The sequence below is a fragment of the Winogradskya consettensis genome (assembly GCF_018332715.1).
GTDB classification, from domain to species: Bacteria; Actinomycetota; Actinomycetes; order Mycobacteriales; family Micromonosporaceae; genus Actinoplanes; species Actinoplanes consettensis.
Genome location: NZ_BOQP01000007.1, coordinates 1 through 115343, shown reverse-complemented (window position 1 = coordinate 115343; position 115343 = coordinate 1). Strand labels below are relative to the sequence as shown.

Annotated in this window: 99 protein-coding genes and 2 pseudogenes; 74 read left to right on the top strand and 27 right to left on the bottom strand. The window is 70.1% G+C overall.

The features are described 5' to 3' along the window. Positions 1–139: 139 nt before the first annotated feature. The 3 genes and pseudogenes from Aco04nite_RS08185 to Aco04nite_RS08175 form a co-directional block, all read left to right on the top strand. A pseudogene (locus Aco04nite_RS08185) lies at positions 140–609 on the top strand (LuxR C-terminal-related transcriptional regulator); the annotation flags it as partial. A 178-nt stretch (positions 610–787) separates the two neighbouring features. Further along, positions 788–1381 carry a DUF4956 domain-containing protein gene (locus tag Aco04nite_RS08180; protein ID WP_212996575.1) on the top strand — a complete coding sequence of 198 codons (594 nt, stop codon included), beginning with the start codon at positions 788–790 and terminating at the stop codon, positions 1379–1381. Next, entirely contained in the window at positions 1378–3267 is a 1890-nt protein-coding gene (locus tag Aco04nite_RS08175) for a CotH kinase family protein (RefSeq protein WP_212996574.1), read from the top strand. Before Aco04nite_RS08180 ends, Aco04nite_RS08175 begins: the two co-directional genes overlap by 4 nt. 5 nt (positions 3268–3272) lie before the next feature. On the opposite strand, the gene Aco04nite_RS08170 is transcribed toward Aco04nite_RS08175, so the two are convergent. Further along, positions 3273–4241, bottom strand: coding sequence for an NAD-dependent epimerase/dehydratase family protein (locus Aco04nite_RS08170; RefSeq protein WP_212996573.1), 969 nt, complete (start codon positions 4239–4241; stop codon positions 3273–3275). A gap of 201 nt (positions 4242–4442) precedes the next feature. On the opposite strand from Aco04nite_RS08170, the gene Aco04nite_RS08165 reads away from it, so the two are divergent. The 5 genes from Aco04nite_RS08165 to Aco04nite_RS08145 all read left to right on the top strand — a co-directional run bounded on the left by Aco04nite_RS08165 (position 4443) and on the right by Aco04nite_RS08145 (position 10913). Beyond that, complete coding sequence (locus Aco04nite_RS08165) at positions 4443–6089, top strand: glucuronyl esterase domain-containing protein (protein ID WP_244875819.1); 1647 nt, start codon at positions 4443–4445, stop codon at positions 6087–6089. A gap of 55 nt (positions 6090–6144) precedes the next feature. After that, positions 6145–7485 carry a glycoside hydrolase family 10 protein gene (locus tag Aco04nite_RS08160; protein WP_212996572.1) on the top strand — a complete coding sequence of 447 codons (1341 nt, stop codon included), beginning with the start codon at positions 6145–6147 and terminating at the stop codon, positions 7483–7485. A 14-nt stretch (positions 7486–7499) separates the two neighbouring features. Next, positions 7500–8771 (top strand): extracellular catalytic domain type 1 short-chain-length polyhydroxyalkanoate depolymerase, encoded by a 1272-nt coding sequence (locus Aco04nite_RS08155; protein WP_212996571.1) that lies wholly within the window; start codon positions 7500–7502, stop codon positions 8769–8771. A 100-nt stretch (positions 8772–8871) separates the two neighbouring features. Further along, entirely contained in the window at positions 8872–10098 is a 1227-nt protein-coding gene (locus tag Aco04nite_RS08150; protein ID WP_212996570.1) for an MFS transporter, read from the top strand. A gap of 53 nt (positions 10099–10151) precedes the next feature. After that, positions 10152–10913 carry a hypothetical protein gene (locus tag Aco04nite_RS08145; RefSeq protein WP_212996569.1) on the top strand — a complete coding sequence of 254 codons (762 nt, stop codon included), beginning with the start codon at positions 10152–10154 and terminating at the stop codon, positions 10911–10913. A gap of 22 nt (positions 10914–10935) precedes the next feature. Here Aco04nite_RS08145 and Aco04nite_RS08140 read toward each other — a convergent pair whose 3' ends face one another. Beyond that, on the bottom strand, positions 10936–13710 hold the full coding sequence (locus Aco04nite_RS08140) for a TIM-barrel domain-containing protein (protein WP_212996568.1): 2775 nt from the start codon (positions 13708–13710) through the stop codon (positions 10936–10938). A 162-nt stretch (positions 13711–13872) separates the two neighbouring features. Beyond that, the gene (gene cspE, locus Aco04nite_RS08135) at positions 13873–14076 is read right to left on the bottom strand and encodes a transcription antiterminator/RNA stability regulator CspE (RefSeq protein WP_203840614.1); all 204 of its coding nucleotides are present in this window, start codon (positions 14074–14076) and stop codon (positions 13873–13875) included. Between the two features lie 390 nt (positions 14077–14466). On the opposite strand from cspE, the gene Aco04nite_RS08130 reads away from it, so the two are divergent. Beyond that, positions 14467–15348: a nitroreductase/quinone reductase family protein gene (locus Aco04nite_RS08130; protein WP_212996567.1), complete on the top strand. Its 882-nt coding sequence runs from the start codon at positions 14467–14469 to the stop codon at positions 15346–15348. 602 nt (positions 15349–15950) lie between these two features. Here Aco04nite_RS08130 and Aco04nite_RS08125 read toward each other — a convergent pair. Beyond that, entirely contained in the window at positions 15951–16946 is a 996-nt protein-coding gene (locus Aco04nite_RS08125; protein WP_212996566.1) for a GlxA family transcriptional regulator, read from the bottom strand. 71 nt (positions 16947–17017) lie between these two features. Between Aco04nite_RS08125 and Aco04nite_RS08120 the strand changes: the two genes are divergently transcribed. Both Aco04nite_RS08120 and Aco04nite_RS08115 read left to right on the top strand, forming a co-directional pair. Beyond that, positions 17018–17998 carry an NADP-dependent oxidoreductase gene (locus Aco04nite_RS08120; RefSeq protein WP_244875818.1) on the top strand — a complete coding sequence of 327 codons (981 nt, stop codon included), beginning with the start codon at positions 17018–17020 and terminating at the stop codon, positions 17996–17998. 70 nt (positions 17999–18068) lie between these two features. Continuing rightward, on the top strand, positions 18069–18485 hold the full coding sequence (locus Aco04nite_RS08115; protein ID WP_212996565.1) for a PPOX class F420-dependent oxidoreductase: 417 nt from the start codon (positions 18069–18071) through the stop codon (positions 18483–18485). Here Aco04nite_RS08115 and Aco04nite_RS08110 read toward each other — a convergent pair. Beyond that, the gene (locus Aco04nite_RS08110; RefSeq protein ID WP_212996564.1) at positions 18482–19351 is read right to left on the bottom strand and encodes an SMP-30/gluconolactonase/LRE family protein; all 870 of its coding nucleotides are present in this window, start codon (positions 19349–19351) and stop codon (positions 18482–18484) included. The two genes, Aco04nite_RS08115 and Aco04nite_RS08110, sit on opposite strands and share 4 nt — an antisense overlap. 76 nt (positions 19352–19427) lie before the next feature. Between Aco04nite_RS08110 and Aco04nite_RS08105 the strand changes: the two genes are divergently transcribed. Beyond that, positions 19428–19796, top strand: a complete 369-nt coding sequence (locus tag Aco04nite_RS08105) for a hypothetical protein (RefSeq protein ID WP_212996563.1) — start codon at positions 19428–19430, stop codon at positions 19794–19796. Here the strand turns inward: Aco04nite_RS08105 and Aco04nite_RS08100 are convergent. Continuing rightward, the gene (locus tag Aco04nite_RS08100; protein WP_212996562.1) at positions 19729–20592 is read right to left on the bottom strand and encodes a TIGR03620 family F420-dependent LLM class oxidoreductase; all 864 of its coding nucleotides are present in this window, start codon (positions 20590–20592) and stop codon (positions 19729–19731) included. The two genes, Aco04nite_RS08105 and Aco04nite_RS08100, sit on opposite strands and share 68 nt — an antisense overlap. Positions 20593–20628: 36 nt before the next feature. Beyond that, positions 20629–21300, bottom strand: a complete 672-nt coding sequence (locus Aco04nite_RS08095; protein ID WP_212996561.1) for an NAD(P)-dependent oxidoreductase — start codon at positions 21298–21300, stop codon at positions 20629–20631. Positions 21301–21319: 19 nt separating this feature from the next. Here Aco04nite_RS08095 and Aco04nite_RS08090 point away from each other — a divergent pair, with 19 nt between their 5' ends. The 5 genes from Aco04nite_RS08090 to Aco04nite_RS08070 all read left to right on the top strand — a co-directional run bounded on the left by Aco04nite_RS08090 (position 21320) and on the right by Aco04nite_RS08070 (position 25158). Continuing rightward, a complete protein-coding gene (locus tag Aco04nite_RS08090; protein WP_212996560.1) occupies positions 21320–21736 on the top strand; it encodes a hypothetical protein in 417 nt (138 codons plus the stop codon). Positions 21737–21819: 83 nt separating this feature from the next. Next, positions 21820–22620 (top strand): ABC transporter ATP-binding protein, encoded by an 801-nt coding sequence (locus tag Aco04nite_RS08085; protein ID WP_212996647.1) that lies wholly within the window; start codon positions 21820–21822, stop codon positions 22618–22620. Next, the gene (locus tag Aco04nite_RS08080) at positions 22617–23933 is read left to right on the top strand and encodes a hypothetical protein (RefSeq protein WP_212996559.1); all 1317 of its coding nucleotides are present in this window, start codon (positions 22617–22619) and stop codon (positions 23931–23933) included. Before Aco04nite_RS08085 ends, Aco04nite_RS08080 begins: the two co-directional genes overlap by 4 nt. Next, positions 23930–24535, top strand: coding sequence for a hypothetical protein (locus Aco04nite_RS08075; RefSeq protein WP_212996558.1), 606 nt, complete (start codon positions 23930–23932; stop codon positions 24533–24535). The genes Aco04nite_RS08080 and Aco04nite_RS08075 overlap by 4 nt, the downstream gene beginning before the upstream one ends. A 155-nt stretch (positions 24536–24690) precedes the next feature. Continuing rightward, positions 24691–25158, top strand: coding sequence for a hypothetical protein (locus Aco04nite_RS08070; protein WP_203840602.1), 468 nt, complete (start codon positions 24691–24693; stop codon positions 25156–25158). Between the two features lie 141 nt (positions 25159–25299). On the opposite strand, the gene Aco04nite_RS08065 is transcribed toward Aco04nite_RS08070, so the two are convergent. Then, positions 25300–27240: a galactose oxidase-like domain-containing protein gene (locus Aco04nite_RS08065; RefSeq protein WP_212996557.1), complete on the bottom strand. Its 1941-nt coding sequence runs from the start codon at positions 27238–27240 to the stop codon at positions 25300–25302. A 6-nt stretch (positions 27241–27246) separates the two neighbouring features. Here Aco04nite_RS08065 and Aco04nite_RS08060 point away from each other — a divergent pair, with 6 nt between their 5' ends. From Aco04nite_RS08060 to Aco04nite_RS08030, 7 genes are all read left to right on the top strand, one after another. After that, positions 27247–27393 (top strand): hypothetical protein, encoded by a 147-nt coding sequence (locus Aco04nite_RS08060; protein WP_212996556.1) that lies wholly within the window; start codon positions 27247–27249, stop codon positions 27391–27393. Between the two features lie 304 nt (positions 27394–27697). Then, on the top strand, positions 27698–28048 hold the full coding sequence (locus tag Aco04nite_RS08055) for a hypothetical protein (protein ID WP_212996555.1): 351 nt from the start codon (positions 27698–27700) through the stop codon (positions 28046–28048). Between the two features lie 292 nt (positions 28049–28340). Further along, on the top strand, positions 28341–28844 hold the full coding sequence (gene msrA, locus Aco04nite_RS08050; RefSeq protein ID WP_212996554.1) for a peptide-methionine (S)-S-oxide reductase MsrA: 504 nt from the start codon (positions 28341–28343) through the stop codon (positions 28842–28844). Between the two features lie 94 nt (positions 28845–28938). After that, the gene (locus Aco04nite_RS08045) at positions 28939–29421 is read left to right on the top strand and encodes a hypothetical protein (protein WP_212996553.1); all 483 of its coding nucleotides are present in this window, start codon (positions 28939–28941) and stop codon (positions 29419–29421) included. Between the two features lie 127 nt (positions 29422–29548). Then, positions 29549–29770: a hypothetical protein gene (locus tag Aco04nite_RS08040; protein ID WP_212996552.1), complete on the top strand. Its 222-nt coding sequence runs from the start codon at positions 29549–29551 to the stop codon at positions 29768–29770. A gap of 82 nt (positions 29771–29852) precedes the next feature. After that, complete coding sequence (locus tag Aco04nite_RS08035; RefSeq protein ID WP_212996551.1) at positions 29853–30245, top strand: peptidase inhibitor family I36 protein; 393 nt, start codon at positions 29853–29855, stop codon at positions 30243–30245. 354 nt (positions 30246–30599) lie between these two features. Beyond that, on the top strand, positions 30600–31586 hold the full coding sequence (locus tag Aco04nite_RS08030) for a pectate lyase family protein (protein ID WP_203840590.1): 987 nt from the start codon (positions 30600–30602) through the stop codon (positions 31584–31586). Between the two features lie 344 nt (positions 31587–31930). On the opposite strand, the gene Aco04nite_RS08025 is transcribed toward Aco04nite_RS08030, so the two are convergent. Then, positions 31931–32875: an AraC family transcriptional regulator gene (locus tag Aco04nite_RS08025; RefSeq protein WP_212996550.1), complete on the bottom strand. Its 945-nt coding sequence runs from the start codon at positions 32873–32875 to the stop codon at positions 31931–31933. A 91-nt stretch (positions 32876–32966) separates the two neighbouring features. Here Aco04nite_RS08025 and Aco04nite_RS08020 point away from each other — a divergent pair, with 91 nt between their 5' ends. The 5 genes from Aco04nite_RS08020 (at position 32967) to Aco04nite_RS08000 (ending at position 37737) form a co-directional block, all read left to right on the top strand. Then, the gene (locus Aco04nite_RS08020; RefSeq protein ID WP_212996549.1) at positions 32967–34241 is read left to right on the top strand and encodes an NmrA family NAD(P)-binding protein; all 1275 of its coding nucleotides are present in this window, start codon (positions 32967–32969) and stop codon (positions 34239–34241) included. 49 nt (positions 34242–34290) lie between these two features. Further along, positions 34291–34983 carry a hypothetical protein gene (locus Aco04nite_RS08015; RefSeq protein ID WP_212996548.1) on the top strand — a complete coding sequence of 231 codons (693 nt, stop codon included), beginning with the start codon at positions 34291–34293 and terminating at the stop codon, positions 34981–34983. Between the two features lie 5 nt (positions 34984–34988). Continuing rightward, positions 34989–35318: a transcriptional regulator gene (locus tag Aco04nite_RS08010; protein ID WP_212996547.1), complete on the top strand. Its 330-nt coding sequence runs from the start codon at positions 34989–34991 to the stop codon at positions 35316–35318. Continuing rightward, positions 35315–36379 (top strand): alpha/beta hydrolase family protein, encoded by a 1065-nt coding sequence (locus Aco04nite_RS08005; protein WP_212996546.1) that lies wholly within the window; start codon positions 35315–35317, stop codon positions 36377–36379. The genes Aco04nite_RS08010 and Aco04nite_RS08005 overlap by 4 nt, the downstream gene beginning before the upstream one ends. Positions 36380–36621: 242 nt before the next feature. After that, entirely contained in the window at positions 36622–37737 is a 1116-nt protein-coding gene (locus Aco04nite_RS08000) for an LCP family protein (protein ID WP_212996545.1), read from the top strand. Between the two features lie 6 nt (positions 37738–37743). Here the strand turns inward: Aco04nite_RS08000 and Aco04nite_RS07995 are convergent, their stop codons facing one another. From Aco04nite_RS07995 to Aco04nite_RS07975, 5 genes are all read right to left on the bottom strand, one after another. Further along, complete coding sequence (locus tag Aco04nite_RS07995) at positions 37744–38289, bottom strand: hypothetical protein (protein ID WP_212996544.1); 546 nt, start codon at positions 38287–38289, stop codon at positions 37744–37746. Positions 38290–38312: 23 nt separating this feature from the next. After that, a complete protein-coding gene (locus Aco04nite_RS07990) occupies positions 38313–39683 on the bottom strand; it encodes a hypothetical protein (protein WP_212996543.1) in 1371 nt (456 codons plus the stop codon). Beyond that, the gene (locus tag Aco04nite_RS07985) at positions 39680–39829 is read right to left on the bottom strand and encodes a hypothetical protein (protein ID WP_212996542.1); all 150 of its coding nucleotides are present in this window, start codon (positions 39827–39829) and stop codon (positions 39680–39682) included. Before Aco04nite_RS07985 ends, Aco04nite_RS07990 begins: the two co-directional genes overlap by 4 nt. Before the next feature lie 78 nt (positions 39830–39907). Continuing rightward, positions 39908–40708, bottom strand: a complete 801-nt coding sequence (locus Aco04nite_RS07980; protein WP_212996541.1) for a siderophore-interacting protein — start codon at positions 40706–40708, stop codon at positions 39908–39910. A gap of 96 nt (positions 40709–40804) precedes the next feature. Beyond that, positions 40805–41029 carry a hypothetical protein gene (locus Aco04nite_RS07975; protein WP_212996540.1) on the bottom strand — a complete coding sequence of 75 codons (225 nt, stop codon included), beginning with the start codon at positions 41027–41029 and terminating at the stop codon, positions 40805–40807. A 143-nt stretch (positions 41030–41172) separates the two neighbouring features. On the opposite strand from Aco04nite_RS07975, the gene Aco04nite_RS07970 reads away from it, so the two are divergent. The 5 genes from Aco04nite_RS07970 to Aco04nite_RS07950 all read left to right on the top strand — a co-directional run bounded on the left by Aco04nite_RS07970 (position 41173) and on the right by Aco04nite_RS07950 (position 45187). Next, positions 41173–42570, top strand: coding sequence for a M4 family metallopeptidase (locus Aco04nite_RS07970; protein WP_212996539.1), 1398 nt, complete (start codon positions 41173–41175; stop codon positions 42568–42570). Positions 42571–42644: 74 nt separating this feature from the next. Then, positions 42645–42848: a hypothetical protein gene (locus Aco04nite_RS07965; protein WP_212996538.1), complete on the top strand. Its 204-nt coding sequence runs from the start codon at positions 42645–42647 to the stop codon at positions 42846–42848. Positions 42849–42885: 37 nt separating this feature from the next. Then, positions 42886–43350, top strand: a complete 465-nt coding sequence (locus tag Aco04nite_RS07960; protein WP_212996537.1) for a hypothetical protein — start codon at positions 42886–42888, stop codon at positions 43348–43350. 61 nt (positions 43351–43411) lie between these two features. Further along, a complete protein-coding gene (locus Aco04nite_RS07955; RefSeq protein ID WP_212996536.1) occupies positions 43412–43846 on the top strand; it encodes a hypothetical protein in 435 nt (144 codons plus the stop codon). 24 nt (positions 43847–43870) lie between these two features. Continuing rightward, positions 43871–45187, top strand: coding sequence for a cytochrome P450 (locus tag Aco04nite_RS07950; RefSeq protein WP_212996535.1), 1317 nt, complete (start codon positions 43871–43873; stop codon positions 45185–45187). Here the strand turns inward: Aco04nite_RS07950 and mltG are convergent. Next, positions 45184–46332, bottom strand: coding sequence for an endolytic transglycosylase MltG (gene mltG / locus Aco04nite_RS07945; RefSeq protein ID WP_212996534.1), 1149 nt, complete (start codon positions 46330–46332; stop codon positions 45184–45186). The two genes, Aco04nite_RS07950 and mltG, sit on opposite strands and share 4 nt — an antisense overlap. Positions 46333–46447: 115 nt before the next feature. Here mltG and Aco04nite_RS07940 point away from each other — a divergent pair, with 115 nt between their 5' ends. After that, the gene (locus Aco04nite_RS07940; protein WP_212996533.1) at positions 46448–47230 is read left to right on the top strand and encodes a PHP domain-containing protein; all 783 of its coding nucleotides are present in this window, start codon (positions 46448–46450) and stop codon (positions 47228–47230) included. A 106-nt stretch (positions 47231–47336) separates the two neighbouring features. Here the strand turns inward: Aco04nite_RS07940 and Aco04nite_RS07935 are convergent, their stop codons facing one another. Beyond that, positions 47337–47801 (bottom strand): MarR family winged helix-turn-helix transcriptional regulator, encoded by a 465-nt coding sequence (locus Aco04nite_RS07935; protein WP_212996532.1) that lies wholly within the window; start codon positions 47799–47801, stop codon positions 47337–47339. Between the two features lie 53 nt (positions 47802–47854). On the opposite strand from Aco04nite_RS07935, the gene Aco04nite_RS07930 reads away from it, so the two are divergent. Beyond that, entirely contained in the window at positions 47855–48661 is an 807-nt protein-coding gene (locus Aco04nite_RS07930) for an alpha/beta fold hydrolase (RefSeq protein WP_212996531.1), read from the top strand. A 460-nt stretch (positions 48662–49121) separates the two neighbouring features. Then, positions 49122–49250, top strand: a pseudogene (locus Aco04nite_RS49990) (3,4-dioxygenase subunit beta); the annotation flags it as partial. Between the two features lie 476 nt (positions 49251–49726). Here the strand turns inward: Aco04nite_RS49990 and Aco04nite_RS07920 are convergent. Continuing rightward, positions 49727–50686, bottom strand: a complete 960-nt coding sequence (locus Aco04nite_RS07920) for a helix-turn-helix transcriptional regulator (RefSeq protein WP_212996530.1) — start codon at positions 50684–50686, stop codon at positions 49727–49729. A gap of 62 nt (positions 50687–50748) precedes the next feature. Here Aco04nite_RS07920 and Aco04nite_RS07915 point away from each other — a divergent pair, with 62 nt between their 5' ends. The 3 genes from Aco04nite_RS07915 to Aco04nite_RS07905 all read left to right on the top strand — a co-directional run bounded on the left by Aco04nite_RS07915 (position 50749) and on the right by Aco04nite_RS07905 (position 53268). Next, the gene (locus Aco04nite_RS07915; RefSeq protein WP_212996529.1) at positions 50749–51138 is read left to right on the top strand and encodes a VOC family protein; all 390 of its coding nucleotides are present in this window, start codon (positions 50749–50751) and stop codon (positions 51136–51138) included. Positions 51139–51275: 137 nt separating this feature from the next. Continuing rightward, the gene (locus Aco04nite_RS07910) at positions 51276–52187 is read left to right on the top strand and encodes a sulfotransferase (RefSeq protein WP_212996528.1); all 912 of its coding nucleotides are present in this window, start codon (positions 51276–51278) and stop codon (positions 52185–52187) included. A gap of 487 nt (positions 52188–52674) precedes the next feature. Beyond that, on the top strand, positions 52675–53268 hold the full coding sequence (locus tag Aco04nite_RS07905) for a DUF1062 domain-containing protein (RefSeq protein WP_244875817.1): 594 nt from the start codon (positions 52675–52677) through the stop codon (positions 53266–53268). Positions 53269–53446: 178 nt separating this feature from the next. Here the strand turns inward: Aco04nite_RS07905 and Aco04nite_RS07900 are convergent, their stop codons facing one another. Beyond that, positions 53447–54667 (bottom strand): citrate synthase 2, encoded by a 1221-nt coding sequence (locus Aco04nite_RS07900; protein ID WP_212996526.1) that lies wholly within the window; start codon positions 54665–54667, stop codon positions 53447–53449. 68 nt (positions 54668–54735) lie between these two features. Between Aco04nite_RS07900 and Aco04nite_RS07895 the strand changes: the two genes are divergently transcribed. After that, positions 54736–55932 (top strand): citrate synthase family protein, encoded by a 1197-nt coding sequence (locus Aco04nite_RS07895; protein ID WP_212996525.1) that lies wholly within the window; start codon positions 54736–54738, stop codon positions 55930–55932. 59 nt (positions 55933–55991) lie between these two features. On the opposite strand, the gene Aco04nite_RS07890 is transcribed toward Aco04nite_RS07895, so the two are convergent. After that, positions 55992–57116 (bottom strand): FAD-dependent oxidoreductase, encoded by a 1125-nt coding sequence (locus Aco04nite_RS07890; RefSeq protein ID WP_212996524.1) that lies wholly within the window; start codon positions 57114–57116, stop codon positions 55992–55994. 28 nt (positions 57117–57144) lie between these two features. Between Aco04nite_RS07890 and Aco04nite_RS07885 the strand changes: the two genes are divergently transcribed. Further along, a complete protein-coding gene (locus Aco04nite_RS07885; RefSeq protein WP_212996523.1) occupies positions 57145–57933 on the top strand; it encodes a TetR/AcrR family transcriptional regulator in 789 nt (262 codons plus the stop codon). 27 nt (positions 57934–57960) lie between these two features. Here Aco04nite_RS07885 and Aco04nite_RS07880 read toward each other — a convergent pair whose 3' ends face one another. After that, on the bottom strand, positions 57961–58581 hold the full coding sequence (locus Aco04nite_RS07880) for a 4a-hydroxytetrahydrobiopterin dehydratase family protein (protein ID WP_212996522.1): 621 nt from the start codon (positions 58579–58581) through the stop codon (positions 57961–57963). Positions 58582–58608: 27 nt separating this feature from the next. Further along, entirely contained in the window at positions 58609–59265 is a 657-nt protein-coding gene (locus Aco04nite_RS07875) for a GntR family transcriptional regulator (RefSeq protein ID WP_212996521.1), read from the bottom strand. Between the two features lie 107 nt (positions 59266–59372). Here Aco04nite_RS07875 and Aco04nite_RS07870 point away from each other — a divergent pair, with 107 nt between their 5' ends. The 16 genes from Aco04nite_RS07870 (at position 59373) to Aco04nite_RS07795 (ending at position 77248) form a co-directional block, all read left to right on the top strand. Then, positions 59373–60410, top strand: a complete 1038-nt coding sequence (locus Aco04nite_RS07870) for a sugar ABC transporter substrate-binding protein (RefSeq protein ID WP_212996520.1) — start codon at positions 59373–59375, stop codon at positions 60408–60410. A 9-nt stretch (positions 60411–60419) separates the two neighbouring features. Then, the gene (locus Aco04nite_RS07865) at positions 60420–61505 is read left to right on the top strand and encodes a mandelate racemase/muconate lactonizing enzyme family protein (RefSeq protein WP_212996519.1); all 1086 of its coding nucleotides are present in this window, start codon (positions 60420–60422) and stop codon (positions 61503–61505) included. Continuing rightward, positions 61502–62560, top strand: coding sequence for an ABC transporter permease (locus tag Aco04nite_RS07860; protein WP_212996518.1), 1059 nt, complete (start codon positions 61502–61504; stop codon positions 62558–62560). Before Aco04nite_RS07865 ends, Aco04nite_RS07860 begins: the two co-directional genes overlap by 4 nt. Next, positions 62557–63543, top strand: coding sequence for an ABC transporter permease (locus tag Aco04nite_RS07855; protein WP_212996517.1), 987 nt, complete (start codon positions 62557–62559; stop codon positions 63541–63543). Before Aco04nite_RS07860 ends, Aco04nite_RS07855 begins: the two co-directional genes overlap by 4 nt. Beyond that, positions 63543–65054: a sugar ABC transporter ATP-binding protein gene (locus Aco04nite_RS07850; RefSeq protein ID WP_212996516.1), complete on the top strand. Its 1512-nt coding sequence runs from the start codon at positions 63543–63545 to the stop codon at positions 65052–65054. Before Aco04nite_RS07855 ends, Aco04nite_RS07850 begins: the two co-directional genes overlap by 1 nt. Beyond that, the gene (locus tag Aco04nite_RS07845; protein WP_212996515.1) at positions 65051–65998 is read left to right on the top strand and encodes an aldo/keto reductase; all 948 of its coding nucleotides are present in this window, start codon (positions 65051–65053) and stop codon (positions 65996–65998) included. The genes Aco04nite_RS07850 and Aco04nite_RS07845 overlap by 4 nt, the downstream gene beginning before the upstream one ends. Next, positions 65995–66819, top strand: coding sequence for an amidohydrolase family protein (locus Aco04nite_RS07840; protein ID WP_212996514.1), 825 nt, complete (start codon positions 65995–65997; stop codon positions 66817–66819). Before Aco04nite_RS07845 ends, Aco04nite_RS07840 begins: the two co-directional genes overlap by 4 nt. Beyond that, positions 66816–67652, top strand: a complete 837-nt coding sequence (locus tag Aco04nite_RS07835) for a fumarylacetoacetate hydrolase family protein (protein WP_212996513.1) — start codon at positions 66816–66818, stop codon at positions 67650–67652. Before Aco04nite_RS07840 ends, Aco04nite_RS07835 begins: the two co-directional genes overlap by 4 nt. After that, positions 67649–68929 carry an enolase C-terminal domain-like protein gene (locus Aco04nite_RS07830; RefSeq protein WP_212996512.1) on the top strand — a complete coding sequence of 427 codons (1281 nt, stop codon included), beginning with the start codon at positions 67649–67651 and terminating at the stop codon, positions 68927–68929. Before Aco04nite_RS07835 ends, Aco04nite_RS07830 begins: the two co-directional genes overlap by 4 nt. After that, positions 68920–70473, top strand: coding sequence for an aldehyde ferredoxin oxidoreductase N-terminal domain-containing protein (locus tag Aco04nite_RS07825; RefSeq protein WP_212996511.1), 1554 nt, complete (start codon positions 68920–68922; stop codon positions 70471–70473). The genes Aco04nite_RS07830 and Aco04nite_RS07825 overlap by 10 nt, the downstream gene beginning before the upstream one ends. 12 nt (positions 70474–70485) lie before the next feature. Next, positions 70486–71232: an SDR family NAD(P)-dependent oxidoreductase gene (locus Aco04nite_RS07820; RefSeq protein WP_212996510.1), complete on the top strand. Its 747-nt coding sequence runs from the start codon at positions 70486–70488 to the stop codon at positions 71230–71232. Between the two features lie 137 nt (positions 71233–71369). Beyond that, the gene (locus Aco04nite_RS07815) at positions 71370–73604 is read left to right on the top strand and encodes a glycoside hydrolase domain-containing protein (protein ID WP_308161627.1); all 2235 of its coding nucleotides are present in this window, start codon (positions 71370–71372) and stop codon (positions 73602–73604) included. A gap of 7 nt (positions 73605–73611) precedes the next feature. After that, positions 73612–74886: a glycosyltransferase gene (locus Aco04nite_RS07810; RefSeq protein ID WP_212996509.1), complete on the top strand. Its 1275-nt coding sequence runs from the start codon at positions 73612–73614 to the stop codon at positions 74884–74886. A 28-nt stretch (positions 74887–74914) separates the two neighbouring features. Then, entirely contained in the window at positions 74915–75679 is a 765-nt protein-coding gene (locus tag Aco04nite_RS07805; RefSeq protein WP_212996508.1) for a barstar family protein, read from the top strand. Between the two features lie 118 nt (positions 75680–75797). After that, on the top strand, positions 75798–76607 hold the full coding sequence (locus Aco04nite_RS07800) for an SDR family NAD(P)-dependent oxidoreductase (RefSeq protein ID WP_212996507.1): 810 nt from the start codon (positions 75798–75800) through the stop codon (positions 76605–76607). Positions 76608–76663: 56 nt separating this feature from the next. After that, entirely contained in the window at positions 76664–77248 is a 585-nt protein-coding gene (locus tag Aco04nite_RS07795; RefSeq protein WP_212996506.1) for a DUF998 domain-containing protein, read from the top strand. A gap of 8 nt (positions 77249–77256) precedes the next feature. Here Aco04nite_RS07795 and Aco04nite_RS07790 read toward each other — a convergent pair whose 3' ends face one another. Beyond that, positions 77257–77913 (bottom strand): TetR/AcrR family transcriptional regulator, encoded by a 657-nt coding sequence (locus Aco04nite_RS07790; protein ID WP_212996505.1) that lies wholly within the window; start codon positions 77911–77913, stop codon positions 77257–77259. Positions 77914–78014: 101 nt separating this feature from the next. Between Aco04nite_RS07790 and Aco04nite_RS07785 the strand changes: the two genes are divergently transcribed. Further along, positions 78015–79502 (top strand): MFS transporter, encoded by a 1488-nt coding sequence (locus tag Aco04nite_RS07785; RefSeq protein ID WP_212996504.1) that lies wholly within the window; start codon positions 78015–78017, stop codon positions 79500–79502. A gap of 3 nt (positions 79503–79505) precedes the next feature. On the opposite strand, the gene Aco04nite_RS07780 is transcribed toward Aco04nite_RS07785, so the two are convergent. Next, positions 79506–80837, bottom strand: a complete 1332-nt coding sequence (locus tag Aco04nite_RS07780; protein WP_244875816.1) for a serine hydrolase domain-containing protein — start codon at positions 80835–80837, stop codon at positions 79506–79508. 176 nt (positions 80838–81013) lie between these two features. Here Aco04nite_RS07780 and Aco04nite_RS07775 point away from each other — a divergent pair, with 176 nt between their 5' ends. The 7 genes from Aco04nite_RS07775 to Aco04nite_RS07745 all read left to right on the top strand — a co-directional run bounded on the left by Aco04nite_RS07775 (position 81014) and on the right by Aco04nite_RS07745 (position 104272). Beyond that, the gene (locus Aco04nite_RS07775; RefSeq protein ID WP_212996503.1) at positions 81014–81904 is read left to right on the top strand and encodes a hypothetical protein; all 891 of its coding nucleotides are present in this window, start codon (positions 81014–81016) and stop codon (positions 81902–81904) included. A 68-nt stretch (positions 81905–81972) separates the two neighbouring features. Continuing rightward, positions 81973–86868, top strand: coding sequence for a diguanylate cyclase (locus Aco04nite_RS07770; RefSeq protein ID WP_212996502.1), 4896 nt, complete (start codon positions 81973–81975; stop codon positions 86866–86868). 51 nt (positions 86869–86919) lie between these two features. Beyond that, positions 86920–88185, top strand: coding sequence for an MFS transporter (locus tag Aco04nite_RS07765; protein WP_212996501.1), 1266 nt, complete (start codon positions 86920–86922; stop codon positions 88183–88185). Between the two features lie 66 nt (positions 88186–88251). Beyond that, positions 88252–102444: a non-ribosomal peptide synthetase/type I polyketide synthase gene (locus tag Aco04nite_RS07760; RefSeq protein WP_212996500.1), complete on the top strand. Its 14193-nt coding sequence runs from the start codon at positions 88252–88254 to the stop codon at positions 102442–102444. Positions 102445–102553: 109 nt separating this feature from the next. Next, positions 102554–103396, top strand: coding sequence for a hypothetical protein (locus tag Aco04nite_RS07755; RefSeq protein WP_212996499.1), 843 nt, complete (start codon positions 102554–102556; stop codon positions 103394–103396). Between the two features lie 108 nt (positions 103397–103504). Continuing rightward, on the top strand, positions 103505–103900 hold the full coding sequence (locus Aco04nite_RS07750) for a DoxX family protein (RefSeq protein ID WP_212996498.1): 396 nt from the start codon (positions 103505–103507) through the stop codon (positions 103898–103900). A 63-nt stretch (positions 103901–103963) separates the two neighbouring features. Next, positions 103964–104272 (top strand): GlsB/YeaQ/YmgE family stress response membrane protein, encoded by a 309-nt coding sequence (locus Aco04nite_RS07745; protein WP_212996497.1) that lies wholly within the window; start codon positions 103964–103966, stop codon positions 104270–104272. 196 nt (positions 104273–104468) lie between these two features. On the opposite strand, the gene Aco04nite_RS07740 is transcribed toward Aco04nite_RS07745, so the two are convergent. Further along, the gene (locus Aco04nite_RS07740; RefSeq protein ID WP_212996496.1) at positions 104469–105182 is read right to left on the bottom strand and encodes a hypothetical protein; all 714 of its coding nucleotides are present in this window, start codon (positions 105180–105182) and stop codon (positions 104469–104471) included. A gap of 179 nt (positions 105183–105361) precedes the next feature. Between Aco04nite_RS07740 and Aco04nite_RS07735 the strand changes: the two genes are divergently transcribed. Both Aco04nite_RS07735 and Aco04nite_RS07730 read left to right on the top strand, forming a co-directional pair. Further along, entirely contained in the window at positions 105362–105688 is a 327-nt protein-coding gene (locus tag Aco04nite_RS07735; protein ID WP_212996495.1) for a hypothetical protein, read from the top strand. Next, positions 105688–106644, top strand: coding sequence for a WXG100 family type VII secretion target (locus Aco04nite_RS07730; protein WP_212996494.1), 957 nt, complete (start codon positions 105688–105690; stop codon positions 106642–106644). Before Aco04nite_RS07735 ends, Aco04nite_RS07730 begins: the two co-directional genes overlap by 1 nt. A gap of 39 nt (positions 106645–106683) precedes the next feature. Here Aco04nite_RS07730 and Aco04nite_RS07725 read toward each other — a convergent pair whose 3' ends face one another. Then, positions 106684–109689: an ATP-binding protein gene (locus Aco04nite_RS07725; protein ID WP_212996493.1), complete on the bottom strand. Its 3006-nt coding sequence runs from the start codon at positions 109687–109689 to the stop codon at positions 106684–106686. A 138-nt stretch (positions 109690–109827) separates the two neighbouring features. Between Aco04nite_RS07725 and Aco04nite_RS07720 the strand changes: the two genes are divergently transcribed. Beyond that, positions 109828–110394 (top strand): hypothetical protein, encoded by a 567-nt coding sequence (locus Aco04nite_RS07720; RefSeq protein WP_212996492.1) that lies wholly within the window; start codon positions 109828–109830, stop codon positions 110392–110394. Here the strand turns inward: Aco04nite_RS07720 and Aco04nite_RS07715 are convergent. After that, complete coding sequence (locus Aco04nite_RS07715) at positions 110335–111147, bottom strand: hypothetical protein (RefSeq protein ID WP_212996491.1); 813 nt, start codon at positions 111145–111147, stop codon at positions 110335–110337. The genes Aco04nite_RS07720 and Aco04nite_RS07715 overlap by 60 nt on opposite strands. 127 nt (positions 111148–111274) lie before the next feature. On the opposite strand from Aco04nite_RS07715, the gene Aco04nite_RS07710 reads away from it, so the two are divergent. Next, positions 111275–111415 (top strand): hypothetical protein, encoded by a 141-nt coding sequence (locus tag Aco04nite_RS07710; RefSeq protein WP_212996490.1) that lies wholly within the window; start codon positions 111275–111277, stop codon positions 111413–111415. Positions 111416–111443: 28 nt separating this feature from the next. On the opposite strand, the gene Aco04nite_RS07705 is transcribed toward Aco04nite_RS07710, so the two are convergent. Beyond that, positions 111444–112130 (bottom strand): NUDIX hydrolase, encoded by a 687-nt coding sequence (locus tag Aco04nite_RS07705; RefSeq protein WP_212996489.1) that lies wholly within the window; start codon positions 112128–112130, stop codon positions 111444–111446. A gap of 104 nt (positions 112131–112234) precedes the next feature. Between Aco04nite_RS07705 and Aco04nite_RS07700 the strand changes: the two genes are divergently transcribed. The 4 genes from Aco04nite_RS07700 to Aco04nite_RS07685 all read left to right on the top strand — a co-directional run bounded on the left by Aco04nite_RS07700 (position 112235) and on the right by Aco04nite_RS07685 (position 115236). Further along, positions 112235–112885 carry a DedA family protein gene (locus Aco04nite_RS07700; RefSeq protein WP_212996488.1) on the top strand — a complete coding sequence of 217 codons (651 nt, stop codon included), beginning with the start codon at positions 112235–112237 and terminating at the stop codon, positions 112883–112885. A 98-nt stretch (positions 112886–112983) separates the two neighbouring features. After that, positions 112984–113478 (top strand): RNA polymerase sigma factor, encoded by a 495-nt coding sequence (locus tag Aco04nite_RS07695; RefSeq protein WP_438874905.1) that lies wholly within the window; start codon positions 112984–112986, stop codon positions 113476–113478. Next, entirely contained in the window at positions 113475–114503 is a 1029-nt protein-coding gene (locus Aco04nite_RS07690) for a hypothetical protein (protein ID WP_212996487.1), read from the top strand. The genes Aco04nite_RS07695 and Aco04nite_RS07690 overlap by 4 nt, the downstream gene beginning before the upstream one ends. A 31-nt stretch (positions 114504–114534) precedes the next feature. Beyond that, positions 114535–115236 carry a hypothetical protein gene (locus Aco04nite_RS07685; protein ID WP_212996486.1) on the top strand — a complete coding sequence of 234 codons (702 nt, stop codon included), beginning with the start codon at positions 114535–114537 and terminating at the stop codon, positions 115234–115236. The last annotated feature ends 107 nt before the right edge of the window (positions 115237–115343 follow it).

Below are 115343 nucleotides of genomic sequence, written 5' to 3'. Positions count from 1 at the left end.
CGTCGACTCTCACCGGACAACCGGCCGCTAGGTTCCCCTGACAACGGTGTCAGCCACGGTCCAGCCCGACGATATGGCAAGACTTTCACGTTGGTCAATGCGTTGTGCACCGGTCGGTGCGGGTCGGGGCTGCGCGGCCGATGCCACCGCCCGGACCCGGGTGCTCATCCTTACGACCTTCGACCTCGACGAGTACGTCTATGCCGCGCTCCGGGCGGGCGCGAGCGGTTTCCTGCTCAAGGACACCCTCGCCCCGGACCTGCTGTCGGCCATCCGCGTGGTCGCGCGTGGCGAAGTGGTCGTGGCGCCGAGCGTGACCCGCCGCCTGCTCGACCGCTGTGTCACCACGGGCGGCGGGCCCGCCGTCGCGTCCCTGGCACTGGACACGCTGACCGACCGGGAACGCGAGGTGCTGGGCCTCGTCGCCCGCGGCCTGTCCAACATCGAGATCGCCGGCCGCCTCTACCTGTCGGAGGGCACCGTCAAGACCCATGTCAGCCGGGTCCTCGCCAAACTCGGCCTGCGCGACCGGGTCAGGCCGTGGTGTACGCCTACGAGTACGGCGTGGTGCGCGCAGGTAGCCCTTTCTCGTTCGGAAAAGACTCGTAACTTTCGGCATTCCGATAATGGCGTCAGGTGGCCGTAATAACTACAGGTCATTGGCGACAGAGCGATCTTGGCTGCTCAGAATGCACAACAAGACATTGACGGTAGTCGAACTCTGTCGTTAACCTTCCAGCAATTATCGGAAACTTACGATGAACTCTGAGGCGTCAGGAGGCTCTGCATGACGGAAATCGCCCTGCTCGGGGCGGAGCTCACCGCGGTGACGCTGCTGGTTCTCGGGCTCTACTTCCCCCGGCATCGGCGCTGGGACCTGGTCGTCGCCTACTTCGGCGTCAACGTCGGTGTGCTCGCGGTCTCCAGCGCCCTGCGCACCACCGAGTCCGGTGCCGGGCTGGGCATGGGGCTGGCCCTGTTCGGGGTGCTGTCGATCATCCGGTTGCGGTCGACCGAGCTGGACCAGACCGAGGTCGCCTACTACTTCTCCGCACTCGCGCTCGGGCTGCTCGGGTCGCTCGCCACCACGTCGATCTGGTGGAACATCGGTCTGATGGTGCTGGTCGTCGCGGTGATCGCGACCGTGGACAACCGGCGTTACCTGGCCCGCTACCAGCAGCAGATCGTTGTGCTCGACGTCGCGGTCACCAACCACGCCGAGCTCGTCGACCGGCTGGAGATCCTGCTCGGCGCCCGGGTGCACTCCGCGCGCACCCAGCGGATCGATCTGATCAACGAGTCCACCGTGGTCGATGTGCGCTGGACCGCGACCCGCACCGCCCGCACGACGCGGCCCGCAGAAATGGCGGTACACCTGTGAACCCCTCGAAGGTAGTGGCGATAGTGATCGCCGTCCTGCTCACCGCCACCGGCGTGCCGGCGCGCGGGTCCACCCCGAAGGCCCTCGCCGGGGACATCACCTTCTCCACACCCAGCGGCACGTTCACCACCTCGGTCACGGTCGCGCTGAGCACGGCCATCGGCAGCGCCCAGATTCGCTACAGCACCGACGGCACGGTCCCCACCGCCGCGTCCACGCCGTACGCGTCCCCGTTGACGCTGACCGCCACCACCCAGCTGCGGGCGCAGGCGTTCGTCGCGGGCACCGCCGCGGGCTCGATGGGCACCCAGATCTACGTCCGGCGCGCCGTCGAGGCGGCCGGCAACAACCTGCCCCTGCTGCTGCTCGACGACTACGGCAAGGGCAAGCCCGGCCGCGACTACGTCGACGCCGCCGCGATGCTGTTCGACCCCGGCACCGCCGGCACCACCTCGCTCGCCGCCGCACCGGTCGTCGCCACCCGGGCCGTCATGCGGTTGCGCGGCCAGTCGTCGGCCATGTTCGACAAGACGCCGTGGCGCATCGAGTTCCGCGACGACGCGGACGAGGACGCCGGATACCCGGTGCTCGGCATGCCCGCCGACGGCGACTGGGTGCTGCGCGGGCCGTTCCCCGACAAGGCGCTCGTGCGCGAGGCCGTGATGATGGAGATCGCGAAACAGATGGGCCTGGCCACCCCGCGCTACCGGTTCGTCGAGCTCTACACGAACTTCGACGCGAACCCGGTGGCGGCCGCCGATTATCAGGGCGTCTATCTGATCGAGGAGACCATCGAGAACGACAAGGACCGCCTCGATCTCAAGAAGCTCGACCCGGAGGACGTCACCGAGCCCGACGTGACCGGGGGCTACATCCTCGCCCTCGAATGGCTGGCCGCGGAGGAGCCCACACTCACCTGCACCGGCGCGGCGGCGACGTGCTGGAACTTCCTCGAGGTCAAGGACCCCGACGATCTCGTGCCGGCACAGCGGACGTGGCTCAACGCGTACATCCAGCGGTTTCACGACATGCTGCACAGCCAGGGCTTCGCGTCGCAGTATCCGTCCTGGATCGACGTCGGCTCCTGGGTCGACCTGATCATCCTGAACGAGTTCGGCCGTGACATGGACTCGTACGTCCGCAGCACCTACTTCTACAAGGACCGCAGCGGCCCGCTGGTGGCCGGACCGGTCTGGGACAAGGACCTGACGTTCGGCGTCGGGGGATACGAGAGCAACAACCAGACGTCCGGTTTCCAGTACCAGAGCCAGAACCGCCAGCCGCAGGCCAGCGACTGGTTCAAGATCCTGCTGTCGGATCCCGCGTTCCAGACCCGGCTGCGGGCGCGCTGGCAGTCACTGCGGCAGACCGTACTGTCCGAGGCGAGCCTGACCACGCTGGTCAACGGCCTGACCACGCCGCTGACCGCGGGAGCCGCCCGCAACTTCCAGAAGTGGCCGAACCTCACCACGGCGATGATCGGCCCGTTCGTCACCCCGACGGCGAACACCTGGCAGGGTCAGGTCCAGACGATGCGTACGTGGATGACCCAGCGAGCCACCTGGCTGGACAGCACCGCAGGCTGGGGCGGCGGTGGCACGACGCCACCGCCCGGCGGAAGCTGCACCGCGACGATCACCCCGGGCACCGTCTGGGGCGACCGCTACAACACCTCGGTCACCGTCACCGGCGCGACCACCTGGACCGTCACCCTCGCGATCACCGCGCCGCAACAGGTCACGACCACCTGGAGCGCCGCCTTCACGAACGGTGGCACCACCCTGACGGTCAAGCCCAACGGCAGCGGCAACACCTTCGGCTTCACCACGATGACCAACGGCAACAGCAGCGCCCGCCCGCGGATCACCTCCTGCGCGGCCGGCTGACCACGTCAGAGCCCGGTGCCATCCAGATCCAGCTGGTCATGCCCGGCGAGCCACCGTACGGACTCGCGCAGGGCATCCAGCGAGGAGTAACGCGGCGCGTAGCCGAGAACCGCGCGAGCCCGGTCGATGCTCGCCGCGATGCTGCGCTCGACGTGCTCCCGGGTGGCACCGGCATGCTCGGCCCCGGCCCGTTTCTCGAACTCCGGCCAGTCCACCAGATCGAGCACCGGCTCGCGACCGAACCACCCGGCCACCCCCGCCGCGAGACCACGGCAGGTCATCGCCTGCTCGGCCACCACGTGGAAGCTCTGCCCGATCGCGGCCGGCCGGGTCAGTGCCCGCTCGAAGGCCTGTGCCACGTCGTCGGCGTGCACGTGGTGGAGCACCCCGAGCCCGAGGGCGGGCAGGGCGACCGGCTCGCCGGTGGCCAAGCGCCGCCACACGTCCGGGTCGAGGTTGCCCGCGGGGGTGATGACCGGCCACCCCGGACCGCTGATGTGCCCCGGGTGCAGAACCACCGACGGGACACCACCGGCGAGGGTCTCGCGATGCAGCAGTTCCTCGATCGCGGCCTTACCGGTGCCGTATTCGCCGTACGCCGTGCGTGGCTCGTCCTCGGTGACCGGCAGCCTGGCCGTACGCCCGTGCACCCAGATCGTGCCGCAGTGCAGCAGCAGCGGGCGGGTGGGGCGCAGGGCGTTGACCAGCTGCCGGGCGGACCCTGGGGTGAAGCAGATCAGGTCGATCACGGCGTCGGGCTGCAGCGCGGCGATGCGCGCGCCGAACGTACCGGCAGCGTCCTCGGCCTCGCGGTCGGCGGTGACCCGTTCGACCGAGCGCCACTCGGGCGCGTCGTGGTAGGGCGTGCGCTCACCCCGGCTCACCGCGACGACCTCGTACCCGGCCCTGACCAGGCGCGGGACCAGATAGGTGCCGACGTGCCCGGTCGCTCCGATCACCACTGCTCGACGCATGTCCCGCAGCTTACGAGCGGTCCCGGGTCCGCCGGAAGGTGGGCCCGGACCTGCCGAAATTACCGGTAATCTCCGCGCCGTCAAATCTATTGACCCCGATCGATACAGCGTCGTAACGTGCGCTTAACACCTCCGGAAGTCATCGATAGAGCTCCGGAAGTTTCAGTCCCTCAGGCGTGAGTCCATGAAGGGAAAGCCCTTATGAGCATCGAACCCGGCCGTTCCAGGGCCCGACCCACGATCGTCGCGCTGGTGGTATCGGCGCTGACGGTCGCCGGGGCTGTCGCCGTCCTGGCGAGCACCCCCACCGCACCTGCCACCGCCGTGCTCGCCGCCGCGGCCGCTCCCGTCGAGGACGAGGGCGCCGACTGCGCGGTGCCGGCCCTGCCCGACGCGGGCTCGCTACCCACCAACGCCAAGCTGCCCGACCCGTTCACCCGGATCGACGGCACGCGCATCACGACGGTCGCGGACTGGCGGTGCCGTCGCGAGGAGATCAAGAAGCAGGCGGAGAAGTACGTCTACGGTACGAAGCCCGCGCCGCCGGCAACCGTCACGGGCACGGTGTCGTCCACGAACATCACCGTCAACGTGACCGACAACGGCAAGAGCTCCAGCTTCTCGGCGTCGGTGTCCCTGCCGAGCGGCACCGGGCCGTTCCCGGCGGTCGTGGTCTACGGCGGGTTCGCCGACACGGCCACGATCCGGGCCGCGGGGGCCGCGGTCATCAACTACGACCCGTACTCCGTCGGCAAGGAAGGCACCGGGCGCGCGAACAAGCAGGGCGCGTTCTACAGCATCTACGGCGCGACGAGCACCACCGGTCTCCTGCAGGCCTGGGGCTGGGGAGTCAGCCGGATCATCGACGTGATCGAGAAGTCGGGCGGGAGCGTCCTGAAGGCCGACGCGACCGGTGTGACGGGCTGCTCCCGGTTCGGCAAGGGTGCGTTCGTGGCCGGCGTGTTCGACCAGCGGATCGCGCTGACGATGCCGATCGAGTCGGGCACCGCCGGAGTTCCGATCTTCCGCGGCGTCCCCGGTGAGGGCGCTCAGAGCCTGAGCAGCGCGTACGGCGAGCAGCCGTGGTTCGGTGACGCGTTCAGCTCGTTCACCGGCGCCCCGGGCAAGCTGCCGGTGGACACCCACGAGATGGTGGCCATGGTCGCGCCGCGGGGACTGTTCATCATGGACAACCCGCACATCGCGAACCTCGGCCCGAAGTCCGGCAGCGTCGCGGCGCTGGGCGGTGCCGAGGTCTACAAGGCGCTCGGCGCGGGCAGCAACATCACCTACTGGTCCGACATCGCCAACGGCACGCACTGCGCCAACCGGCCCGAGTGGACGGCCCCGCTGCAGCAGAACATCAATAAGTTCCTGGTGAAGACCGGTAACGACGCCGGCGCGATCCGGATCTCCAGCAAGGCCCTGGGCAACCTCGCCGAGTGGCGCACCTGGACGACCCCCACCCTGGGCACCGGCCCGACCTCCCCGCCCCCGAGCGACCCGTCGTCCCCGCCGCCGTCGTCCCCGCCGCCCTCGTCCCCGCCGCCGTCGTCCCCGCCTCCGCCCAGCGGCAGCTGCACCGCGACGGTCACACCCGGCACGGTGTGGGCCGACCGGTACAACACCTCGGTCACCGTGACCGGGTCCACCGCCTGGACCGTGACGATCGACATCACCGCTCCCCAGAAGGTCTCCACCACCTGGAGCGGCGCGTTCACCTGGAGCAACGGCGGCAACACCATGACTGTCAAGCCCGACGGCAGCGGCAGCACCTTCGGCTTCACGACCATGACGAACGGCAACTCCAGCGCCCGGCCCCGCATCACGTCCTGCACCGCGGCGTAATCCAGCGGTCCGGGCGGATCCACCACCGCCCGGACCGCCTTCCCCGGAGGTACTCATGAACAGAAGATCCACCCGCCTGAAGCGGTCCGCCCTGGTCCTCTCCGCAGCCGGAATGCTGGTCGCGGCGGGGTTCGCGGTCCTGCCCGGCTCCGCCAGCGCCGCGACCACGCTCGGCGCGTCCGCCGCCGCCCGCGACGGACGTTTCTTCGGTACCGCGGTCGCGGCGAGCAGGCTCAGCGACACGGCGTACACCACGATCCTCGACCGCGAGTTCAACGCGGTCACCCCCGAGAACGAAATGAAGATCGACGCCACCGAGCCGAACCAGAACCAGTTCAGCTACACCAACGCGGACCGGATCGTCTCCCACGCTCGTGGCCTGGGGATGCAGGTACGCGGTCACACGCTCGCCTGGCACTCGCAGCAGCCCGGTTGGATGCAGAGCCTGAGCGGCACCGCCCTGCGCAACGCGATGATCAACCACATCACCCAGGTCGCCACCCACTTCAGGGGCCAGGTCACGTGGTGGGACGTGGTGAACGAGGCGTACTCCGACGCCGGCGACGGTTCGCGCCGCGACTCGAACCTGCAGCGCACCGGCAACGACTGGATCGAGGTCGCGTTCAGGACCGCCCGGGCAGCGGACCCGGACGCGAAGCTCTGCTACAACGACTACAACACCGACAACTGGAGCGCCGCGAAGACCCAGGGCGTCTACCGGATGGTGCAGGACTTCAAGTCCCGCGGTGTCCCGATCGACTGCGTCGGCCTCCAGTCGCACTTCACCGGCGGGTCGAGCTACCCGAGCAACTACCGCACCACGCTGTCCAGCTTCGCCGCGCTCGGTGTCGACGTGCACATCACCGAGCTCGACATCACGAACGCGCCGACTGCGGCGTACACCAATGTCACCAATGATTGTCTTGCTGTCGCCCGCTGCAAGGGCATCACCGTGTGGGGCATCAGGGACTCGGACTCGTGGCGGTCGGGGGAGAGCCCGCTGCTCTTCACCAGCAGCGGCGGGAAGAAGGCGGCCTACACCTCGGTGCTGACCGCGCTGAACAACGGCACCTCGCCGACGAGCCCCACGACCCCGCCTGGATCCCCGACGACCCCTCCTCCCGCCGGCTCCTGCACGGCGTCGATCACCCCGGGCACGGTGTGGGGTGACCGGTACAACACCTCGGTGACCGTCTCCGGAGCCACCTCCTGGACCGTCACCGTCGCCATCACCTCACCGCAGCAGGTCACGACGACCTGGAGCGCCGCCTTCACCAACGCCGGCACCACCCTGACGGTCAAGCCCAACGGCAGCGGCAACACCTTCGGCTTCACCACGATGACCAACGGCAACAGCAGCGCCCGGCCGCGGGTCACCGGCTGCACCGCGAGCTGAGAAGGGACCGTCCGATGAATCGCATCCTCAAAGCCGCACTGGCCGGGGTGGCCGCGGCATCGCTCGCGGTCGCCACCGCACTGATCGGTGCCCAGCCGGCAGAAGCGGCATCGCTGGTCCGGGTGACCAACTTCGGCACGAACCCCAGCAACCTCAACATGTACATCTACGTGCCGGACCGCCTCGCCGCCCAGCCCGCGCTCCTGGTCGCCATGCACTACTGCGGCGGCAGCGCCTCCGCGGTGGCCAACGGCTACTTCCGTGACTACGAGACAGCAGCCGACCAGTACGGCTACATCATCGTCTTCCCGGAAGCCACCCGCAGCGGCAACTGCTTCGACGTCTACACCCAGCAGGCCCTGCAACGAAACGGCGGCAGCGACCCCGTCAGCATCATGTCGATGGTCAACTACACCAAGTCGCAGTACAACATCGACCCCGGCCGCGTGTACGCCACCGGCGTCTCCTCCGGCGCCATGATGACCAACGTCATGCTGGCCGACTACCCGGACGTCTTCGCGGCCGGTTCGGCGTTCATGGGCGTCCCGGCCGGCTGCTTCGCCACCACCGGCGGCTCGACCTGGAATTCCCAGTGCGCCAACGGCCAGGTCATCAAGACCGCCCAGCAATGGGGCGACCTCGCCCGCTCGATGTACCCCGGCTACACCGGCGCCCGCCCTCGGATGCAGGTATGGCACGGCACCGCGGACAACACGCTCTACTACAACAACTTCGGCGAAGAGATCAAGCAGTGGACCAACGTCAACGGCGTCAGCCAGACCCCGGTCCTGACCGACTCGCCGGCGTCGAGCTGGACCCGCACCCGCTACGGCAACAGCAGCGTCACCCCGCCGGTGGAAGGCATCAGCGTCTCGGGTGCCGGCCACACGCTGCCCCAGAACGGGATGATCGCGTACGCCATCAACTTCCTCGGCCTCAACACCACCGGGGGAGGGGGCGGAAGCACCCCGCCGTCCTCCCCGCCGCCTTCGTCCCCGCCGCCACCCACCGGTAGCTGCACCGCGACGGTCACCCCGGGCACCGTCTGGGCCGACCGCTACAACACGTCGGTGACCGTCACCGGCTCCACCACCTGGACCGTCACCGTCGCCATCACCGCACCCCAGAAGGTCTCCACCACCTGGAGCGGAGCCTTCACCTGGAGCAACGGCGGCAACACCATGACGGTCAAGCCCAATGGCAGCGGCAACACCTTCGGCTTCACGACCATGACCAACGGCAACAGCAGCGCCCGCCCCCAGATCACCGGCTGCACCACGACCTGATCCCCGCGGCGGCTGCCGATCACCCCGTCGGGTGGTCGGTAGCCGCCGCGCTGCGTGAAGCACACTGAACGGCGCAGCGGCGGCGGGCGGGGGAGAACTGGTGGGGCTGGGCGGGGAGTTCGGGAAGCTGTGGACCGGTAGTGCGGTGTCCAATCTGGGCGACGGGATCAGCTTCGTCGCGATACCGCTGCTGGCCGCCACGCTGACCGACAGCGCCACGCTGGTGGCCGGGCTGTCCCTGGCCTTCACCCTGCCGAGGCTGCTGGTCTCTGTCTTCAGCGGGGCGCTCGTCGACCGGATGGACCGGCGCCGGCTCATGACGATCGTGAACCTCGCCCGGGGTGGCGTCATGGGCGTGCTGTTCGTGCTGGTGGCGGTGGACCTGATCTCGATGCCCGTGCTCTACGCCGTGTTCGTCGTCCTGGGCCTGCTCGAGACGGTGGCGGACACCTCGGCGTTCTCGGTGCTGCCGACGATCGTGCCGGCCCGGGACCTGGACCGGGCGAACGGGCGGCTCAGCACCGCGCAGATCGTCTGTGACGAGTTGCTGGGGCCGCCGCTGGGTGGCCTGCTGTTCGGTGTCGCGGCCGCGCTGCCGGTTCTCGTCGACGCCGCCTCGTTCGCGATCGCCGGGCTGCTGTTCCTTATGCTCCGCGGGGACTTCCGTCAGCACCTGAACACCGACGTCGCCCGGGAGCCGATGATCCGCGAGATCGGGCACAGCCTGCGCTGGCTGGGGAGCCACCGGCTACTGCGGTTGCTGACGGTCATGCTGTCGCTGACCAGTCTCGCGTACATGCTGCCGTTCTCGGTCCTCGTGCTCTTCGCCACCGGCACGCTCAGGCTGTCCCCGGCCGGTTACGGCATCGCCCTGGCCGTCTCGTCGCTCGGCGGGCTCGCCGGCAGCTTCGTGGCTCCCTACCTGCGCCGCAAACTCGGCACCGCGTGGACGATCGGGGGGACCCTGCTGCTCGGCGCCGCCGCCTTCCTCGTGATCGCGGCCACCAGCTCGGCCGTCCTGTTCACCGCGATGCTCGCGCTGTACTTCTTCTACACCACCATCTGGAGCATCACCGTCGCCTCGCTGCGGCAGACCCTGGTGCCGGATGAGCAGCGTGGTCGTGTTGCCGGTGCCAACAAGACGCTGGGTCTGCTCGGTCTCACCCTGGGCTCACTCGGCGGCGGTCTGATCGCCGACGCGTACGGGCTTCGGGCGCCGCTCTGGGTTGCCGGCGGGTTGCTCGCCGCGACCGCGTTCGTTGCCCTGCCCGTGCTGCACCGGGCCGTGACGGCCATGGCCCCGGCCGAGGAGCACATCGGCGTCTGAACGGGGAAAGCCGATTCCTCAGGCCGGGCCGGGCGCGGCCGAATGTCGCCGGCATGGGTGTGGATCTGGTCGAGATGCAGCGGGGGTTCGCCGCGAGTGCGGCGGATACCGAGCGGGTCGTCACCGAGGCCGTGACCGGTCGGCGGGGGCGTGGCGCGGTGATGCTCGCGTTGTCCAGTCCGGGTGCGCGCTGCGTGGTGCTGGCGCAGGTGCGCCGGGACGGGTTCGATGAGGTCACCGTGGTCGGTGCGCCGGATGTGGACGTGTGTGTCGCGCTGGGGTTCTCCGTGCACGGGTTCGGGGACTGGGTGAAGATCTCACCGCGCGACGCCGACGTGTGGCCCGGGGACGCCGCGGTGGCCGTGGCCGCGCTGGCGACCGATATCGACCTGACCCGGGTCGGGATCGCCTGGCGTGAGGGTTGTGACGACGGCAGGGACGTGGCCCGTGCCCGCGCAGCCCTGCTCGCGTATTTCGGGGCGAGTCAGCAGCGGTTCACGTTGCCGCGGCCGATCGATCAGCGGCGGCTGCTGACCTACGACCCGGACGGGCGGCTGGGCCGTGCGGTGATCGCCCTGAGCCGGCCGTCGGGGATCGAGCCGGCGTCGCTGCGGCATCTGGAGGAGTGCGGGATCCGGACAGCCGCTGACTTCGTGGGCGTGCAGATCGACTATCTGTCGGTGCGGCGTACGACCTATGTCATCCGGCGGGACGGCACGCCGGTGCAGATCCGGGGCATCGGGCCGGAGCGGGCGCTCAGTTTGTCGTTCTGGCGGCAGCGGATCGATGCGGGCCGGGCACCCGTCTTCGGCTGAGGGGTGCCCGGGCCGCGCGAGGTTACGGCTTCGCCGCGCCTGAGCGCACGAAGACCGGCATCGTGTCCAGCGTTGTCGTGATCGAGGCGGTGGTGCCGCCCTTGTAGCGCTTGCCGGTGAAGTAGTCCGTCCAGGTGTTGCCCGGCGGGAACCACACCGACGTCGATGCGGTGGTGCCCGGCGTGGTCACCGGGGCGACCAGCAGGTCGGGGCCGTAGAGGTACTGGCTGCCCGCGGTCGCGTAGGCCTCCTGCTCGCCCGGGTAGGCCAGGTACATCGCCCGGACGATCGGGGTGCCGGTGCGGGTCGCCTCAGCCGCGGCGGCGTACGTGTAGGGCTGCAGTTTCTTGCGGAGGTTGAGGAACTTCTTCGCCGACGCGTTCGCGGCCGCGCCGTACTGCCAGGGCAGGCGGTCGCTGTGGTTGGAGTGCAGCCGGTCGATCGGCTGGAACGTGCCCATCTGCACCCACCGCGCGTAGAGGTCGTCCGGCAGCTTCGTGCTGCCCGGCTCGCTGCCCGGTTCCTGCAGCCCGCCCGTGTGCCCGCCGATGTCGTGGCTGACCGCGGCCAGCCCGGTGGCGGCCGACTCGCCGGGGGTGTAGCCGACCTCGAACCGCAGGGTCTCCCAGTTGGAGATCGTGTCGCCGGTGAAGTGCAGCGTGGTCCGCTTGTCGGCCCACGGTCCGGTCGCCACGGGGCCCGGGTTCGCGTACCCGCCGGCCTGCAGTGATCCGTAGGCCCGGGAGAACGCGAAGCCGGTCAGGTCGGCGTACTTCTGGTTGATCCAGGCATCGGCCGTCACGCCCTGCTCGGTGGAGGTGGAGGCATCGCAGCACCAGTCCAGCCACCAGAAATCGACGCCGTCGGCGCCCATCTGATCATGCAGCCACAGGTACGCCTTGAGCTGATCCGCGTCGCCGAAGTCGAACACGTAGCAGTCCGGTCCGCCGTTGCAGCCGGTCTTCTTCAGCTTGCCCTTCGCGAGCTCCTGCGCCTTCGGGAACGCCGGGTCGGTGCCGAGGATGCTGGGGTGGATGTTCAGGCCGGTGTGTACGCCCTGCTTACGCAGCGCCGCGGCGAACGCCGTCCAGTCGGGGAACCGGGTCGGGTCGATCGACCAGCCGTTCCACTTGTCCGGCGCCTTGAAGTCCGTGTCGACGACGAGCGAGTCCAGCGGGACGCCCTCGGTCTTGAACCGCGCGACGATGTCCTGGAACTCCGCGGCCGTGCGGTCGAAGTACTCCGAGTACCAGACGCCGTACGCCCACTTGGGCAGCAACTTCGTCGGCCCGGTCAGCGTGGACAGCTCCCGCAGCGCGTGGCGGTAGTCCTGGCCGTACGCGAACACGTACCCGTCCTGGACGCCCGCGCGGTGCGGCGCCGACGCCGAGTCGTCGACCAGCGACCACCCGTCCTGGTAGAGCAGCCCGCCGTAGGTCCGCGCGCCGCCGTTGACGTTGTCCAGGCCGCGCCGGTAACCACCCAGCGGTGCGTGCGGGGCGAGCAGCGGCGCGCCCTTCGCGGTGACGGCGATGGTGTCCACGTTGACGTTGCAGCTCTGGTCGGTGGGGCAGCCGAACGTCACGGTGTTCGTGCCGGCCTTGAGCCGCACGGCGACCGACGCGGTGCGCCAGTAGTCCCAGCTGCTCGTCGGCGGCAGCGTGACCGTGACCGGCGCCGCGTCGTTCGCCGTGACCGTCGCGGTGCGGGTCTGCACCGGCTGACTGCCGGCCTGAGCGTTGGCGTAGCGCACCTGAACCTGATAGGTCCCGGCAGCGGGCACGCCAGTGACGGTCAGCGCGGACGCCGCCCCGGTGCGTTCCAGGCCGGCCACGAAGCCGTCACCCGAATATCCGTTGTGATCGTCGGCGAGTCGCGCACCACCGGACAGCGTGCCCGCGTCCGCCTCGCACACCGCGCCGAACGCACACGGCTGCGCGCTGGGCGGCGTCGGCGCCGGATACGCGGCGCCGGGCGCCAGGACTGCCAGGCTGTCGATGTTCACGCTGCCGGAGTCGCTCGCCGTGCGTACCAGGCTGATCTGGTGCCGGCCCGCGGTCAGCGTCAGCGGCGCCGAGGCGAGCGCCCAGGTGTCCCAGCTCCCGGTCGGGGGCAGCGTCAGCGTGCCGGCCGCGGTGCCGTCCACCGTCACGGTCAGGGTGCGGGCGACGTTCTGGCCGTCCCCGCCCGTGCTGTTCGCGTAGCGGACCGTGAGCTGCTGCGTGCCCGCCGTCGCGGGGGTGACGGCGAAGGACAGCGAGTTGCCGGTGCCCTCGAACCCTGCCGCGAAGCCCTGGCCGGTGTAGCCGCCGTGATCGGTCGCCGCGCTCGGGCCGTCGAGGGCGAGCGCCTCGGCCTCGCACAGGGTGCCGGGGGCGCAATCGGGTGCGCCCTGGCCCTCCCACGGCGCGGCGGCCACGCTCTGACGGCCGGATTTCAGCCGTACGGTGAGGTTGTCGGCGGTGAACGCCCCGGAACCGACCTTGTAGCGCAGTGTCGCCGCGCCCGTGTCGATGCTCAGCCAGCCCTGCGAGATCCGCTTCGTGAACCGGGTCGGCGTGAAATCGTCGCGGCCGATGACGTTGAACGTGTCGCCGTCGGTGAACCGGCCGCCGGGGGCGTACTCGGTGCGGATGAGGGTCGGCGAGATGACCTGGAAGCGGGCATCACCCGACACCACGGACGGCAGTTTTTTCGCGGTGGCCTGGGCCGAGGTCGGCGGCACCAGCGCCAGACCGCCCGTGACCAGGGCGAGAGAGGCCGCGGCGGCGGTCCTCCGTCGAACGAGTTCGTGCACGTGACGCTCCACATCGTAGAGAAAGAGATCTCTCGATGACAACGCTGTCACCTGCGCGTAACAAAAGTCAACGGATCGAGCGCAGGTGGATCATGTGCCGGGCACGCCAAAACGGCGACCCGACTGCGAACAGTCGAGCCGCCGTTGCGGTACTGCGATGGATCAGAGCGGACGGATGTTCTCCGCCTGCGGGCCCTTCTGGCCCTGCGTGATGTCGAACTCCACCTTCTGGTTCTCGTCGAGGCTGCGGTAGCCGCTCGTCGAGATGGCAGAGAAGTGGGCGAAGACGTCCGCGCCACCGTCGTCGGGGCTGATGAAGCCGAAGCCCTTGTCAGCGTTGAACCACTTCACGGTGCCTGTAGTCATGTCTGCTCCTTCGCAGGCTGTGGAGACCGCACTGTGCGGACTCTATCGCCGCTGCGTTGATAACCCGCGTCGGAAACGACACGACAAACGAAAGCGCCCGGGAGGGTTTAGATAACCCATCAGGCGCTCAAAACGTCTACGGTAATCAAAACTGCAACGAGTTGACGGTAGCACAACTGACCCGGCTACCGGTGGATGTTGTGGCACCTTCCCTCGGTCAGGTAGATTTTTTGGCGAGCCCCGTATGGGCCTACGCATGGAGGTAGTGGCTTCTCAGCCCGGATCGGCCTGGATCTTCCGGCCGTCTCCGCACCATGCGTGGCATGCGGGGTTTCTCCATACGTCGGTCCTGGGCCGAAGCACGCCTCCTTCCTACCCGGAAGAGGATGTATGACGTTTGACGTCAACGAATTCCAGCGCCGCATCATCGACGAGTTCCGCCAGAACGGCGGCAAGGTCGGCGGCATGTTCGAAGGGTCGGCGCTCGCCCTGCTGACCACCACCGGCGCCCGCTCCGGCCAGGCCCGCACGGTGCCGCTGGGCTACCTCGAGATCGACGGCCGCGCCATGGTGGTGGCGTCGGCCATGGGTGCGCCGAAGAACCCCGGCTGGTACCACAACGTGCGCCACGATCCCCTGGTCACGGTGGAGTTCGGGACCGAGATGTACCAGGCGATGGCGGCCGTTCTCGACGGCGGCCAGGAGTACGACGACGTGTTCGCCAAGGTGGTCGACGCCGCCCCCGGATACGCCGAATACCAGGCCCGCACGACCCGCCGCATCCCCGTCGTGGTCCTCCACCGCATCGACGCCGCACCGGGCGCCAAGGGGATGGGCGCCAAGGGGATGGGTGACTGGCTGGTCGAGGTGCACGACTGGTTTCGCAAGGAACTGGCTGAGCTGCGCGCCACGGTCGCGGCGGGGCAGACCCCGGAGACCGGGTTCGCCGAGCGCTGCCAGACGTTCTGCGGCGGGCTGAGCCGCCACCACACGGGCGAGGACATGGCGGTGTTCCCGGCGCTCGCGCAGCAGTTTCCGGCGCTCGGCCCCGCGCTCGCCGAGCTGACCGGGCAGCACCGGGTCGTGGCGCGGCTGAACACCGAAATTCAACTGTTGTTCACCGCCTACGATCCCGGCCGCGACACGCCGGGTGAGCTGCTCGCCGAACTCGACCGGCTGATCGCCGAACTCGACGCTCATTTCCGCTACGAGGAGAAAACCGTGGTGGTCGCGCTCAACGCCACCGCGGCGGCCCCTGTCATCCCAGGGTGAGCGGGTCTGTGGCGGGGTCTGGAACGTACGCCGATAATGCCGGAGTGATGTCACACACACCGGAGCGTCGGCTGCTCGTCACCGGTGCCAGCGGGGCGGGCACGACGACCCTGGGACGGGCACTCGCCACGCTCTGGGCGGTTCCCCACGCGGATGTCGACGATTACTTCTGGTTGCCGACCACGCCTCCGTACGTGGAGAAACGGCCGGCCGGCGAACGTCTGGCGCTGATGCGAGCGCTCTTCGTACCCCGGCCGGCCTGGGTGCTCTCCGGATCGATGATGGGCTGGGGCCGGCCGCTCGAGGAGCGGCTGAGCGGAGTCGTGTTCCTCGCCCTGGACCAGGAGACGCGGATGGAGCGGCTCTCCCTGCGGGAAGGCGAGCGTTACGGCGCCGCCATCGCGGCCGGCGGCGAGCTGGAGAACGCCCATCGGAGTTCATCGACTGGGCGCGCGGTTACGACGACGCGAACTTCGCCGGGCGTAGCCGCGTCGAGCAGGAGGAATGGCTTGCCGGTCTGTCCTGCCCGGTGCTGCGTCTCGACAGCGCGGATCCACTCGCGCTGCTGGTGGATGCGGTGTCCGGCTGGACGGCCGGCAGCGTCACGACGCGGTGAGCGCGGCGGGGGCCTGGAACGTACGCCGGTAGTGCTGCGGCGTCACGCCCAGGACCGCGTGCATGTGCTGGCGGAGCAGGGTGGCGCTGCCGAAGCCGGCCTCCGTGGCGATGCGTTCGACGGGCAGGTCGCTGCTCTCCAGCAGCGACCGCGCCCGGTCGATGCGCTGGGCGATCAGCCACTGCAGCGGCGACACGCCGGTTTCGGCGACGAAGCGGCGGCTGAACGTGCGCTTGCTCATCGCCGCGTGGGCGGCCAGGTCGGCCAGGGTGAGGGGCAGGTCCAGCCGGGTCAGGGCCCACGCCCTGGTCGGGCCCGTTCCCGACGAGGACTCGGGTGGGGTCGGGTGGGCGATGAACTGGGCCTGGCCCCCGTCGCGCCAGGGTGCGACCACGCAACGGCGGGCGGCGTCGTTGGCGATCGTCGTGCCGTGGTCGGTGCGGATGATGTGCAGGAACAGGTCGATGCCGGCCGCCGCTCCCGCTGAGGTCAGCACCCGGCCGGCGTCGACGAACAGCACGTCGGGGCGGACCTCGACAGCCGGGAACAGCGCGGCGAACCGGTCGCTGAGCGCCCAGTGCGTGGTCGCGGCGAGCCCGTCGAGCAGGCCGGCCCCGGCGAGGACGAACGCCGACGTGCACGTGCTCACCACGCGGGTCCCGGGCCGCAGGGAACGCAGCGCTTCGCTGGTCGCGACGTCGGGCTCCCCGAAGCTGAGCATGTCGGCGGGGGGTTCCTGGGTCGCGATCACGACGGTGTCCGCGTCGGCCAGGGCCTGCCGGTCGTGGTGCACCTGGATCGAGAACCCGGCGTTGGTGGCGACCGGCCCGCCGTCGAGCGAGCAGGTGACGACGTCGTAGAGCGGCTCGCCCGCGGCGTCGAACGCCTCTCCCAGCACCCGCGCGGGGATGCCGAGATCGAAGGGCATGACGCCGTCCAGAGCCAGTACGGCGACGCGATGAGGCCCGACCCGATCAGACATGGCACGAATCTTACGCACAATGTCATTCGCGCCGCTGTCGGCCGATCGTCGCGACGTCGAAGCTTGATCCCATGAGCGACAACACCACGATGAGAGCCGTCCGCCAGCACACCTTCGGCGGCCCGGAGGTCCTGACCGTCGAGAACGTCCCGCGTCCCGCCCCGCTGCCCACCGAGGTCCTCGTCCGGGTGCACGCCGCCGGCATCAACCCCGTCGACTGGAAGACCCGCGGTGGCACCGGCATGGCCGGGGTGCTCGGCGAGCCGCCCTTCATCCTCGGCTGGGACGTCGCCGGCGTCGTCGAGGAGGTCGGCTTCGGCGTGACCACCCTCGCCCCCGGCGACGAGGTCTACGGGATGCCCTGGTTCCCCCGCGCCGCCGGCGCCTACGCCGAATACGTGACCGCCCCGTCGCGGCACTTCACCCGTAAGCCCGCCACGGCCACGTTCGAGCAGGCCGCCGCCGTACCGCTCGCCGGGCTGACCGCCTGGCAGGCTCTCGTCGACACCGCTGCCGTGCAGCCCGGCCAGCGGGTCCTGATCACCGCGGCGGCCGGCGGCGTGGGGCACCTCGCGGTCCAGCTCGCCAAGCACCTCGGCGCCCACGTCATCGCGCTCGCCGGCCCCCGCAACCAGCAGTGGCTCACCGACCTCGGCGCGGACGAGGTCGTCGACTACACCGCCGGTCGCTTCGAGAAGGAGGTCGCCGGCGTCGACGTGGTCCTCGACCTGGTCGGCGACGCGCACGACGCCACCAGCACCCGCTCGATCGAGACACTGCGCCCGGGTGGCCTGCTGGTCTCCGTACCGGGCGGCGTGTCCCCGGAACTGGCCGCCGCCGCCGAGGCCGCCGGGGTCCGCGTCACGGGAATCCTCGTCGAGCCCGACGGCCCGGCGCTGGCCCGGCTCGCCACGCTGATCAACGACGGCGCCATCAAGGTCGAGGTCGCCGACGTGCTGCCGCTCGCCGAGGCCGGCGCCGCCCACGCCGAGGCCGAGCGGGGCCACACCCGGGGGAAGGTCGTGCTGCGCGTCGCCGAGGACCGGGCGTGACGCAGAACGTCCTGGCAGCTTGCCGGGTTCGCTTGAGCTCAACCGCGGTTGAGGTCGCAGACTTCCGGTCATGGCGTTCACCGAGAGCGAGATCGAATACCTGGCCGGGCAGCGACTGGGCCGGCTGGCCACCCTGCGACCGGACGGCACCCTGCAGAACAGCCCGGTCAGCTACCGGTACGACGCCGGCGCCGGCACGATCGACATCACCGGCTACAACCTGACTGCCAGCCGTAAGTTTCGCAACGTCGCCGCGACGGGTCAGGTCGCGTTCGTCGTCGACGACCTGCCGTCCGTGGACCCGTGGCGGGTCCGCTGCCTGGAGGTGCGCGGGACGGCCGAGGCGATCGAGAGCCCGGCCGGCTCCGCGTACGACGCGGGCGTACCGATCATCCGCATCCATCCCCGTCAGATCATCAGCTTCGGCCTCGACCAGTCGGACGTCGACCCGCACCAACTGGTCTCCTCCAACCGGCACGTCGCCTAGTCAACGCGTGCCGGCAGGGCTTCGACGCCGGTGGTGCCCTCGTGCAGGACCAGCACCGCGCCGTCGTGGGGGCCGGGATCGGTGAGCCCCTCCTGGCTGCTGGTGACCACCACGTGCTCGCCGACCAGGCAGACGCTGGTCGGCTGGCGGGCGGGCACCGGCACCACGCGGTCGAGGGTGCCGTCGGGCCGGTACCGGCGGATCGCCGCGCCGCCGAACAGCGCCATCCAGACGTGGTCCTCGGCGTCGACGGTGAGGCCGTCCGGTGATCCGTGCTCCGGGTCGATCCGCGCGAACGGGCGCCGGTTGCTCAGCTCGCCCGTCGCCCGGTCGACGTCGAAGCGGTCCACGTGGCCCAGCGGCGTGTCGGACAGGTACATCACCCGGCCGTCGAGGCTGAACGCGGGACCGTTGGCGATGGTCAGGTCTCGCAGGACGGTGTGGACGCTGCCGTCCGGGTCGAGGCGGTAGAGCGCACCGCCGCGCGGGCTCTGGTCACAGGCCATGCTCCCGGCCCAGAAACGGCCGGCCCGATCCGCGACGGCGTCGTTCATCCGCCACGGCCGGTCGGTCACCGGCTGCGGGGCGGCGAGCCAGCTGGCCTCGCCCGTCCTCTCGTCGATCACGGCGAAGCCCGTTCCGGCGGCGGCCAGCCACGCGCCGGGTTGCCCGGCGATCGGTGCGACCGCGGCCAGCGGCACGGGCAGCTTCGCCAGCTCGGTGAGAGGTTGGCTTTTCCCGGTCGGCGCGGGCGCCGACAGCAGGCGACCGGCCGGGATGTCCACGAGGACCACCCGGTCCGCCACCCACCGGGAGCCTTCGCCGAGTTCGAGCCGGTCGGGAGCCAGGTCAGTCACGTCAGTCATGCCCCGCTGTTTACCTCGCGACGGGCCCGCTCAACCGCTGACGTGTCAGGCGCTGCCTCCGGGGTACCTCGCGGTCATGGCAGAGCGATGGGTACGGGCCGGCTGGGCAGTTGTTCTCCTGACGCTCCCGGGGCACCTCCTGCGTGCCGGCGGTGGCGGGCCTGTCCCGGCAACCGCCGTCGCCGTAGCCCGCGCGCTGGGCCTGCGCCACCTGGCGCAGGCCGCGCTGAGCGCCGGTCCCACCACCGTGAGACTCGGCGCGCTCGCCGACACGGTCCACGCCGGCAGTTGCGTCGGCTTCGCGCTCGGCTCGCCCCGCTGGCGCCGGGTAGCCCTGGCCGACGCGCTCATCGAAACCGGCTTCGCCGCCGCGGGACTCAGATCAGGATGGTCGCGAGGGCCCGGAACGCCTCGGCGGGGAACGTCTTCGCGTCGCCGCCGTTGAGGACCTGGATCGCCACCTCGTCCGCACCGGCCCGGTAGTGCTTCTCGATCCCGGCCGCGACCTGCTCGGGCGTGCCCCAGGGGATGACCGCGTCCACGAGCCGGTCACTGCCACCATCGGCGAAGTCCTCGTCGGTCCAGCCGAACCGGCGCAGGTTGTTGGTGTAGTTCGGCAGGGACAGATACCCGGTCGTGTACTGCCGGGCGGTCGCGCGTGCGGCGGCAGGATCCGCCTCGACGACCACGGCGACCTCGGGCGCGAGCAGCCGGTCGGGTCCGAGCGCCGTCCGGGCCTCGGCGGTGTGCTCGGGGGTGGTGAAATACGGGTGCGCACCGGCCGCCCGGTCGCGGGAGAGCGTCAGCATCTTCGGGCCGAGGGCCGCAAGGATCCGCTGCTCCGGCGCTAGCGCGGCGGCGTCGAGGCCGTCGAGATATTCGACCATCTTGGAGTACGGCTTGCGGTAGTCGGTCCCGTCCTGCTCGACGAGCACGGCGTGACTGGCCCCGAGCCCGAGCAGGAACCGGCCCGGATGCGCGCGCTCCGCGTCCGCGGTGAACGCCGCCACCTCGGCGGGTGACGAGTGCCAGATCGACACGATCCCGGGTGCGACCCCGATCGTCCTGGTGCCGTCCAGGAGGTCACGGAACCGCGCCGGGACGTTCTCCCCGAACCCTGCCGAGAACCAGATCCGCGAGTATCCGAGCTGCTCCAGCTCGCTCGCGGCCTCGATGGCCGCCTCCGTGCTCTCGCTGCCGAGGAAGAACGGTTGCCAGACGCTGACGAGTCGTTGTGCCATACCTCGAACCCTACGACTCGGTGCGGCGCACGACTTTCAGTACGCGACCGAAATGGTGTGATGAACGGAACCTGCGTCATCGATCAGGCTGAGCATGTGGCGTGCCACATCCACGCGCGAGATGAACATGCCGCCCCGGACGTTGACATCTCGCGCGGTGCGATAGGCCGGGCGCAGCGCGTGATCGAGCAGCCGGGGCGGGCGTGACACCGTCCAGTCGAGGCCGCTGTCACGCAGCACATCCTCCATGATCGCCAGGTCGAGGTAGTGGGGGCGGAACAGCTTCTTCGCCACGGGGGCGAAGACGTAGCGGGTGACGGGCCCGTCACCGGGGTTGTAGCGGGGCGGGGCCGGCCGCCCGGGTGAGGGCACGGTGCCGACCGAGGCGGCGCTGACCGCTATGACCCGCCGGACGCCGGTGGCACGCATCGCCTGCACGATGGCGTGGGTGCCGCGGGAGGCGACGCCGGCCTCCGCGCCGGACCGGGCACCCAATGCTGAGAGTACGGCTCCGGCTCCGGCCATCGCCTCGTCGAGCTCGCCCGGGGCGGCCCGCGCGAGGTCGCAGCGCACGACGCGAACGGGGACGTCACCGAGCCGGGTGGGATCGCGGACGACCGCCGTCACGTCGTGCCCCGCTTCGAGGGCCTGCTTCAGCAGCTGACGGCCGATGCCACCGGTTGCAGCGACCACGACGACCTTGAGCATGGTCAATACGGTAGGGCGCGTGGACAACCAGGTGGACGTACTGATGAGGCACCGGTGGACCTTCGTCGCGGCCGGCGTCTACAACATCGGCTGGGGGCTCTACGCGGTCGCTGACCCGCAGTGGCTGTTCCGGGTGGCCGGCATGCCCCCGTCGAACACCCCGCAGATCTTCGCCACCCTCGGCATGGTGCTCGGTCTCTACGGCGTCCTCTATCTGGAGGTCGCCCGCCGGCCTGCCCACGGGTGGCTACCCGCCGCGGTCGGCCTGACCGGCAAGATCCTGGGACCCCTCGGTCTCGCCTATCTGATCCTGCGCGACATCTGGCCACCGGCCACGCTGATCCTGATCATCACCAATGACCTCATCTGGTGGATTCCGTTCGCTCTCTACCTACGGGCGGCGTGGCCGTCCTATCGCGCCACCTTCAATAAGTGACTCAAGTCACACGGATGAGAGAACCGTGAGCGACGGGCCGTCGTCTTGCTGGGTGTGTTCTGCTCAATCCTGGAGGACTGATGATGCGTACGGTGAGCGCGGCCGAGACTGCCCCCACCCTTCACCCGTGGGCGGTGCACGCCGAGGAGTTACGGGTACGAGCCGGCCGGCACCTCGCCGTCGACGGGCTCGACCTCGCCCTCGGCACCGGCGTGCACGGCCTGCTCGGCCCGAACGGCGCCGGCAAGACGACGCTGATGCGGGCGCTCGCCACGGTCATCCGCCCGGCCGGTGGGCGGCTCACGCTGCTCGGCGAGCAGGTCGACGGTCGTGCCGACCTGCGTACGGTCCGGCGCGGTCTGGGCTATCTGCCCCAGCAGTTCGGCTTCTACCCGCGGTTCACGGTGCGGGAGTTCGTCGAATACATGGCCTGGCTCAAGGAGATGCCCAAGGCCGAGATCCCCGGCGCGGTGCAACGGGCCATCGACCGGGTCGGTCTCGCGGCCAAGGCCGGTGCGCGGATGAAGACGCTGTCCGGCGGCATGCTGCGCCGCGCGGGCATCGCCCAGGCGATCGTCAACGACCCCGCGGTGCTGCTGCTCGACGAGCCCACCGTGGGTCTCGACCCCGAGCAGCGCCTGGAGTTTCGTGAGTTGCTGCGCGACCTGGGCGTCGACAGCTGCGTGCTCGTCTCCACCCACCTGGTCGAGGACGTGGCGGTCGCGTGCACCGACGTCGTCCTGATCAACGCGGGGCGCCTCGTCTACCAGGGCACCCCGGAGGACCTCGCCACGCAGGGCGGTCCCGATGATCCCGGGGACAGTCCCGCCGAGCGGGGCTACTCCGCGCTGCTGCGCCGCTACCGGGCGGAGGAGAGCCGATGAACCGCATCCTGGGCATCGAACTGCGCCGTTCCGCGGCGGTCGGCACCACCATCACCCTGACGGTGATCGGCGTGCTGCTGCTCTTCTTCGCCGAGGGGATCTACTTCTCCGACGGATGGTTGCAGCTGGCCATGACCCAGCGGCTCTACCTAGCCCTGCTGTGGCCCCTGGCCCTGGCCGCCGGTGCCTGGCAGGCGCGCCGGGAGGGCAGGGCGAACGTCGGGGAGCTGTTCGCCAGCACGCCACGGCCGAGGCTGCAGCGGACTGCACCGACACTCGGCGTGATGACGGGCGCGGTGGTCGTCGGTTACCTGCTGATGGGGCTCGCGGGCGGGCTCTGGATCATCGGCACCGCCCGGTATCTGCCGGTGGCGACGTTCGCCGTGATGGCCGTCGGCCTACTGGCGCTGATCGCGGCGGTGTGGCTCGGCATGGCCGCCGGCCGCCTGATGCCGTGGCTGGTGACCGCCCCCATGCTGGCCGTGGCGGGACTCGCCCTGCTGCTGCTACTGCCCGGCGCCACCCGTCCCCGGGGCTGGCTGGCCCTGGTGTTCTCGCCGATCTACGAGATGAACATGCCGGACGCCTTCCAGGACGTGCCCGGCCGGGCCAGCGCCTCCCAGGCCATCTGGCTCACCGCGCTCGCCGCCACCGCGATCATGCTGCTGGTGTCGGGCTCCTGGCGGCTGCGGGTCGCGGCGCTGCTGCCCGTGATCCTGGGCGCGGCGCTGGCGATCGGCGTCATGCCGCACGGGAAGAGGGTCGTCGTCGGCGCGATCGATCCGGCGTCGAAGGAACTGGTGTGTGCTCAGGGCGAGCCTGGCGTGTGCGTCGGCCGGGTCCACTCCGGGTTGCTGTCCGAGGTGACCCCGCAGGCTCGCGAAGGCCTGGCGGTCCTGGCGAAACTGCCCGGCGCGCCGACCAAGGTGCACGAGGACACCACCACCTTCTTCCCCGACGCCTATCCCACCTGGGATGACGACGTCGTACTGCTGCGCATCGAGCCCGGCTCCGACGGGCACCTGGACGGCAAGGTCGTGAAGAGGGACGTGGTGTCCGGGGCGTTCCGCAGCCCGCCGAACTGCAAGCAGCCGACGAGCTACGCCGACGACGCGGCGGCCACGTTCTGGCTGATGGGCCAGGAGCCGAAGGCCGACCTGCTCGGCGAACCGGAGTTGATCGGCGACGTGGTGACGGTGTGGCAGGGCCTGCAGGCACTGCCCGCCACCGAGGCCCTGGCCCGGGTGCAGGCACTGCGCAAGGCGGCACTGACCTGCTCGGATGGCGCGCTGCTCACGGGGAGCCCACGGTGAGATGGCTCTCGCTCTACCTCCGGTCCCGGCGTGCGCCCTCGGCGCTGATCATGGCAGCCGGTGGCACGGCGCTGATGTGGACGCTGTGGTCGGTGTTCTCCGACACCCGTGAGGTCGGCGTGCAGATGGTCGTCCTGACGATCCTGCTGCTGGTCGCCGTCCTGACCGTCACCCTCGGCGGGCCCGACGACGCGTTCGAGTCGACGGCCGCGCTGCCCTGGCTGCCGCGCCGGGCCGTGCACCTGCTGGCGGCGTTCCTGGTCGTCGCTCTGCTGCTGGTGGCCACCCTGGCGACCGGGGCCCGGTTCGGCCCCGGCTGGCTGGTGGTGCGGGACGCCGCCGGGCTGCTCGGCCTGACCGCGCTGGGAGCCGTGACGATCGGCACCGCCCGGTCGTGGTTCCTGCCGCTGGCCTGGACCCTGGGCGCGGTCCTGTTCCCCCGTTCGGAGCCGCTCCTCGGGCGGATCCTGACCTGGCAGGCACAACCCCCGTCGGACCGGGCCGCCGCGGTGACGGCGGTGCTGCTCACCCTCGCGGGGCTGGTCACGTATGCGGTCATCGGCCCGGCCCGGCGTGCCCCCGCCGAAGCGGGCCAGCAGTGAGTTCTTGACATCGTCGGTCGATGCGTCATGCAGCCGTCCACTCATTCGACTGATACGAGCACCAAGCTCGCATCCGTCGGGCAGTGGTGCGAGTTATCTGGTGCAGGGCGTCTTGTCCCGAATATCAAGTATGAAATTGCTGGAAGGCATACGAAGTGAACACCAAGAAGATCCTCGGTAGTGCTGCCATGTTCGCTGCTGCCGCAGGTGCGTCCCTGACGCTGGCCGCGCCGGCGATCGCGGCGCCGCTTTTCTCGGCGAGCAACGTCATCGTCAAGGTCTCCGGTGGCGAGGCCATCGCACTGAACGAGTGCATCCAGGACGCCCGCGACGGCGTCATCCAGCTCCAGCAGCAGTCCTGTGACCAGGTGTCGACCGCGGCCAACCTGCTCAGCCTGGAGAACGTCTCGGTGTTCGTCCAGAAGAACAGCTTCCCGTCCGCGCTGCTGTTCAGCAAGACCAAGGCGAACGTCGACATCACCGGCGGCACCGTCAGTGCGTACAACTCCTGCATCCAGGACGCGTCGGACGGCTTCATCCAGTCCCAGCAGCAGGCGTGCTCCCAGGTTGCCAACGCCGGCAACATCGTCACGCTGACCGGCGTCGGCGTCACCGTCTTCTGACGACGCCTGGGATAACTGAACCCCGCAACGCCGGTCCGCCGGCGCCGCGGGACATTCCCTGATCGTGGCCGGTCTTCCTCGGAAGGCCGGCCACTTTCCGTTCATCGATTTTCCGTTCACCGGTTCCCGTTCGGGCTCGCCTCACCACTGCCATTTCTGCAGCGCGTTGCCGTTGCAGGTGGTGATGACGATGGCTGCTTTGCTGGCCGTCGAGGCGGCGGCCAGGCACAGCGCCGGGTTGCTGGCCGGCCGGATGGTGGCGTCCGTGCCGAACTGCCACGTCTGGGCGCCGAGCTTGTTGCAGGCATAGGTCCAGATCTTCTGCCCGGTGACGAAGGTGCTGTACGGGACGTCCAGGCAGTTGCCGAGGACCCGCACCGTTCTGTCATCGGGCAGCCTGGTCAGCGCCTGCGCCTTGGTGTTGTTGCAGGCGTACGCCTGCAGATACGTGCGGATCGCCGTGGCGGAATTCGGTAGGTCGACGCACAGGCCGGTGCTGTTCTTGACCGGGCTCATCACCGGGCTCGGGCCCTTGGCGACCTGGACGATCTTCGCAACGGAGGGGACGCCGGCGGTGTCCACGAGGAACAGCAGGTAATAGCCCGGAGGTGCCACGCCACCGTTCGGCGGGCCGGTGACCGTCAGCGTGGTGCCGGAAGCCGTGAACGTCAACGGGACGTACCGCTGGCCCTGGTCGACGCCGTGGGTGACGTCGCTCAGCCCGACCAGGGCGACCTTGGCGATGCCCGGCGCGTGCGGGGACGAGACAGCGAACGTGGCGCCGATGCCGACGGTGGCCGGCGCGGTGCTGATGACCGGCCGGGCGGCGAGCCTGCCGCTGCCGTCCTTCTCGTACAGATAGGGCGGCGTGAAGTATTCGACGTTCTTCTCGAGATATCCCACCTGCATGCAGACCCCGCAGATGCCGCCGCCCCCGGTCATGATCCGGCCGTCCGGCAGCAGCGAGGCCGTCGAGTGGTACTGCCGGATGCGACTCGCGCCCGCGAGCACCGTCCACTGACCCGTCGCGGGGTCCCAGCGCTCCGCCGTCGTCGCGGCATGGTCCAGGTCCACGAGGTCCGAGGTCGCCACGCTGGTCATGCCGCCGGTCGCCACCACCGAACCGTCGGCCAGCAGGGTCGCGTTGAGCTGGCGCCGCCCGACCGACATCGAACCGGTGGAGGCGACGGTGGGGGCCAGCCCGGCGTTGCTGTTCAGGACGACGGCGGTCCGGGTGGGCACGTGTGCGGCGCCGCCCTCGGTGAGGTTGCCACCCCCGACGACCATGGACCTGCCGATGTCGTACGTCGAGAAGCTCCCGTAGGTCCGGTCGAGGGAATCACGCGTGGCGGTCGCTGTGATCGCGCCGTTCCCCGACGTGTTGATGGTGTACGCGGTGTTGTACGGCCCGAGCAGCCCGAGTTGACCGTCCGGACGCGAACCCAGGTACGGATAGACCCGGGCGCTGAACTTCGTGAAACCGGGCAGCGCGCGAACGGCACCGTTCGCCTGGTAGACCTCGGCCGTCGCGGGACCCCCGCCGATGATGACCTCCTCACCGTTCGCCGTTTCCGCAACCGACGGATACCAGCGCGCCGCGGCCATGTCCTTGCCGCGGCTCCACGTCTCCTTCTGCCAGTCGAAAACGTGGGTCTGCACCGTGCCGTCGAGTCCCGCGTTGGCATTGCCACCGGCAACCAGAATGTTGCCGTTCGTGAGATGGGCAAATCCGGCGCAGAAGATGTTGGACCCCTGGAGATCGACTCTTTTGTTCGTGTTGGTGATCGGATTCCAGACCGCGGCCCGCGTGAAGCTGTGATCCGGGTACGACTCGGCCGATTTGTCACCGACCGAATCCCAGATCAGTAACTTGCCGTTCGGCAGCACCGCCTGGAAAACGGGGACAACGGGTGTATTGACGACCGTGCTCCATGATCCCGCCTGCCCGGGGTCGGCGGCCACGGCTGCCTTCGTACGCGCTGTGCCGGGGCGCTTTCCGGTCTCCCGCTGGATCCGCGCCGCATTGCCGGCGGACTGCTCCTCGATGACCCGCATCGGCGTCCCCGCCAGGTCCTGCACCATGTGCTCGTGCCCGTCATCCCCTGCGTGACCATGCTCGGCCTGAACGTGCTCGCCGTGAACGGGCCCGGCGTTGATGTGCTCTGCATGAACGTGTTCGGCATGAACGTGTTCGGCGGCCGGAACGGCGTGGGCCGGCTGCAGGGATATTCCTGATGGGATCAATACGAACAATAGGCCGGCGGCGATTGGTCTGCGGCATGTGGGCATGGATCATCCCTTCGCCCGGCGGCGGCGAATCACAGCATTGAAGATCCGATAATCGGCGCGCCTACTGTCCGATATGGCAGTGCCGTGAACGTAACCCGAAACAAAGCCGTAATCAACGTCCGGTGATGGACCACTGTGGTGTCAATGGCATGCTGAAACGGCGACCCCTGTTGGCCGAACGGTCAAACAGGCGGCCGCAAAGGGGGCAATACCATTCAATGTGGAGTCGCCCGTGCTGATGATCCGACGGTTGACGCACGATGTCGGATCAACGACCCGGTTCACCCGGTCCCGCCGCCGCACCCGGCGGTTGAAGATCATCGGCACTGATCACTGCGGACCTTCGGTAGAAAGCAGCGATGGCGCAGAAGATCGAGGAGAAGACGCGGGGAACGTCTATCTGGAGAGCGAGGAGACGATCGTCCAGGCGGAAATACACTTCGAGACCTGGGACGGGCCGGCAGACTTCGCCGCCGACGCCTGGCAGCGCAGCGATGTCATCATGCTGGACTGGCCGTCCGGGTCGCTGGCGCTCGACCAGATCACCGCGGGTGCCTATCGGCTGCCGTCGGCCGGTCCGTGGCACCTGCGGCTCGCGTAGCGCGACGAACCGGCGCCCGGGCCGGAGGAACTGCCCTGGGCGTCGATCCTCGTCCAGTTCTGGCGGTAAGAGAGCCGGGCATGGCCCGGGGCCGAGCGCGTGCAGGCTTTCCTGTCGGACCCTGCCTGGGCTGCGTAGATCATCGATGGCAGGGAGGGCGAGGTGACGGCGTTCACCTGGGAGTTGTCGAACACGCTGCAGTGACACCGGCGGTCGGTGACCGAGGTGACAGTAGGCGCGCGGCGGTGGGTGGGTAATGCTGGGAGGCACACGACGAGGTGAGGTGGGCGGTATGGCTACGGAAAAGGCGATTCTGGCCGGCGGTTGTTTCTGGGGGATGCAGGACCTGATCCGGCGGCGTCCCGGTGTGGTGTCGACCCGGGTCGGCTACACGGGCGGTGAGGTGGCAAACGCTACGTACCGTAATCACCGGGGGCACGCGGAGGCCATTGAGATCAGCTTCGATCCGGCGCTCACGTCGTACCGTGATCTCCTGGAATTCTTCTTCCAGATCCACGACCCGACGACCCTTAACCGTCAGGGCAACGATATCGGCGACAGCTACCGCTCGGCGATCTTCTACGAGACCGACGACCAGAAGCAGGTCGCGGAGGACACGATCGCCGACGTCGAGGCGTCGGGCCTGTGGCCGGGCAAGGTGGTTACCGAGGTGACCGCCGCCGGCCCGTTCTGGGAGGCCGAGCCGGAGCACCAGGACTACCTGGAGCGCATCCCCGACGGTTACACCTGCCACTTCCCCCGCCCCGACTGGAAGCTGCCGCGACGCACTCAGTAATGCCGGACCCTCGGCGTGGACGGCAACGTCCCGCCGGGGACTCCCGGGGTGCGCCCTGAGGCCGGAGGATTTCGGACTCGGGGGATGATCGGGCATGGACGATTTGTGGATGCGGGAGATGTCCTCGGCCCGTGAGGCCGTCGCCGCGCTCGGCGCCCGCGAGCGGATCGAGCTCATGGCGGACGCCCTGGAGTTCGTCGCCTACCGATCCGCCACCGGTTTGCACGGCTGGTTCACGCCGGAGGTGGACCGGCTCCTGCGGACGGCGTTGCGGACAGCCCGGTCGGATGCTGCCCCCGGTCCCACGGCGTTCGACGAGTTCCGGGACGCCATCGACCCGCTGATCGATGTCGTGTCGCCCGCCAACTCGGCGCTGCTGTTGACCGCCATGGACCTGGTGTCCGCCGCGGTCGAGGGTGCCCGGCCCGGCGACGTGACCAGCGTGCTTTTCAACTGCTATGACATCACCATGCAGACACAGGGCTTCGGCCGGAGGATCACCCTCGCCGACCAGCTGGGGAGTGAGCCGTGCCTCGAGGTGATCCGGCATCAGGTTTCGATCTTGAGGCGTGCTTGAGATCCCGCGGGTGCGGCTATGGATCTGCTCAAGGCTCGGGCGGTGCGCTCAGGTGATCCGGTGCGGGGACGATTCGGGGGGCCACGGTGCAGCAGCACCCGTTCTGCTACCGGGAAGGTTGCCTCGCATGATGCAGAACTCGAACACACCCCACGACCTGTCCGTGCACTACGACGTCGACCCCGGCCGCGTCACGGCGTCGGCCTCCGCCCAGCAGCACCTGCTCGCGCAGCAGGGGGCCGCCGCGCAGCAGGCCGCGTACCGCCAGGAGTCCGCCGCCCAGCAGGCTGTCACAGCGCAGCGACTGATCGCGGCTCAGCACGCCTCGATGGGAAACCTCGGCCGGTAGGGAGTTCAGCGGACGGGAACTATTCCTCCAGTGCGCAGGCGCAGGCTCGACGGTGACATGTCGCCGATACGGGTGAGGTTCGATGAGGAAACGTACTGCGATCAGGGCCGCGCTGGGCACCGCACTGGCTGTCGCCGGCAGCCTGTTTGTGTTGCCGTCCGCCGCACAGGCTGTTTACACGTGCCAGAAGGGTGAGGTCTGCATCTTCTCGGACCACGGGCTCCGGGGGACCACCCTCGTCGTGTACAGCGGGAAGCACAACTTCACCAGCAACTGGCATTTCTACAACGGGCTGGCGGCCAACGACAACGCGTCGTCCATTGTCAACAAGACTGACATCACCGTCTTCGTCTCCTCCGACTTCAACGACCTCGGCAAGGTCGCGGTGGTCTGGCCCGGCACGAAGATGGAGTTCACCGGGCAGAACGGTTCACTTGACGACAACACCATGTCGTCCATCAACGTGTACGCGTAGCGGTGCCGCTCGCCCGCGGGTGCTGACAGCGGAACGATCCTGTCTGCCGGCACCCGCGGGCGTGGTGCCCGGGACCCGCACGGCTTTCGGTGCGCGGAGCGCGTACTGATGGAACTGCCCGGCTCGGCCGTGACCACGATTCGACCTGTTATTGACAGGCATCGATATCCGGCCTAGCGTCTGGGTAAGCGCTTACCTGAGAGACATTCCCCCTGCCGCGGGTTATCCCCGGCCGGGAGGCTCCTCGGTCCTCACCGCGCCGCACCGGCTCGCCGCTACCACCGACAGCGGATTTGGCCGGTCTCCATCTGCACCCGCTGCTGTCGCAGCAATCCGCTCCCAATGGAGGAATCCATGTCAGCACTGCCGAAGCCGACCTTGGGTGGCACCCGCCGCCGTACGGTCATCGCCGCCCTCTCGGCCACCGTCCTGGCCGTCGGCGCTGCCCAGGTCATCGGTCCTGCCAACGCGTACGCCGCGGAGTCCAGCCCGGTCGGGTTCGCCAGCCTCAACGGCGGCACCACCGGCGGCTCCACGAGCACCGTGGTCACCGTGACCTCGGCCTCCGCGCTGAAGACGGCGCTGAGCTCCAGCACGTCGCAGACCGTCAAGGTCTCCGGCCTGATCACGATCTCCGGCATGTACAGCGTCGCGTCGAACAAGACGGTCCTCGGCGTCGGCTCCAGCTCGGGCATCACCGGCGGCGGGCTCAACCTGTCCGGCGTCAAGAACGTGATCATCCGCAACCTGGTGTTCAAGAACGCCGCCGACGACTCGATCAACGTCCAGTCCAGCACCACGAACGTCTGGATCGACCACAACGACCTGTCCAACGGCTACGACGGGCTGATCGACATCAAGCGCGGCTCGGACTACATCACGGTCTCGTGGAACCACCTGCACGACCACGACAAGTCCATGCTGCTGGGCCACAGCGACGACAACGCCGCCGAGGACACCGGCCACCTGCGCGTCACCTACGTGCACAACTGGTTCGACGGCACCAACCAGCGCCACCCGCGCGTACGTTTCGCCAACCCGGTGCACGTCCTGAACAACTACTACAGCAACGTCGGCTCGTACGGCGTCGCCTCCACCGAGAACGCCGGCGTCTACGTCGAGCGCAACTACTTCGAGAACGTCGCCAACCCGACGGTCACCCAGACCGGTGACTCCGACGCGGGCAACATCAAGGTCCTCAACAACTACAAGGTCAACTCGGGCACGGAGCAGGTCCGCAACGGCGCCAGCGTCGCCGCGATCCCCTACTCCTACACCCCCGAGGCCAACACCTCGGTCAAGGCCACCGTCACCGCGGGCGCCGGCACCGGCAAGATCTGACCCCCACGATGATGCCCGGTCCCTCGGGGCCGGGCATCACGCCGAGAAGGGCCGGCCTACACGCCGGGCACTGCGCTGAGAAGGCCGGGCACTGCGCTGAGAAGGCCGGGCACTGCGCCGAGAAGGCCGGGCACTGCGCTGAGAAGGCCGGGCACTGCGCCGAGAAGGCCGGGCACCGCGCCGAGAAGGCCGAGCGACACGCCGAGAAGGCCGAGAAGGGCCGGGCGAAACGCAGCGCACCGCACCGAGAAACGCCGGGCATCGCGGTGAGAAAGGTTGTGCACAATTAAATTGTGCACAACCTAACGGCGGGTCGGTGGGGCGTCGAGGCTGACCGGGTGGGGTCAGAAGATGTGCACGGCGTCGGTGATGTCCGGGCGGGCGGCGACGCGGTCGAGCTCCTCGCGGCGCCAGGCGCCGGGGGCCCGCTGGTGGTGGCGGTTGAAGGCGGTGGCGAACGCGTACGGCGAGCCGTACCCGGTCAGCTCGGCGATCTGGGCCAGCGTGAGGTCGCTGGTGCGCAGGTGGTCACGGGCGAGCGCCATGCGCCAGTCGGTCAGATACTGCATCGGCGTCTGATCGAGGGCCTGCGTGAAGATCCGGGCGAACGCCGCCCGGGACAGTCCACTGAGGGCGGCGAGCTCGGGCACCGTCCACGGATGGGCGGCGTTGTCGTGCACCGCGCGTAATGCAGGGCTGAGTCGCGGATCGGCGGAGGCCCGGAACCAGCGTGGGGCGTCGGGGCTCTGGGTGAGGCCGGTACGCAGGGCGAGCACGAGCAGGACGTCGAGGAGCCGGTCGAGGATCGTCTGGCGGCCCGGCTCGTCGGTGCTCAGTTCGCGGGACAGCACGGCGATGATGTCGTGCAGCGGGTCGCCGACGCCGGCCGAGAGGGGGATGACCTCGGGCAGGGCGTCGAGCAGGCCCTGGCCGATGTCGCCGGAGAACCGGTAGGCGCCGCAGAGGAAGACGCTCAGCCGCCGGCCGGGTTCGGGCGAAGCGTGGGCGTGGCGTGCGGTGAACTCGCCGGGGTCAAGGCAGTCCGCCCCGGGTTCGTGGGCGATGTGGTGGGCGCGGCCGCCGCGGACGAGCGCCAGGTCGCCTGGCGCGAGTTCGAGGGCCGTCGCCGGGTCGTCGAACCACAGCCACGCGCGGCCCTGGACGACGGTGTGCACGGACAGCTGGATCGTTCCGGCCAGGCGCAGTCCCCACGGTGGGGTGGCCGCGGTCCGCGCGAAGACACCCCCGGAAGCACGGGCCCGGGTGAGGTGGTCCTGCAGCAGATCCATGGGCTCATTGTCGCTGCCATGAGCGTCTGAAACAAACAATCAACGACTTTGAGCTATTGGTACGCCACCAGTGGCCGCGCAAGATCGAGCCATGACGAATTTCCTTGTTCTCGGCGGCACCGGGCGTTCCGGATCGCTGGTCGCGAAGAACCTGCGCGACCGCGGCCTCGCCGTCCGGACCGCGGCCCGCCACGACGCCGACGTGGTGTTCGACTGGGACGACCCGGCGACCCAGCGCGCCGCCCTGACCGGCGTCTACTTGGTCGCACCCGTTCCCTGGGTCCGCTACGCCGCCCAGGTGTCGGCGTTCCTGGACCTGGCCGAGGCAGCCGGCGTCCGCCACGTGACCTACCTGAGCACCTACCGCGCCGAGCAGGCCCCGGCGACGATGGATTTCCGCGCCGTCGAAACCGAGCTGGCTTCCCGGACCGCGTTCACCCACACGATCCTGCAGCCCGGCTGGGTCATGCAGAACTTCGCCGACCAGCACGTCCCGATCATCGACGGCGTGATCACGGTCCCGGGCGGCACCGGGGCGGAGGCCTTCGTCGACGCGGCCGACATCGCCGCCGTGGCCGTCGAGACGCTGGTCCACCCCGAACAACACGCGCGAGCGCGCTACACGCTGACCGGACCCGAAGCGCTCACCTTCGCCGAGGTCGCCGCGATCATCACCGAGGTGACCGGCCGTCCCGTCCGCTACCAGGACATCGACCGTGCGGCCTGGATCGGCGCGGTCGTCGCGACCGGGTTCGTCCCCGCGGACTACGGCGTGATCCTCGACTGGCAGACCAGCACAGTGGAGTCCGGCAACGGTTCACGGCCCGGCGACGACATCTACAAGGTGACCGGCCGGCACCCGACGAGCCTCGCCGCGTTCGCCCGCCGCGCATTCCGGGCGGCACCGGTCAGTGCGGCACCGGTCAGAGAGGCCCCGCAGATCCGGGACCTCGGCGACTTCGTGGCGCTGGAGCCGTTCTTCCGCATCGTCGAGCAGGGCCTCGCCGGTCTCGTCGACGGGGGCCACTACTTCGACCTGCTCGCCGATGATGTGGTCTTCGAGTACGTCATCTCCGTACCCGGATATCCGCGGCGGGTCGCCGGCCGGGAAGCCGTTGCCGAGCTGTACCGCGGTTACGGCGCCAACCTGGTTCTGCACAGCGCGGACGAGCTGGCGGCGCACCACGACCGGGAGAAGTCGGTGGTGGTTCTCGAGTACGCGGTTCACGGGCGGGTCGTCGCGACCGGGAGCGCGTACACCAATCGCTTCGTCTCGGTCGTCACCATCCAGAACCGGAAGGTGACCCACTGGCGCGACTACCTCGATCCGGTTGCTGTCTTCGACGCCCTGGGGTGGCCGGCCTGATTTCAGCGGAATGCTGGCGCCAATCGGTTTGCTGTGGAAACCTATTGGCATGACCGCTAACTCGATGTCCGCCGCCGACGATCCTCGCCGGTTGCTGTCGGAGCTGCGCACGCTAGCTCGTCGCGTGCGGCTCGAACAAAGAATGACGTGGGTGGCACTGCTGGTCCTGGCAGCGGTGACGTTCGCTGCGATCCCGGTCGACTGGTTCGCCATGCAGGTGCGGTGCCACCCCGACGGCAGCTGCGAATTCGCACGTCAGGGCATGCTGTACTACTGGCCGCCGGCGACGCTCCTGGCGTACGGAGCGATTGCTTTCCTCTATCTGCGGGCGGCCCGGTCGCGGGGGCTGGGCACCCGGGTCCTGCCGTATGCCATCACCGGTGCCGTGACGACCGTGGTGTTCCCCGCCGCATGGCTGGCGGTGCGCCTGTACTTCCAGAGCCACCCGTACCCGGACGGCCCGCTCCCGTACTGGTATTTCGTGCTGGACCGGCTGGTCATGCCGTGGGGCATGATCGGGGTGACGCTGCTGCTGCTGGCCTGGCTGGAACGCAGCCCGGGGCTGCTGCTGTTCACCTCCGGCTATCTCGCGCTCGTGCTGCTGGTGCTGCCGATGGGCGACGGCTTCGGCGCACCGCACTTCGGGGTCCGGGCGGGGATGGCAGTGCCGCAGGCCATCGCCGGTCTGGTGCTGCTGCTGGGAGCGGCCGGGTTCCGGGCAGTCCAGCGGCGGCACCGGTGACGGCGATGACCGGCACGCAGGACGAGGACGCCGCGCACCCCGCCAACGGGCTGGACGAGGTGGTCCATCAGCGGGTGCGGCTGGGGATCCTCACCATCACCCACGAGGCTCGCCGGGTCGAGTTCGGCTATCTGCGTACGCAGCTGGAACTGACCGCGGGCAACCTGTCCAAGCACCTGAGCGTGCTGGAGGAGGCCGGCCTGATCGAGGTGGAGAAGGGCTACGAGGGCCGCCGTGGCCGCACGTGGATCACCCTCACCGCCCTCGGTGCCAAGGCCCTCGCCGACGAGATCGGACGACTCAAGAAGCTCATTGCCCGAGTGGAGGACCGATGATCACCCGCCGGAGTCTGCTCGCCGCCGCGGCTGCCGTACCACTCGGGACCGGGGCGCCCGTAAGAACGGCCCGGCTCACCCTGCCGGCGCCCACCGGGCCACACCGGATCGGCGCCGTGACGCGGCAGGTCGCGGGGCACGGCCGGGAACTGACGGTCAGCATCTGGTATCCCGCTCGGGACATCCGGCGCCACCCGGTGGCGCCGTGGCTGCCCGCCGCGCCGCTGCGGGCGCTTCTCGAATCCGTCGGCCTGCCGGTCGGCGTCGCGGCACCGCTCACGGCGGGTCACGAGGGCGCGCCGGCGGCGGCCGGGTGCCTTCCGGCGGTCGTGTTCTCCCACGGCGCGGGCGGTCACCGCTCCGAGACCACCATCGTGGTCCAGGAACTCGCCAGCCACGGCTACGTCGTGGTCACGGTCGACCACCCCTTCGACTCGTACGGTGAACTCCCCGACGGCCGGCTCACCGTTCCCGACGACGACGTGTCCATAACCCCGTGGGACCACGCCCACGACATCCGCGTCGTCCTCGACGGCCTGAAGCACCTCGCGGCGGGCGTGGGCGCCACGATCGATCCGCACCGCATCGGCATGTTCGGCTGGTCCAAGGGCGCCACCGCCACCGCCCTGGTCATGAACACCGACCGGCGCGTACGGGCGGGGCTCAGCTTCGACGGCCCGATGCAGTCCCAGCCACCCGTCGCCGCCGTCGACCGGCCCTTCATGCTGATGACCGCGGAGTTCACCGAGGACACCGAGGACACCGAGGACACCGAGGACTCCGGCGTCGCCGAGTTCCTGGCGTTGCCGCACGGCTGGCAGCTCGACGTGCACGTCGACGGCGCACTCCACGGCTCGTTGTGCGACCAGCAATGGCTGATCCCGCAGCTGCCGATCAACGCCGACGACCTGCCGGGCTGGCTCGGCACCCTCGCCCCGGCCCAGGCCGTCCGCATCCAGCAGGCGTACCCGCTCGCCTTCTTCGACCAGCACCTCCGCGGCCGCCGTCAGCGCCTGCTAGAAGGCCCGAGCAGGGCGTTCCCGGCCGTGCTCTTCACCTGAGGGCGTGCAGGTTCCGCCCGGCCCATGACGGCGGCGTCCCCGCGACTCCGGGCGTACACGTAATGCGGTGAACAGCGAATGTATTTGCGATGGACCTATGAAGAATGGGGACCGATTAATGCGGGAAACCGTCGCCGATAACGACTCCGGTTTGACTATCGGAACGTGAGGATATATCCATTCGGATGGTCCACGGCCCCATTCGCGATCGTCAGGTCCACCTCAGCTGGAGGAGCCCACCCATGCCGGACACGACCACCCCGGTCCGACCGCCCCGGGCTCCGCTGTGGACCCGGCTGCTGATCGCCGCCGGCCTCGTCCTCACCATGGCCGGCGTCTTCGGCATCGTCTCGGTCAAGTACTTCCTGGGCCGGCTCACCGGCGGCATCCAGACGACCTCCAGCGTCCTCGCCGACGCGGGAGTGGGCGGCACCGCCTCCTCGGGCAAACTCCCCGACGGCGCCATGAACCTGCTGATGCTGGGCCTGGACACCCGCGCCGGCTGGGAAGCCAAGGGCGAGCTCTCCCGCTCCGACACCATCCTGATCCTGCACATCGCGGCCTCCCACGACCGCGTCTACATGATCTCCATCCCCCGCGACATGGTCGCCGACATCCCCGCCGACCCGTCCATCGGCTTCAAGGGCAGCCGCGAGAAAATCAACTCCGCCTACGCGTACGGCTCCCAGAACGGCCGAGGCTGGACAGGCGGCGCGAAACTGGCGGCGAAAGCCGTGCACACCCTCACCGGAATCACCTTCGACGGCCTCGTCGTCATCGACTTCGACGGCTTCCGCGGCCTGCTCGAAGCCATGGGCGGCGTCCACATGTGCGTCGACAAGGACATGTGGTCCAGCCACTACATCGTCGACGCCAAAGGCAAGGTCTCCTACGCCGAGGGCACCGACCCGCTGACCCCACCGGCAAACGCCCTGTGGTTCAAAAAAGGCTGCCGGGACATGCAGCCCTGGGAAGCCCTCGAATTCTCGCGGCTACGCCACTCCACCAACGGCGACTACGACCGGCAACGCCACCAGCAGCAACTCCTGCGAGCCATGGCCGAGAAAGCCACCAGCGCCGGCATCCTGACCAATCCGGGCAAAGTCTCGCGCATCCTGGAAGCGGCGGGCTCATCGCTGAAAATGGACACCCACGGCGTACCCGTCGCGGATTTCGTCTTCGGTCAGAAAGGCCTGGCCGCAGCCGACCTCATCCCCATCAAGACCAACGCAGGCGCCTTCAACGACGTCGGCGGCGGCGAGGGCGCCACAGCCACCACCCAGGCCCTCTTCGAAGCCACCGCCGCGGACAAACTCGACGACTTCCTCCTCACCCAGCCCGGCCTGCTCATCAGCTGAGGAAGCTCACTGCTCGCGGGGGACCCCGTCCGGGCCCATCACATAACCGAACTGAGCCATGGAGCCGGCCCGGTCGATCTCGTCGAGGTCATCGGCGGCAAAACTCGCAAGCGCGGGATCGGCGGCCCGCCTGCGCCAGCCGGCAAAGCGCACCGACTTCCATTCGAGGTTCACTTCGCCGTTCTCGGTATGAAAACCGCCGCCGCGCTCGAAGAGCACCATCAGCGGCGCGAAGGGATCCTCCAGCTCCGCGGGCAACTCCACACCGGGAGTGGCCCGCAAAGCCGCCCAGCGCAGAATGAAGGGCGTCACGTTGGTGACATCCCAACCACCGCCCTGCACGTTCTTCAGGGTGTCGTCCAGCACCTTCTGATCCAGCTGGATACCAGGGTGCACACAATCGGCGATATCGAAGAACGGCGTTCGGGTGTCACATCCGTAGGCGTCGGCCACGCGTGCGGCACGCCGGAAGAACTCCTTCAGCAGCGCCGCCTTCGACCAGGCTTTGTCGCCGCGCCGCTCCCAGTCGACAGCGCTCAGCCGGGCCGCCATGTCGCGTACAGCCTCATCAGGTCTCATCGTCCCAATCCTCGCAGGGCCGCGTCGACTACCTCATCCAGGTTCGAGAGGTCGCCGGCCATCTCCAGGTTCGAGCCGTCCAGGCCGAAGGCCCGCCAATGCGCGAAGGGTGTGGCGGGCTTCCATTCGTTGGGCGCGAGATCGTGTGCGCCAGGGTGATTCGGGTTGATGATGGGGTCGCCGCTGGGATCGAACGATTCGGGATGGGTGGATCGGTAGGGGATCCCGGCTGCCATCAATCTGTTCTCGACATACTCGTGCCCAGCGAGGTTGCGGAACTGGTCCAGTTGGCTCGGAGTCAGACTGCCGCTGACCGCACCCTCCCACAGATCCGCGATGCGTTCGTGCGGTGTGAAGTAGCCGCTCTCTACGTGACCTGGGCTGATGGGGACGTCGTGCTGCTGGACGAACAAGTTCTGACGCATGCCTTCGATGATCCTGGGATCGATGCCGGTGTTCGCGGCGACAACGGAAGTGGCCTCCGGGCTGTTGCGGGCCCGGCGATACGCGTCGATGGCTCGCTGCGAGAGGGGGTCGCCATCGTCGATGAAATAGTCGGAGCCGTGCGGAAAGCCGGGCTTGAACTCGGTGGGGTCGGTGCGGGCGAGGGCTCGGTTACGGCCGCTCAGGTTGGTGAGGACGGTGGCGAGGTTGTCGAGCATCGGGTGGAGGCGGCGGAGGCTGTTGAGGAGGCCTCGGACGAAATGCTGGATCTTGTTGACCCATTTGGCGACGAGGGTGGAGACCTGGCCGATGACTACCGGTGTCGCGAGGCCCAGGGTCAGGCCCTCTTCGGCGAGCCATTGTGGGAGGCGCGCGGCGAGAGTGCCGATGAATTCGGCGATCAGGTCGCGGACGATGCCGCGGACGAGGGCGACCAGCAGGCCGGCGCCTTCTACCGCGTACGAGATGCCTTGCGCTGCTGTCGCCAGGCCTTCAAGAACATGCATCTGTGCGGCGGCATGTTCACGGTAGGCGTCACCGGAGGGCCCGAACCATTCGGAGACCTCGGCGCCGAGGCGGTCGGCGTACTGCTGACGGGCCTGGTCGGTGAAGGCCGAGACGTTCGACCAGGTGGCCGCGTGCGCGGCGACCTCGTCGGCGTTGCCGGCGAGCCAGTCGAGGGCGTCCTTGAGCGGCTGGACGTGCTCCATCAGCCAGGAGACGCCCCAGGACACCAGGGTGCCCAGCGGGTCGACGGCGAGGGAGAGCATGTCGAGCGAGGCGCCTACGCCGCCCAGTGAGCCGTCGACCCAGCTGTTGCTGCGGATGCCGTTGGTGATGTCCGCGGCGTCCTCGACGAGACCGAGGCCGGTGTACCAGGTTGTCGAGTCGCTGCTCGGGGCGACGAGGGGGTTGGTGCTCACAGCGGCAGCTTGGGCAACGGTCCCGGGTCGCTGCCCGCAGCGTGGACGTTCTGGCTGGTCAGCTCGTCGGTCGAGATGGTGTCGGCGACCACGGCACGAAGCTTGTCCGCGGTCTCCCGCAGCGCGTTCCTGACGTTGACGCCCATCGCGGCCCCTCCCCTTTTGCCGCACTTTAGAAGCGTGCTGATGCGCGCCGCAACCCCGGTACCGGGTCGATCCGGCGGTCAGTGTTTCCAGAAGCCGGAGAACGTGATGCGGTCCTTGGGGAGGCCGATGTGGTGCAGGTGGCGGCGGCCGTGGGTGGCCAGTTTTGCTTCGCCGACGACGAAGGCGTACCCGTGGGGGTCGAGGTTTTCGAGGGTTTGCAGGGCTTGGAGGGCTTTGACGCCGGGGACGGCGGTGGGGTCGTCGCGGTTGATCCAGGTGATGGTGATGCCGGTGGGGGCGGGGAGGTCGCGGTGGTCGGCCGCGGTGGGGACCTCCTGGATGACGCGGCCGGTGGTGCCGGGTGGGAGGGAGCGGAGGATGCCGGTGACGGCGGGCAGGCCGCTTTCGTCGGCGACGATGGTGAGTTCGGTGGTGTCGGCGGGTGGGGCGAAGAGGATGCCCTGGTCGAAGATGGCGAGTTTTTCGCCGGGGGTGGCGGCGCAGGCCCAGATGGCGGCGGGGCCTTCCGGTTCGCCCGAGGGGCCGAGGTGGACGACGAAGTCGATGTCCAGTTCGGCGTCGGCGGCGCGGAAGTCGGCGATGGTGTAGTTCGCGCAGTGGGGGCGCGTCGTCTCCGCGGCTGCCAGGTACTTCAGCCACCACTGTTTGCCGGAGATCTCCGGCATGGCGAAGGCGCTCTGGTGGGGGAGGCGTACGAACAGGCGGAACCAGTGGTCGTAGCCCATCCACGGGAAGTCGGCGAGGGCTGTGCCGCCGACGGTGACGCGCTGCATGTGCGGGGTGAGTCGTTCGGCCCGGAGGACCTCGACGCGGTACAGCTGGGGCTTCTTCGGGGTTGTCCGAGGCCGTTTCACCATAGGGTGAGGTTAGCCTAGGCTAACTTTAGGGTCCGCAGAGACATCGGGACCCGGACCAGCGCGTACGCGGATCCGGGTCCCTGGTGAGGCTTTCGGTCAGCCGCTGCGGCGGTTGCCGTACTGACGGGGGCTCTGGACTGCGCCGCGACCCACCGGGGGCTGGCCCTTCGCGAAGACCTCGGGCTTCACGCCGCCCTTGCCCTTCGCCCGGCGGGCGGCCCGGTTGGTGAAGACCTCGGGCTCCGGCTCGCCGTCGCCTTCCGGCACGGACCCGTTCTCCTGCGCGCTCACGTCTTCCGGCGCGCTCTCATTCTCGGGCATAGGGGTCTCCTGACATGTAGACGGCGACACACGCTATCCCAGGAACGTCTGCCCCGAAGGCCCAAACCCCGCCCGCCACCGTATCGGGATCAACGACACAGCGACTAGCATCGATCGATCTACGCACGACTGTGGGGGAAGCGTTGAAAAAGACATCGCTCGTGCTCGCCTCGGTGCTCGCCACCTGCCTCACGACGGCAGTGGCACTACCCGCGTACGCCGCCCCGGCGGCGCTGCCCGGCGACCTGCGACAGATCCAGATCCGGCATTCTCTGACGGGTACGCACACCTGGTACCAGCAGACCTACCAGGGCATCCCCGTGTTCGGCGGCTACTACGCCACCCACAAGAGCACCGACGGGACGGTGACCGTCGACGACGGGCGCGTACCCGTCAAGGGCCTGGCCGGCACCGCAGCGGCCCTGACCGAACAGCGGGTCCGGACCTCGGTCGCCGGCCGCCTCGGCGAACAGCCCGCCGACAGTGAACTCGTCATCGTCCCGGGCACGACCGCCACACTCGCCTGGAAGACCCTCACCCCTGCCGACCGGGGCACCATCCGCTCCCTGGTCGACGCGGCCAGCGGCGCCGTCCTGCGCGAGGAGAACACCGCCCGCGAAGCCAACGGCACCGGCCAGGTCTTCGACCCCAACCCGGTCGTCGCACTGCAGAACGAGACGCTCACCGACCAGGACGACGCCGACTACCCGGCGCTGGCCCCGGCCTACCGCAGAGTCGTCCTGCGCCACCTCGACCCCGGCAAGGACACCCTGCAGGGCTCGTACGCGAACAACCTCAGCGAACCCGCCGTCACCTCAGCCCGCCGCGTCTACAAGTACCAGCGGGACGAGCCCGGCTTCGAGCAGGTCAACGCGTACCACAGCATCACCTCCGCGGAGGACTACATCCACCGCCTCGGCTTCATCGACGTCAACAACGAAGCCCAGGACTACTACACCACCGGCTTCACCGACGACAACTCCTACTACGACCCGTCGGTCGACGCCATCACCTTCGGCACGGGCGGCGTCGACGACGCCGAGGACAACGAGGTCATCTGGCACGAGTACGGCCACGCCATCCAGGACGACCAGGTCCCCGGCTTCGGCGAGTCCGAGGAGGCCGGCTCGATCGGCGAGGGCTTCGGCGACTACTGGGCCGTCACGATGTCGCAGGCCACCAGCCCCAACACGGCCGTGACGCCGTGGGCCTGCGTCATGGACTGGGACGCCACGTCGTACACCGACGACGAGCCGCACTGCCTGCGCCGCACCGACACCGCCAAGGTCTACCCGGATGATCTCGAGGGCGAGGTTCACGCCGACGGGGAGATCTGGTCGCATGCGATCTGGGACGTCAACCGGGCCCTCGGGCGTACGAAGGCCAACCGGGTGATCCTCGAGGCCCAGTTCCGCTTCACCCCGGACGTCACGATGCCCAAGGCCGCCGAGGCGACTGTTGCCACTGCGCGGGTGCTGTACGGGGCACGCGCCGCCGCGCAGACCCGCAAGGCTTTCCAGGACCGCGGCATTCTCGCCTAGGTGCCGATATCGCCTATGTAAGCGTAATTACAGTAACTACGCTTACATAGGCGCATCTGAGCGATATCGTCCGCATGCGGGCCATCCGTGAAGCGGACTGGAATTCCCGGCGCACGTTGCAGGTCGGCACGGCCGGTGAAATCCCGGTCCACTGGTGCATCGAGGACGGCACCGTCACCGCCCTGATCGGTCCCGACCACGAGACGTGGCACATCGCCTTTCTCATGCCCGTCGCCACCGTCGACCGGCTTGTCACCGAGGCCGCCGATTTCTCCTGAGAGATCGTCGCGGTTCCGGCGCCGCATAATGATCGACATGGAGTTGTACGGGAGCCGGGCGGATCTGCTGCCGGGCTGGATGGCGAAAGTGGTTCGTGCGCCCGAAGGGTCGGGGCGGTTGCTGACGTGGGCCGGGCGGCCGGGGATTCGGCTGTTGGACTACGCCGAACACGAGCGTTGCGAGCGCGACAGCCTCCGGCGGTTCCCGCAGGACCGCGACGGCTGCGTCGACTGGGCAGAGGTGGTGGACGACCTCGTTGCTGAGGGCGGTGAACACCTGGTTCAGGAGTTTCTGGGCGGGGGCGGCGAGGTGATGATCATGTGGGGGAGCCTGAGCGTCCCGAGTGTGGCCCTGGACGGTGCGGGGGCGGCGTCCAGGGTGGCGGAGATTCTGGATGTTGACGCTGTCGTGTGGATGGTCCGCTCGGGGCTGCTGCTCGAGCGGAATTGTTTCGATGACACTGTGCGGGTTGCCCGCGTACCCGTGATGGTCAGTGAGTGAGTCGGATCGCGCCCTCGCCGGCGTCGCCCCGCAGGGCGGCCTTTCACTATAGGGTCGGCCGATGCGTGACGCGGACGTATTACGGCAGGCCCTGCCGGGGCAGTGGCGGGTGCTGGCCACGACGTTCCCCATGTGGCTGTCCGGGCGGCGGCTGCAACCGGTCTTCACGTACGCGCTGCAGCCCGGCCCGTCGCTGACCCTCAGCGACGACGTCACCTACCGCACCCGGTCCGGCGCCACCAGGACGATCTCCGGCGTCGACAGTTTCGACGCGGGAACCGGGGCGTTCACGTGGCGCGGGCGGGGCCTGCTCGGCGTGCTGACCAGCCGGTGGAGCGTCGAGCATCTCAGCGACGACCACGAGCTGATCGTGCTCACCTTCGCCCGTTCCCCGGTCACCCCGGCCGGGACGGACGTGATCGGCCGCGGGCTGGGGGAGCGGCCCAGCGCCCGCGACAACGTTCCGCACGACGACGCCTTGCACTGGATCGGGTAGCGCGCTCACGTCAGAATGCACGGCATGGCCGTCCTACCGCTCCCCCCGGTCGTTCCCGGGATTCCACTGCTCGGTAACGCCCTGCCGATGATGGGTGACGTCCAGCGGTTCCTCGTGGACACCCACCTGCGGATGGGCCCGGTCTTCCGGGTGCGCGCCCTCAACCAGGCGTTCGTCATCATGGCCGGCGAGCGCGCGAACCGGTTCTTGCTCGAACACGGCGACGAGGTGTTCTCCAGCGAGGAGAGCTTCGGCGGCCTCAATCGTGAGTGGACGATGCGGGTCCACGTGTTGCGCGGCCGCCCGCACCGGCATCTGCGCAAGATTCTGGCGACCGGGTTGTCCCGGGACCTGCTGGCGGCCCGCTGGGACGACGTCGTCGCCGAGACCGAGCGGACCTTCCGCGGCTGGCAGGGCCGGTCCGCGCTGCCGGTGGTGGACCAGTTCCAGCGGCTCGCCGCCGCGCAGCTGTCCCTCGCGTTGACCGGGGAGAGCTCCGCTGCCGAGTTCGAGAAGCTGCGGTCGGCGTTCGAGCTGGTCCTCGACGTCACCGTCACCGGTAAATGGCCGGCGGCGGCGCTGAAATGGCCCGCCTATCGCCGGGCCCGCGCAGAGATCCACGAGTTCGCCCGGAACGCACTGTCGCAACGCGCGGCGAATCCCCGGCACGACACCACGGATCTGCTCGACCGGGCCCTGGCGGCCGTGGACGAGAACGGTGACCCCTATCCGCTGGACGTCCGGGCGGGAATGGCGCTGCAGGGCTATTTCGCCGGCGTCAACACCGTCGCCTACCTTTACAGCTTCATGGTGTACGCGATGCTGCGCCACCCTGGCGTTCTCGCGCGCGTGACGACGGAGGTCGACGCCGCGTACGACGACGGCGGGCTCACTTTCGAGCGGCTCCGGGGGATGCCGGCGCTGCACGGGCTCGTGATGGAGACGTTACGGGTGTATCCGCCGGCGCCGGGCTCCGCGCGTACGGTGCTGAAGTCCTTTGACTTCGCGGGTTTTCGCATCGAGGAAGGGCGGCGGGTGCTCGTCGCGACATCGGTGCCGCATCAGCTGCCGGAGCATTTCCCCGATCCGGGAACGTTCGACATCGACCGGGATTTCGCCGCCGGCCGCAAAGCATCGGTCTATGCGCCGTTCTCGGTCGGCAGCCACACCTGCCTGGGCGCCGGCATGACCGAGGTCCTGGCAGTGGCGACCATGGCGATGCTGGTCCGCAATCTGAAAGCCACGCTGCCCCGGCCGGATCAGCCGTTGCGGATCACCGCTACGCCCGGCCCGAACCCGGGAAAGCGCTTCAAGGTCGCCGTCACGGAACGGACGATCTAGAGCACGCCGTTCTTCTTCGAGGTCTCGATGTTCTGCAGGTGCTTCTGGTAATCGCGGGTGAAGACCGAATGGCCCTGCTTGTCGGTCGCGACGAAGAACAGCCAGTCGCCCTTCGGCGGGTCGAGGGCGCCCTCCATGGCCGCTTTCCCCGGATTGTTGATCGGGGTCGGCGTGAGGCCTTCCTTGTCGTGCAGCCGGTACGGGTTCTTCGGGTCACGCAGCTCCGCGCGGGTCATCTTGCCCGACGGTTTCGTGGGCTTCCCGGTGAGCTGGTAGTAGTAGTTGATGCCCACGTCGTACTCCAGGCACTTGCACGGGAGCTGGTCGGAGTTGTCGCCGTAGAGGCGGTTGTACGCCGTCCGTGACACCTTGCCGAGGTCGTCCTTGTTACCGGCCTCGGCCTGCGACAACGACGCGACGGTCAGCACCTCGTACGGGCTGATCTTCCGGTCGTTCTCGGCGCGTTTCACGAAATTGATGCTGTCCGCGACGGTCAGGAACTGCTTGACCATCAGCTTGAGGTATTCCGCGGCGGTGCCCTTTTTCGGGAACTCGTACGTCGCCGGGAACAGGAAACCCTCGATCGATTTCGTGACCTGCTGGCCGTCGGTGCGCTCGAACCACAGATCGGGGACGCCGAGCGCCTTCGGGTCCTTGGCCGCCTTCTTGAAATCGTCGACCTTGAGCCCGGTCGACTCGGCGAGAAGGTCGTAGATACCGTTCGCGGTCGTCCCCTCGGGAATCGGCACACCGTTGACCACCCGGGCCTTCGGATCCAGCAGCAGAGTCACCGCCGCGGCCCCCGACATGTGCTTCTTCAGGTTGTACGTGCCGGGCCCGATGTTCTGCCCCTTGGGGTTCGCGTCGGCTGCCTCGACGAACGCCCGGGTGCTCTGCACGACATCCTTGGTGACCAGCGTGTCACCCATCGTCGTGAGCGTCGCGTGCTGGGCGATCGTGACCTGCACCGCCTCGGTTCCCGCGCCGTCGTAGTCCGCCGCGGGCAGGTAGGCCTGGATCCGCGACCGGCCCAGGTATCCACCGATGCCGAGCACACCGACAAGCACCACCACCACCAGCAGCGCGATGGGCGCCCTGCCCTCGCCGGGCCGCCGGTGACGGGATCGATAACGCTCGTCGCTCATGTCGTCGCCTCCGCTGTCGGTCCGGACGACTGTGCATGATCAGTACCGTCCTCGGCAACCCGGCAGGTCGCACGCCATGATGATCATGTGTTTTACCCGGAGGAGAGGAACGCCGATGCGGCTTCCCGCTGACAGTCACGTGCACAGTGAATGGTCCTGGGACGCCGTCCAACGCGGCGCGTCGATGGAGAAGACCTGCGCGCGGGCGGTCGAGATCGGGTTGCCCGCGCTCGCCTTCACCGAACACATGGACCTCGTCACCTGGGGTGACTTCACCCCGCCGCCCTTCGACGTCGACGGCTACCTCGCGAGCATCGAACGCTGCCGTGACCTCTTCCCCGGCCTGCGCATCCTCACCGGCGTCGAGCTCGGCGAACCCCACTGGTTCGGTGACCAGGTCACCCAGCTGCTGGCTGGCGGTCACTTCGACCGGGTGCTGGGCTCACTGCATTCACTTCCGGTCGCCGGCCGGCTCGCCGAGGCCAATGAGGTGTACGCCGACCGCGCACCCGCCGACGTCATCCGCGACTACCTCGCGGAGATCCCCCACCTGGTCGCGGGCTCGGACGCCTTCCACTCGCTCACCCACATCGACTACGCCGTCCGGAGCTGGCCCCAGGAGGCCGGCCCGTTCGACCCCCACACGTTCGAGGCCGAATTCCGCCACGCCCTGCACACCCTGGCGGACAGCGGCCGTGCCCTGGAGATCAACACCCGCCTTCCCCTGGCCGCCGTCATCGTCCGCTGGTGGCACGACGAGGGGGGCCAGGCCGTCACCTTCGGCAGCGACGCCCACTTCCCCGATGCCCTCGCCCACGGCTTCACCGACGCAGCCGCCCTCGCCGAGGCCACCGGCTTCCACCCCACCACCTTCCCGTACGACTGGTGGTCCCGCTGACCGCCTCCGCTTCCGCGCCGTCGGTCTTCCGTGCGGCTGGTCCCGCTGACCGCCAGTGCTTTCGCTCCGCGGTCTTCCGTGCGGCTGGTGGTCCCGCTGACCGCCGTCAGGCGCCGGGCCCGGAGCGCATCCGGGTGACGGCGCGCGGGGTGAGGTTGCGGGCAAGGGTCTCCAGCGCGGCGGTCACCTCGGCGAGTCGTTGCGGGTCGTCAGTGCCCAGCGCCGCGGCAAGGGCGTCGTCGATCGGTGTCGCCCGGATCTGAGTGACCCGCGCCGAGGGTTTCGCCGCGGCGCGCAACAGCTGCCGGCGCCGATCGGCCGGGTCGGGCTCCGCCTCGATCGCACCCGCTTCCCGGAGGCGGGCGGTGCAGGCGGAGACCTGGCTCTGCGGGAAGCCGGTCCGGTCGGCGATCTGCGTGACCGAGGTGCCCGGGTGGTCGCGGATGTCGCTCGCGACGATGAGGACGGACCGGTCCGGTGCCGACCGGGTCGCGATGCCCTCGGCGGGGATGGCCTCCTCCCCGATCTTCATCAGGGTCCGGCCGAGCAGGAACAAGTCGATGCCGTTCACACCCGCAGAATACATCACTTGTGATGCATCAGATTTGATGCTTATTATCGGGCATGCCAACAGTCGCGAACTTGTACTACGAGATCCAGGGCAGCGGGCCCATGCTCCTGCTCGGTCAGAGCGGCGAGGGCGACGCCCACCGCACCGCCGACCTGGCGTCCCTGCTGTCCACCACCCACACCGTCATCACCTACGACCGGCGCGGCCTCTCCCGCAGCGCCCCCGTCGACCCCGGCCGCCCACCCACCCTCACCGACCACGCCGACCACGCCGACGACGCCAGCCGCCTGCTGGACGCGCTCACCGACAAGCCGGTCGCCATGCTCGGCTGCAGCCTCGGCGCCTCGATCGGCCTGCACCTCGCCGTCCGGCATCCCGGCAAGCTCCACACGCTGATCGCCCACGAACCCGTCTCGCCCTGGCTGCTACCCCCGGCCGAACAGGCCAGTCACGAGCGGGAGCTCCTCGACATCCAGCGCCTCTACCTGGACCGCGGCCTCACCGAAGCCATGCGCGAGGTCGCCCGGGTCCTCGGCATCGACCCCACCCGCCAGCCGACCGAACCCGGCCTCACCCCGCACCCGATGACACCGCAACGCATCGCCAACTTCGACACCTTCCTGCGCCACGACCTCGCCGCCATCGCCACCGCCACCCTGCAGCCCGCCGACCTCCCCACCTGCGGCACCCGGATCATCCCCGCCCTCGGCACGACCACACCCCCCGCCGTCTTCGACCACCTCTGCGCCCACCGCCTCGCCGAATTCCTCAGCACACCCCCGGTCCCCTTCCCCGGCGGCCACAACGGCAACACCACCCACCCCCACGGGTACGCCGAAAGCCTCCGCAACATCCTCTAACCCGCCCCGGCCCCCGCATTCCCGCCCCCACGCCCCGTCCCGCATTCCCGGTCCCACGGCCCGTCCCGCATTCCCGGTCCCACGGCCCGTCCCGCATTCCCGGTTCCACGCCTCGCTCGGCATTTCCCGTTCCACGCCTCGCCCGGCATTCACTGGTCCACGCCTGCCCCGCATTCCGGGGCCTGCGGCCGTCCCGCATTCCGGGGCCTGCGGCCGTCCCGCATTCCGGGGCCTGCAGCCGTCCCGCATTCCGGGGCTGCGGGCCGCCCCGCGTTGCCGGCGCCCGCGGATCGTTCCGTGCTCACAGGTTCACGCCAAGCAATTCATGGATCGAGATGTTCGGACTCTCGGCGTCCATTGCAGACCGAAGGTACGACGGCACCGTGCGCCGGGACATCCGTACGTCTTACGGTGACTCGGACACCATTGCTGACGGCGTACCCTGGAATTCTCGCTGGTCGTGCAGGACCTGGAGTGCGATCCCCTGGCCGGCGCCGCGGTCTATGCCTGGCACTGCGACCGGGCCGGCCTCTATTCGCTCTACTCGACCGGCGTCACCGACGAGAACTACCTGCGCGGCATCCAGGTCTGCGACGGCACCGGCACCGTCACATTCACCAGCATCTTCCCGGCCCGCTATTCGGGACGCCGGCCGCACATCCAGTTCGAGGTCTACTCGACCCGGGAGAATGCCACCACCGGCGAAGGCCCGATCCGCAAGACCTCGCAGATAACCCTGCCCGAGGACATCGCCGACTACGTCTACGCGAACGCTGAAGGATACGAGCAGAGCGTCATCAACATGGACGGCATCTCGCTCGTGACCGACAACGTCTTCAGCGACGACCTCGCCGCGCGCGAATTGGCCACCGTCACCGGCGACATCACCGCCGGATACGTCGCCACCCTCACCATCACCATCGACCCGGCCGCCGAGGAAACCGACGGCGGCGGTCCCGATGGCCCCAGTGGTCCGCCGCCGAGTGGTCCGCCGCTCTCGGCAAGCCCGTCAACCTCCGCCGCCCTCGGCAAGCCCGTCAACCTCCGCCGCTCTCGGCAAGCCCGTCAACCCCCGCCTGACTCCTCCCGGTACGCCGTGACGAGTTCGCCGCCGATGCGGGTCAGCTCTTCCCGCACCGGCGGCGGCTCGACAACCTCGGCCAGCGCACCCCAGCCGGCGAGCTGCCGGGCGATGTCCAACGGCGTCGGCGCCCCCAGCCGCACCCGGGTACGGCCGTCCGCCAGCTCCGCCTCGACGTGGCAGTGCCGGCCGAAATGGGTACGCAGGATGCGTACGAAATCGGCTCTGATCAGGATGGTCGCCCACGTGCGTGACCGGCGCTCCTCCATCTCGCCGACGATCTGCTCCCAGGCCTTCTCCAGATCGAAATCGGCGGGAAGATCGGCGGCCTCGTCCGTGCTCTCGGCCGTGACGATGCGCTCGACCCGGAAGGTGCGGCGGCCCTTCTCCGTGCCCGCGATCAGGTACCAGACGTCGTCCTTGTCGACCAGACCCCACGGATCCACGATGCGTACGCTGTCCTCCCGGCTCCCGCTCCTGTAGCTGAGCCGCACCTTGCGGCGGCGCACCACCGCCTCCTGCAACCGGTCGACGATTTCGGGGCGGTGCCGCTCCGGCTCACCCCAGCGGGCCGAATCGACCAGCGTCGCGCCGGCAGCGGCCTCCGCCTCGGCCCGGAACGTCTGTGGCAGCGCCCGCACCAGCTTGCGCAGCGCCGCCCTGGCCTGCCCGGATGTCGCCGCGGCCGGGCCCACAAGCAGGAACAACGCCTGCGCCTCGGACTGCGACAGGCCACTGAGATCGGTACGCGCGCCGCCGAGCAGCGACCACCCACCGCGCCGCCCGGGCTGCGCATAGACCGGCACCCCGGCGGCGGACAGCGCCTCCAGATCGCGGCGCGCCGTGGCGACCGACACCTCCAGCTCACCGGCGAGCTCGGCGGCGGTGACCCGGCCCCGGGACTGCATCAGCAGCAGCATGGCAACAAGACGATCAGCGCGCATGGGGTCAATCCTGGTGGAAAAAGTGCTCAGAAGGTGAGCACTTAACGTCAGATGATGGATCCATGTTGCGAGGACTCACCACCATCACCTATTTCGCCGACGACGTCGCGGCCGCTGCCACCTGGTACGCCGAGGTGCTCGGCGTGCAGCCGTACTTCGACCGGCTCCCCGCCTACACCGAATTCCGGATCGGCGACTACCAGCACGAACTCGGCATCCTCAACCGCCGCTACGCACCGCACGACACCACCGGTCCCGGCGGCGTGATCACCTACTGGGCGGTCGACGACCTCAACGCCGCCTACGCGCGACTGCTCCAACTCGGCGCCACCGAGCACGAAAAGCCCACCGAACGCGGCCCCGGCTTCGTCACCGCCTCCGTACTCGACCCCTTCGGCAACATCCTCGGCATCATGGCCAACCAGCACTACCTCGACATACTCGCGCGCTGATCGTCGGGGAGTGCTCCGTCCGGCTGGCTCCGTCCGGCCGGCTCTGGTCGGCCGGCTCTGGTCGGCCGGCTCCTTCCTCAGGGATGACAAAGGATGATCATCGGCGTCTCATAGGGTCCGGCACTACAAAGCTGCTGGTGAAGGTGCTCTATATCGCCGGCTGGGGCCGGAGCGGAACGACGATCCTCGACAACATCCTCGGCTCGTACGGCCCGGTCTTCACCACCGGTGAGCTGTTCTACCTGTGGCGCCGGGGCCTCAACCAGGGCCGCATCTGCGGTTGCGGCGCCGGCCTGCGTCTCTGCCGGACGTGGCGCGACATCCTCGACGTCGCCTACGCGGGCCGCACGCTGCGACCCAAACGTACGGCGGCACTGCAACGCAGGGTCGCCCGCGTGCGCGACACCTGGCGGCTGTCGCGTGCCGAGCTGACCGGCGAGCAACTCGACTACCGAGACGAGATGTACCGGTTGTACGCCGCCATCCACACCGTCACCGGCGCCGACCTGATCGTCGACTCGTCCAAGGTGCCCTCAGGGGCAGCGGTGCTCGCCCAGATGCCCGAGGTCGAGTCCTATCTGGTGCACATGGTGCGGGACCCGCGCGCGGTGGCGTACTCGTGGATGCGTCCCAAAGATCTCCCCGATGTCGCCGTCGCGCGGACGATGGCGGCACACGGGGCAGCCGAGAGCAGCACCAACTGGCTGACCTGGAACCTGCTGATCGAAAGCCTGGCCCGGGGCAGGTTCGCGGGCCGCGCCCAGCGCATCCGCTACGAGGACTTCGTCGCCGCACCACGCGACATGGTGGAGTCACTGCTGGGCCTGGTCGGGTTGGCCGCCGCACCCGGGCCGTTCGAGAATGACGCCTCTGTCCGGCTGAACATCAACCACACGGTCTCCGGCAACCCGAGCAGGTTCCGGACCGGCCCGGTAACCCTGAGCGCCGATAACGCCTGGCAGGCACACCAGCCATGGCGCCCGCGTGCTGTCAGTACGGCGATCTCGCTGCCGCTGCTGCACCGCTACGGCTACACCCCTCGACGCTGAAACCGGTTGCCGTTGCTGTACCGCCATGGCTTTGCTCTCGACGGTGAAGCCGGTTGCCGTTGCTGTACCGCCATGGCTTTGCTCTCGACGGTGAAGCCGGTTGCCGTTGCTGTACCGCCATGGCTTTGCTCTCGACGGTGAAGCCGGTTGTCCAGTCGCCCCTGCGGCGTCGCCCTCTAAATTCGGTTGCCCGCCTGCCGCTGTTTGAACAGTATGGCGCGCATGGGTCGGTAGGTAGTGACGCACGTGCGGGACGAAGACGGGTTGAGTAACTCCCCGTCTCGCTCCGGCGTGCCGCAGAGAGCCCGCACCTTCTGATCGGTGCGGGCTTCCCCCATGCGCGACGTGATCCTCGGCGTCGCGCCCACCGGCGTGCTCCGATGCAGGCGCCGGTTCGTCTGCCACCGGACCCGGGAGTCAGCGCCGCTGCGCCTCCCCGTCACCTTTGGAACCCGTCATAGCCATGAACAGTCATCACCATGCCCCGATGCCGGCCGGCATCGACCGCAAAGCCCTGTGGGTCGTCCGGGAACTCGGCCTGCCCGCCATCGTCAAAGCCTGCGTGGTGTGCAGGTCCAACCTGCACCGCCCCACCGGCAAGATCCGCGTCAACGCCAACGGCAAACTCCTCGACGTCTGGCTGCTCATCGGCTGCGACCTGTGCGACCGTACGTCGAAAATCCCCGTCCACGAACGCATCAACGTGAAAGCACTCGACCACGATCGCCTCCTGATGTTCGAGAACAATGATCCGGCCATGGTGCGCGAGCTGACCATGGACACGATGCTTGCCGCCAGGTCCGCGTACCGGCTCGACTGGACCGGCACCTGGGAACTGGAGACCGACATGCCGTTCTACGACCTCACCGGCGCGGACCCGGCATCATTCGAGGTCGTCGTCCGGTTCGAACTCCCGGCACCCGTCCGGGTCGAGAACCTGCTCACGGCGGGGTTCGGGCTCAGCCGTCCCGTCGTGCGCGGCTTGGTCAGCTCCGGACGGATCCAGTTGCCGCTGCCCGTCGACGCCAAGGCCCGCGAAGACTTCAGCTTCTTCGTGATCCGGGGCGGCGCTCCTTCGTGATCCGGCGCGGCCACGGAACCCCGGGCCGCGCTTGAGTATCCGGCCGGCGGGAAGCCTCTGTGCGTACCCGTCGGCCGGTTCCGCGCCGATGAGCTCGTTGAGCAGGCATTCGAGGGGCTCGCCGGTTTGTAGCGCTGCCGGCAACTGGCGGCGGCGGTCGTGATGATGGCGGGCGGGGTCAGCGAGCGGTGATGCGGGACCAGCCCGAGACCTCGGTCGGGGTGCGGCCGGCGGGGCCGGTGTACACCGCGGAGGGGCGGATGATTTTTGCGAGGCGCTTCTGCTCGATGATGTGGGCGCTCCAGCCTGCCGTTCGTGCGCAGGTGAAGAGGGGTGTGAACAGTTCCGCGGGTACGCCGGCGAAGTCCAGGACGACGGCGGCCCAGAACTCGACGTTGGTTTCGAGGACCCGGTCGGGTTTGCGTTCGCGTAGCTCGGACAGGGCGGCGGCTTCCAGTTCGAGGGCGGCTTCGTAGCGTGGGGCGCCCAGTTCCTTGGCGGCTGCGCGCAGGATTCGGGCGCGGGGGTCCTGTGCGCGGTAGATCGGGTGGCCGAAGCCCATCAGGCGCTTGCCGCTGTCGAGGACCTGGCGGACGTAGCCGCGGGCGTCGCCGGTGCGCTCGACGGCCTCGACCATGCCGAGTGCCCGCGCCGGGGCGCCGCCGTGCAGCGGGCCGGACATGGAGCCGACTGCCCCGGACAGCGCAGCGGCCACGTCCGCTCCTGTGCTGGCCACGACCCGGGCCGTGAACGTTGATGCGTTCATGCCGTGCTCCGCCGCGCAGACCCAGTACCGGTCGATCGCCGCCACATGGCGTGGGTCCGGATCTCCCTGCCACTGGATCATGAACCGTTCGGTGGCCGAGCGGCCCTCGTCGACCCGGGCCTGCGGGACGGCAGCGCCCAGCGCCGCCTGCGAAGCGGCCGCGCCCCTCGAGGCGACGGCACCTCCCGCTGTTTGGGAAGCGGCCGCGCCTCGCGTGGTTCGTGAGCCGGCTGTGCCTTGCGCTGCCTGGGAGACGGTCATGTTTCTTGCCGCCTGTGCCACGAACGACAGCATCATGGCCGAGGTGCGTGCGAGGTCGTCCCGGGCCTGCGCCTCGTCGATGTCGATCAGTGGCCGCAGGCCCCACGTCGGTGCCAGCAGGGCCGTGGCGGCCTGGATGTCGGCGCGAATGTCACCGGAATGTACCGGCAGTGCGAGGGGTTCGGCGGCGGCGAGTTCGCGGTCGAAGTCGCCGTCGACCAGCAGGCCCCACACGTCGGCGAAGGTGGCCCGGCCGACCAGCTCCTCGACGTTGATTCCGCGGTATCTCAGTGATCCGCCGTCGCGGTCCGGCTCGGCGATCTGGGTCTCGAAGGCCACAACGTCCGCGAGGCCCGGTTTCACGGTCAGCATGGAATCAATGTCGCTCCGGCAAAATCAACCTGTCAATGTTGATCCAGTCAACATGAGAGGATGTCCACATGACTGATGGACGTCTGCTCACGACCGACGAGGTGGCCCGGCGGCTGGGCGTCAAGAAGGCGACCGTGTATGCGTACGTCAGCCGGGGGTTGCTGGTCCGGCGGCGCAACGGGAGCGGTAAGGAGAGCCTGTTCGCCGAGGCTGATGTCACCGCGTTCGGCGCCGACCGGCGGCCGACTGTGCCCGGCACCGAGGCGACGTCCATCCACACGGGCATCACGCTCATCGCGGACGGGCATCTACATTACCGCGGTCACGACGCATGCATCCTGGCGCGCACAGCGTCGTACGAATCGGTGGTCACCCTGCTCTGGACCGGGGAGCTGGAGGACTTCCGGTTCGATCCCGACCCGGCCCTGCGGGAACTGGCCGAAGCCGTCACCGCACCCCTGCCGCCGCAGGCCCGGCTGACCGACCGGCTACGGGTCATCGTCGCAGCCATCGCCGCCGCGGACCGCCTCCGGTTCGACACCTCAGCCGCCGCCGTGGCCACGACCGGCCGGACGATCATCAGCACCATGGTGTCCGCGCTGCCGCGGCGCGCGTTCGCGGTCGAAGGAACGACCGCAGCCGAGTTGTGGAGCAGGCTCACCACCCTCAAGCCGACACCCGCCCGCATCGCCGCGCTGAACAGCGCACTGATCCTGCTCGCCGATCACGACCTCGCCGCCTCGACCTTCGCCGCCCGGGTCGCGGCGTCCACGCGCGCCCACCCGTACGCCGTCGTCGGTGCCGGCCTCGCCGCTCTCGACGGCCCCCTGCACGGCGCGGCCAGCACCCAGGTGATCGAACTGCTCAACACCGCGGTGCGTACGGCGGACCCCGTCGGCACGATCTCCGACCGCCTCCGCACCGCAGGCACGGTGCCCGGTTTCGGTCATCCGCTGTACCCCGGCGGCGACCCCCGCGCGGCCACCCTGCTCGACATTCTGGCCCGGCTACCAGCAGCGTCGCGCTCCGCTCATGACGTCATCGCCGGGGTCGCGGACGCGATGACGCAACGCTCGGGGATCAAGCCGAACATCGACTTCGCGCTGGCCGCGTTCGCCCTGCTCCACGACATGAACGACGGCGCCGGCGAGGCGATCTTCGCCATCGCGCGCACGGCGGGGTGGCTCGCGCACGCGCTGGAGGAGTACGAGAACAAGCCCGGCCGCTTCCGCCCCAACGGTCAGTACCAGCAGCAAGCCGGCTGACTTCCGGTCCACAGGGGTGGATGCGCGCAAGCCCGTCGCCCGTCAACGCTGGTGGGTTCTCAGGCTGCAGGGGCCGGTTGCTTGGGGCGGGGGGTGAAGAAGCGGACGAGGTCCTGGGCGGCGGTGGGGGACAGCATCATGGCTTGGATCCGTGCGGACATCTCGGCTACCGGGCGGATTCTGGTGAACATGGCCTCCTCATACGCGTGGATGGCCGCGTCCGGGTCGGTGGGGTGGGTGGCGAGTTCACCGGCGAGTTCGGCGGCGTCGAGCATGGCCTGGTTGGCGCCCTCGCCCACCGGGGGGAGGAGGTGTGCGGCGTCGCCGATGAGGGTGACGCCGGGACGGCCGGACCAGCGCGTACCCGTGGGCATTGTTTCGATTCTTCGCGGTGTCGGCGTGTTGTCGGCGGCTTCGATGAGTGCGGTGAGGCGGGGATCCCAGCCGTCGAAGAGGGCGAGCAGCGAAGGTTTGTCGCGGTATCGGTCGAGCGGGCGATCGGTGGCACGCAGTGAGATGCCGACGCGGAGGCTGCCGTCGCCGAGACGTTGTGCTGACAGGATCTGATTGACGCCGACGCACCACAGGTTTCCGGGGCCGACCAGGTCGGCGAGGTCCGGATGGCGCTGGTCGACGTCACCGATTCCCAGCTCCACGATTGTCGACACGGGGGAGAGCGCGACGTCGGTGAGTAGCGGCCGCACCACTGAGCGGGCGCCGTCCGCGCCGACGAGGATGTCGCAGCCGGTGCGGTGACCGTCGTCGAACGTCAGCTCCCAGCCTCCGCCGGGTCGCGGGGCCGCCGCGATGATCCGCTGCCCCCAGGCGACCGTGTCGCCGGGGAGGGAGTCGAGCAGGAGGTCGCGCAGGGCGCGGCGGTCGATCTCGGGACGTCCGGAGAACGAGCCGGGAGCCGGGACGTGGTGCACGAGGGTGCGTCCGGCCGGGTCGAGGATGCGATGTTCCTCGCCCTCGGGTCGTGCCTCGGAGCGGAAGCCGTCGGCGAGACCCGCCTCGGCCAGTGCGCGCTGCCCGGACTCCGGGTGCAGGTCGAGCATGCCGCCCTGCCATCGCGCTGCCCGGCTCGCCTCGCGCTCGTACACCACCGCATTGATCCCGTGCCGATGCAGAATCCGTGCCAGCGTCAGCCCGCCGACGCCACCACCGGCGATTGCGATATGCATTCCGATCTCCTTACCGTACGCTGTATCTGTGGATACACCGTACGGTAGCGAACCCCTCGCCATTTGGGAACGCCCCGAGCCGCAGCCGCGGGCAGCGCCGGTTCCGTTGAGCCGGGCGAAGATCGTCGCCGTGGCGATCCGGCTGGCCGACGAGCAGGGCCTCGACGGACTGTCGGTTCGCAAGATCGCCAAGGAGCTCGGCGTCGGCCCGATGCGGCTCTACGACTACGTGACCAACAGGGCCGAACTGCTCGATCTGATGGTCGACGAGGTCTACGCCCAGATCGCCGAGTCCAGCACCCACACCGCCGAGCCGGGCGGGCAGCCGGCCGAGGCGGGCGGGCAGCCGGCCGAGGCGGGCGGACGGCAGGCCGGGTGGCGTGCGACCGTGCTGGCCGTCGCGCGGGCGACCCGGGTCGCTGCTCTGGAGCATGAATGGTTCGCCGACCTGCTCGGCGGACGGCCGCACCTGGGACCACACACGCTGGCCGTGGGGGAGTTGAACGCGGCGGCGCTCAGCCAGGCCCCCGCCGTGCACGACATCGACGACCTGCAGCGAACTGCCGGTGCGCTCAACTCGTTCCTCATCGGAGTCCTTCGCAGGGAGGTCACCGAGCGCCGCACCGCCCGTGCCACCGGCACCGACGTGCCCGCGTTCCAGGCCGGGCTCGGCCCCTATCTCACCCGCATGTTCACGACGGGCCGCTATCCTACGATCGCCCGGCTGGTCGTCGACGGCAGCCACCTGGACGCGGAGGAAACCTTCAACCGCACCCTGACCACCGTCCTGGACGGCATCACCGGGAACCCGGCGTAGCGGGCTGAAGAGGCTCCCGCGGCAGGGTCAGTCGCGGCCGACCCAGGTGGCGATGCAGGCCTCGTTGCCTTCGGCGTCGGCGAGGGTCCACCACTTCGGGGCGTGCTCGTCGGACACCAGGTGGCCGCCGGCGGCGAGGGCGGCGGCGATGCGGGTTTCGGCCTGGTCGTGGGGGACGGCTATGTCGAGGTGGATGCGGTTGCGCTGGGGGCGGGGCTCGTCCATGCGCTGGAAGTCGAGGCCGGGGTGGCGGCGGGCGGGATCGGTCAGGTAGTCGTCGCCGATCGGGTCGTACCCGAGGATCGCCTGCCAGAACGGCAGGATCGAGGGGGCGTCAAGGGCATCAAGGCAGATGCTCAGCAGTTGTACGCGCGCCGGCTCAGCAACCAGGTTCAGCTCCGTCGCAGCGGCGGAGATGCGGCGTGCCAAGGCGACGTCACGGCGCAAAAGGTTCACGGTGACGCCGTTGTGGCGCAGGTCGACGGTGACGTATTCCTCGTCGGTGAGCCGGCCGATCGCGTCGACCAGCGTGATGCCCTCGGTCAGCGAGCCGGTCCGGAAGTATGCCGAGGTCACGTGATAGAGGCAGCGCCAGTCGCCGACCCCCTCGGCGGCGTGGAACCGGGTGGCCGTGATCTGCTCCGTCATGACGGCGAACCTAACACCGGCGCGACGTCACTCGTCGAAGGCGACGAGGTGGCGGGCGCGGGCGTGGATGAGGTGCTCGCGCATGGCCGCTTCGGCGCGGTCGGGGTCGTGGTCGTTGATGGCGGCGGCGAGGAGCTGGTGCTCGTCGTTGGTGACGGCTGTCTGGGCGTACGGGAAATAGCGCCGGTGCAGGTGCAGATGCGCGTGGAGCCGGGTGATGCTCTCCCTCAGCAGCGGGCTCGCCGACGCCTGCGCGACCAGGTCGTGCACGTGGGCGTCGAGGGCCGTGAACGCCGCATGCCAGGCGTGCTCGTCGCCGCCCTCGACGGTGCGGGCCGCCTCGGTGACCAGTGTGCCGCGTTGCTCGGGGGTGGCCCGTTCGGCTGCCCAGCGGGCGGCGGCGCACTCCAGCAGCAGGCGCATGTCGAACATGTCGTTGAACTCGGTGCGGGTGAGCAGCGGGCTGACCGTGTAGCCGGCCAGGGGGCGTTTGCGGACCAGGCCCTCGGATTCCAGCCGGGCCAGTGCTTCGCGTACGGGTGTGGGCGAGACCTCCAGGTCGCGCGCGAGGGCGTCGATGTTGACCCGGTCGCCGGGCGCGAGGGTGTGCTCGAGGACGGCGGCGCGCAGGGAGTCGTACACGTCATCGCCCAGGGTTGATCTCTTCAGCCGCGGCAGCGTCATGGTGTTTCCGATCGATTTCTCATATGTGTCTTGACGGCTGTGGATGTGACCGGGTACACATCCACAGGAAAGATCCTATAGGATCTACGAAGGCGAAAGGAAGCCGCATGAAGCGGATCCCGTTAGCTCTGGTGGCCGTGTTGGGCCTGGTCACGACCGCTGGGTGCACCAAGAAGGCCGACAACGACGAGGCGGCTGCCGCAGGCAAGAAGCCCGCAGACGTGCGGATCGCGCTGATCCCGGGCGGGGCGCATCCCTACTTCCAGCCGTGGAAGACCACCGCCGCCACCGCGAAGACCGACTTCACCCTCGGCGACGTGACGTTCAACGAGACGTCCGGCTGGGACCAGACGAAGCAGAACGACGTGGTCAAGTCGCTCGCCGCGCAGGGATACAACGCGTTCGGGATCTTCGGTGTGGCGCCCGAGAACATCAACTCGACGTTCGAGGACCTCAAGCGGCAGGGATTCCCCGTCGCCTCGCTCGCGTCGTGCCCGGCCGGTGACGTCGACAAGGCCGACTTCTGCCTCTCCACCGACGTCGAGCAGGCCGCCTACAAGGCCGCCAAGGCGGCGATCGACGCGATCGGCGGTTCCGGCACCCTCGCTCACCTGACCGGCAACAAGGTCGACTCGAACACCCAGCGGCGCATCGCCGGCGTGGAGAAGGCCGTCGCCGAGACCGGCGGCAAGGTGACGATCGTGCAGGTCGTCACCGACATCGACACCGACCTGCAGACCGCGCAGAAGGCCGTCGCCGACCTGCTCGCCGCGAAGGGCAGCCAGATCAGCGCGATCGTCAACACGGCCTACAACCCGGCCGTGGCCGCTGCCGAGGGCGTCGCGCAGACCAAGCTGCCGATCAAGGTCATCGCGATCGACGACGACAAGACCATTCTCGACGGCATCAAGGACGGCTCCGTCGCCGGCACGGTGCTGCAGAACCCCGTCGGGCAGGCGATGGTCGGCTCGTACGCGCTGATGAAGCTCTCCGGTGGCTGCACCATGGCCCAGCCCGGTGTGGAGGTCGACTCGGGGTCGTTCGTCGTCACCAAGGCCAACGTCGCGAACTACGAGACGGACCGGCAGGCCAAGACCGACGAGATCCGCAAGGACTTCGACAGCAAGTACCTCGTCTGCCAGTAGGGGAGTGCCGTGCCCGTCATCACCCACGCCGAGGCGTACCTGATCGACCTGCCTGTCGAGACCCTGCGCACCGACGCCCTGCAGCAATTCGTGAAGCAGGAGACCATCTTCGTCGACATCCGCACCGACGACGGCGGCGAAGGCACCGGTTACAGCTACACGATCGGCACCGGGGGCACCGCCGTGCTCGCCCTGCTGCGCGACAACCTGGTGCCACTGTTGCCCGGCCGCGACCCGCGCCGCATCGAGGCGGTGTGGCGCGAGCTGTTCCTGGCCACCAAGGCCACCACCGTCGGCGCCATCACCTCCCTGGCGCTCGCGGCGATCGACACCGCGCTGTGGGACTGGCGCTGCCGGGCCGCGGGCCAGCCACTGTGGATGGTCGCCGGGGGTGCCAAGGACCGCATCCCGTTGTACGACACCGAGGGTGGCTGGCTGCACCTGAGCACCGAGGAGCTCGTCGCTGGTGCCAGGAGCAGCCAGATCGCGGGCTGGCCCGGCATCAAGATGAAGGTGGGGCGCTCACCCGCGCAGGACGCCGAACGCCTGGCTGCCGTGCGCGCCGCGACCGGGCCCGACTTCGACATCATGCTCGACGCCAACCAGTCCCTCACCGCCTCCGACGCGATCCGCCGCGCCCGGCTGCTGGAGCCGTACGACCCGTACTGGTTCGAGGAACCCCTGCCGGCGGAGGACGTCGCCGGGCACGCGGCGGTCGCCGCCGCCACCTCGATCCCGGTCGCGGTGGGGGAGTCGATGTATTCCGCCGGCCAGTTCGCCGAATACCTGCGCCGCGGCGCCGCCGGGGTCGTCCAGGTCGACGTCGCCCGGATCGGCGGCATCACCCCCTGGCTCAAGGTCGCCCACCTCGCCGAGACCGCGAACGTGACCGTCTGCCCGCACTTCCTCATGGAGCTGCACGTCAGCCTCTGCTGCGCGATCCCCAACAGCCGCTACCTCGAGCACATCCCGCAGCTGCGGGCGATCACCCACGACGAGATCGAGGTCGCCGACGGTCACGCCCTGGCCCCCACAGCCCCGGGGCTCGGCATCAGCTGGGACCGCGACGCGATCGACGACCGGAGGGTCCAGTGACCGCCCAGCTCGAAACCCCGGCGCCGCCGGACGCGCCACCGCGCACACCGCACCGCGTCCCGCTCTGGGCCAACCCCCGGGTGGGCCTGGTCGTGCTGCTGGTCGCGCTCGTCGTGCTGTTCAGCGTGCTGCGCCCGGCGTTCCTCAACACCCGGCTCACGCTGACCCCGCTGCAGTCCGACATCAGCGTCTACCTCGTCGTCGGCCTCGCCCAGCTCAGCGTCCTGTCGCTCGGGCACATGAACATGGCCGTCGGGCGGATGGCCGCCACCAGCGCGTTCACCATGGGCCTCGTGCACGACAAACTCGGTGCCGGGCTGGTTCTCAGTCTCATCGCCGGGCTCGCCGTCGGAGCCCTGCTCGGCGCGCTCGCCGGTCTCATCATCTCCCGCACCGGCGTCAACTCGTTCGTCGTCACCCTCGCCATGGACTTCGCCCTCGCCGGGCTCATCACGATCCTGTACTCCGGGGTCACCGGAGGCGTCGCCTTCCCGACGATGCCCGCCGGCATGAGCGAGCTGCGCTCCGACACGTTCGCCGACTACTGCATCGGCGACGTCTGCGGACCACGCGTGCCCCTGGTCGTACCGTTCGCGATCCTCGCCGCCCTGCTGGTGGGTCTGCTCTTCCGCTTCTCCCGACTCGGCCGCGAGATCCTCATGACCGGCGCCAACCAGCGCGCCGCCGAGCTGTCCGGCATCCCCACGAAGGACCGCATCGTGCAGGCGCACGCCGTGAGCGGGCTGCTCGCCGCGCTCGGCGGGTTCCTGCTCGCCGCCAACAACGGCGCGTTCTCCGCGAGCCTCGGCGACTCGTTCCTGCTCCCGTCCTTCCTCGCCCCCGTCCTCGGCGGCACCCTGCTGGCCGGCGGCGCCGTCAGTGTCCTGGGCACCGCGCTCGGCGCCGCCCTGACCCAGGTCATCTACAAGGGCCTCAACCTGCTGCAGTTCCAGCTCGACCAGCTCCAGCTCTACATCGGGCTCGTCCTGCTGGCCGCCCTGTCGCTGGACCGGGCCCGCCACGTCCTCGCCGAACGACGGGGGAACCGAGCATGACCCTCACCGCCACGCAACGCAGCACCCTGCCCGGCAGGCATCTCTGGCAGGCCCCCGAATTCACCCTCGCCGTCATCGCCGTGGCCGGGTTCGCCGCCCTCGCCGTCGCCACCGGAGGGAACCTGCTGTCCGCCGGCACTCTCGGGGCGTTCTTCCGCTTCCTGGCCGTACCCATCGTCATCGGTCTGTCCCAGATGGTCGTGCTCGCCGTCGGGCAGATGAACCTCTCCGTCGGTGCCCTCACCGGCTTCTGCGCGATGGCCGCCGCCTGGCTCATGCTCGAGGCCGGGCTCCCCGCGCCCCTGGCCGTGCTCGCCGCGCTCCTGCTCGGCCTGTTCGCCGGCGTCACCAACGGCGTCCTCGTCGTGCTGACCAGGATCAACGGCTTCATCGTCACGCTCGCGACGATGACGATCATTCAAGGCTTGCGGTACGGCGTGAACGGCCCCGACACCTTCCAGGGCTACTCGCCGGGGCTGCGGGAGTTCGGCCGGGCGTCGATCCTCGGGCTCCCCGCCGTGTTCCTTGTCGCGCTGGCGGTCGCCGCCCTCGTCGCGCTGTTCTTCTCGCGCACGGTCCCCGGCCGGCACCTGCTCGCCAGCGGTGGCAGCCCGTTCGCGGCACGGCTCTCCGGCATCTCCAACGACCGTTCGCTGATCGTCGCGCACGGCCTGTCCGGGCTGCTCGCCGGTGTCGCCGCGGTGCTGACCGTCGCCGCGTCCGGTTCGGTCAACGCCACCATCGGCGACGACCTGCTGCTGCCCAGCTTCGCCGCACCGATCATCGGCGGGGTGGCCCTGACCGGCGGCATGGTGAGCGTCACCGGCACCCTGCTGGCCGCGTTCCTGGTCCGGCTCGTCGACGTGATGCAGGCCCAGTTCGGCATCAACCCCCGCTGGGTCGACCTCATCATCGGCGCCGTCGTCCTGGGGGCGGTGCTGCTCGGAACCGTGCGTACCAAGCTGCAGGAGAGGTCGGACTGATGCTTCTCGCGGAGAATCTCGTCAAGACGTTCCCCGGCGTCCGGGCCCTGGACGGCGTGTCGCTCACCCTGCGCCCCGGCAGCGTGCACGCCCTGCTCGGGGAGAACGGCGCCGGCAAGAGCACCCTGGTCAAACTGCTCACCGGCGTCTACCGCCCCGACGGCGGCCGGATCACGTTCGACGGCGACGAGCGGCACTTCGCCGGCCCGCTCGACGCCCAGCGCGCCGGCATCGGCGTCGTGCACCAGGAACGCAACCTGATCCCCGCGTTCTCGGTCGCGGAGAACATCGTGCTGCATCACCTGCCGTCGCGCGGCGGGCGTCTCGACAAACGGCGGATGCGCGCCGAGGCGGTGCGCTGCCTGGAGTTGCTGCAGGTCGAGCTCGACCCGGACACCCCGGTCTCCCGGCTGTCGGTGGCCCAGGCCCAGCTCGTCGAGATCGCCAAGGCGCTCAGCCTGGACACCAAGGTTCTGCTGCTCGACGAGCCGACCGCGTCGCTGACCGGCGACGAGGCCGACCGGCTCTACTCCGTCGTGCGGCGCCTGCGCGACGCCGGGCACGCCGTCGCACTGGTCAGCCACAAACTCGAGGAGGTCTTCGCGGTCGCCGACACCGTGACCGTGCTGCGTGACGGGCGCAGCGTGGCCCAGGACGCTCCACTCACCGGGTACACCCAGGCGCAGGTCGTCGACCTCATGGTCGGTCGCGCTTTCGCGTCGATCGCGCTTCCCACGCGTACGGTCGACGGTGAAGTGACCCCGGCCCTGCAGCTGAGCGACGTCAGCACGGCCCTCGGCCACCGCGGCATCTCCCTGGTCGTGCGCCCCGGCGAGATCCTCGGCCTGTACGGCCTGGTCGGCGCCGGTCGCAGTGAGCTCGCCAAAGCCGTCCTCGGGCTCGAACGCATCACCTCCGGCACCGTGCTGATCCACGGCCGGCCAGCTCGGATCCGTACGGTCGGCGAAGCCCTGCACCGCTACCGCATCGGTTACGTGACCGAGGATCGCAAGGGCGAGGGCCTGTTCCTGGATCAGCCGGTGTCGCGCAACATCGCCGTCACCGTCTGGCGGCGGCTCGCCCGGGCGGGCCTGGTCCGCGATCGCGGCGAACGCGAGCTCGCCGGAACGTACGCCGACCGGCTCGGCATCCGGATCTCGTCACCACGGCAACCGGCCGGGCAGCTCTCCGGCGGCAACCAGCAGAAGGTCAGCCTCGCCAAGTGGCTCGCCGCGGAGTGCGACATCCTCATCGTCGACGAGCCGACCGTGGGCATCGACGTGCGGACCAAGGCGGCGTTCCACGAGCTGATCGCCGGGCTCGCCGCGGACGGGCTCGCACTGCTGCTGATCTCCTCGGACCTGCCCGAGACCGTCGGGCTCGCCGACCGCATCGCCGTCATGAACGACCTGCGCATCGTCGGCGAGCTCGCCAACGACCACGACTACCCCCGGATGAGTCAGCAGATCATCCGCCTCATCCACACCGCCGAAACCGTGAGCGCCGCATGAACCCTCTCGAACGCGTCCCGCTCGGGACGACCGACGTCCGCGTCACCCGGCTCGGGCTCGGGCTCGCCCCGCTCGGCGGGCTCTACACCCCGGTCGCCGACCAGCAGGCCCGTGACACCGTCGAACGCGCCTGGGATCTCGGCATCCGCTACTTCGACGTGGCCCCGCTCTACGGCAACGGGCTCGCCGAACGCCGCTGCGGACCGGTGCTCGCGGCCAAACCCCGCGACGAGTTCACGCTGTCCACGAAGGTCGGGCGGGTGCTGCGGCCCGGCGGCGGGGACGAGCAGGACATCTGGGCCGAGGCGACAGGGGTCACCCCGCAGTTCGACTTCTCGGCGGCGGGGGTGCGGACGTCGTACCGGGAAAGCCTGGAACGTCTGGGGTTGGACCGCGCCGACCTGCTGCATCTCCACGATCCCGACGACCATTTCGAGCAGGCGGTCACCGAGGCATTGCCGGCCTTGAAGAGCCTGAACACGGGGGCGATCTCGGCGGGGATGAATCAGGCTCCGATGCTGGCAGATTTCGTACGCACCGGCGAGCTGGACTGCGTGCTGCTCGCCGGCCGGTTCACGCTGCTCGACCAGTCCGGTGCCGAGGAACTGCTGCCGCTCTGCGCTTCCCGCAACGTCGGCGTGATCGCCGCCGGGGTGTTCAACTCCGGGCTGCTCGCCGATCCGCGGCCCGGCGCGACGTTCGACTACGTTCCCGCTCCGGCCTCGCTGGTCGACCGGGCGCTGGCGATCCGGCGGGTATGCACCCGCCACGGCGTGCCACTGCGGGCGGCGGCGATCCAGTTCCCGTTCACCCACCCGGCCGTGACCTGCGTACTCGTCGGCGCCCGCACCCCGGACGAGGTCACTGACGCCGTCGCGATGGCGGGCCTGCCGATCCCCGCGGTGCTCTGGAAGGACCTGCGCGGCGAGGGACTGATCGCATGATCATCGACGCACACCAGCACCTGTGGACGGCCGACTACGCGTGGCTTCAGGATCCTTCGCTGACCAGCATCCGCCGCGACTACACCGTCGATGATCTGCGCTCGGCTCTCCGCGGGACCGGCGTCGAGCGGACCATCCTGGTCGAGGCCGGTCGTGGCGATGCCGCGGAGACCACGTCGTTTCTGCGGATCGCCCGGGACACCCCGGAGATCGCGGGTGTGGTCGGCTGGGCGTCGCTGACCGACCCCGCGCTGGGCTCCGTTCTGGCCGCGCACAGGGCAGGGTATGGCGGCGAGCTGCTGGCCGGCGTGCGTGATCAGGTCCAGGCCGAGGCCGACAACCATCTGGACCGCCTGGATGTACGCGCCGGGCTGGCCACGATCGCCGCTGCCGGCCTGGTCAACGAGGTCGTGGTCCGCGCCCCGCAACTGCCGTCGCTGGCCAGGGCCGCCGCCGCGCTGCCCGGCTCGACGTTCGTCCTCGACCACCTCGGCAAACCCCCGATCGCCGCCGGCGGGCTGGCGGCCTGGCGGGAGCTGATCGCGCCGGTCGCCGCGCAGCCCAACGTGATCGCCAAGGTCTCCGGGCTGGTCGCCGAGGCGGACTGGGCGACCTGGACGCCCGCCGATCTCGAGCCCTACGTCGCCACCGCCGTCGAGCTGTTCGGAGCCGGCCGGCTGATGTTCGGCTCGGACTGGCCCGTGCTCGGGGTAGCCGCGACGTATGCCCAGGTCAAGGACGTCATGGTCGACCTCCTCGGCAACTCACCGGCCATCTTTTCCGGCAACGCGATCCGCACCTACCATCTGGAGCTCACGTGAAATACCTGCGAGTCGGTCCCGCCGGCCAGGAGAAGCCCGTCGCCGGCCTCGGCGGGCGGTTCTACGACCTGACCCCGGTCACCCCCGACATCACCGGCGCGTTCCTCGCCGCCGGCGGCGTATCCACCGTGACCGGCCTGACCGAGGTGGACATCACCGGGCAGCGGCTCGGCGCCCCGATCGCGCGGCCCGGCGTCGTGCTGTGCATCGGGCAGAACTACGCGGCCCACGCCGCCGAATCCGGTGCCACCCCGCCGACGACCCCGATCATGTTCTACAAAGCCCCCGGCACGGTGGTCGGCCCGGACGACGACGTGCTGATTCCGCGCGGCTCCACGCGCACCGACTGGGAGGTCGAACTCGGGGTGGTGATCGGTAAGACCGCCCGCTATCTCGACTCTCCCGAGGCCGCCGCCGCGCACATCGCCGGATTCGTGCTGTCCAACGACGTCTCCGAGCGGACCTTCCAGCTCGACGACTCCGGCGGCCAATGGTCCAAGGGCAAGTCGTGCGAGACGTTCAACCCGCTCGGACCGTGGCTGGTCACCCCCGACGAGACCGGCGACCCCGGCAAGCTCGGGCTGCGCAGCTGGGTCAACGGCGAACCCCGGCAGAACTCCGGCACCGCCGACATGATCTTCGACGTCCCCTACCTGATCTGGCACCTCTCGCAGTACACCGTCCTCGAACCGGGAGACCTGATCAACACCGGGACCCCGCAGGGCGTGGCGCTGTCCGGCCGCTTCCCGTACCTGTCGGCCGGCGACGTGATGGAGATCGAGATCGACGGGCTGGGCCGCCAGCGCAGCGTCCTGCGGGATGCCGCCCTATGAAGATCACTGCGGTCGACACGTACGACGTCCGCTTCCCGACCTCCCGCGAGCTCGACGGCTCCGACGCCATGAACCCCGACCCCGACTACTCCGCCGCGTACGTCGTACTGCGCACCGAGGAGGGGCTCGAAGGGCACGGATTCACGTTCACCATCGGCCGCGGCAACGAGGTCTGCCGCGCCGCGATCGACGCCCTCGCCCCCATGGTCCTCGGACGCGACGCGGCGGACCTCGGCGAATTCGCCCGCAGGCTCACCCACGACTCCCAGATCCGCTGGCTCGGCCCCGAGAAAGGCGTCGTCCACCTCGCCGCCGCCGCCCTCATCAACGCCGCCTGGGACCTCGCCGCCACCGCCGCCGGGAAACCGCTGTGGCGCCTGCTCAGCGACCTGACCCCGGACCAGATCGTCGACCTCGTCGACTGGCGCTACCTCACCGACGCCCTCACCCCGGCCGAAGCACTCGACCTGCTGGAGAAGGCCCGGCCCGGCCGCGAGCAGCGGATCGCCCACCTGAGCGAGCACGGCTATCCCGCGTACACGACATCACCCGGCTGGCTCGGCTACTCCGACGACAAGCTGGTGCGCCTGGCCCGTGAGGCGGTCGCCGACGGCTACACCCAGATCAAACTCAAGGTCGGCGACAACCTGGACGACGACGTACGCCGTCTCGCCCTGGCCCGCCGCGCGGTCGGCGACGACATCCGCATCGCCGTCGACGCCAACCAACGCTGGGACGTCGGGCCCGCGCTGGACTGGATGCGCGCGCTCGCTCCGTACCATCCGTGGTGGATCGAGGAGCCCACCAGCCCCGACGACGTGCTCGGCCATGCCGCGATCCGGCGCGGGCTCGGATCATCCGGCATCAAGGTCGCCACCGGGGAGCACGCCCAGAACCGGATCATCTTCAAGCAGCTGCTCCAGGCCGAGGCGATCGACGTCGTGCAGATCGACGCGTGCCGGGTCGCCGGCGTCAACGAGAACCTCGCGATCCTGCTGCTGGCCGCGAAGTTCGGCAAACCCGTCTGCCCGCACGCCGGTGGGGTCGGGCTGTGCGAGCTGGTCCAGCACCTGTCCATGTTCGACTACGTCGCCGTCTCGGCCAGCCTGCAGGACAGAGTTATCGAGTACGTCGACCACCTTCATGAGCACTTCGAGGACCCGGTCGTCATTCGGCGCGGCGCTTACCAGGCGCCGGTCGCGCCCGGCTTCTCCGCCCGGATGAAGGCGGCGTCGCTGGAGCGCTACTCGTTCCCGAACGGGCCCGCGTGGGCCTGATCACGGTCAGCCTCGACGGCTCTCCGATTCCCGATGTCCCGGATGTCGACGGCGACTACGACGGTCCGGTCGCAGCCGCGCGGCACACGCTCGCCGCCGCCGAGCGGGCTGTGCAAGACCGGGTTGTGGATGAGCGGGCTCTGGACGCAGCGGCAGAAGCGCCGTTGGCGATCGTTGCCGGAACTGTGGCCGGTGCGGGGGCGCCCGGGACGGCGCGTTGCGCGGCCGTCGGGTTGTCGCCGCTGTCCGGGGGAGTGGCCGAGACCAGGGCCGAGGGACCGTACGCGGCAGGGCTGCGGAAAGCCGGCGTCACCGGGATCGTGCTCTACGGTCGCGCCCCGCACCCGGTCTGCATAGTGGTCACGAAGGGCGCCGCGCGCCTCGAACCGGCGGCCGACATCTGGGGGCTGACGACCGGCCCGGCAACCGACAGGCTGCTGGAACGCTACGGGGCTGATGCCGCGGTGGCGGTGATAGGACCGGCGGGGGAGCGCGGGGTCCCGTACGCCTCGATCATCACCTGCCGGCACCATCCACTGCCGCGACTGGGTCTCGGAGCCGTCCTCGGTCGTAAGAACGTCAAGGCCGTGGTGTGCGTGGGCGACGCGGTCCCCCCGGTCGCGGACCCGGCCACCGTGGCGACCATCGCCGCCGAGTACGCCGAAGCATCCCGCACCGACGGCCTCTCGACCTGGCAACAAGGCATGCCCGGCTTCGGCGTGTGGAGCGGCGAACCCGGATACGCACCCGTGGCCCAGTTCACCGATACCAGCCGCGGCGGGGGAGTCGGCACCGTACCCGAGGAGATCGCCCGTGGCGCGACCGTCGCGGCCTGCCCGGGCTGCCCGACCGACTGCATCAAGGTGTACGCCGGTGCCGGCCTGCACCAGGAAGCCCTCGCCATACTCGGCCCCAACCGTGGCGACCCGAACCCTTGGCCGCAGTTGAGCGTCCACGAGCAGCAGGGCACCGACCCGGTCGATGCCGCCGGGACGCTTAAAGTCCGCGGCGTCGCGATCCCGCCGTTCGACCCGCGTGTGCAGCCGAACCTGGGACTGGCCTACGTGGTCGCGCCGATCGGCCCGCGCTACGACATCGTGGAGCACGACCTCGACTTCGACCCCGCCGAGGGCATTCCCTCGGCGTATTCCGAGTTGGCGCAGCTCGGCGTGCGGGTTCCCCGGCCGCGCGGTGAGCTGGACGTGCACCGCACCGCCCAGCTGATGCGGTTGTGGAGCGGGCTCGACGCGCTCGGCGTATGTGTCTTCGCGGCGACCCCGACCCGGCCGCTCTCCCTGCGCCGCGTCACCGACCTCGTCGAAGCGGTGACCGGTCGCCGCCCCGATGTCCTGGCCCTCGGCGCCACCCGGCTCCGCCTGCAGTACGAGATCAACGCGGGGCTGGGCGTCGAAAGAATCGGGACCCTGCCCGATCTGTTCTTCACCGAGCCGGTCCGGGCCGGCGGACGGTACGCCGGGGCGGTCCTCGACCGGGACGCGTTCACCGCCGCCGCCCAGGACCTGCACGACCACCTGTTCTCCTAGAGAGGAACCACCATGGCTTCGATGGACACACTGGTCGCGGTCGTCACCGGCGGCGGCTCCGGCATCGGCGCGGCCGTCACCGCCGAGTTCCGGGCCCGGGGCGCGCGCGTCGGCGTCCTCGACCTCGATCCCGGCAAGCCCGCGGACGGACTGCTGCCGGTTGTCGCCGACGTTGCCGACCGCGGCTCGCTCGAACGGGCGGCGGCCCGGGTCGCGGCCGAGTTCGGCGGCATCGACATCCTGATCAACAACGCCGGGATCAGCGCCGTCGGTACGGTGGAGGCCAACGACGACGACGAGTGGCAGCGGGTGCTCGACATCAACGTCGTCGGTGTCGCCCGGACCACCGCCGCCGTCCTGCCGTACCTGCGGCGCAGCAACCACGCGGCGATCGTCAACACCTCCTCGATCGCCGCGACCGCCGGGCTCGTGCAGCGCGCCCTGTACTGCGCGTCGAAGGGTGCCGTGCACGCGCTGACCCTGGCCATGGCCGCGGACCTGGTCGGCGAGGGCATCCGGGTCAACTGCGTCGCGCCGGGTACGGTCGACACGCCCTGGGTGGCCCGCCTGCTCGCGCGCACCGACGATCCCTCCGGCGAGAAAGCCCGGCTGGCGGCGCGTCAGCCGACCGGCCGCCTGGTCACCGCTGAGGAGGTGGCGACCGCGGTGGCGTACCTGGCGGCACCGGAGTCCTCCGCGACCACCGGCATGTCCCTCGCGGTGGACGGTGGCATGTCCGGCCTGCGGCTGCCCCGGTGAGGGCAGGTTACGGATTCATGACGAGGGCAAGCAGTCCCCGGACCGGCCTTTATACCCTCCTGGACGGCCGCTGAACGTGATCCGGCCCGCAGCTGGTTAACCTTGTTGTAACCAGTTGCGGGGCCGGATCTGGGTAGATTGTTGAGATCTTCGACCACATAGATCCCTTCATCGGCACCGCGGCGACCGACCTGCCGCGGTCGCACGGCCTCGCCGCGAGCTGGTGGTGGCCGAAACCTCAGGTCGGCAACACCCACCCGGGCGCCACCTCACCACTGGGCATGGTCTCGGCCTGCGCCTACTCCGGTGCCTACCCGACCGGCTACGGGCGTTACAAGAAGGGCACCGAGGGCCTGCCCGAGGAGATGTTCGACCGGCTCCAGGCCTCGGGCTTCACGCATTTTCAGCAGTCCGGCACCGGCGCGATCCGCAAGTATTACAACTATGTCCGCGTGACGCCGATGGTGCAGCCGCTCGACGAGCTCGGCCAGTCCTGGCCGCTGCACGACGAGGTCGCCACCCCCGGCTACTACGCGGCGACGCTCGACACGGGCGTGCGCAGCGAGATCACCGTCGGCGAGAAGGTCGCCGTGCACCGCTACACGTTCCCCGAGCAGCGCAGCGCCCGCGTGGTCATCGACCTGTCCATCGGCGGGCTGTCCATCGATCTCGGCCGCACGGTCCCGCTGCGGGCCCAGGTCGAGAGCATGGGGTACGGCTGCGCGCAGGGCACCGTCGTCATGGAGGGCGTCCCGCTCTCCGTCTACATCGAGGTCGACAGCCCCGGCTGGCGCCAGATGCTCTGGTACGACCGCCGCCTCGTCGACGGCGGCACCCGCCTCGACTTCGACAGCATCCGGCACACCACGCTGCGCCCGTTCGGCCTCATCTTCATGGGCCCCGCCGCCGCCGGCCAGACCATCGAGGTGCGCCTCGGCTTCTCCCTGCGCGGCCACGAGCAGGCCCGCAAGAACCTCGAGCGCGAATGCGGCCAGACGCGTCCCGCGTTCGACACCGTGCACGCCGACACCCGCGACCGCTGGCGGGACACCGTCGGCAAGGTCCAGGTCGAGGGCGGCACCACGGCACGCCGCACGGTCATGTCGACCGCGCTCTACCACTCCCTGATCAAACCGTGCGTCGCCGATGACGAGAGCCCGTTCTGGCCCACCTCCGGGCCCTACGCGTTCGACATCTGCACGATGTGGGACATCTACAAGACCCAGCTCCCGCTGATCGCCGCCATCGCCCCGGAACGCCACACCGCGATCCTCGAATCGCTCATCCGGGTCTGCGAGGAGGAGGGCAACTTCCCGATCGGCTACCGGATGGCGCGCGGTGCGGACCGGTTCTTCCGGCAGGCGAGCGCACTCGCGCACACTGCATTGGCCGATGCGTACGCTCTCCGCCCGCAGAGCATCGACTGGAGCTGGGCGCTCGTCCACATGGTCGACGACCTGCGCCGGATGTACGGCGAGGACTTCTTCGAGCACGGCGTCGTACACCCGATCACGCACACGCTCGACCTCGCGTACGCCCATCACTGCACCGCGCAGGTGGCCCGTGCCCTCAACGACCACCGCCTCGCCGACGACCTCGCCGACCTGAGCCGCGGCTGGATCAACGCGTTCGACCCGGCCACCGGGCTGCTGCTCGACTCGTCGTTCTACGAGGGCGGCAAATGGAACTACTCGTTCCGCCTCGTGCACGACATGGCCGCCCGGATCGCCCTCGCCGGCGGCGACAAGACGTTCATCGACATGCTCGACCAGTTCTTCGGCTACGGCGCAGCCCCCGTCACACAGCCCGGGGTGCGCCCGCTGCCGGCCGAGATGCGCCACGGCTTCGCCCTGAACAGGTTCGAGGGCCTCAACAACGAGCCCGACATGGAAGCACCCTGGTCCTATCACTACGCCGGGCGCCCCGACCGTACGGCCGAGGTGGTCAACGCCGCCCTCACGTGGCAGTTCGGCACGGGCCGCGGTGGCCTGCCCGGCAACGACGACTCCGGCGGCCTCTCCTCCTGGTACGTGTGGGCGTCACTCGGGCTGTTCCCGGTCGCGGGCCAGAACCTGTTCCTGATCAACGCCCCCGCTTTCGAACGCGGTGCGCTCACGATCGGTGACCAAGAGTTCGTGGTGGAGACTAGCGGTCACCGGGAGACTCCGATCGGTGCCGACGGCATCGACCGCACCCCGCCGACACAATATGTTCAGTCGGCGACCCTTAACGGGAAAGCCTTGCATGGTGCACACTTGAGCGCCGCCGACGTGCACAAGGGCGGACGGTTGCACCTGAAACTGGGTCCGGAACCGTCGGCTTGGGCGCAAGGCGTGCGACCCCCCTCAGTGTCGGATCTGCACGCACCCTAGGAACCTCATGAAACACCCCCCTCGTCGCCTGATCATCGCCGTACGCGCCGACCCGGTCATCTGCGGTCACTCCGGTGAGGCCCGCAACCTGGCCGAGGTCGCGCTCACCCGCGGCTTCGACGACGTCCGGATCCTCACCTGGCCGATCGCCGCCCTCGAAGCGGCCGGTCTGCCGTTGAAGCCGCTCGACCGGTTACTGCCCTACAGCCCGGGCATCACGGTCGAACGCCCCGAGCCGGTCGGCGACTACCGGGTCCCCGACGGGCGCTACCAGGCCGGCCTCACCGGCCGCCTGGTCGAGCTGCTCGCCGAGCCGGTGCCCACGGTCTGCCTGTCGATGTACCTGGTGCCGCACACCGCCATCATGGTGGACGCCGTCATCTCGGCCCGCGCCGCCGGCTTCGACCCCGACGTGCACACGATCGCCAAGGCAGTCGGCTCCGACGTCACCAACGTCATCAAGTCCTGCCTGCGCGACGGCAGCTTCGGCGCCGCGATCGCCCTGTTCACCACGTTCCTCGCGAACGACGAGCTCACGGCCGTCTCGGAATACACCCGCGACGAGATCATCGCCTCGGCCGAAGAGGTCGACGAGAAGTGCGGCACCCACTTCGCCGAGCAGTGCCGCCGCCGCGTCACGGTCAGCTACCCCCCGATCGACACCAGCGCCTACCTCGACCTCGACGAGAGCGCCGTCGACGCCGCCCTCGCCGCCCGCGGCCTCGAACGGGACGGCTACGTCCTGTTCCTGTCCCGCGTCGCACGGGCAAAAGGCATCTACGACCTGGTCACCGCGTACGGCCAGATGCGCTGCCGCTCCGACGTCAAACTCGTCGTCGCCGGCACCGGCCCCGCCCTCGAACACGTCCAGGCCATGGCCCTCGAGGACGAGCAGGTCATCTTCCTCAGCGACGTCGACGACACCGAAAAGGCCCTGCTCATGCGTGGCTGCGCGGCCTACGTCCTCCCGACCAAGCCCGAACCCGAGTTCGTCGAGACCTTCGGCATCGCCCTCACTGAGAAAATGCTCGCCGGCGGTGGTCCCATCATCACCACCCTCACCGGCGGCACCGGCGAAGCAGTAGGCGACACCGCCATCATCGTCGAACCGGGCGACGTCGTAGCCCTGGCCGCCGCGGTCGACGCCGCAGTCCTCGAAATGCCCGCCGAGGAACGCAAGGAACGAGAGATCCGAGCCCGCGACTACGCCCTGGCCTTCGACCGCGGCCGCGTCTTCGACGACCTCTTCTCCCGCATCCCCCTCACCCCCGACCCCGCCTGACGGTTCCAACCCAGCGGAGGGCGTTCAGATGACCAGGTACGCCCTCCGCCTCGGCACCTCCCACGACAACCTCGTCGTCGCCGAGCGCGTCGAGCACTTCTTCACCGGCCGCTACAGCATGGACGACATGGGCCTGCTGCTCGACGAGCCCCACGCGGTGATGACCTTCCACCTCGCCGGACTCTCCGGGCCCGCAACACCGGCCCAGGTGACCGGCGACATCGAGGTCCTCATCCTCGACAGCCGGTCAGCGGTCATGGGCCGCTACCCGTTCTGGAACGCGTCCGCGATCCCGGCGTCCGGGGGATCCTGGGCCGTCACGGCGACCTCGGGGGTCCTCCCGCAGGTAAGCGCCGAGCGCTGGTGGCACCGCTGGGCTGCGGGTCCGATCACGCGCAAAGGCCAGTGGGAGTCCGACCCGGTCGGCCAGCGGGAGGGCTGGGTGGAAGTAATATCCCTGCGCGCCGACGAGGGATTGCGGCCTCCGGTAGTGGCCGGCGCGACCCCGTACATCCTCGACGGTCACGCGGTCCGCGACGTGGCCAGCTTCTTCTGCGCGGCGGGCGAAGCCTTCGCAGGCCCCGGAGGGTACGCCGGTGAGTGCTGGACGGCGTGGGAGGAGTTCCTCGCCGCCCTGCCCGGCCCGAAGCCAGTCGACCTGCTCTGGACCGACTACGCCGTCGCGGCGCGGAGCCTGCCCGTCGCGGTCGACCCCGCCGACCCGGAGACGACCCGTCTCGACCTCATCATCGCGTCCCTGAACCGCCACGGCGTGACGGTCATCCCCGCCTGACGGCCGGGGTCCGCCGGGGGTCATTGAGGCGGTTCGCCGCCCGCGACCAGGTCCCGAGATAATTCGAGGCTCGAAGTTTGTGTTAACGTGCTTCGAGACTCGAAGTATTGGGGGAACGGTGGACGACTACCGCGCACGGACCGCACTGGTCACCGGGGCTTCGAAGGGCATCGGCCTGGCGTACGCGCACGAGCTGGCCCGCCGTGGCGCCGGCGTCATCCTCGTGGCCCGATCCGGGGACGCGCTGGACGCGGTCGCCGCCGAGATCCGGGCCCGGCACGGCGTCACCGCCACACCGATCGCCGCCGATCTCGCGGCACCGGACGGCCCGCACCGGCTCCTGGGCGAGCTGGACGAGCGCGATCTCCGGGTCGACCTGCTGATCAACAACGCGGGCATCGGTGCGGTCGGCCCGTTCCTCGGCACCGCGCTCGACCGGCACCACCGGTCGATCGACCTGAACATCACCGGGCTGCTCACCCTCACCTACGAGACGAGCCGGCGGATGGCGGACCGCGGGGACGGCGGCATCATCAACGTCGCCTCGACCGCGGCGTTCCAGCCGATGCCGTACCAGGCGAGCTACGCCGCGACCAAGGCGTTCGTCCTGTCGTTCACCGAAGCCCTCGCCGAGGAGCTGCGCGGCACCGGGGTGCACGTGATGGCCGCGCACCCGGGCGCCACCGACACCGGCTTCTTCGACGGCACCACCGCCGAGATGGTCGCGGGCCGCACCGACACCACGGCATCGGTGGCAGCTCGGACCCTCGACGACTACTCGCGCCGCCGGCCCGCGTCGTACCCGGGTCGCTTCAGCAACCGCGCGCAGACGTGGGCGTCGCGCTTCGTTCCGCGTACGACAGTGGTCAAGGGTGTTGCCGCACTCAACCGCAAGATCGGCTTAGCCACCGCGCACGACCTCCCCTGACCGCCGGGGCGCCACTTTTGGGTGTCGTCGGCGGCCGGGCGAGCGAAGCTGGTCGGATGGGATCTCACCGGCCGCAGGCCCGCACGATCGGACTGACCCTGATCGGTACGGCATTCGTGCTGGTCCTCGTCCTGCACGCGACCATGCGCACGGTCAGCCCGGTGCGCGACATGATCAGTGACTACTCGCGCCAACCGCACGGCTGGCTCTTCGGCCTCGCCGTCCTGCTCGTCGCCGCCGGCTCGGCCCTGCTGATCCCGTGGCGTCGTTCCGCGCGCGCCGGCGTCTTCTTCGCTGCCTGGTGCGCGGGCCTGGTCGTCCTGGCTGTCTGCCGCCGCGACGTTCCCGGCGGCCTGCCGACCGTCATCGGCCAGATCCACCTCGTCGCGGCCCTGGTCGCCCTGGTCAGCCTCCCGCTCGGCGTCCTTGCCGTGGTGCCCCGGCGGCACACCCTGCGGTACGTGGCCGTCGCCTGCCTGGTGATGCTCGTCCCGCTGTCAGCGTCGTTCATCCTCGGCCCGCCGTGGCGCGACGTCCTCGGCCTGCTCGAGCGTCTCTTGTCGGTCGCGGAGCTGGCGGTGGTGGCCGCACTCGGCTCACCCCAGGGCGCGCGCCGGGAGGTGCCCGTGCGACAGAGCTGACCCCGGCCTCAAGCCGGAAGCCGCGCGGGCAGCTGGCCGTAGAGCAGGCGGAGCTGGGCCGCGACCAGGTCCTCGATGAGCTGGTCGGGGTCGGCGACCGGGGCGGTGTCGTCCTGGGAGGCGAAGGCGTCGCAGAGCAGCACGGTACGCAGCTGGATCATCGCGGTGGCGAGCGCGGCCGATGACGGCGGTCCGGCGGGGGCGAGCCCGGCGGCGCGTTCGCGTTCGATCCGCTCGGTGTTGAGGCGGGTCAGGCGTTCCTGGTAGCGCTTGCGGTATTCGAGGACCTCCGCCGGGACGTCCGTGGCGAAGTGGATCAGGCGCAGCAGTGGGCCGCGGGCCTTCCAGAGGTCGACGATGTAGCCCATGTTCTGCCGCAGCGAGGCCTCGGTGTCGCCGATGCCGCTGCCCCTGTACCAGTCGGCCTGCGCGGCGCTGACCTGTGTCTCGATCTCGTGCAGCAGTGCGGCGAGGACGGCGTCCTTGCTCTTGAAGTAGAAGTAGAACGTCGGCCGGGACAGGCCCGCCCCGTGCGCCAGCTCGTCGATGCTGATCGAGGCGAGGGTCCGCTCGGCGATCAGGGTCTCGAAGGTGCGCAGGATGTCCGCTTCGCGGGCGTCTCCCTTGCGGAGACCGCGGCGGCGACCGGTGCTCGTGTCGGACATCACCCCAGGTTAGTCGGGTTGATCACCGCGCGTTCAACGTGGTGATCGTAATAATCGACACGCTGTTGATTAACGCCTTCACCGATGTCGCAGGAGTCCGCATGACCAGTTCCATGCCCGCCACGAAACGGACGGGGCTGCTCACGCTCGCCCTGGCCGTGGCGGTCGCCAACGTGTCGATCCTGCAGACCCTCGTGGTCCCGGTGCTGTCGATGATCGCCCAGCAGCTCGACACCAGCCTGTCGGCCGTGGGCTGGGCCCTGACCGCCAACCTGCTCGCCGCCGCGGTGCTCACCCCGCTGCTCGGCCGGCTCGGCGACGTCTACGGCAAGCGCCCCGTGATGATCGCGATCCTGGTCACCGTACTCATCGGCACCGTGATCGCCCTGACCACGACGTCGCTGCCACTGCTGATCGTGGCCCGGGTCCTGCAGGGCTCGTCCTACGGGCTGTTCCCGCTCGCGATGAGCGTGCTCCGCGAGCAGCTGCCCCCGGCCCGTCTGACCATGAGCATGGCGGTCGTCAGCGCCACCCTCGGCGGTGGCGGCGTGGTCGGCCTGCTCGGCACCGGCCTGCTCACCCGTGGCGGCGGCGACTACCACCGCCCGTTCTGGCTCGGCCTGGTCATCACCGTGCTCGCGCTGATCCTGTGCTGGTTCGCCCTGCCCCACCACGTCCGCGACAAGCAGGCCTCCACCTCCGTCGACTGGCTCGGCGCGGGCATCCTCGGTGTCGGCCTCGTCCTGCTGCTGCTCCCGATCTCGCAGGGCGCCGACTGGGGCTGGGGCTCGCCGCAGACCATCGGCTGCTTCATCGCGTCGGCCGTGGTCCTCGTCGGCTGGATCCTCGCCGAGCGCCGCATCAAGCAGCCCCTCGCCAAGCCGTCGCTGCTGGCCCGCCGTGCCGTGATGCTGCCCAACCTCGGCGGCCTGTTCGTCGGCTTCGGCATGTTCTGCGCGTTCCTGACGATCACCAACTTCGCCGAGACCCCCGACAAACTCGCAGGGTACGGCTTCGGCGCCTCGGTCCTCTCCGCCAGCGCGATCTACATGCTGCCCGGCGGCGTGCTCGGCGTCGTCCTCGCCCCGCTCATCGGCCGCTTCGTCCAGCGCGCCGGCGGCAACCAGGCCCTGCTCGTCGGCGCGGGCCTCGGCCTGGTCGGCTTCCTCGGCATGGTCGGCTGGCACGACGAGCCCTGGGAATTCATCGTCTTCGGCACGTTCGCCCAGCTCGCCGTGTCCTTCGGCTTCGCCACCCTGCCCGCCCTGCTGGTCGCCGCCGTCGACCCGGCCGACACCGGCGTCGCCAACAGCGTCAACTCGATCGCCCGCTCGGTCGGCAGCGCCATCAGCAGCGCGCTGATCGTCGCCCTGCTCGAGAGCAACATCAACCCGCTCACCGGCTTCCCCAAGGAGGCCACCTACCGGATCATCATGATCCTCGGCGCCGCGGCCTTCGCGGCCATCGCGGTGATCGGCACCATCGGCATCATCACCGGCAACCGCGACCGCCGCCCCGACCCGAAGGCCGCCGAGGAGCAGGCCCAGGCCTACGCCGGCGAGTTCGCCGAGGTGTCAGGAGTCCGCTGAGCCTCACGCGATGGCGTTGTGCACGGCCACACGGTGCGTATCCGGGTTGGACCAGCTCCAATTCGGATGCGCCCGGTTGGTGAGAAGGACGACGACCATCTTCTTCGCGGGTACGACGAGCAGGCTCGTCCCCGTGAAGCCGGTATGACCGAAGCTCGTGGCACTCGCGAGCTTCCCCATGAACCAGGTCTGATTCATCTCGACGCCGAGCCCATGGTCGGCGGTACGGTTCGGCCGTTCCGCGTCGATGGCCCTCTTGCCTTTGTTGACGTTCGTCAGCGCCTTCTTGAGCACCTCGGCGGACAGCACCCGCTTGCCGTTGTAGGTGCCACCGTTGAGCATGAGCTGCCCGATGACCGCGACATCCTTCGCGGTGGCGAAAACCCCCGCATGCCCGGCGACCCCACCGACAATGTTCGCGACATCATCATGCACGGTCCCCCGCAGCAGACCCCGTGAGGTACGCGCATCCGTGGCCACCAGCCGCTGTTTGTCGCTCACCCATTTCAGCGGCAGGAACCCGGTGTCCTTGAGCCCGAGCGGCGTGACGAGATTGTCCTTGAGCGCCTTGTCCAGGCTCTTCCCGGTGAGCTTCTCGACGAGGCGCCCCAGCACCATCAGCCCGACACTGGAATACCGGAACGTGTCACCCGGCACGCCACCCTTCACCAGCGCCGTGGTCATGACGGAATGCCACCGAGCGGTGTCGCTCGACATTCCGGTGACCTTGGCGCCCACGGGCAGCGCCGACGTGTGCGCCAGCAACTGCGCGACGGTGATCGCCGCTTTGCCCGTACCCGTGGATTCCGGAAGGTAGCGCTGGATCGGCGCCTGCAGATCGACCTTGCCCTTGTCGACGAGCTGCAGAACAAGAAGCGCGGTGTAGACCTTGGTGATCGAGGCCAGGTCAAAAATGGAGTCGGTACGCATGGCGACGCGCTTGGCGGCCGCCAGTTCCACGGGTCCCGCTTTGTAGCGCAGAGCACTTCCGACAGCCGTGTGCAGCGTCGTTCTACCGTCGACAACGACAAGAGCGACGGCTCCCGCGTACCCAGGATGCTTGGGATTGTCGGCAGTCGGTTTGAGATATTTCGTCATCGCCGTCCGCACACGCCCCGCATAGGCCGGCGCAATCGCCACATGCCCCGTGGGAGCAGCCGTGGTCGCTCCCGGCTGCACTGCGGCCGCGACGTCAGCCGCCTCCGTGGAAGGCGCACCCGAGGGGGCCGGTGCCTCGGCCCACATCGGCGCTTTCTCGGACGAACCGCAGCCGGCGAGGGTGGCTGCGGCCACGCTCAGTCCGGAGGTGAGCGCCGCACGGCGGGAAATCGACACTGCGGCATCGTGCCACAACGCGGTGTTCCAGGAGATCCCCGAATCAGGCGGCGCCCAACGAGGTCAGCGGGCCCCGGCAGCCTGCCCGCCCCCGCGAAGCTGCTGCGCGTGGCCGGTTCCATGTGGACCGCAAGCGGCCCGGCGGGCGGCGATCCGCATCGTGAGAGAATGGCCGGATGGGAAACGAACGCGTGAACGGCGACATCGATACGCGGGTCTCCCTCGCACAGGACCGCAAGACCGCCCCCGCGGTGCTCTACGAGCTGGCCTCCGACCCGTCCGCCCTGGTGCGGGCGGCCGTTGCGGCCCGCCCTGACGCCCCGGCCGAGGCGCTGCGCCCGCTGGCCCGCGACCGTGACCGTAATGTCCGGGAAAAGGTCGCGAGGAACCCCTCCGCCTCTCAGCACAACCTGCTGCGGCTGCTCGGCGACAACGACCGATGGGTGCGCTGGGCCGTCGCGACCAACCCGGCCTGCGACAACCGCCTGCGCAACACCATGGTCAAGGCGGACGACAAGGAGCTGCGCGGCCTGCTCGCCGAGCGGCCCGAGCTGGAGTCCGACATCGCGGCCATCCTGGTCAAGGACGTCTCACCCGAGGTCCGGGAGCGGCTCGGCGCCCACACCCAGGATCCCACCGTCATCGCGACGCTGCTGCAGGACAAGACGGTGCGGGTCCGCAAGGGCGTCGCCGTCAACCCGCGGACCACCGCCGAGCAGCGGCACATCCTGGCCGGCGACTTCTCGCCCGACGTCCGTGCCGCGCTGGTCCGCGCGCTGGAGCTCGACGAGGCCGACCTGCAGACCCTGCTGACCGACCGCTCGGTCGAGGTGCGGCGCTCGCTGGCCACCTCCGACCGCACCCCGGCCCACATCCGCCAGGCGCTGACCGGCGACCCCGACGAGACCGTGGCCGAGGACGCCCGCCGCTACGACCCGGCGGCGGCCCCGACCCTGGACCCGGCCCCCGCCCAGGCCCCGGCAACCACCCGCGCCCCGGAGTCCACCGCCCGGGTCGGCGGGCGCAAGCAGGCCGGCAAGCGCTTCCCGGGTAAAACCACCCGATAACTCCTTCTCGTCCCGCGCCGGGCCACGCTGCGGCATCGTGGCTGGTAGGCGACGGGGCGGAGGAACGCATGACCGTGGCAACGGCGCCCGGCCCACCGGCCGGCGGCCGTGACGAGCTGCCCGGCGGCGAGCTGCCGGGGCCGGCGGCCGGCGGCCGGGCTGAGCTGCTCCGGGTGAGCAGCCGCTCCCGGCTGCGTCGGGTCTGGCTACCCGGCGACGCCGGGACGGTGCTGCTCAAGGAGCCGCTCGGCACCGGGGCCCTGGCCCGCGCCCGCCACGAGAACATGATCCTCGACCGGCTCCGCGGCATCCCAGGGATCGGGGGACTCGCCGGCCTCGCCATCGCCGACACCGTCGTCCTGCACGACATCCGCGGCGAGCGGGTGGAAGCCGTCCTCCGCGAAGGCAGGCTCAGCCCCGGCTCGGTGCTGGCCATCGCCCGCGACCTCGCCGCGACGATCGCGGTGATGCACACCCGCGGCGTCGTGCACCTCGACATCAACCCCGCCAACGTCCTGCTCACCGGTCCCGACCGGCGCCCGATCCTGATCGACTTCGGCGCCGCGACCAGCCTCGCCGACGACGACCCCGGTTTCACGCACCACGGCGACATCGTCGGCACCCTCGCGTACCTGTCACCCGAGCAGACCGGCCGCACCGGCCGGCCCATCGACCACCGCACCGACCTGTACGCCCTCGGCGCCACCCTGCACGAGATGGTCACCGGTGCCCCGCCGTTCTCGCCCGGCGACGACCTGCGCCTGATCCACGACATCCTGCTGCGCACCCCCGAGCCGCTCACCACGCTGCTGCCCGGCTGCCCGCCCGCCCTGTCGCAGATCGTGACGCGGCTGCTCAGTAAGGAACCCGACGAGCGCTATCAGAGCGCCCAGGGCCTGCTGCGCGACCTGAACCGCGTCGCCGACCAGCCCCGGGAGACCTTCGAGCTCGGCCGCTGGGACTTCCCGTTCCCGTTGAGCGCCCCGGCCCGGCTCGTCGGGCGTGACCGTGAGATCACCGCGCTGCACGCCGCCTTCACCCGGGCCATGCTCGGCAGCCGGCGCGGACTGCTGATCACCGGCGTGCCCGGCGTCGGCAAGACCGCGCTGATCAACGAGCTGCGCCGCCCGCTCACCGCTCGCGGCGGCTGGTTCGTCTCCGGCAAGGCCTCGCAGTACCAGGAGGCCACCACCACCGGGCCCGTCCAGCAGGCCCTCGGCGGTCTGGCCCCGCTGCTGCTCGCAGAACCCCCCGACGTGCTCCTCGGCATCCAGCATCGCCTGCGCGACGCGCTCGGTCCCCACGCCGGCCTGATCGCCGCCGCTCTTCCCCCGTTCGCGCCCCTGCTGGGGGACACCGACACCACCACCGAGGTGGGTACGGGCTCCAGGCTGCCCCGCGCCCTGGTGGAACTGACCCGGGCGATCGCCTCCGCCCAGCGCCCCGTCGTCCTCGTCATCGACGACCTGCACTGGGCCGACCCGGTCTCCCTGACCCTGCTCGACGCCCTGGTCACCGAGCCCGACCTGCCCGGACTCATGATCATCGGAGCGTTCAGGGCGGACTGGGCCGACGCCGGCCACCCCCTCACCGCTCTGGTCGCCCGCTGGCGGAGCCTCGGGGTGCCGCCGGCCACGATCGCGCTCGAGAACCTGCCCGCCGACCGGACCACGGCGATGCTCGCGGATCTGCTCCGGCTCCCGGCCGCCGCCGCCGAACGCCTGGGCACCTGCCTGTGCCGGCACACCGCGGGCAACCCCTTCGACACCCTCGAACTGCTCAACGCACTGCGCCGCGACGACCTGCTCCACCTCGGTGACGACGGCTGGACCTGGGACGACACCGCCATCCGTGACCACGTGGCGCGCGGCGACGTCCTCGACCTGCTGCAGGACCGGCTGGGCCAGCTGCCCCCGGCGACGCGGTCGCTGCTGCACACGATGGCCTACCTCGGCAGCGCCGTCCCCGCCGGCCTGCTCGCCGTAGCCGCGGACCTGTCCATGGCCGATCTCGTCCAGCAGCTCGGCCCCGCCCTCGACGACGGGCTGCTCCTCTGGCAGCACACCGACCTCGGCGACCACGGCCAGCTCCTGCGTTTCCGGCACGACCGCGTGCACCAGGCCGCCTTCGACACCGGCGACATCCCTGGCAGGGCCGGGCACCGCCTCGCCCTCGCCCGCCGCCTCGCCCAGGACGCCACCTGCACCGTCCCGGCCGCCGAGCAGTACCTGGCCGCGGGCGCAGACCTGCCCGAGGACGAGCAACGCCGCGTCCGCTCGTACTACCGCGCCGCCGCCGAACACGCCCTCACCGCCGGCAACCACGCCACCGCCAACCGCTTCCTCACCGCCGCCGCCGACCTCCTCGACGGCGACGACCTGCTGGAGATACGGGTCCGGCGCCACGCCGTCCGCTACTCGCTCGGCCTGCTCGGCGCGGCCGACGCCGACTACGCGGCGATCGAGGACGCGATCACCGCCCCGATGGACCTCGCCGGCCCCGCGTGCATCCAGATCGGCAGCCTCACCCAGCGCAACCGCCACCGCGCCGCCCTCGACCTCGGCCTCGCCCTCCTGCGCCGATTGGGTCAGACCACGCCGGCCCCCGCGGAGCCCGTGCCAGCCGCGCGGGTCGCCGAGCTCGCACGGTGGGCGGGTGAGCTGAACCTCAGCCAGGACCTGGCCCGTCCCGAGGCGGACCGGCCCGTGGTCCTCGCGACGGCGCGACTGTTCAACCGGCTCAGCCCGACGGCGTACTTCCTGCAGGAACAAACCCTCGTCGCGTGGTTCGTGCTGCAGGGCCGGCGGATGTGGGTCCACGAGGGACCGTGCGCGGAGCTCGCCGCGCTGCTCGGCGTGATCAGCCCGGTGGTGACACCCGCGCTCGGCGACCTCGCCCTGAGCCAGGCCGTCGGCGACCACATGCTCGCGTTCTGCTCGGCGCGCGGGTTCGAGCCGCTCACCGCGATGCTGCGGCACCGCCAGTCGCTGCACGTCATGCCCTGGACCGGCCCGCTGGAACGCAGCATCGAACAGGCCGCGCTGGCCCGCACGGCACTGATGCGCGGCGACGACCCGCAGATGGCCGGGCACGCCGCCCTCACCCTGCTCAGCGCGCAGCTCGAATGCGGCCGCACCCTGGACACGTACGCCGAGGAGATCGCCACCACCGAGGCCTTCACCACCCGCAACGGGCACACCCAGATCCAGCCCGTCGTCGCCGCCCACCGTCACCTCCTCCGCACCCTCCTGGGCACCCGCGACGAGACGCCGCCGGGCGAGGAGGTGCTGCCGGTCCGTGAGGCCAGTCCGTTCGCCGCCGGGATCGATCACACCTACCGTGCGCTGGCCGCCGCGCTCTCCGCGGACACCGAGGCGCTGCACGTTCATGCAGCCGAGGCCTACCGGCTGCGCGCCGCGGTGTCCGGTTATGCGACGTCCCTGATCCGCCTGCTGCGCGCTCTGTCACTGACCGAGCGACGCCGCGACACGGGGGAGCCGGACGGCGACGCCGAGATCGAGCGGTGCCGAGACCATCTGCGCACCTGTGCGGCGACAGCGCCGGCCAACTTCGCTCATCTCGCCGCGCTCGTCGATGCCGAGTACGCCTGGGCGCGAGGCGATTTCCGGGCCGCGCTCACGGCGTACGATCAATGCCGGAAGCTGGCCGCCCTGCAGCAGCGACCCTGGCACCAGGCCCTGGCCGCGGAGCGTCTCGGCCGGTTCCAGCTCACCCAGGCCCTGCCCGACGCGGCCCAGCGGACCCTCTTGCAGGCCCGGCAGGCCTGGGCGGCGTGGGGCGCGACCGGCAGGACCGCCCAGCTCGACGCCGAGTTCCCGGCCCTGCGCGGGACCGCCGCGACCAGCCACAGTGGCACCACGGTCACGAGCGCCCTGCGCGCCGACACGATCGACACCCTCGCCCTGCTGCGCGCGTCCCAGGCGATCAGCTCCGAGACCAACCTGGAGCGGCTGCACCACAGCATCGTCGACCAGCTGGCCGGTCTCACCGGCGCCACCGATGTCGTCGTGACGATCCATGACCAGGACACCGGCGACTGGTACGTGCCCCCGTCGGAGCACACCGGCGGCCGCCCGCTCGGCGTGGTCGAGGCCGCGAACCGGGGGCTGCTGCCGATCGGCGTGTTCCATTACGTCGAGCGCACCGCCGAGCCGGTCCTGGTCGACGACGTCACCCGCGACGACCGGTTCCTGCGCGACCCGTGCTTCGCCGGTCTCGACCGCTGCTCGCTGCTGGCCGTGCCGGCGCTGCACCACGGCGCGGTGAACGCGATCCTCATCCTGACCCGCTCGCACAGCAGCGCCGCGTTCACCGCGGACCGCCTCGACGCCGTCAAGATGATCACCGGGCAGCTGGTCATCTCGATCGAGAACGCCCGCCTCTACGCGTCACTGGAGGCCAAGGTCGCCGCACGCACCACGGAACTCGAGGCGGCCAACCGCAGCCTGGAACAGCTCACCACCACCGACGCGCTGACCGGCATCGCCAACCGCCGGGGCTTCGACCGGGCGCTCGACCGGGAAACGCGGTTCACCCTCGTCCTGCTCGACGTCGACCACTTCAAACTCTTCAACGACGCGTACGGTCATCCCGCCGGCGACGACTGCCTGGCCCGGGTCGCCGCCACCCTCGCCGAGAACGTACGCGGCTCCGACCTCGTGTTCCGCTACGGCGGCGAGGAATTCGCGCTCCTGCTCGCCGACACCCCGCCCGCCGAGGCCCTGCGCGTCGCCGAACGGGTCCGCGCGGCCGTCGAGGCCCAGCGGATCCCGCACGAACGCGGCCTCGGCGGCGTCGTCACCGTCAGCGTCGGCGTCGCCGCCCACGACGGTGAGATTTCTCCGGGCCTGCTTCTCTCCCGCGCCGACACGGCCCTCTACGAGGCCAAAGGCGCAGGCCGCAACCGGGTCCGCAGCTACGCCGCTCAGGACTGTCCGTTATAGATTCCCATCGACGTCATTGATCGATGACCTTGAGGCTGTCATGCTGGCCGCGTGGCAGACCTCACCAGCCTGACCTCATCGCCACCGCGGGTCGGATCGTTGTCACGGTTCCGTCTGCTGGCAGCCGGAAGCATGATCTCCACGTTCGGTGGCTTCCTCAACATGGTGGCCCTGAACCTGTTCGTCTACCAGGCCACGGGCAGCGCCGTCGGCGTCGGCGCGTTCCTCGCCCTGCGCCTGGGCTGCGGATTCCTCGCCGGGCTCGGCGCCGGCTGGATCGCCGCCCGGCTGCCCCGGCGGCCCGTCCTGATCGGCTGCAACATCGTGCAGGCCGCCACGCTCACGGCGCTGGCGGTCACCCCGCAACAGACCCAGCTCGTGCTGCTGCCGGTCGTCGCGGTGGTCGCCGGGCTGCTGGGCACCACGTCGGCGGTCCTGCTGCGCAGCAGCGTCCCGGATCTCGTCGGCGCCGACCAGCGGGTCGCCGCCAACGGATTGCTGGTCACCGGGCGCGCGGTGGCGACCGCTGCAGGGTTCGCGGCCGGTGGCGTGCTCGTCGGATGGCTCGGTTACCGGGCCGCCTTCGCCATCGACGCCGCGACCTTCCTCGTGCCGGCGGCGATCCTGATCCTCGTCCCGATGAATTTCGCCGCACCGCGGCGGGAGTCCGAGGTGGAACGTCCGCGCCGCACCAGGAGCTGGGTCGTGCTCACCGCCGTCCCCGCGATCGGCGTCATCGTCGCCGTCCGCGCCGTCGACGCGTTCGGCTCGGCCTCGCACAACGTCGGCCTGCCCGTCTACGCCACCGAGAACCACCCCGGTGACCCGGCCGGTTTCCTGGGTCTGTTCTTCGCGGTCTGGGCGGTCGGCCTCATCCTCGCCCACCAGGGTGTACGCGTCGTGCGCCGGCGCCTCGGCGACCGTTACGACGAGCCGGGCCGCACCCAGCGCGGCTTCCTCATCGGCACCTGCGTCATGTCGCTGGCCTTCGTCGCCGCGTTCACCGGGCTCCCGTTCCCGCTGATGCTCCTGGTCGCCCTGATAGCGGGCATCGCGGACGGCTACACCGAGATCACCTACTCGACGCGCATCCAGGCCGAACCCGAGCCGTACCGGGGCTACGCGTTCGGCTTCACCGCGATGGCGGAGAACGGCGGGCTCGGCGCGGGAATGCTCGTCGCCGGCGTCCTGGTCGAACTCTGGAATCCGCTGTGGACGGCCACGCTCATGCACGGCCTCGTCATCCTGCTGGCGATCGTCCCACCACTGATCATCGGCCGCCGCGCTCTTCACAGGAGTGACCCATCGCAGGCGTAACCCATCACCAGCGTGACCCATCACCAGCGTGACGCAGCGAGACAAGCCTGAGCAGAAGGGCCTTCCATGCCAGAGCTCGACGAGTTGACCGCCGCGCTGGCCGCCTGCGAGGACATCGCGGACTTCGCAGCAGGCCCTGGCGAGGTCTTCGTGGTGCCGGCGCCGGGAGTCGACGCGAGGGATGCCCGGCGCATCGTCACCGCGGCGGTACTACCGTTCACGCGGGAGTTACCCCAGGTCACGGCGGTGACGGGCATCGCGCGTACCGATGAGGGCGATCTTGACCGGTCTGTCATGCATGCCGTGTCGGCTCCATCGGCCCGGCAGGAAACACCGGTCACCCCGGAAATCCCGGAGGGCCCGGCCGCGATCATCGGCGGCGGCACCCTGCCCACCGGACCCGACGACCCACCCGACCTGGTCCGAGCCCTGCTCCGAGCCGCCAACCGCTTCCCCGACCGCGGCCTCACCCTGGTGGAGGCGGACGGCACCCGCCACCTCACGTACGCGCAACTGCGTGACGCCGCCCTACGCACCCTCACCGGCCTGCGCGGCGAGGGGTTGCGCCCCGGCGACCCGGTGATCCTGCACGCTCCGACCCTGACCGGCCACTTCACCGCCCTCTGGGCCTGCGTGCTCGGCGGCGTGCAGCCCGTCGCCGTTGCCCAGGCGCCCGGATACGAGCAGCGCAACGCCACCCTCGACAAGCTGATGCACGCGTGGCGCACGCTCGGCGAACCCCCGGTCCTGTCCGGCGGTGCCACGGTCGCGGCCCTCACCGGTTACGCGGGCGGCGACGGCATGCGCGTTCACGACCTCGCGGCGTACGCCGGCGCCGCACCCGCCCCCGACCCGCACCTGCCCGCCGCCGGTGACGTCGCCGTCCTGCAGCTCTCCTCGGGCAGCACCAGCCAGTCCAAGATCATTCCGCTGACCCACCGCGGCCTGCTCCGCTACGCCCAGGGCGCCCGGCACGCCGGCCGGTTCCGCGACGGTGACACCGCCCTCAACTGGCTCCCGCTCGACCACGTCGCCGCCCTGGTCATGACGCATCTCGGCCCGATCCTGCTCGGCAGCCCGAGCGTCCACGTCGCCACGTCGCTGATCCTCGCCGACCCGCTGCGCTGGCTCGACCTGCTGCAGGAATACCGCGCCGAGCACAGCTGGTCCCCGAACTTCGGGTTCAAACTCGTTGCCGAGGCGCTGCGCCGTGGCGATCCGCGCAGCTGGGACCTGCGGCACGTACGCAGCCTGGTGAACGCGGGCGAGCAGTGCACCGAACCCGTGATGCGCAGGTTCGCGGAAGCGACCGAACAGTTCGGCCTCGGCGTCCGTCCTTTGTTGCTCGCCTGGGGCATGGCGGAGACCTGTACGGTCACCGGCTACCAGCCGTTCGACGACACGGCCGCTCAGCACGTGCGGGTCGGCGCGGGCGGCGTACGACTCGACCTGCACGACCGGCCCGCCCAGGGCGACAGCACCCTGCTCAGCATGGGCCCGCCCGTGCCCGGCACCGAGATGCGCGTGACCGCCGCCGACGGCAGCACCGCCCTGCCGGAACGGCACATCGGCCGGCTCCAGGTCCGCTCCGAGCGCGTACTCCCCGGCTACCTGCACAACCCCGAGGCCAACCGCGAGGCGTTCCCCGACGGCGACTGGTTCGACACCGGTGATCTCGCGTTCGTCCACGAAGGACGTATGACGATCACGGGGCGGGCCAAGGAAGTCATCATCGTCAACGGCGTCCACTACTTCTGCCACGAGATCGAGGACGCCGTCGGCGAGGTCGACGGCGTCGCGGTCAGCTTCGTCGCGGCCCTGGGCGTGCCCGACGCCGAGGGCATCGAACGCATCGCCGTCCTGTTCGTCCCGGCCGGTGCCCCGGACCCCGAACTGCTCAGCCGCATCCGCCGCCACCTCGCCGAACGCCTGCAGATCATCGGCGCCACGGTCGTCGCCGTGCGCCCGGACCAGTTCGACAAGACCACGAGCGGGAAGATCCAGCGCGCCGGGATGCGCGCCCGCTGGATCGCCGGCGGCTACGACACCGGCTCCGTCTTCCGCGGCCGCTGGTCACCCTTTCTGCTGCGGGATCGGCCGTCGGCCGTCACGACCAGGATCATCCCTGACGACCTCGGCCTGACAGCACAACTCACCCTTCCCGCGGGAGACGTTTCCGACCGCATCGTGTACGCCGCCAGCTACGTCGGCCCCGAGTCCACCGGCGCCGCCCTCGCCGCCTGCTCCGACCGCCTCCTCGACCTCATCCGCGACCTGCTCAACGACGGCTGGACCGGTGAGCTCGTCACCGTCAGCCGCGGCCTGCACCGCATCGACGGCACCGAACCCGGCAGCGCCCCCGCCGCCCTGACCGCGTCGATCGGCGAGAGCCTCGCCCTCGAACACCCCGGCCTACGTGTCTGGCACCTCGACCTGCCAGGCCACGACGTGGACGCGGACGCCGCCGCCCTGCAGTCGGCCCTCGACGCGAACTGGCAGCACCACGAGCCCGTCATCGCCTGGCGGGGCCGGCCCCTGGTCTGGCGCCTGCATGCCGCCGAACCCGCGCCGGACAACGCGGAACCGTTGCTGCGCAGAGGCTCTCGCTGGCTGGTCACCGGCGGACGCGGGGGAGTAGCGGCCGCGCTGCTCGGTGCACTCCCTCATGGGCTCGATCTGCTGGTGACGGGTCGCGGATCAGCCTCCCCGGACAGCGACCCCGCACTCCTCGCGCTCACCGCCGCCGGTCACCGGGTCAGCTACTCCTCAGCCCTGGACCTGGAACAAGCCGTGGTCGCCTTCGAGGACGACGGCGGCGCACCGCTCGACGGCGTGCTGCACCTTGCCGGTGACTACGCCCTCGAACCCCTCGCGGACACCGAGGCTGACCGCTGGCGCGCTCACACGTACGCCAAGGTGGAAGGCTCTCTGGCAGTCGCCGCCGTGCTCGCCCGGCGGCCCGGCTGCCGCCTGGTCGCGTTCTCCTCCCTCGTGGCCCGCGTCCCGGTCGCCGGCGCCGGCGCCTACGCGGCCGGGAACCGTTTCCTGGAAGCCCTCTGCGATCAGCTCGCGGCGACGAACCCCGTCTGGTGCCTGTCCTGGGGCGCGTGGCGCGGCACCGGCATCTCCCGCGGTCAGCGGGGAATCGAGGACACCCTGCGCCGGTACGCCCGCGTCACGGAACCCGCCGCAGCCGCCGCCCAGACCCTTACGGCGCTGACCCTCGCGCCGGGCCACCTGCTGCTCGGCGTGGACCCTGCAGCCACCCGCTTCCGAGGCCTGATCCAGCCCCCGTCGCTCCTGGCGCCGTCCGCTGCCGTTCCGGCTCGTGCGACCCCACCGGCCACAATGGACTCCGGTGTCCACCGCCTCGTCCGCGACGCCCTCCCGCCCGGCATCCCCGACCACACCCCGTTCTACGACGCCGGCCTCGACTCCGTCGCCATCCTGCGCGCCCACACCCTGCTGGAACAGTCCCTCGGCCGCACCCTCCCGCAGACCATGCTCTTCGAACACGGCACCCCCGCCGCACTGGCAGCCCATCTCGCCGGCGACCGGCGCCCGGCCGACTCGCCTCTAGCGACGACCGCGGACACCCGCATCGCCGTCATCGGTATCGCCCTGCGCTTCCCCGAAGCCGGCACCACCGCGCAGTACTGGCAGAACCTGCTCGACGGTCGGATCAGCATCCGCCGCTTCACCCGCGACGAACTGCTCACCGCCGGCCTGAGCGCCACCCTCGTCGACGACCCGCAGTTCGTGCCCGCCAGCGGCGCCCTCGAGGACATCGCCGGCTTCGACGCGGAGCTCTTCGCCATCAGCCCCCGTGAAGCCGCGCTCATGGACCCCCAGCACCGCAAATTCCTCGAGGTCTGCCACGAAGCATTGGAGGACGGAGGGTACGCGGGGACGAACCGCCCGATCGCGCTGTACGCGGGATCCGGCATGCACCTCTACTCCCTGCGTACCTATCTGCGTGAACAACTCGCCGGCCTCGATCCCGCCGATCAGGTAGCCGCACTGCAGGCCACGATCGGCAACGAGAGCGACTTCCTCGCGAGCCGCGTCGCGTACAAGCTGGGTCTGACCGGCCCCGCGGTCAGCGTCCAGACCGCCTGCTCCACCTCGCTGGTCGCCGTCCACCAGGCCGTCCGCGCCCTGCTCGCCGGCGACGCCGAGATGGCCCTCGCCGGTGCCTCGGCGCTGCACATCCCCGGTATCGCCGGCTACCGCTACGAGCAGGGCTCCATCCTCTCGCCGACCGGCACCTGCCGCGCGTTCGACGCCTCGGCGGACGGCACCGTGGGCGGCAACGGCGTCGCCGCCGTCCTCCTCAAACCCCTCGACCGCGCCCTCGCCGACGGCGACACCGTCCACGCCGTCATCACCGGCACCGCCGTCAACAACGACGGCGCCGACAAAGCCGGATACGCCGCCCCCTCGGTCACCGGCCACGCCGCGGTGATCCGCCGCGCCCTGACCGCGGCCGGCCTCGGCCCCGACGACATCGGCTACCTCGAGACCCACGGCACCGGCACCCCCGTGGGCGACCCCATCGAGATCGAAGCCCTCCGCACGGTGTACGCCACCCGCCGCCGCCCCCTCACCCTCGGCGCCGTGAAACCCAACATCGGCCACCTCGACACCTGCGCCGGCATGGCCGGCCTGATCAAAGCGATCCTCGCGATCCGGCACGGCGTCATCCCCCCGATCGCCGGCCTGCACCAACCCAGCCCCGCCCTGCGCCTGGGCGACAGCCCGTTCGTCCTGCCCACCACCGCAGCACCCTGGCCACTCGGGCAACCCCGCCGAGCCGGCATCTCAGCCCTCGGCGTCGGCGGCACCAACGCCCACGTCATCATCGAACAAGCCCCACCCCAGGTCCCGACACCGCCTTCGTCGCCCGGCTACCTCATCCCGCTGTCGGCTGTGGCCACTGAACCCCTCGCCACACTGGCCGAACGCGTCGCCGACCGGCTGGAAGACGCCGAGCCACCCACCCCCGCGGACGTACTGACCACCCTCGGCGAAGGCCGCCGGCGCTACGTCTCACGCCTCGTGGTCTGGGGCGAAACAGCCAGCGAGACCGCCACATCCCTGCGGGAACACGCCGCCGCGCTCCGCTCTGCCACGGTCCCGCTGCCCCTCCATGGCGTCACAGGAAGGGCCACAGCCGCCGCGGATTCAGTGGTCTTCGCCCTCTCCGGACAGGGCACCGACACCACTCGCGCAGCCGCCGAACTGATGCACTACCCCATCGCCCGCGACACACTGCGCGAATGCGCAACCCTCCACGACCGCTGGTGGGGCGGCGACCTGTTCACTTCTGCACGCGGCAACACCGCCCTGGACCAACCCGCACTACTCGCCATCCAGGTGGCCCAGGGCCGCCTGCTCTCCGCCATGGGCATCAATCCTGACGTCCTGATAGGACACAGCGCCGGAGAGTACGCGGCCCTGTGCCTGGCCGGCGCCCTGAACCTCCCGGACGCCCTGTTCCTGACCGCCCTGCGCGGAAACCTGATGCGCCAACGCACAGCCCCCGGCGCCGCGCTCGCGGTCCTCACCGACGACACCACAGCGGCGGAGCTCTGCGAAATCCTCCCCGGCCTGACCCACACCGTCCGCAACAGCCCCGACAACCAGGTCATCGCCGGCACCCCCGAAGCCATCCACCAGGCCCGCGCAGCCCTCGACGACGCCGGAATCCGCTACCGCCCTCTCACCGCCGAGCACGCCTTCCACTCCGCGGCCATGGACCCCATCCTGACCGACCTGACCATCCAGGCGGACCTCCTGACCTGGCACCCCCTCCAGATCCCCTTGGTGAACCACCCCGCCGGCACCCTCCTCAACGGCACCCACGTAGCCCACCACACCCGCTCCCAAGCGGACTACCGCACAGCCCTCGAATCCCTCCACACCGCCGGCCACCGAACCTTCCTCGAACTGGGCCCGGCCGCCACCCTCACGGCCCTCGGCCAATCCTGGCCCGACACCACCTGGATCCCCCTCGCCCGCAAAACCGGTGGCGTCCCCCAGGCCGCCGCCGACCTCTTCCGCACCGGCCACCCCCTCACCTTCACCCCCCTGACCCCACCCGCCCACCGGATCCCCCTGCCGACCACCCCCTTCCGTCCCACCCCCCACTGGCACACACGGCCCACCCCAGCCACACCAACTCCCGCCCCGTCCGCGGCCGCTGACTCCGAGGCCGGCGCAGGCCCCGCCGATGCCGAGCTCATTTCCGTTGCCCCCGCCGTTGTGCTCCCTGCCGCTGGAGGTCTCCCTGCCATGCCTTCCCACCCCTCAGCAGCAGCCCCCGCCGTGGCCACCATCGTCCTCACCCGGGTCCAGGAGATCACCGCCCGCCACCTCGGCACCTCCCCGGCCGACCTCCCCACCGACCGCCCCTTCTTCGACCTCGGCGCCGACTCCCTCCTCATGATCAACATGCTTCGCGAACTCGAATCCACCTTCGGCATCCGCATAGCGATGCGAGAACTCTTCGAGGACTACGACACCGCCGCCCTCCTGGCCCAGACCATCACCACCCGCATGCCTCCCACCCAACAAGCCGCCTTGGCCACCATCGCCGTCACTTCCACTGTCCCGTCCCCATCTCCCGACATGGCTTCGGTTCCGGCCATCGCGCCACCCACTGCCGCGCCCTCATCACCTCTCCCCGCTGCCGCCCCGCTCGCTGCCATCCATCCGGCAGCGGAGCCCGGCCCGGCAGCCGCCCCAGCCCAGGCGGCACGTCCCATGGCCACCCCGTCCGTCCAGGTAGCCGCTCCGGCATCCGTCCCGGCCGCCGCTCCGCATACTTCAGCCGCGGCGTCGCCGACTTTCGGGGCGCCCGCGCACCTCTCACCCCCGTCCGGCTCAGCCTCACCCGCCCGGGATGAGATAGTCCGATCTCAACTCGACCTGATCGGCCGCTTCACCGACCTCATGGCCCAGCAGCTACAGGCGATGCCCGCGGACCCCACCGCCCCGCCCCCGTCGCCACCCGCATCTGCCCTGCCCCCGCCGTCACCGCAGCCGCTGTCTGTGCCGCAGCCGCCATCCGTGCCGCAGTTTCCATCCGCACCCGGGCCATCCGGCGAAGCCCAGTTCGGCCCGCGCCCGCAGGCCATTCCCCGCAGCGCGACCTCAGGTCGGATGGACGCGCGCCAGCAGCAACACGTCGATGATCTGATCAAGCGCTACACCGCCCGCACAGCAACCTCGAAGCAGATCACCCAACGCCACCGCCGCAGGCTGGCCGACAGCCGGGCGGTGGTCGGGTTCCGCCGCGCGACCAAGGAGATGCTCTACCCGATCGCGGCCCGCAGCTCCAAGGGCGCCCACATGATCGACGTGGACGGAAACTCCTATGTCGACATCACCATGGGGTTCGGAACGCTGCTGTTCGGCCATGAACCCGCGTTCGTCACCGATGCGGTGAGCGCGTTTCTCGACAACGGGATGCGGTTCGGTCCGCGCAGCGAGGAGACCGGTGAGGTCGCCGAGTTGCTGTGCGAATTGACCGGCATGGATCGGGCTGCGTTTGCGACCACGGGCACCGAGGCGAACTCGGGCGCGTTGCGGATTGCGCGGGCGTACACCGGCCGGTCGGTTGTGGTGACATTCGAGGGTTCGTACCACGGGCACATCGATCCGGTGCTGAGCCGATCGGTGCCTGACGGCGCCGGGCTGCGTACGGTGCCGGTTTCGGAAGGGATTCCGGATTCGGCCGTGGCGGAGATCCGGGTCCTGACCTACGGCGACCCGGCCAGCCTGGAGGCGATCGCCCGCGAGGCAGGGCAGATCGCGGCGGTGGTCATCGAACCCGTCCCGAGCCGGCACCCGGACCGCCAGCCCGTGGAGTTCGTCCGGCACCTGCGCGAGCTCTGCGACCGGCACGGCATCGTGCTCATCTTCGACGAGATGCTCACCGGTTTCCGCCCCCACCAGCAAGGAGCACAAGCCCTCTTCAACGTACGCGCGGACTTGGCCACCTACGGCAAAGTCCTCGGCGGCGGCTACCCCATCGGCGCGATCGCGGGCCGCGCGGACATCATGGACTGGGTCGACGGCGGCTTCTGGAGCTACGGCGACGCGAGCGCCCCACCGCAGGACACCACGTTCTTCGGCGGCACCTATCTGCAGCATCCCGTGTCGATGGTGGCTGCCAAGGCAGTCCTGCAGCATCTGCGTGACGAGGGCCCGGCCCTGCAGGAACACCTGAACGCACGAACGACAGGCCTGGCCACCACCCTCAACGACTACTTCACCGAGGAAGAATTCCCGCTCCGGCTCCACCATTTCGGCTCGCTGTTCCGCTTCACCTCCACAGCAAGCCTCGACCTGTTCTTCCACCACCTCCTGCTCAACGGCATCCACGTCTGGGAATGGCGCAATTTCTTCCTCTCCACCGCCCACACCGACGCCGACCTGACCCTCATCACCAACGCAGCCAAAACCAGCCTCACCGACCTCCGCGCAGCCGGCTTCTTCCCCCACCCCGAAGCCCACGCAGCCATGACGCCCCCCGCGTTGACGGCGCCCGCGTTGACGGCGCCCGCGTTGACGGCGCCCGCAGCCATGACGGACTCGGCGGCCATGAACGCTCCGGCACCCAGGGCTCCCGCACCCACGGCGGCTTCCGCAGCTCCCGCAATCCCAGCTCCCGCAGCCGCAGCCATCGCAAGCACAGCCATCGCAAGCACAGCGGCCACCACATGGCCCGGAGTTACCGCATCCCCCGCAGCAACCAATGTGCAGTCAGGCCGCCCCACGCCCACCCATTCAACCCAGGTTCCTAGGACGCCCGACACCACGAGACCCGGGACGCGAGCGGTAGAGCAAACACCGAAGCGATCACCGAAGAAGCCAGATCTCAGCCTCTACTTCTTCGGCGACTACCCCCGGGAGAGCGCGCAGGCGAAATACACGGCGATCATCGACGCGGCGACGTTCGGTGATGAGCACGGGCTGCACGCGGTCTGGTTGCCGGAGCGTCACTTCGACTCGTTCGGGGGCATCTTCCCCGACCCGGCCGTGCTGGCGGCGGCTCTGGCGACCCGCACCACCCGGATCGGCTTACGGGCCGGTTGTGTGGTGCTGCCCCTGCACGACCCCATCCTGGTAGCCGAACAGTGGTCGATGGTGGACAACCTGTCCGGCGGCCGGGTAGCGCTCGGCTGTGCAAGCGGCTGGCACGCGCGAGACTTTGTGCTTGCCCCCCACGCATACGGCGATCATCGCGACCGCATGTACGAAGGCATCGACCGAATCAAACAGCTGTGGCGCGGGGAAGCGGTCACGGGCACGGCGGGTGACGGCACCCAGACCGAGGTACGCCTGTTCCCCCGCCCGATCCAGCCGATGCCCGACTTTTACACAGCGGTGGTCGGCAACCCGGACAGCTATCGCCGAGCGGGCGCGGCGGGCCTCGGCGTCATCACGAACCTCATGGCGCAGACAGTCGAGCAACTGGCCGCGAACATCGCCATCTACCGGGCAGCGCGCCACGACGCCGGCCTCGATCCGGAAGCCGGACGGGTGGTGCTCCTGCTGCACACCTACCTGGGCGACGACGGCGAGCAGGCGAGGGCGGAGGCGTTCGAGCCGTTCTGTGACTACCTGCGTTCGTCGCTGGCGCTGTTCGGACAGCTCACGAACAGTCTGGGCATGCACATCGACCTGGACTCGACGCCCGCGGACGATCTGGAGTTCCTGCTGCGCCGCGCGTATGAGCGTTACACCACCGATCGGGCACTGATCGGTGGTGCGCGGGAGTGCGCGCCGCTGGTCGCCAGGTTGACCGAGTTGGGCGTCGACGAGGTCGGCTGCTTCGTCGATTTCGGTGTGCCGCCTGACCGCATGCTGGCCGGGCTGCCCGGGATCGAGCAACTGGGCGACCTGCTGGAGGTGGGGGAGCGGACACGAACGCTCACTCCGGCTCAGGAGCAGATGTGGCTGGCGGAGCAGACGGGGCCCGGTCCCGCGTACACAGAGTCGGTGTTCGTCCGTCTCACCGGCGACCTCGACGTCACCGCACTGGGCGCGGCCTTCGATCTGGTCGTGCAGCGCCACCCGCTCCTGCGCGCCACGTTCGCCGAGGTCGACGGTGCTCCGCGCATGCTGGTGGGGGATGCCCGGCCGCGCCCTTTGCCGGTGACGGAGGGCGAGACCGAGGCCGGGGCGGTCGATGCCGAGACCCGGCACCGCTTCGACCTCACTGCCGGTCCACTGTTCGAGCCGCGCCTGATCCGCGAGGCCCCGCAGCAGCATCTGCTGGTGGTGCGCATGCACCACCTGGTCATCGACACGCTGTCGGCGGAGATCCTCACCCGCGAGATCTCCACCGCCTATCGAGCCTACAAAGACGACAGGGATCCTGGGCTTCCCGCCCTGCCCCCGGCGCCCCAGCGGGAGAGCAACCGTAACGACGTGGACCAGCAGTTCTGGGTGACGACGCTGGCTGACCGCGCGGCCCGTGCCGAGCTCCCGGCGGACCGTCCCCGGCCATTGCGGCCCACCGGCGCCGGCGAAAACGTGCGCACCACCATCGACGATGCCCAGCACGACCGGATCGCCCAGTTCTGCCGCGAGCACCGCGTAACCGTCTACACGGTGCTGGTGTCCGCGCTCGCCATCGCCCTGCGCCGGCTGACCGGCGAACCGGACGTCATCATCGGCTCACCCGTCGCCGACCGCCCCGACGGCACGGAACAGCAGGTGGGCCCATATCTCAGCACCCTGCCGATCCGCGTACGCGTCAACGACCGCGACGGTTTCGCCGACCTCACCCGCTCGGTACGCACCACCGTGCTGGACGCCCACGACCACCGCAGCCTCGGCCTCCCCGCCATCCTCGCGGCGACACACGCGGACAAGCTCTTCGACGTCGTCATCCAGTACGACCGGGCCCCCGTCTTCGCCCTCGACCTCCCCGGAGTCGACGCCGACCCGCTCCCACTGGCGGCCCGCCGCGCCCCGTTCGACCTGACCTTCTCCTTCACCGGCTGGGACCTGCGCCTCGACTACGCCACCGACCTGTTCGACGAGCCGACCGCCCGCCGCGTACTCGACCAGTTCCTCCTGGCCCTGCGCACCGGCCTCGCCCGCCCCGGCGCGGCGCTGGCCTCCCTGCCGCGCCTCACGGCAGCCGACGCAGCCCACCTCACCCTCTGGCAACACGGCCGCCCACCCGCACCGTACGCCCAGACGCCGATCACCACCCCCACCCCCATCCACGAGCCGACCGCCGCCGCCGTGGTCACCCTCACCGTCCACGAGCCGACCGGCATCACCACCGCCCAGCAACTCCAAGAGAAGGCAGCGGCACTCGCGGCCACCCTCCGATCAGCCGGCGCGGGCCCGGGCACCCTGGTAGGCATCGAGCTGCCCCGCGGCGCGGACGCGGTGACCGCCATGCTCGCCACACTGTGGACCGGCGCGGGCTACGTGCCACTCGATCCCGCGCAACCGGCTGCCCGCCGCGCGGAGATCGCCGCAGCCGCCCAGGTCGTCACCGTGGTCACCCCGGAGATGTTCTCCACAGTCGACACGGCCGAGCGGTTCGAGCCGGTGACCCCGGACCCGGACGACACGGCGTACGTCCTCTACACCTCGGGCTCCACCGGCCGTCCCAAAGGCTGCCGCATTCCGCACCGCGCCATCGCCAACACCGTCGCCTGGTGGATCGACGACCTCGCCGTCACCGCCGCCGACCGCCTCAGCTGGTACTGCAGCCCCGGATTCGACGCGTCCTGCGTCGAGGTGTGGCCGGCCGTCCGCACCGGCGCGGCCCTGTTCCCCGTCCCCGACGACATCCGCCTCGAACCCGAGAAGCTGCAACGCTGGCTGATCGACAACCGGATCACCGTCGCCATGTTCCCCACGCCGATGGGGGAGCTGCTGCTGGATCTCGACTGGACCGGCGAGACCCCCGCACTGCGCCACCTCGTCGTCGGCGGCGACCGCCTGCGCCACTGCGGCCCGGCGACCCTGCCGTTCGCACTGACCAACATCTACGGCCCCACCGAGGCAACGGTCGCCTGCACCACCGCCCGCGTTTCGCCGGGCACGGTGGGGGCACCACCGATCGGCCGCCCGGTCCCCGGCATGTGGGTACGCGTCCTGGACGAGCACGGCGAACCGGTCCCGCCCGGCGTCCCCGGTGAGCTGTACGTCGGCGGCGTGCAGCTCAGCGACGGCTACCTGGGCGCCCCGGACGAGACGAAGCAACGGTTCGTCCAGCACGACCGGTTCGGGGCGGCGTACCGCACCGGCGACGTCGGGCGCTGGCGCAACGACGGGCAACTGGAATTCCTGCACCGCAACGACGAGCAGGTCCAGATCCGCGGTTACCGGGTCGAGCCCGGCGAGGTCGAGCACCGCCTGCGCGGCCTCCCCGGCGTCCGCGAGGCAGCCGTGCGCAGCCTGCCCGACCACCGTGGCGAGGTCATGCTCGCGGGTTACGTGGTCGCCGACTCGGACACGGTCACGCCGGAATCGCTCACGAACGCACTGGCGACGGACCTGCCCGCGTACATGATTCCGTCGGTCTGGACCCTGCTCCCGGCCCTGCCCGTGACCGCAAACGGCAAACTCGACCGCGCAGCCCTGCCCACGCCGATCACCCCGGCCCCCGCACCGATGAGCGCCGCGAACACTCTGGAATCCCGGCTGCACGAGTTGTGGTGCGCGGAAATCGGCCGTACCGCCATCGGTGTGCACGAGACGTTCTTCGCCGCCGGCGGCCACTCGCTCGGCGCGGTGCGCCTACTGAACAGGGTGCGTACGGAGTTCGGGCGCGCTCCTGGCGTACAGGAATTCCTGTCGCACCCGACCATCCACCGCATGGCGCAACTCCTGCGGAAAGATGTCGACCCCGAGGTGGTGCGCAGCGCCCCGGCTGCGGTTGTCCAGGCGCGCCAGCGCGAAAGCACCCTGGCCAGCGACGTCCCCAGCGTCCTGACCATCGCTGTGCGTTTCACCCTGACCGGCGCCGTCGACCACTCCGCGCTCCAGCAGGCCGTGACCGCTCTGGCCGAGCGCCACCCCGCCCTCCGCACCCGCTACGCGGTGCAGAACAACACCGTGATCCAACAGGTCCTGCGCCCCCTCCCGGTCCCTCTGACCGTACGCACAGAGCCCCGCAGCCACTGGAACACGATCGCCACCCAGTGGGCCGCCCTCCCCTTCGCCCTGGACGACGAACCAGGCTTCCGCGCAACCCTGCTCACCACCCCACCCCCGTCCCCACCACTCCACCCCGGCTCGGAGCCGGCGCCCTCGCCCGCTCCCGGGTTCACCGCGGCCGAGCCCACGGCTGAGCTGCTGCTGGCGATCCACCACGGCGTCTGCGACGGTTGGTCCCTCGGCGTGATGACAGAGGACCTCGCCGAGCTGTACCGCGCTGCACAAACGAACACTCCCGCCGACCTGCCGGTGCTCGACGCGGACTTCATCGACTTCGCCGACTGGGAACGCGCCTACCTGCAGGATCCCCGGACCCGTCAGGAACTGCAGACCTGGGCCGACACGGTCACCCCCGGCCTGCACACCCTTGTCCTCCCGACCGACCACCCGCGCACCCCCGATCAGTCCCGATCAGGCGCCGCGCACTACACCGAGCTGCCCTCTGCTCTCATGGACAAACTCTCGGCGTACGCGACTGAGCGAACGAGCACCCCGTATGCCGTCCTCGCCGCAGCCTTCGCCTGGTTCGCCCACCACCTGACCGGCGCCGGAACAATCCCGCTCAACTCCACCGTCGCCAACCGCCCCGACGCCCGCTTCGACCGCGTGGTCGGCGTCTTCGCCAACGCGGCCTGGCTGATCATCCCCACAACCGGCGCCCGCACCTTCAACGACCTCGTCGACCGTGCCACCCGAGCCACCTGGCAGATGCTGGCCATGCAGTCGATCCCGTCCCGCACCCAGACCGCGGCCCTGGGCGAAGCCGTAGCGTCCCCCGAACGCGTCTACTTCGCCATGCTCGACGAAGGCGACACCGAACTCCGCCTCCCCGGCCTGGCCCCTGCCCCCGCCCGCCCCATCGACCTCCCCGGCGCCCGAGGCGACCAGGCCTGGCAACTCCAGCCCCTCCCCAACGGCACCCTCCGCCTCGAGATCATCTACGCCACCGCCCTCTTCAGCGAACCCACCGTCGCGGCCTGGGCCACCCGCTATCTCACCCTGCTCACCCAGGCCCTGACCGACCCCACGGCCCCACTGCCCCCGCCGGACAGGACCCCATGAGCCGCGAGTCCGGGTCCATGGCCGGAGCCGGAGCCGGAGCCGCGCGCCGCCGACCCCGCCCGCGGTCAGCGCGCTGAGCGGGGGTCGCTCCGGGGTTACGGTGGCGTTCATGCAGCGGATGAACATCGCGGGCGGGGTCGCGCTGGAAGTGACCGCGCGCCCACAGGCGGGGCTGCGGTTCGAGGTCGGTGGGCAGCGCCGGATGGTGCTGCGGCAGGGTGACGCGGTGGTCATGCTGGGGAGCGTCGACCGGCATCACTACGGCGTCGACATCTATCGGACCGGCGCCTACCGGTCACCGATCGCACCGATCACGGCCGTGGAGGCCCGTGAGCGCAGTGTCTGGTTGCACTGGTTCGCTACGGCGCTGAGCGACGCCGGGACGGGTCCGCTGCATGACGGATCGTGGCTGCTGGAGGAGGGTTCGCTTCCCTCGTACGTGTTGCGCGGTGCGGAGATCCGCGATTTTCCCAGCGCCTACCTGGACTGGTTCGGCGGCTGGCACGACGTGGTGCCGCTGGGGGAGCTCGCCGGCGAGGGCGACGGGCGCGTCAAGGCGTACCGGAAGCTCGTCAGAGATCGGATTCTGCCGCCGCTGCTGGTGTGGTGGGCGAGCGGACTGGCCGGCTGGGTGCTGCTCGACGGGCGTGCCCGGCTCGCCGCGGCGCTGCTGGAGGGGGTGAGACCACCCATCGTGGTGTTGAGCCGCCGGGAGAACGCGGACGAGCGGCAGCTGGGGTTCGAGCACGCGGCCCGGCGGTTCGAGTCGGTGATCCGCTCGCAGCCGGAGGCCTTCAACCCGCTGGTGCGCGCTCTGGCGGACACTCACGCTCACATCGAGCGATCACCCGGCCGTACGCGCGCCTGGCCCCTCGCCGGCGGTGAGCAGGCCTGGCGTTCCCTGGCCGGAGCCGCGTCGCCGAAGTGGCTGGCGGAGACGGACGCGGGGTGAGACGGACGCGGGGTGAGACGGACGCGGGGTGAGAGGGACGCGGAGTCAGAGGGACGCAGGGCGGGAAGCCGTGATTGGCGGGGACGGACGCCGGGTAGTCGGCACGGCATGAACGTTCTGCGTAGTCTCGGGCAGGCCGCCCTTGGTGCCGTGCTGGTCACCGCCGGTACGGGGCATCTGACCACCCAGCGTGAGGAATTTCAGGCGCAGGTGCCGTCGTGGTTCCCCGTCGACCCGGATCGGGTTGTTGTCGCGTCGGGGTTCGTGGAGCTGGCGCTCGGTGCGGCGCTGCTGGCGACGTGGAAGCAGCCGGCCCGGCGCCGGCTGGGGATGCTCGCGGCGGGCTTCTTCGTCGGAGTGTTCCCGGGCAACATCGCGCAGTTCGCGGAGCGGCGGGACGGCTTCGGGCTGGACACCGACACCAAGCGGGCGTTGCGCCTGCTCGGCCAGCCCGCCCTCGTGGCCTGGGCCCTGGCAGCCACGCGCGCCGAGAAGAAACATTGACGTTTGACCGCATGTGCACACTGGGCAACGTGCTTGACGTTTGATCAAGGACGGAGGCGAGTGATGCACGCACAGGACTATGTGGTGGCGATCATCTTCGGTGCGGTGATCGGCGTGGTGGCGCGGATCCTGCTGCCGGGGCGGCAACGGATCGGCGTGATCCTCACGGTGCTGATCGGCATGGGGGCGGCCGTGGCCGGGACCTGGGTCGCCGACCACTGGGACCTGCACAGCGACCATTTCCTGAACGTCGCCGGGCGAAGCTTCGACTGGCTGGTCATCGCCGTCCAGGTCGGCATCGGCATCCTCGGCGTAGCCGTCGCAGCCCTCCTGGCCCGCGCGTTCTCCACCGAGCCCGCAGACCGCGACTGAACCACCGAGCCCGCGGACCGGCGACGAAAGGGCTAGGGCGCATCTGAGGGATCACGACGGCCTGCGCCGGGCCCAGCTTCCGTCTCGCGGCGTGGGATTGAGGGGCGAATACAACACCGGTATTCACCCCTCAATCCCCCTTGCGACACGAAACCTGGACCTCGCCACAGCCTCGCCGTGATCCCTCAGATGCGCCCTAGGCGAGCAGAGCCTCGCGCATCTCTTTCCCCGGGTTGATCGAGCCGACGATCTGGTTGCCGGCCGGGTCGTACACGTCGATGGAGTTGTTGCGGCGCATCTGCTCGCGCACGGGTGGCGGGAGCGGCGGCGGGTCGCCCATGGCGTCGCGGATGTCGCGGGCGGTGAAGATGAGCCGGCGGACGAGGGCGGCGCCGTCCGCGTCGACCCAGACGCGGCCGTGTTCCCAGCCGTCGACGACGAGGTCGAGGATCTCGAAGACGTGGGCGAGGAGGGGTTCGGGCGCGGTGACGCGTACGGTCCGGCGGGCCTGGGTGCCCAGGACCGTGACCGCCGCGGCGACCTGGACGTAGGGGTGCAGGGCGACGGGGAGTTCGAAGAGTGGCCACCGTAGGTGACCTCCGGCGGCCTGCCACAGCGGACGGTAGTTGCGGCGGTCGACCACGAAGCCCCGGCCGGTACGCCGATGCAGCTCGGCGACCTGCGCGAACAGCTCGTTGTGCGCGGAGTCCGCGAACTCGCGCACCACGACGGCAGCCACGGCGAGCCCGTCGTCACCGTCGAGCAGCCGCGTGACCTCGCCGGCCTGCTCCGGGAACCGCACCTGCACGTGCCCGCCGAACCGGTGCCGGACGTCCTCGAGCAGCGCCCGCTGCAGGTCAGGGTCGTGCTGAGCCTGCGCCCTGCCGGCCCCGCGCCGTAACCACCGCATGTCGCCTCGCTTCACAAAGCCGCACCACGAAACCGCACCGCGAAACCGCACTACGAAACCGCACTACGAAAAGCAGGAGTAATCGCGGCAAGAGTAGTGGAGATCGGGTGAACAAGCCCGCCGCCCCGTCCGTGTACCTTGCGAAGGCAGTGCCGCAGCGTGGAGTACGGGGAGGGCGAATGCCGAGCACAGAGATCCATGTTCCCGAACTGATCAAGATCGGTGAGGGGGTCGGCAGGGTCGCGGAGCGGTTGCACCGGACGGCGGCAGACGTCGAGGGCTGGTCGTCCCAGGGTGGGAACGCGGTGGAGGGCTCGTATCTCTGCGCGGGAACGATGTATTCGACCGCCGACGCCTGGTCCCGGGAGCTCGATCAGCTCGCCGGCGCGGTCAAGAAGCTCGGCGCGGATCTCACGACGACGGCGACCGACTACCAGTCGTACGACGATCTGACCGCCCAGCAGTTGCGGCAGATCAGCGACCCGACGTTCGGTCCGGCGTACTGATGCGCAACATCACCCTGAAGGGCCTGCTCGAGGCCGACACCGCCACTCTGCGTGCGGTCGCCGATCACTGGCTGACGCTGGTCGACGCGATCGACACCACGGTCGGGGATCTCGGTGCGGAGACCGGTGACCTGCAGTTCTACTGGACGGGCGACGACTCGGTGGCCGCGCAGGAGCGGGTGGCGAAGCTGCGGACCCAGATCGGCAACGCGCACGTCAAGTGCGCGGTCATCGCCGACGCGATGCGTGACTTCGCCGACGATCTCGACCATTACAAGAAGATGCTGCACAACGTCGTCGACGAGGCGCGCGGTGGCGGCATGACCATCGACCTGGCAGCCGGCACGGTCACCGCGCAGCTCAGCGCCGCCGGGGACCAGCAGCAGGCCCAGGCGAGCGTGGACGCGTACGTCTCGCAGATCACCGAGATCCTCGAGAAGGCCTCCGACGTCGACATGAAGACGCGCAAGGTGCTCGACGCGAACTCGGTCGGCGAGAACGAGGACCTGTCGTCGACGCTCGACTACCGCGAGGAGATCGACGCGGTCACGCTGAGCTCGTTCCCGACCCTGACCGAGACCAGTCAGGCCTCCATCTGGCACTACTCGCACCCGATGGAGAAGGATCGCCTGCTCAACAACTATCCCGAGATGATCGGCGCGGCGCGCGGCCTGCCCAGCGAGGACCGCGACCGGGCGAACCGGGTCCTGCTCGATCGGGAGCGGACCGTTCTGATGCGCGAGCGGACGTCCCCGGACAGCGGGGCCGTGAGCAGCCGCCTCGCCGCGATCGACCGGCTCGAGAGCCGCCTCGACGATCCGGGCAAGCCGAAGGTCTATCTGGTCGACTACAAGCCGGGCGACGAGGAGAACACCGAGCTCACCGCGGCCGACCCCATGGTCGACGACGCCTGGTCCGGCTCCCACTCGACCTACGAGAAGTACTACAACGACTGACCGGAGCGGGAAGGTGATCTCGCCGGCTCTGAGCGATCCTCACGGGCGCCGCGCTGTCCGGTCCTGCTCCGGGACCTCACCGGTGGCATAGAGATGGTCCACCCGTGCCCAGGCCGAAGCGGCCGCCTCCGCAGACCCCGCGGCCGCCTCGGCCCCGGCCAGCCGCGCCTGCGCCGGCACCTCCAGGTACGCCGCATCGCAGTCCGCGAAACATCGTGCCGCCCGCCGCAGCTCGGCGAGGTGTTCGCCGGCGCGGCCCTCGTCCTGCCACAGGTCGGCGAGCGAGAGGTGGATCCGCCCCTCGAGCAGCGCGTCGGCGTGCTCGTGCGCGACCGCGACGGCGAGACCGAGGTGGGCCCGCGCGTCGTCGAGCTCGTGCCGGTGCAGGGCCAGGTCTCCGAGGCCGTGCAGCGCGTAGCCGTAGCCCACGCCGCGGTCCGGCCCGAGCACCTCACGCACCCGGCTGAAAGCCAGCGCCGCGGCGGTCAGGTCGCCGACCGCCAGGCAGGAGTAGCCCGTCCAGTAACGGGTCTGCGCGATCAGGAGCGGCCGGCCCAGGTCGGCGGCGACCTGCTCGGCGCGGGCCAGCACCTCCGCCGCCGGCTTGTGGTCGCCGCGGTCCAGATGGACCTGCCCGATGAAGCGCAGCGTCTGACACTGCCCGACCAGGTCTCCGGCGTCCTCGTAACCACCGAGGGCCTGTTCGAAGAGTACGAGTGCCCGCGCCGACCGGCCCCGGCGGCGCAAAGCGTTGGCCAGGGTGCGCCGGGCGATCGCCAGCCCGTGCCGGTCACCGGCCGCGGCGAGCAGCTCGACGGCCCGGCCGAGCTCGGCGATCCCGGAGACCCCGTCGCGCCGGCCCCCGGCCACCAGCGACGGCTGCCCCAGACACGCGAGCACGATGCCCTCACCTCGCCCGTCGCCGGCCGCCCGGCAGGCCCGCAACGCCGTCAGATGCGTGGTCAGCCAGTCGTCGTGCTCGCTGCGCAGCGTGTAGAACTCGTGCGCCGACACCGCGAGATCCCAGGCCAGCGCGGCGTGCCCGAGTTGCGCGGCGACCTCGACGGCGGCGCGCAGCGACAACCGTTCGGCCCGGAACCACCCGATGGGGTCGGCATCCACCTCGGCGTACGCCTCAGCGGGCAGCACGGCGTCCGGGATCTCGCTGTGGACGACCTCGAAGTCCCCGCCGTACAGCCCGCGGTGCGCACGCCGGGCCAGGGTCAGCAGCGCCGTGCACACCCTGGCGAGCAACGCGTCCCGCTCGGCCGGGTCGGGCCGCTCCGCCAGCGCGCGCCGGTACGCGTACTCCCTGGTCAGGTCATGGAACCGGTAGCGCAACGGCGCCGTGGTCGTCTCCACCATCGACGCCGCCGCCAGTTCTGCCAGCCCGGCCCGGGCCTGCGCCGCGTCACCGGTCAGCGCCACCGCCGTCCACACCCCGAACGCGGGCAGCGGCAGCAGACCCAGATCGGTGAACAACCGGCGATGGGCGGGTTCGAGTGGCGCCAGCCCGGCTTCGAGGGTCCGCGCCAGGCTCGCGTCACCGAACGCGTACGCCGCCGGCCCCTGCGCCCGCAGCCGCCGGGCCAGCTCCGCCGTCGGGCGTGGATGGTCGTGCACGCGCAGCGCCGCGACCACCCGCAGCGCCAGCGGCAGCCCCCCGCACAGCCCGATCACGTCCCGGATCGCGTCCTGCTCGCCGTCGAGGTCGATCCGTGAGGCCGCCACGATCGACGCGAACAGCGTCGCCGCGTCGTCGTCGCCGAGGGGCTCCAGCGTGCCCACGTGATGGGCGCCCTGCACGTCCGGCAGATGCCGCCGGGTCGTGACCAGCACCCGGCAGCCGTCCCCGGCCGGGATGAGGGGACGGATCTGCGCGGCACTGCCGGCGTCGTCGAGCACCATCAGCATCCGCCGGTCGGCCACCAGCGTCCGGAACAACGCGCCCCGCTCGGCGGTCGACTCCGGTATCACCGGCGCGTCCAGCGCCCGCAGGAACTGCGCCAGGATCTCACCGGGGTCGGCCGGGTCCGCCGAGGCGCCGCGCAGCTCGGCCCACAGCTGACCGTCCGGATAGACCGCGAGACGGCGGTGCGCGGCCTGCAGGGCGAGGGCGGTCTTGCCGATGCCACCGAGACCCGGCACCACCATGATCCGGTACGGCGACCCGGCGCGCAGCAACCACACCAGCTCGGCGAGCAGTGGCTCCCGCCCCACGAAATCGGGCGGCGCGGCCGGCAACTGACGGGGCACCGCGGACGCACCGCGTACCGGCTGCTCGGGCAGCGGCAGCGCCTTGCTCACCCCGTCGTCGTCGCCGCGCCCGATCGCGTACTTCAGCATGCGCAGCTCCGCGTCGGGCTCACCGATCTCGGCCTGGAGCGCCTGCGCGTACCGCTCGTAGACCTCGATCGCCTCGGCCCGGTGCCCGCTGCGGTAGAGGGCCACCATCAGCAGCCGGTGCAGCTGATGATCGGTGGCGAACTCGTTCGTCACCCGCTGCAGGTCGCCCAGCATCCCGGCGAACTCGCCACGCTGGACCCGCAGCGTGAACAGCCGCACCGCGACCCGCTTGCGCCGCTCCTGCAGCCCGTGAGCCACGGTCGCGAAGACCGGCCCCGGCACGTTGGCCAGCGGTCGCGGACCCCGCCACAGCCGCAGCGCCCGGTCCAGCAGGCCGGCCTCCTCGCCGGGCCGGTGCCGCTGACCGGCCGCGTCCGCCGCGACGGTGAGCTTCTCGAAGGCGAGCAGGTCGAGCTCGTCATCGGCCACCCGCAGCTCGTAGCCGAAGCGGGTGTGCGTGACGATGTCATCCGGGCGCCCGACCCGGCGCCGCAGTGCGGAGATCGCCTTGTGCAGCTGCGCCTCCTGCACGTGCGGCGTACCCCAGGCCATCCGCAGCAGCTCGGCGTGCGGCAGCCGCTTGTTCGGCTGGACCAGCAGCGCGGCGAGAACCTTGAGCTGCACCCCGGTCGGCAGCGGCAGCGGCTGCCCGCCACGCGGTTCACGGATCTGCAGCTCACCCAGGACTTCGTAGATCACGTCGCGCCTCCGCACCTCGGCACTGTCTCCACCGTAGGGCCAACCCGAAGCCATGGGTAGCGCTGCGGTAGGGCGCTGGTAGCCGCCCGTGACTGAATCGCCTGACGTGACGGACGGCGACGATGAGGTGACGAGCGGATGATCGACCACCACCACGGCACCCTCGACCGGATCGTCGACACCGAACGGCGGTCACTGCGCCCCATCGGAGCCACGGCGTACGAGGTCGCCGCCCGCACCGGCGACCAGCTCACCGCCCTCGCGCGCCTGCCCGGCGTCCTTCTCTACCGCGGCGTGCGTCTTGCGGGCCACGCACCGCCGATCCCGTACGCCCTCAGCGCCGGCACCCGCCTCGTCCTCGTCGACACCGTCGCGTGGCCACCCGGCTCGTACGCGACAACCCCCGGCGGGGCGGTGCTCTGCGACACCACCTACATAGGCCAATCGGCGCACCTGCTGCTCGGCGCCGTCCGCAGACTGCGTCGCCTGCAACCTCGCGGGCACCGTGTCACCGCCGTGGTCGTCGTCCACCCCAGCATCGCGGGCACCCTCACCCTGCCCGGCGCCACGGGCACCGAGCTCACCTGGACCCACGCCGCCTGCGCCGTCCCCACCATCGCCCATCGCCTGCGCCGCCATCGCGCGTCACCCGGCCCGTCCCGCGCACAGACCGCCCTGACCGTCGCCACCGCGCCCCTCAGCTGACCCCGTTCCGTAGGGGCGGCCGGCTGACCAGATGCGGTCGAAGTCGCTGGTGAAGTGCTGGAACCAGCGGGCGTCGCGATGGGCGAACAGCGGCAGGGCCGGCTCGGCCGCGCCGTTGCGGTGCGAGTAGATGTCGATGTGCAGGTGCCCGTGTGACGTCTCGGGGTCGACGGCGATCATCCCGAACGCCGGCACGAAGTCCAGCATCCGGATCTGCAGGGTGCCCGGCCCGGCCGCGGCCCGCACGGCGAGGGTGTCGAGCAGGTCGACTGTCGGCCGGAGGCGGTGCTCGAAGATCTCCGGCCTTTCGGGGACGGTGCTGCGGCGGGCGGCCTCGCCGAGCGGGGCGGCGTCCGGTGCGATCAGGACGATCCGCACGGTTGCGCCGGCGTCCAGGCGCCGCTGCAGGGTGGCGTGGTGGTTGCGCATCGTCCGGCCCAGGGTCACGCCGAGGATCCGGATGTCCTGTGCCTGGCTGAGGTCGATGTCCATGCCGGAGGTGGACGCGGCGAGCAGCCGGTCGCGGCCGCCCAGGTGCTGGCGGGTCAGCCGGCTGAGCTCGGCGACATCGCCGGCCAGGTTCTGCTGGGTGGTGCGGCTGTGCAGGGAGCTGACGGCCAGCAGGCCGAGCATCGTGAGGGTGGCCCCGCCGGTGACGGCGGTGCTGACGACATCGAACGTGCCGAGGATGCCGACGGCGACGGCGGCGGCGATCGTCACGACCAGGTCGAGCTGACGGACGCGGAGCATCATGGTCCACCTCGTAGGGGTGCGTGGCGGGATGAACACTCAGCGTAGCAGCCTTAGTGTCGCGTTGACACAAACGCCGTCCGGCACTTAGTGTTGATGTGACATAAAGACCCCTGCGAAAGGAAACGCCATGCGTAAGCTGCTCACCCTGATGATCACCGCGGCGACCGTCGGCCTGCTCGCGGCCACCGTCCCCACCGGACCCGCCCTCGCCGAACCGGTCTGCCAGGCCGGCACCAACTGGGACGGCGTCCTGAAGATCTGCCGCTGACCGCACCACCCCTGCGGCAGCGCTCCCATCAGCGCTGCCGCAGGATCGGCGGGTTCAGGGTCGTCGCACCGCCCGCCCGGTAGAGGGCCGCTGGGCGCCCTGTCACCGGCAGTCGCCGCCCGCCCGTGGGCTCGACGAACCCCTCCGTGCCGGTCACCTTGCGGCTGAAGTTGCGCGGATCCAGCGGCTCGCCCCACACGACCTCGTACACATTGCGCAGATCGCCGATCGTGAACTCCGCCGGGCAGAACGCCGTGGCGATCGTGGTCAGCTCCAACCGGCGCCGGGCCCGCTCCACCGCCTCGTCCAGGATCAGGTCGTGGTCGAACGCCAGCCCCGCGCGGACCTCCTCCACCGGCATCCACGCGGCGGTGGACGCATCCGACCCGGCCGTCGGGATCGGCAGATCCGGCATGATGGCCAGGTAGGGCACGCTGACCACCCGGCCCCGCGGATCCCGGTCCGGCGCGCCGTAGACCGCGAACTGCTCGAGCCGCAGCGCTGCGCCGTCCAGCCCGGTCTCCTCGGACAGCTCCCGCACCGCCGTGGCGCCGATGTCCTCACCGACGCGCACGAACCCTCCCGGCAGCGCCCGCCTGCCCTCGAACGGGAAATTCCGCCGCGTGATGACCAGCACCTGCAGCTTGCCGTCCCGGACGGTCAGAATGACGAGGTCCGCCGCGATCCGCAGCTGCGCATGGTCTCGATCAGCCATGTCGCGAGCATATCTTGATGTTGAAGTGACAAAAAGCTCCCCTAAGGGTTGATCGGGGGTATGACCCGATAGCTGGACGGGCTCCGGTCGGCCAGGCTCAACCCATGCTCGCCGACCTGATGAACGCCGCGGCCGCCCTCGTCCAGTGGCTGTCCACACTCGACCAGGGATTCGTCCTGCTCGCCACGTTCCTGTCCAGCGTCGTCGAGATGACCTTCCTGCTCGGACTGCTCGTCCCCGGCGAGTCGGTCGTCATGCTCGCCGCGTCGCTCGCGGGCAGCCCCGCCGGCTTCGCCCTGGTGGTCACCGTCGGCACGGCGGGTGCGCTCACCGGCCAGATTCTCGGGTACGCCGTGGGCCGCACATTCGGCCCGCGACTCCGTACCACCCGCCTGGGCCGCCGCATCGGCACCGAACGGTTCCAGCGCGCCGAGGCGTACCTGCGTGACCGGGGCGGACCCGCGCTCGCCGCCGTCCGCTTCGTCGCCGTCGTGCACGCCGTCGTCCCGATCGTCGCGGGCAGCGTACGGATGCCGTTCGGTCGTTTCGTCGGCTGGTCCGCCCTGGGCACCGTGATCTGGGTCAGCACCTTCGCCGGGGTCGGCGCGGCCACCGCGGGTCTCGGCTCGGCCGGGGGAGCGGCAGCGGTCCTCGCCGCGGTCGGCGCGATGTTCCTGGGCGTCATCCCCCTCGCGGCCAAGGCCCTGCGCCGGCCCCGCCGCATCCGCCCCGAAGAACTCACCCTCGCCGCCTGATTTTGTCGCAACGGTTCACCGGCCCGGCGCGTGTCACCCCCGTGACAGCTAATGTCGAACCGGTCAGAGCCGGTGTCAGGCAGGGGGAGCCGACGATCGTGGCTCCGCCCGCGAACTTCGATGAGCTGTACGCCGCCCACTACGGCGACCTCACCGTGCAGCTCTACATGTACTTCGGCGACCGGCAGGAAGCCCACGACGTCGTCCAGGAAGCGTTCTGCCGGGCGTACGCGAGATGGCGCACCGTGTCGCGCTACGAGGACCCGGTCGGCTGGATCCGCCGGGTGGCCTGGAATCTGGCGCTCAGCAAGTGGCGGCGTACCAGAACCGCTCTGTCCTTCCTGAGCCGGCAGCGGCGCACCGAGGTCCGCATCGAGGGCCCCGGCCCGGAACGGGTCGCCGTGATCGCCGCCCTGGCCACCCTGCCCGAACAGCAACGCCGCGTGGTCGTGCTGCGCTACATGGCCGACCTCACCGTCCCCGAGATCGCCGTACGCGAAGGAGTCGCCGAAGGAACCGTGAAGTCCTGGCTGCACCGTTCCCGGACAGCACTGGCCGCCCACCTGGGAACAGCAGAGGAGACACCGTCATGACCGACCGGACCGAACTGCTGCTCGCCGAGGCCCGCACCCAGGCCATGCGCGAGGTCTTCCCCCCGGGCGCCGACCAGGTACGCCGTACCGTGCGCCGCCGCCAGGGAATTGCCGCCGGCCTCGGCGTGGTCCTCGCCATCGCCGCGATCACCTCGGGGATCGCCCTGGTCAACGACCGCCACCCGGCCACCAACGCCCCGCCCGCGGCCCCCTCATCGGGCCCGTCCGAGAACCTGGACGTTTTTCCCACGCCTGATCCCACCGCCGAGGCCCGCATATCAGCGGCCGATGACGCGCTGGGCGACCCGGACAAGCAACCCTGGGTCGTGGCGACGTCGGGAGTGGTGACCGCGGACTACGAGAACGCCGCCATGGACCTCGCCGCCGACGACTACCAGTTCTACCTCTACTGCGTGGGCGAGGGCACCGTCGACATCGTCCTCAAGGACGGCCAGTACGGCGACAAGAAGATGGCTGCCGGCACGGCGACCTGCTCCGACAACCCCGAACCGGCGATCCTCCCGTTCACCCAGCCCGCCGCCAACCGCTCGCGTGTCTTCCTCAGCGGCGACGCCAGGGCCGCGGAGAAGGCCAGCTTCTCCTTCAAGATCGTCCGGACCTCGGAGATCGTCACCGAGGCGAGCCAGGAGAGCAAGACGAACGCCACCGCCGCTGCCGCCCTGCTCGACGGTTCCGGGCTCCCGGAACCCGCGAAGATGACCACCGAGCAGGACAAGACCGCAGACGTCACCAAACCCGCCGGGAACTACCGGGTGACGGTCAGCTGCCACGGGCCGGGCAAGGTCAGCTTCCTCGTGCGCACCGGCAAGACCCTGCGCGACGGTACGGTCGCCACGAACGGCCAGACGGAAGGCACCGTCACCCACGAGTGCAAGGGCGACGGCGAGTTCAGTTCGTTCGCCTCGATCACACTCGCGGCCGGCTCGGGCCTCTCCATCACCGCGCAGGCGGACTCCGCGGCCCGCAACAAGGCCGGCTGGGCGTACCTCGTGATCCCCGGCTGAGTCCCTTGTGTCGTCGATCTACCCTGCGCGCATGTTTGACGGGGAGATTTCACTGAAGACCACACGCGCATGCGCCGCGGTCGCTGCCCTCGCGGCGACCGCGGCGCTCGCCGCCTGCAATCCCGGCACCGACACACCAGCCGTTTCGTCGCCTCCCGTTTCCTCGCCCTCGGCCTCCGTGGCCGCGCCTTCCTACTTCGGCAGCGACGGGTACGGCAAGCTCACGATCGGGATGTCGGAGAAGGACGCACTCGCCACGGGTGACCTGCGGACCGACCCGGTCTCCACGGTTCTCGACAAGAACGTCTACTCGTTCGCAGACGGTCCCGAACCGGACGCCAAGCAGATGGCCTTCGACGAGAAGATCGAGAAGGCGGTCGAGGCCGCGGACAAGTCGACCGACACCTCCGCCGCGGGCAGCGCCAAGGCAGCGAAGGCCTACGCCGATTCCACCCAGCGCCTCTACGACCGTCTCATCGCCTACCTGACCGACGGCGGTGCCAGCTTCACCAAGGGCAAGCTCGTCTCGATCGCGGCGGACAAGGACGCCGAGACGGAGGCGGGCATCAAGCGCGGCTCCAAGGTTGCCGAGCTCAAGACCGCCTACGACGGCAAGGGCCTGACCGGCAACGACAAGGACGGCTACGAACTCCCGATCACCGGCCACAACGGCTGGCGGATCCGCTTCGAGGCCGACAAAGGCACCATCAAGTACATGTCACTGGGCAAATAGCTTCCCCCTGATCAGTACGCCGTGAGCCCGGCCCGCCTCCGCCTGTCCACCCAGGAGGGGGGCCGGTTTGGCGCTCGCGGGAGCAGCGGGTAATGTTTTGCGAGCCG

Coding starts and splice junctions, on each gene's coding strand:
- Aco04nite_RS08180 (WP_212996575.1), top strand. CDS start 788: ATGACGGAAATCGCCCTGCTCGGGGCGGAGCTCACCGCGGTGACGCTG.
- Aco04nite_RS08170 (WP_212996573.1), bottom strand. CDS start 4,241: ATGCGTCGAGCAGTGGTGATCGGAGCGACCGGGCACGTCGGCACCTAT.
- Aco04nite_RS08165 (WP_244875819.1), top strand. CDS start 4,443: ATGAGCATCGAACCCGGCCGTTCCAGGGCCCGACCCACGATCGTCGCG.
- Aco04nite_RS08160 (WP_212996572.1), top strand. CDS start 6,145: ATGAACAGAAGATCCACCCGCCTGAAGCGGTCCGCCCTGGTCCTCTCC.
- Aco04nite_RS08155 (WP_212996571.1), top strand. CDS start 7,500: ATGAATCGCATCCTCAAAGCCGCACTGGCCGGGGTGGCCGCGGCATCG.
- Aco04nite_RS08145 (WP_212996569.1), top strand. CDS start 10,152: ATGGGTGTGGATCTGGTCGAGATGCAGCGGGGGTTCGCCGCGAGTGCG.
- cspE (WP_203840614.1), bottom strand. CDS start 14,076: ATGACTACAGGCACCGTGAAGTGGTTCAACGCTGACAAGGGCTTCGGC.
- Aco04nite_RS08130 (WP_212996567.1), top strand. CDS start 14,467: ATGACGTTTGACGTCAACGAATTCCAGCGCCGCATCATCGACGAGTTC.
- Aco04nite_RS08125 (WP_212996566.1), bottom strand. CDS start 16,946: ATGTCTGATCGGGTCGGGCCTCATCGCGTCGCCGTACTGGCTCTGGAC.
- Aco04nite_RS08120 (WP_244875818.1), top strand. CDS start 17,018: ATGAGCGACAACACCACGATGAGAGCCGTCCGCCAGCACACCTTCGGC.
- Aco04nite_RS08115 (WP_212996565.1), top strand. CDS start 18,069: ATGGCGTTCACCGAGAGCGAGATCGAATACCTGGCCGGGCAGCGACTG.
- Aco04nite_RS08110 (WP_212996564.1), bottom strand. CDS start 19,351: ATGACTGACGTGACTGACCTGGCTCCCGACCGGCTCGAACTCGGCGAA.
- Aco04nite_RS08105 (WP_212996563.1), top strand. CDS start 19,428: ATGGCAGAGCGATGGGTACGGGCCGGCTGGGCAGTTGTTCTCCTGACG.
- Aco04nite_RS08100 (WP_212996562.1), bottom strand. CDS start 20,592: ATGGCACAACGACTCGTCAGCGTCTGGCAACCGTTCTTCCTCGGCAGC.
- Aco04nite_RS08095 (WP_212996561.1), bottom strand. CDS start 21,300: ATGCTCAAGGTCGTCGTGGTCGCTGCAACCGGTGGCATCGGCCGTCAG.
- Aco04nite_RS08085 (WP_212996647.1), top strand. CDS start 21,820: ATGCGTACGGTGAGCGCGGCCGAGACTGCCCCCACCCTTCACCCGTGG.
- Aco04nite_RS08080 (WP_212996559.1), top strand. CDS start 22,617: ATGAACCGCATCCTGGGCATCGAACTGCGCCGTTCCGCGGCGGTCGGC.
- Aco04nite_RS08065 (WP_212996557.1), bottom strand. CDS start 27,240: ATGGTGCAGGACCTGGCGGGGACGCCGATGCGGGTCATCGAGGAGCAG.
- msrA (WP_212996554.1), top strand. CDS start 28,341: ATGGCTACGGAAAAGGCGATTCTGGCCGGCGGTTGTTTCTGGGGGATG.
- Aco04nite_RS08045 (WP_212996553.1), top strand. CDS start 28,939: ATGGACGATTTGTGGATGCGGGAGATGTCCTCGGCCCGTGAGGCCGTC.
- Aco04nite_RS08040 (WP_212996552.1), top strand. CDS start 29,549: ATGATGCAGAACTCGAACACACCCCACGACCTGTCCGTGCACTACGAC.
- Aco04nite_RS08035 (WP_212996551.1), top strand. CDS start 29,853: ATGAGGAAACGTACTGCGATCAGGGCCGCGCTGGGCACCGCACTGGCT.
- Aco04nite_RS08030 (WP_203840590.1), top strand. CDS start 30,600: ATGTCAGCACTGCCGAAGCCGACCTTGGGTGGCACCCGCCGCCGTACG.
- Aco04nite_RS08025 (WP_212996550.1), bottom strand. CDS start 32,875: ATGGATCTGCTGCAGGACCACCTCACCCGGGCCCGTGCTTCCGGGGGT.
- Aco04nite_RS08020 (WP_212996549.1), top strand. CDS start 32,967: ATGACGAATTTCCTTGTTCTCGGCGGCACCGGGCGTTCCGGATCGCTG.
- Aco04nite_RS08015 (WP_212996548.1), top strand. CDS start 34,291: ATGACCGCTAACTCGATGTCCGCCGCCGACGATCCTCGCCGGTTGCTG.
- Aco04nite_RS08010 (WP_212996547.1), top strand. CDS start 34,989: ATGACCGGCACGCAGGACGAGGACGCCGCGCACCCCGCCAACGGGCTG.
- Aco04nite_RS08005 (WP_212996546.1), top strand. CDS start 35,315: ATGATCACCCGCCGGAGTCTGCTCGCCGCCGCGGCTGCCGTACCACTC.
- Aco04nite_RS08000 (WP_212996545.1), top strand. CDS start 36,622: ATGCCGGACACGACCACCCCGGTCCGACCGCCCCGGGCTCCGCTGTGG.
- Aco04nite_RS07995 (WP_212996544.1), bottom strand. CDS start 38,289: ATGGCGGCCCGGCTGAGCGCTGTCGACTGGGAGCGGCGCGGCGACAAA.
- Aco04nite_RS07985 (WP_212996542.1), bottom strand. CDS start 39,829: ATGGGCGTCAACGTCAGGAACGCGCTGCGGGAGACCGCGGACAAGCTT.
- Aco04nite_RS07980 (WP_212996541.1), bottom strand. CDS start 40,708: ATGGTGAAACGGCCTCGGACAACCCCGAAGAAGCCCCAGCTGTACCGC.
- Aco04nite_RS07975 (WP_212996540.1), bottom strand. CDS start 41,029: ATGCCCGAGAATGAGAGCGCGCCGGAAGACGTGAGCGCGCAGGAGAAC.
- Aco04nite_RS07965 (WP_212996538.1), top strand. CDS start 42,645: ATGCGGGCCATCCGTGAAGCGGACTGGAATTCCCGGCGCACGTTGCAG.
- Aco04nite_RS07960 (WP_212996537.1), top strand. CDS start 42,886: ATGGAGTTGTACGGGAGCCGGGCGGATCTGCTGCCGGGCTGGATGGCG.
- Aco04nite_RS07955 (WP_212996536.1), top strand. CDS start 43,412: ATGCGTGACGCGGACGTATTACGGCAGGCCCTGCCGGGGCAGTGGCGG.
- Aco04nite_RS07950 (WP_212996535.1), top strand. CDS start 43,871: ATGGCCGTCCTACCGCTCCCCCCGGTCGTTCCCGGGATTCCACTGCTC.
- mltG (WP_212996534.1), bottom strand. CDS start 46,332: ATGAGCGACGAGCGTTATCGATCCCGTCACCGGCGGCCCGGCGAGGGC.
- Aco04nite_RS07940 (WP_212996533.1), top strand. CDS start 46,448: ATGCGGCTTCCCGCTGACAGTCACGTGCACAGTGAATGGTCCTGGGAC.
- Aco04nite_RS07930 (WP_212996531.1), top strand. CDS start 47,855: ATGCCAACAGTCGCGAACTTGTACTACGAGATCCAGGGCAGCGGGCCC.
- Aco04nite_RS07920 (WP_212996530.1), bottom strand. CDS start 50,686: ATGCGCGCTGATCGTCTTGTTGCCATGCTGCTGCTGATGCAGTCCCGG.
- Aco04nite_RS07915 (WP_212996529.1), top strand. CDS start 50,749: ATGTTGCGAGGACTCACCACCATCACCTATTTCGCCGACGACGTCGCG.
- Aco04nite_RS07905 (WP_244875817.1), top strand. CDS start 52,675: ATGCCGGCCGGCATCGACCGCAAAGCCCTGTGGGTCGTCCGGGAACTC.
- Aco04nite_RS07900 (WP_212996526.1), bottom strand. CDS start 54,667: ATGCTGACCGTGAAACCGGGCCTCGCGGACGTTGTGGCCTTCGAGACC.
- Aco04nite_RS07895 (WP_212996525.1), top strand. CDS start 54,736: ATGACTGATGGACGTCTGCTCACGACCGACGAGGTGGCCCGGCGGCTG.
- Aco04nite_RS07890 (WP_212996524.1), bottom strand. CDS start 57,116: ATGCATATCGCAATCGCCGGTGGTGGCGTCGGCGGGCTGACGCTGGCA.
- Aco04nite_RS07880 (WP_212996522.1), bottom strand. CDS start 58,581: ATGACGGAGCAGATCACGGCCACCCGGTTCCACGCCGCCGAGGGGGTC.
- Aco04nite_RS07875 (WP_212996521.1), bottom strand. CDS start 59,265: ATGACGCTGCCGCGGCTGAAGAGATCAACCCTGGGCGATGACGTGTAC.
- Aco04nite_RS07870 (WP_212996520.1), top strand. CDS start 59,373: ATGAAGCGGATCCCGTTAGCTCTGGTGGCCGTGTTGGGCCTGGTCACG.
- Aco04nite_RS07855 (WP_212996517.1), top strand. CDS start 62,557: ATGACCCTCACCGCCACGCAACGCAGCACCCTGCCCGGCAGGCATCTC.
- Aco04nite_RS07850 (WP_212996516.1), top strand. CDS start 63,543: ATGCTTCTCGCGGAGAATCTCGTCAAGACGTTCCCCGGCGTCCGGGCC.
- Aco04nite_RS07845 (WP_212996515.1), top strand. CDS start 65,051: ATGAACCCTCTCGAACGCGTCCCGCTCGGGACGACCGACGTCCGCGTC.
- Aco04nite_RS07840 (WP_212996514.1), top strand. CDS start 65,995: ATGATCATCGACGCACACCAGCACCTGTGGACGGCCGACTACGCGTGG.
- Aco04nite_RS07830 (WP_212996512.1), top strand. CDS start 67,649: ATGAAGATCACTGCGGTCGACACGTACGACGTCCGCTTCCCGACCTCC.
- Aco04nite_RS07820 (WP_212996510.1), top strand. CDS start 70,486: ATGGCTTCGATGGACACACTGGTCGCGGTCGTCACCGGCGGCGGCTCC.
- Aco04nite_RS07810 (WP_212996509.1), top strand. CDS start 73,612: ATGAAACACCCCCCTCGTCGCCTGATCATCGCCGTACGCGCCGACCCG.
- Aco04nite_RS07805 (WP_212996508.1), top strand. CDS start 74,915: ATGACCAGGTACGCCCTCCGCCTCGGCACCTCCCACGACAACCTCGTC.
- Aco04nite_RS07795 (WP_212996506.1), top strand. CDS start 76,664: ATGGGATCTCACCGGCCGCAGGCCCGCACGATCGGACTGACCCTGATC.
- Aco04nite_RS07790 (WP_212996505.1), bottom strand. CDS start 77,913: ATGTCCGACACGAGCACCGGTCGCCGCCGCGGTCTCCGCAAGGGAGAC.
- Aco04nite_RS07785 (WP_212996504.1), top strand. CDS start 78,015: ATGACCAGTTCCATGCCCGCCACGAAACGGACGGGGCTGCTCACGCTC.
- Aco04nite_RS07775 (WP_212996503.1), top strand. CDS start 81,014: ATGGGAAACGAACGCGTGAACGGCGACATCGATACGCGGGTCTCCCTC.
- Aco04nite_RS07770 (WP_212996502.1), top strand. CDS start 81,973: ATGACCGTGGCAACGGCGCCCGGCCCACCGGCCGGCGGCCGTGACGAG.
- Aco04nite_RS07760 (WP_212996500.1), top strand. CDS start 88,252: ATGCCAGAGCTCGACGAGTTGACCGCCGCGCTGGCCGCCTGCGAGGAC.
- Aco04nite_RS07755 (WP_212996499.1), top strand. CDS start 102,554: ATGCAGCGGATGAACATCGCGGGCGGGGTCGCGCTGGAAGTGACCGCG.
- Aco04nite_RS07750 (WP_212996498.1), top strand. CDS start 103,505: ATGAACGTTCTGCGTAGTCTCGGGCAGGCCGCCCTTGGTGCCGTGCTG.
- Aco04nite_RS07745 (WP_212996497.1), top strand. CDS start 103,964: ATGCACGCACAGGACTATGTGGTGGCGATCATCTTCGGTGCGGTGATC.
- Aco04nite_RS07740 (WP_212996496.1), bottom strand. CDS start 105,182: ATGCGGTGGTTACGGCGCGGGGCCGGCAGGGCGCAGGCTCAGCACGAC.
- Aco04nite_RS07735 (WP_212996495.1), top strand. CDS start 105,362: ATGCCGAGCACAGAGATCCATGTTCCCGAACTGATCAAGATCGGTGAG.
- Aco04nite_RS07730 (WP_212996494.1), top strand. CDS start 105,688: ATGCGCAACATCACCCTGAAGGGCCTGCTCGAGGCCGACACCGCCACT.
- Aco04nite_RS07720 (WP_212996492.1), top strand. CDS start 109,828: ATGATCGACCACCACCACGGCACCCTCGACCGGATCGTCGACACCGAA.
- Aco04nite_RS07715 (WP_212996491.1), bottom strand. CDS start 111,147: ATGATGCTCCGCGTCCGTCAGCTCGACCTGGTCGTGACGATCGCCGCC.
- Aco04nite_RS07710 (WP_212996490.1), top strand. CDS start 111,275: ATGCGTAAGCTGCTCACCCTGATGATCACCGCGGCGACCGTCGGCCTG.
- Aco04nite_RS07705 (WP_212996489.1), bottom strand. CDS start 112,130: ATGGCTGATCGAGACCATGCGCAGCTGCGGATCGCGGCGGACCTCGTC.
- Aco04nite_RS07700 (WP_212996488.1), top strand. CDS start 112,235: ATGCTCGCCGACCTGATGAACGCCGCGGCCGCCCTCGTCCAGTGGCTG.
- Aco04nite_RS07690 (WP_212996487.1), top strand. CDS start 113,475: ATGACCGACCGGACCGAACTGCTGCTCGCCGAGGCCCGCACCCAGGCC.
- Aco04nite_RS07685 (WP_212996486.1), top strand. CDS start 114,535: ATGTTTGACGGGGAGATTTCACTGAAGACCACACGCGCATGCGCCGCG.